The organism is Sinomicrobium oceani (assembly GCF_900119185.1).
GTDB lineage: Bacteria > Bacteroidota > Bacteroidia > Flavobacteriales > Flavobacteriaceae > Sinomicrobium > Sinomicrobium oceani.
This window is the reverse complement of the sequence record NZ_FPJE01000019.1, coordinates 1-92,574: the sequence shown is the minus strand read 5'-3', so window position 1 is coordinate 92,574 and position 92,574 is coordinate 1. Positions and strand designations below refer to the sequence as shown.

The 92,574-nt window shown below is 45.5% G+C and carries 73 protein-coding genes, 2 tRNA genes, 1 pseudogene and 1 riboswitch; of the genes and pseudogenes, 53 read left to right on the top strand and 23 right to left on the bottom strand.

All coding sequences use genetic code 11. The annotated features are described in order from the left end of the window. Nucleotides 1-174, top strand: a pseudogene (locus tag BT112_RS16150) (IS5/IS1182 family transposase); the annotation flags it as partial. A 6-nt stretch (nucleotides 175-180) separates the two neighbouring features. Here the strand turns inward: BT112_RS16150 and BT112_RS16145 are convergent. After that, nucleotides 181-369 (bottom strand): hypothetical protein, encoded by a 189-nt coding sequence (locus tag BT112_RS16145; protein ID WP_072318415.1) that lies wholly within the window; start codon nucleotides 367-369, stop codon nucleotides 181-183. 129 nt (nucleotides 370-498) lie between these two features. On the opposite strand from BT112_RS16145, the gene BT112_RS16140 reads away from it, so the two are divergent. Beyond that, entirely contained in the window at nucleotides 499-885 is a 387-nt protein-coding gene (locus BT112_RS16140) for a pyrophosphohydrolase domain-containing protein (protein ID WP_072318414.1), read from the top strand. 69 nt (nucleotides 886-954) lie between these two features. On the opposite strand, the gene BT112_RS16135 is transcribed toward BT112_RS16140, so the two are convergent. Beyond that, entirely contained in the window at nucleotides 955-2,025 is a 1,071-nt protein-coding gene (locus tag BT112_RS16135; RefSeq protein WP_072318413.1) for a branched-chain amino acid aminotransferase, read from the bottom strand. Nucleotides 2,026-2,152: 127 nt separating this feature from the next. Between BT112_RS16135 and BT112_RS16130 the strand changes: the two genes are divergently transcribed. Both BT112_RS16130 and mnmD read left to right on the top strand, forming a co-directional pair. Continuing rightward, nucleotides 2,153-2,647, top strand: coding sequence for a DUF4920 domain-containing protein (locus BT112_RS16130; RefSeq protein ID WP_072318412.1), 495 nt, complete (start codon nucleotides 2,153-2,155; stop codon nucleotides 2,645-2,647). A 29-nt stretch (nucleotides 2,648-2,676) separates the two neighbouring features. Continuing rightward, on the top strand, nucleotides 2,677-3,339 hold the full coding sequence (gene mnmD, locus BT112_RS16125) for a tRNA (5-methylaminomethyl-2-thiouridine)(34)-methyltransferase MnmC2 (RefSeq protein ID WP_072318411.1): 663 nt from the start codon (nucleotides 2,677-2,679) through the stop codon (nucleotides 3,337-3,339). A gap of 9 nt (nucleotides 3,340-3,348) precedes the next feature. Here the strand turns inward: mnmD and mgtE are convergent, their stop codons facing one another. Next, nucleotides 3,349-4,728, bottom strand: coding sequence for a magnesium transporter (mgtE, locus tag BT112_RS16120; RefSeq protein ID WP_072318410.1), 1,380 nt, complete (start codon nucleotides 4,726-4,728; stop codon nucleotides 3,349-3,351). A gap of 301 nt (nucleotides 4,729-5,029) precedes the next feature. Here mgtE and BT112_RS16115 point away from each other — a divergent pair, with 301 nt between their 5' ends. Next, nucleotides 5,030-6,787, top strand: coding sequence for an aromatic amino acid hydroxylase (locus BT112_RS16115; protein ID WP_072318409.1), 1,758 nt, complete (start codon nucleotides 5,030-5,032; stop codon nucleotides 6,785-6,787). Nucleotides 6,788-6,794: 7 nt separating this feature from the next. On the opposite strand, the gene BT112_RS16110 is transcribed toward BT112_RS16115, so the two are convergent. The 4 genes from BT112_RS16110 to BT112_RS16095 all read right to left on the bottom strand — a co-directional run bounded on the left by BT112_RS16110 (nucleotide 6,795) and on the right by BT112_RS16095 (nucleotide 11,140). Then, nucleotides 6,795-8,336 carry an acyl-CoA carboxylase subunit beta gene (locus BT112_RS16110; RefSeq protein WP_072318425.1) on the bottom strand — a complete coding sequence of 514 codons (1,542 nt, stop codon included), beginning with the start codon at nucleotides 8,334-8,336 and terminating at the stop codon, nucleotides 6,795-6,797. Nucleotides 8,337-8,361: 25 nt separating this feature from the next. Continuing rightward, nucleotides 8,362-9,804 (bottom strand): acetyl-CoA carboxylase biotin carboxylase subunit, encoded by a 1,443-nt coding sequence (gene accC, locus BT112_RS16105; RefSeq protein WP_072318408.1) that lies wholly within the window; start codon nucleotides 9,802-9,804, stop codon nucleotides 8,362-8,364. A 62-nt stretch (nucleotides 9,805-9,866) separates the two neighbouring features. Beyond that, entirely contained in the window at nucleotides 9,867-10,349 is a 483-nt protein-coding gene (locus BT112_RS16100; protein ID WP_072318407.1) for an acyl-CoA carboxylase biotin carboxyl carrier protein subunit, read from the bottom strand. A gap of 113 nt (nucleotides 10,350-10,462) precedes the next feature. Then, a complete protein-coding gene (locus BT112_RS16095) occupies nucleotides 10,463-11,140 on the bottom strand; it encodes a PrsW family intramembrane metalloprotease (RefSeq protein ID WP_072318424.1) in 678 nt (225 codons plus the stop codon). Between the two features lie 205 nt (nucleotides 11,141-11,345). Here BT112_RS16095 and BT112_RS16090 point away from each other — a divergent pair, with 205 nt between their 5' ends. The 9 genes from BT112_RS16090 to BT112_RS16050 all read left to right on the top strand — a co-directional run bounded on the left by BT112_RS16090 (nucleotide 11,346) and on the right by BT112_RS16050 (nucleotide 23,222). After that, nucleotides 11,346-13,463, top strand: coding sequence for a HEPN domain-containing protein (locus BT112_RS16090; RefSeq protein WP_072318406.1), 2,118 nt, complete (start codon nucleotides 11,346-11,348; stop codon nucleotides 13,461-13,463). A 45-nt stretch (nucleotides 13,464-13,508) separates the two neighbouring features. Further along, a complete protein-coding gene (gene cobA / locus BT112_RS16085) occupies nucleotides 13,509-14,309 on the top strand; it encodes a uroporphyrinogen-III C-methyltransferase (protein ID WP_072318405.1) in 801 nt (266 codons plus the stop codon). Between the two features lie 22 nt (nucleotides 14,310-14,331). Continuing rightward, complete coding sequence (locus tag BT112_RS16080; RefSeq protein ID WP_072318423.1) at nucleotides 14,332-14,910, top strand: precorrin-2 dehydrogenase/sirohydrochlorin ferrochelatase family protein; 579 nt, start codon at nucleotides 14,332-14,334, stop codon at nucleotides 14,908-14,910. Nucleotides 14,911-14,973: 63 nt separating this feature from the next. Then, nucleotides 14,974-16,032, top strand: a complete 1,059-nt coding sequence (locus BT112_RS16075) for an NAD(P)/FAD-dependent oxidoreductase (protein ID WP_072318404.1) — start codon at nucleotides 14,974-14,976, stop codon at nucleotides 16,030-16,032. Between the two features lie 156 nt (nucleotides 16,033-16,188). After that, nucleotides 16,189-16,303, top strand: a riboswitch (SAM riboswitch). 104 nt (nucleotides 16,304-16,407) lie between these two features. Then, nucleotides 16,408-17,409 carry a homocysteine S-methyltransferase family protein gene (locus tag BT112_RS16070; RefSeq protein WP_072318403.1) on the top strand — a complete coding sequence of 334 codons (1,002 nt, stop codon included), beginning with the start codon at nucleotides 16,408-16,410 and terminating at the stop codon, nucleotides 17,407-17,409. Between the two features lie 181 nt (nucleotides 17,410-17,590). Next, nucleotides 17,591-20,248 carry a methionine synthase gene (gene metH, locus BT112_RS16065; RefSeq protein ID WP_394333370.1) on the top strand — a complete coding sequence of 886 codons (2,658 nt, stop codon included), beginning with the start codon at nucleotides 17,591-17,593 and terminating at the stop codon, nucleotides 20,246-20,248. 115 nt (nucleotides 20,249-20,363) lie between these two features. Beyond that, nucleotides 20,364-21,317 (top strand): methylenetetrahydrofolate reductase [NAD(P)H], encoded by a 954-nt coding sequence (gene metF, locus BT112_RS16060; protein ID WP_072318401.1) that lies wholly within the window; start codon nucleotides 20,364-20,366, stop codon nucleotides 21,315-21,317. Between the two features lie 34 nt (nucleotides 21,318-21,351). After that, complete coding sequence (locus BT112_RS16055) at nucleotides 21,352-22,455, top strand: acyloxyacyl hydrolase (protein WP_072318400.1); 1,104 nt, start codon at nucleotides 21,352-21,354, stop codon at nucleotides 22,453-22,455. A 23-nt stretch (nucleotides 22,456-22,478) separates the two neighbouring features. Then, on the top strand, nucleotides 22,479-23,222 hold the full coding sequence (locus BT112_RS16050) for a head GIN domain-containing protein (protein WP_072318399.1): 744 nt from the start codon (nucleotides 22,479-22,481) through the stop codon (nucleotides 23,220-23,222). Between the two features lie 20 nt (nucleotides 23,223-23,242). On the opposite strand, the gene gldA is transcribed toward BT112_RS16050, so the two are convergent. Further along, nucleotides 23,243-24,154 carry a gliding motility-associated ABC transporter ATP-binding subunit GldA gene (gene gldA, locus BT112_RS16045; protein WP_072318422.1) on the bottom strand — a complete coding sequence of 304 codons (912 nt, stop codon included), beginning with the start codon at nucleotides 24,152-24,154 and terminating at the stop codon, nucleotides 23,243-23,245. Between the two features lie 441 nt (nucleotides 24,155-24,595). On the opposite strand from gldA, the gene BT112_RS16040 reads away from it, so the two are divergent. The 13 genes from BT112_RS16040 (at nucleotide 24,596) to rlmN (ending at nucleotide 39,281) form a co-directional block, all read left to right on the top strand. Further along, complete coding sequence (locus BT112_RS16040; RefSeq protein WP_072318398.1) at nucleotides 24,596-25,423, top strand: prephenate dehydratase; 828 nt, start codon at nucleotides 24,596-24,598, stop codon at nucleotides 25,421-25,423. Then, the gene (locus BT112_RS16035; RefSeq protein WP_072318397.1) at nucleotides 25,420-26,565 is read left to right on the top strand and encodes a pyridoxal phosphate-dependent aminotransferase; all 1,146 of its coding nucleotides are present in this window, start codon (nucleotides 25,420-25,422) and stop codon (nucleotides 26,563-26,565) included. The genes BT112_RS16040 and BT112_RS16035 overlap by 4 nt, the downstream gene beginning before the upstream one ends. Before the next feature lie 37 nt (nucleotides 26,566-26,602). Beyond that, complete coding sequence (locus tag BT112_RS16030) at nucleotides 26,603-27,466, top strand: prephenate dehydrogenase (protein WP_072318396.1); 864 nt, start codon at nucleotides 26,603-26,605, stop codon at nucleotides 27,464-27,466. 68 nt (nucleotides 27,467-27,534) lie between these two features. After that, on the top strand, nucleotides 27,535-28,617 hold the full coding sequence (locus BT112_RS16025) for a bifunctional 3-deoxy-7-phosphoheptulonate synthase/chorismate mutase type II (RefSeq protein WP_072318395.1): 1,083 nt from the start codon (nucleotides 27,535-27,537) through the stop codon (nucleotides 28,615-28,617). A gap of 128 nt (nucleotides 28,618-28,745) precedes the next feature. Continuing rightward, the gene (gene rsgA / locus BT112_RS16020) at nucleotides 28,746-29,696 is read left to right on the top strand and encodes a ribosome small subunit-dependent GTPase A (protein WP_072318394.1); all 951 of its coding nucleotides are present in this window, start codon (nucleotides 28,746-28,748) and stop codon (nucleotides 29,694-29,696) included. Between the two features lie 36 nt (nucleotides 29,697-29,732). Then, nucleotides 29,733-30,185, top strand: a complete 453-nt coding sequence (gene dtd, locus BT112_RS16015; protein WP_072318393.1) for a D-aminoacyl-tRNA deacylase — start codon at nucleotides 29,733-29,735, stop codon at nucleotides 30,183-30,185. 131 nt (nucleotides 30,186-30,316) lie between these two features. Continuing rightward, on the top strand, nucleotides 30,317-32,230 hold the full coding sequence (locus BT112_RS16010) for a DUF3857 domain-containing protein (RefSeq protein WP_072318392.1): 1,914 nt from the start codon (nucleotides 30,317-30,319) through the stop codon (nucleotides 32,228-32,230). A 26-nt stretch (nucleotides 32,231-32,256) separates the two neighbouring features. Then, nucleotides 32,257-34,272 (top strand): transglutaminase family protein, encoded by a 2,016-nt coding sequence (locus BT112_RS16005; protein WP_072318391.1) that lies wholly within the window; start codon nucleotides 32,257-32,259, stop codon nucleotides 34,270-34,272. A gap of 2 nt (nucleotides 34,273-34,274) precedes the next feature. Beyond that, complete coding sequence (locus BT112_RS16000) at nucleotides 34,275-34,601, top strand: nucleotide pyrophosphohydrolase (RefSeq protein ID WP_072318390.1); 327 nt, start codon at nucleotides 34,275-34,277, stop codon at nucleotides 34,599-34,601. Between the two features lie 144 nt (nucleotides 34,602-34,745). Further along, a complete protein-coding gene (locus BT112_RS15995) occupies nucleotides 34,746-35,972 on the top strand; it encodes a 3-phosphoshikimate 1-carboxyvinyltransferase (protein WP_072318389.1) in 1,227 nt (408 codons plus the stop codon). A 51-nt stretch (nucleotides 35,973-36,023) separates the two neighbouring features. Beyond that, a complete protein-coding gene (locus BT112_RS15990) occupies nucleotides 36,024-36,869 on the top strand; it encodes a fructosamine kinase family protein (protein WP_072318388.1) in 846 nt (281 codons plus the stop codon). A 176-nt stretch (nucleotides 36,870-37,045) separates the two neighbouring features. Next, nucleotides 37,046-38,095 carry a tRNA preQ1(34) S-adenosylmethionine ribosyltransferase-isomerase QueA gene (gene queA / locus BT112_RS15985; protein WP_072318387.1) on the top strand — a complete coding sequence of 350 codons (1,050 nt, stop codon included), beginning with the start codon at nucleotides 37,046-37,048 and terminating at the stop codon, nucleotides 38,093-38,095. 145 nt (nucleotides 38,096-38,240) lie between these two features. After that, on the top strand, nucleotides 38,241-39,281 hold the full coding sequence (rlmN, locus tag BT112_RS15980; RefSeq protein ID WP_072318386.1) for a dual-specificity RNA methyltransferase RlmN: 1,041 nt from the start codon (nucleotides 38,241-38,243) through the stop codon (nucleotides 39,279-39,281). Nucleotides 39,282-39,290: 9 nt separating this feature from the next. Here the strand turns inward: rlmN and BT112_RS15975 are convergent, their stop codons facing one another. Then, nucleotides 39,291-40,208, bottom strand: a complete 918-nt coding sequence (locus BT112_RS15975; RefSeq protein ID WP_072318385.1) for an arginase family protein — start codon at nucleotides 40,206-40,208, stop codon at nucleotides 39,291-39,293. A gap of 217 nt (nucleotides 40,209-40,425) precedes the next feature. Between BT112_RS15975 and BT112_RS15970 the strand changes: the two genes are divergently transcribed. The 6 genes from BT112_RS15970 to aroQ all read left to right on the top strand — a co-directional run bounded on the left by BT112_RS15970 (nucleotide 40,426) and on the right by aroQ (nucleotide 45,956). Next, entirely contained in the window at nucleotides 40,426-40,956 is a 531-nt protein-coding gene (locus BT112_RS15970) for a porin family protein (protein ID WP_072318384.1), read from the top strand. Between the two features lie 561 nt (nucleotides 40,957-41,517). Next, nucleotides 41,518-42,063, top strand: a complete 546-nt coding sequence (locus BT112_RS15965; protein ID WP_072318421.1) for a porin family protein — start codon at nucleotides 41,518-41,520, stop codon at nucleotides 42,061-42,063. Nucleotides 42,064-42,411: 348 nt separating this feature from the next. After that, nucleotides 42,412-43,233: a pyrroline-5-carboxylate reductase gene (gene proC / locus BT112_RS15960; protein ID WP_072318383.1), complete on the top strand. Its 822-nt coding sequence runs from the start codon at nucleotides 42,412-42,414 to the stop codon at nucleotides 43,231-43,233. Then, entirely contained in the window at nucleotides 43,226-43,996 is a 771-nt protein-coding gene (gene proB, locus BT112_RS15955) for a glutamate 5-kinase (protein ID WP_072318382.1), read from the top strand. Before proC ends, proB begins: the two co-directional genes overlap by 8 nt. 122 nt (nucleotides 43,997-44,118) lie before the next feature. Then, nucleotides 44,119-45,321 (top strand): glutamate-5-semialdehyde dehydrogenase, encoded by a 1,203-nt coding sequence (locus tag BT112_RS15950; RefSeq protein ID WP_072318381.1) that lies wholly within the window; start codon nucleotides 44,119-44,121, stop codon nucleotides 45,319-45,321. Between the two features lie 218 nt (nucleotides 45,322-45,539). Continuing rightward, nucleotides 45,540-45,956, top strand: coding sequence for a type II 3-dehydroquinate dehydratase (aroQ, locus tag BT112_RS15945; RefSeq protein WP_072318420.1), 417 nt, complete (start codon nucleotides 45,540-45,542; stop codon nucleotides 45,954-45,956). A 70-nt stretch (nucleotides 45,957-46,026) separates the two neighbouring features. Here aroQ and BT112_RS15940 read toward each other — a convergent pair whose 3' ends face one another. Next, nucleotides 46,027-49,122 (bottom strand): beta-galactosidase, LacZ type, encoded by a 3,096-nt coding sequence (locus BT112_RS15940; RefSeq protein ID WP_072318380.1) that lies wholly within the window; start codon nucleotides 49,120-49,122, stop codon nucleotides 46,027-46,029. A gap of 63 nt (nucleotides 49,123-49,185) precedes the next feature. Between BT112_RS15940 and BT112_RS15935 the strand changes: the two genes are divergently transcribed. Together BT112_RS15935 and BT112_RS15930 are read left to right on the top strand one after the other, a co-directional pair. Beyond that, nucleotides 49,186-49,899, top strand: coding sequence for a Dph6-related ATP pyrophosphatase (locus tag BT112_RS15935; protein WP_072318379.1), 714 nt, complete (start codon nucleotides 49,186-49,188; stop codon nucleotides 49,897-49,899). Nucleotides 49,900-50,027: 128 nt separating this feature from the next. After that, nucleotides 50,028-50,969, top strand: a complete 942-nt coding sequence (locus tag BT112_RS15930) for a TIGR01777 family oxidoreductase (RefSeq protein ID WP_072318378.1) — start codon at nucleotides 50,028-50,030, stop codon at nucleotides 50,967-50,969. A gap of 104 nt (nucleotides 50,970-51,073) precedes the next feature. Here the strand turns inward: BT112_RS15930 and typA are convergent, their stop codons facing one another. After that, nucleotides 51,074-52,873 carry a translational GTPase TypA gene (gene typA / locus BT112_RS15925; protein WP_072318377.1) on the bottom strand — a complete coding sequence of 600 codons (1,800 nt, stop codon included), beginning with the start codon at nucleotides 52,871-52,873 and terminating at the stop codon, nucleotides 51,074-51,076. A gap of 415 nt (nucleotides 52,874-53,288) precedes the next feature. On the opposite strand from typA, the gene BT112_RS15915 reads away from it, so the two are divergent. The 16 genes from BT112_RS15915 (at nucleotide 53,289) to rpsT (ending at nucleotide 69,197) form a co-directional block, all read left to right on the top strand. Continuing rightward, nucleotides 53,289-54,224 carry an ABC transporter ATP-binding protein gene (locus BT112_RS15915; protein ID WP_394333369.1) on the top strand — a complete coding sequence of 312 codons (936 nt, stop codon included), beginning with the start codon at nucleotides 53,289-53,291 and terminating at the stop codon, nucleotides 54,222-54,224. Continuing rightward, nucleotides 54,217-55,557 carry an ABC transporter permease gene (locus BT112_RS15910; RefSeq protein WP_072318375.1) on the top strand — a complete coding sequence of 447 codons (1,341 nt, stop codon included), beginning with the start codon at nucleotides 54,217-54,219 and terminating at the stop codon, nucleotides 55,555-55,557. The genes BT112_RS15915 and BT112_RS15910 overlap by 8 nt, the downstream gene beginning before the upstream one ends. Before the next feature lie 20 nt (nucleotides 55,558-55,577). Next, nucleotides 55,578-56,432, top strand: a complete 855-nt coding sequence (locus BT112_RS15905; RefSeq protein ID WP_072318374.1) for a mechanosensitive ion channel family protein — start codon at nucleotides 55,578-55,580, stop codon at nucleotides 56,430-56,432. Nucleotides 56,433-56,469: 37 nt separating this feature from the next. After that, nucleotides 56,470-57,633: a sigma-54-dependent transcriptional regulator gene (locus BT112_RS15900; protein ID WP_072318373.1), complete on the top strand. Its 1,164-nt coding sequence runs from the start codon at nucleotides 56,470-56,472 to the stop codon at nucleotides 57,631-57,633. Nucleotides 57,634-57,747: 114 nt separating this feature from the next. Continuing rightward, nucleotides 57,748-58,509, top strand: coding sequence for a peroxide stress protein YaaA (yaaA, locus tag BT112_RS15895; RefSeq protein WP_072318372.1), 762 nt, complete (start codon nucleotides 57,748-57,750; stop codon nucleotides 58,507-58,509). A gap of 74 nt (nucleotides 58,510-58,583) precedes the next feature. Then, nucleotides 58,584-59,258, top strand: a complete 675-nt coding sequence (locus BT112_RS15890) for a uracil-DNA glycosylase family protein (RefSeq protein ID WP_072318371.1) — start codon at nucleotides 58,584-58,586, stop codon at nucleotides 59,256-59,258. Nucleotides 59,259-59,288: 30 nt separating this feature from the next. Further along, on the top strand, nucleotides 59,289-59,975 hold the full coding sequence (locus BT112_RS15885) for a response regulator transcription factor (protein WP_072318370.1): 687 nt from the start codon (nucleotides 59,289-59,291) through the stop codon (nucleotides 59,973-59,975). A gap of 23 nt (nucleotides 59,976-59,998) precedes the next feature. Further along, complete coding sequence (locus tag BT112_RS15880) at nucleotides 59,999-61,363, top strand: HAMP domain-containing sensor histidine kinase (RefSeq protein WP_072318369.1); 1,365 nt, start codon at nucleotides 59,999-60,001, stop codon at nucleotides 61,361-61,363. Between the two features lie 69 nt (nucleotides 61,364-61,432). Then, complete coding sequence (locus tag BT112_RS15875) at nucleotides 61,433-62,734, top strand: TolC family protein (RefSeq protein ID WP_072318368.1); 1,302 nt, start codon at nucleotides 61,433-61,435, stop codon at nucleotides 62,732-62,734. Between the two features lie 18 nt (nucleotides 62,735-62,752). After that, nucleotides 62,753-63,889 (top strand): efflux RND transporter periplasmic adaptor subunit, encoded by a 1,137-nt coding sequence (locus tag BT112_RS15870; RefSeq protein WP_083564966.1) that lies wholly within the window; start codon nucleotides 62,753-62,755, stop codon nucleotides 63,887-63,889. Nucleotides 63,890-63,952: 63 nt separating this feature from the next. Continuing rightward, nucleotides 63,953-67,057 (top strand): efflux RND transporter permease subunit, encoded by a 3,105-nt coding sequence (locus tag BT112_RS15865; RefSeq protein ID WP_072318367.1) that lies wholly within the window; start codon nucleotides 63,953-63,955, stop codon nucleotides 67,055-67,057. 160 nt (nucleotides 67,058-67,217) lie between these two features. Continuing rightward, nucleotides 67,218-67,808, top strand: a complete 591-nt coding sequence (locus BT112_RS15860; RefSeq protein ID WP_083564965.1) for a chromate transporter — start codon at nucleotides 67,218-67,220, stop codon at nucleotides 67,806-67,808. Beyond that, entirely contained in the window at nucleotides 67,805-68,350 is a 546-nt protein-coding gene (locus BT112_RS15855) for a chromate transporter (protein WP_083564964.1), read from the top strand. The genes BT112_RS15860 and BT112_RS15855 overlap by 4 nt, the downstream gene beginning before the upstream one ends. Nucleotides 68,351-68,606: 256 nt before the next feature. Beyond that, nucleotides 68,607-68,678, top strand: a tRNA-Glu gene (locus BT112_RS15850). A gap of 90 nt (nucleotides 68,679-68,768) precedes the next feature. Further along, a tRNA-Glu gene (locus tag BT112_RS15845) sits at nucleotides 68,769-68,840 on the top strand. Nucleotides 68,841-68,942: 102 nt separating this feature from the next. Beyond that, nucleotides 68,943-69,197 (top strand): 30S ribosomal protein S20, encoded by a 255-nt coding sequence (gene rpsT / locus BT112_RS15840; RefSeq protein ID WP_072318365.1) that lies wholly within the window; start codon nucleotides 68,943-68,945, stop codon nucleotides 69,195-69,197. A 473-nt stretch (nucleotides 69,198-69,670) separates the two neighbouring features. On the opposite strand, the gene BT112_RS15835 is transcribed toward rpsT, so the two are convergent. The 7 genes from BT112_RS15835 to rho form a co-directional block, all read right to left on the bottom strand. Then, nucleotides 69,671-70,477, bottom strand: a complete 807-nt coding sequence (locus BT112_RS15835) for a YoaK family protein (protein ID WP_072318364.1) — start codon at nucleotides 70,475-70,477, stop codon at nucleotides 69,671-69,673. After that, a complete protein-coding gene (locus BT112_RS15830) occupies nucleotides 70,458-70,964 on the bottom strand; it encodes a hypothetical protein (RefSeq protein ID WP_072318363.1) in 507 nt (168 codons plus the stop codon). The genes BT112_RS15835 and BT112_RS15830 overlap by 20 nt, the downstream gene beginning before the upstream one ends. A 7-nt stretch (nucleotides 70,965-70,971) precedes the next feature. Then, nucleotides 70,972-71,451, bottom strand: coding sequence for a hypothetical protein (locus tag BT112_RS15825; protein ID WP_072318362.1), 480 nt, complete (start codon nucleotides 71,449-71,451; stop codon nucleotides 70,972-70,974). Nucleotides 71,452-71,583: 132 nt separating this feature from the next. After that, the gene (locus BT112_RS15820) at nucleotides 71,584-72,945 is read right to left on the bottom strand and encodes a sensor histidine kinase (protein WP_072318361.1); all 1,362 of its coding nucleotides are present in this window, start codon (nucleotides 72,943-72,945) and stop codon (nucleotides 71,584-71,586) included. Then, nucleotides 72,929-73,648 carry a response regulator transcription factor gene (locus BT112_RS15815; RefSeq protein WP_072318360.1) on the bottom strand — a complete coding sequence of 240 codons (720 nt, stop codon included), beginning with the start codon at nucleotides 73,646-73,648 and terminating at the stop codon, nucleotides 72,929-72,931. The genes BT112_RS15820 and BT112_RS15815 overlap by 17 nt, the downstream gene beginning before the upstream one ends. A 124-nt stretch (nucleotides 73,649-73,772) precedes the next feature. Further along, nucleotides 73,773-74,339: a GNAT family N-acetyltransferase gene (locus BT112_RS15810; protein ID WP_072318359.1), complete on the bottom strand. Its 567-nt coding sequence runs from the start codon at nucleotides 74,337-74,339 to the stop codon at nucleotides 73,773-73,775. A gap of 107 nt (nucleotides 74,340-74,446) precedes the next feature. After that, a complete protein-coding gene (gene rho, locus BT112_RS15805; RefSeq protein WP_072318358.1) occupies nucleotides 74,447-76,120 on the bottom strand; it encodes a transcription termination factor Rho in 1,674 nt (557 codons plus the stop codon). Nucleotides 76,121-76,338: 218 nt separating this feature from the next. Here rho and BT112_RS15800 point away from each other — a divergent pair, with 218 nt between their 5' ends. Continuing rightward, nucleotides 76,339-76,749: a DUF4293 domain-containing protein gene (locus BT112_RS15800; protein ID WP_072318416.1), complete on the top strand. Its 411-nt coding sequence runs from the start codon at nucleotides 76,339-76,341 to the stop codon at nucleotides 76,747-76,749. A gap of 114 nt (nucleotides 76,750-76,863) precedes the next feature. On the opposite strand, the gene BT112_RS15795 is transcribed toward BT112_RS15800, so the two are convergent. The 5 genes from BT112_RS15795 to BT112_RS15775 form a co-directional block, all read right to left on the bottom strand. Continuing rightward, the gene (locus BT112_RS15795; RefSeq protein ID WP_072318357.1) at nucleotides 76,864-77,358 is read right to left on the bottom strand and encodes a metallophosphoesterase family protein; all 495 of its coding nucleotides are present in this window, start codon (nucleotides 77,356-77,358) and stop codon (nucleotides 76,864-76,866) included. A gap of 129 nt (nucleotides 77,359-77,487) precedes the next feature. Beyond that, nucleotides 77,488-79,257, bottom strand: coding sequence for an ABC transporter ATP-binding protein (locus tag BT112_RS15790; RefSeq protein WP_072318356.1), 1,770 nt, complete (start codon nucleotides 79,255-79,257; stop codon nucleotides 77,488-77,490). An 87-nt stretch (nucleotides 79,258-79,344) separates the two neighbouring features. Continuing rightward, a complete protein-coding gene (gene truA / locus BT112_RS15785; protein WP_317039606.1) occupies nucleotides 79,345-80,097 on the bottom strand; it encodes a tRNA pseudouridine(38-40) synthase TruA in 753 nt (250 codons plus the stop codon). An 83-nt stretch (nucleotides 80,098-80,180) separates the two neighbouring features. After that, nucleotides 80,181-80,966, bottom strand: coding sequence for a diadenylate cyclase (locus tag BT112_RS15780; RefSeq protein WP_072318354.1), 786 nt, complete (start codon nucleotides 80,964-80,966; stop codon nucleotides 80,181-80,183). A 492-nt stretch (nucleotides 80,967-81,458) separates the two neighbouring features. After that, complete coding sequence (locus BT112_RS15775) at nucleotides 81,459-82,172, bottom strand: LexA family transcriptional regulator (RefSeq protein WP_072318353.1); 714 nt, start codon at nucleotides 82,170-82,172, stop codon at nucleotides 81,459-81,461. A gap of 887 nt (nucleotides 82,173-83,059) precedes the next feature. Between BT112_RS15775 and BT112_RS15765 the strand changes: the two genes are divergently transcribed. After that, nucleotides 83,060-92,574, top strand: a 9,515-nt coding sequence (locus BT112_RS15765; RefSeq protein ID WP_139276270.1) for an Ig-like domain-containing protein, incomplete at its 3' end; no start/stop codon positions are given.

The following is a 92,574-nucleotide window of genomic DNA, read 5'->3' as shown; positions in this document are numbered from 1 at the left end:
GAAAAATTATATGAAGAACGATATGCCATTGAGAGAACAAACGCATGGATGGATAGCTATCGATCTCTGCTCAACAGGTTCGATACTACCACAACAAGCTGGAAGGGATTTAATTATCTCGCTTTTATGGCTATTGCACTAAAAAAATTCTATAAACCTAAAAAGTTTAGATGACCTCATTTAGGATTTTACCCACGATTTTAAGAGGAGTAGGATGATAAGAAAGAAAATAAAGCCTATTAGTATTTTTATGCTTCCTCCGTATTGCCTGGCATGCAGTCTTTTATCTTTTTTGTAGCTGAAATAGATAATAGTGACAAAGGCAATGATAAAAAAAATGGTAAATACGAGTTGTCCTGTTGTGAACATATATTTATTTTTAGGCAAAAATAACCATTTTTTATAGCCGGGGCACGCTTATTTTCAGAAGATATCATGTATTATCGGGGATAAGATCAAGGCGCGGGCACACAATTATAAAAATTAAACATAAGAATAATGAAAAGAAAACTCGAAGCAGTAGCCGAATTTCACGAAGCGTTCGGGCTGGGGGTAGCCGAAAATCCACGGGCAGACATAGGGAGCCGGAAGATCGACCTGAGATTTAACCTGATGGCCGAAGAAAATGAAGAATATCTGGAAGCTGCTAAAAATAATGATCTTGTAGAAGTTGCTGATGCATTGGGAGATATGCTATACATCCTTTGCGGGACAATACTGGAGCACGGAATGCAGCATAAGATCGAAGAGGTATTCGAAGAGATACAGCGGAGCAATATGAGTAAGCTCGGAACGGATGGCAAACCGATATACCGGGAAGACGGTAAAGTTATGAAAGGTCCGGATTATTTTAAGCCGGACATTGCCAAAATACTGGAGCAATAAAAAAACAGGTTGCGATATCCAAAGATTTTGTCGCAACCTGTATGATATTTTGTGTCGAAAAAGAGGTTCTTATCTAACCTCATAACGCCATCCGAAAGGATCTTCGGCGCGGTTATACTGAATATCAATAATGGCCTTTTTTATCATGGAAGCATAGGAATCGGAAGATTTTGGAAGTTCAAATTTATCTTCTTTATATCCGAATCCTGCTACGGGATTGATAACCGCAGCGGTACCACTACCGAATATTTCTTTTAGTGTTCCCGATTTTGCAGCAGCTACGATCTCTTCTACTTTTACCGGTCTTACTTCTACCGTAATGCCATTGGCTTCTGCCACAGCGATAACACTTTTACGGGTTACACCATCCAGTATCCTGTCGCTGGTAGGGGCAGTTAGCAGTTTGTCGCCGATACGAAAGAAAACATTCATAGTACCTGCCTCTTCCAGGTATTCATGCGTATTGGAGTCTGTCCATATTACTTGCTGATACCCTTCTTTATTGGCCAGGTTCGTAGGATAAAACTGGGCACCGTAGTTGGCAGCAGCTTTTGCGGCTCCTATTCCCCCTGATGCGGACCGGCTGTAATGGTCAGCTATTTTTACGCGTACCTCACCTCCGTAATAGGATTGTGCGGGAGAGCAGATGATAACAAATTTATATTGTCCTGAAGGAGATGCCATAACACTGGGTTCGGTGGCAATGACAAACGGACGGATATAGAGTGAATTTCCTTCTCCTTTTCGAATCCATTTTTCATCGAGCTTCAGGAGTGTTTTTAAACCTTCGAAGAAGTAATCTTCCGGAAATTCGGGCATGGCCATACGTACGGAAGATTTGTTGATCCTGTTGAAATTTTCATCGGGGCGAAAAAGCCAGATGCCGTCCTTGTCATCCCTGTAGGCTTTCATACCTTCAAAAACGGCCTGAGCGTAGTGAAACACACGGGCAGAAGGATCGAGGACAAGAGGCTGGTAGGGAATAATTTCTGGAGTTCCCCAGCTGCCGTTTACATAATCACACACAAACATATGATCGGTGAAAACACTTCCGAAAGTAAGGTGATCAAAATCTACTTTTTCTATTTTCGAACTGTCCGCTTTTTTAATTTTAATAGGAGTAACTTCTTCTGTCTTCATGGTCAAATAAATTTTATAGCTAAAGTAATTAAATAAATACGTATTCGGAATTAAAAAAACACATAAAATTCATTTATTTTGTTAGCGTGAAACCGCATTCGTAATAAAAAAACAAAAAAACAGAAATATGAAATCAACCGTCGTTAATTTTCTGGCTATCCTGTTCCTTTTGGTTACGGGAAGCTGCAAAAAAGAGGTGCGTAGAGAAGCCGCAGAACCGGAGGCATATACTTCTTACGGAGATTCCGTAACTCTTGCCGGGTACTGGAGTACAGAGCAAATGAATCGTAAGTTCACCCGTATGGATAAGACCGATACCATTCCGGTGAAGTTTACGGCTACGATCCTGGAAGTGTGTCCTAAAAAAGGATGCTGGATGAAAGTGAAACTCGATGAAGATCGTCAGGCGATGGTCCGCTTTAAGGATTACGGTTTTTTTGTGCCTAAGGATGCCACCGGAGAAGTTGTGATCGAAGGAAAGGCTTATGTGGAAGAGATGCCGGTAAAAGATGCTCGTCACTATGCGGAAGATGCAGGAAAAACCGAAGAAGAAATAGCGATGATTACCGAGCCGGAGCTTACCTATGCTATAGAAGCTACGGGTGTACTTATCAGGGAATAATTTTCCGGATCTAAACTTATAAAGTCGTTTTGAAAAGAAAGATCGTAAAAACCGCGGACGGTTCTACTACCATACATCTGGAGGAGTGGGACGAGCACTATCATTCGGTACACGGAGCTATTCAGGAAGCCTACCATGTTTTTATAAAAAACGGACTGGACCTGGTCGGTGAAGACCGGGCTTCCGTCCTGGAAATAGGTTTTGGTACGGGACTCAATGCTTTTATAACCTATATCGAAGCTTCCGGCCGGGGGGGGAAACTGGAGTACACTGGTGTAGAAGCCTATCCGGTTTCGGCAGAAGAACTGGAGCAGCTCAATTATGTCCGGGAGCTCGGTGCGGAGACACAGACTGCCGTGTTCGAAAAAATGCATCGGGTACCCTGGGGTGGGTTTCACGAAATAGCTGAGGGGTTCTCACTTCGAAAAAGACAGCAGTCTTTCGCGGAAATAGATGATCAAAATGACTTTGATCTTATTTATTTCGATGCTTTCGGCCCGAGGGTACAACCCGAGCTATGGACCGAGGAGATTTTTGCAAAGATGTACGATGCCTTGAAACAAGGAGGTGTGCTGGTCACGTATTCGGCCAAAGGTAGTGTCCGGAGGGCTATGCAGGCCGTAGGTTTCGAGGTCGAACGTCTGCCCGGTCCTCCGGGAAAAAGAGAAATGTTACGTGCCCGTAAGCTGTAAGCGGAAGCATTACAACGCAAAAAACATAGTGGTTACCCCAAAATAGATCAGCAATCCGGTAATGTCCACAATGGTTGTGATAGCCGGACTTGCGGCAACAGCCGGATCTCCTCCCAGCCTTTTAACGAGTATGGGAAGCCCTGCACCTATAATCGTAGCGGTGATGACCTGGATAGACAAAGCCAGGGCAATGGCAAAAGCAATCCTGCTCAGGCTGTACAGGGCGGGGATAGGAGTTTCCCAGCTCAGAAAGAGCACTTTTGCGAAGGCGAGTACCCCCAGGCAAATGGCCAGTAATAAAGAAATCTTGGCCTCTTTCCACAAGATCTTTAACCAATCTTTTGCCGAGATCTGTCCGAGGGCCATAGCACGTACCACAACAGTGGCTGCCTGGCTTCCGGAGTTTCCCCCGGTATCGGCAACCATGGGCATATACAGGGCGAGAATAATAAAATTCTCGAGGGTGCTTTCGTAACCGTGTATGATAAGTCCTGAAAGGATACCTAATGCAGCGAGGGTAATAATCCACACTGCCCGTTTTTTAAAATGTTTCCAGCTGGATGTAGCCATATAATCGAGTTCATCCTTGTCCGGCATTATCCCCATGAATTTTTCCATATCTTCGGTCTGTTCCGCCCTGATGATTTCAAGGGCTTCATCGTGGGTGACAATTCCGGCCAGTTGGTGGTCTGCATTGAGCACAGGAAGGGCAACCAGGTCATATTTTTCTATTTTCTGAGCAACGCTCTCCCGGTCCTCCTCGGCATACACAAAGATGAATTCGCGGTGTACCACCTCGCTCACTTTAACTGAGGGTTCTGCCATGATCAGGTCTTTAAGTGTAATAAAACCTTGCATGGTCTGATTATCGTTGACAACATAGATGTAATATACTGTTCTTTTGGAAGGTGCATCACTTCTTACTTTTTCCATGGCCTGGGCACAGGTCATATTTTGTTGTACCGTAGCAAAATCCGTACTCATGATGCCGCCGGCGGTTTCCGGCGGATATGCACTTAGTTGTATTACATCTTCCCGTACCGTCTTGGATAAAAAAGGGAGTATTGCGGTTTGTTCCTGCGGTTCGAAATGCGGAAAAAGATCGGCTCGGTTCTCAGAGGGCATATTTTCGAAAATCAGCGCAAATCTTCTTGTTTTTGAAGCGTGGAACAGTGCCATCTGACTCTGGATCGGGAAGTCCGATACAATAGCGCCCTGTTGTTTGGGAGAGAAGCAGGAAAGTATCCGGAGTTGTTGATGTTCATCGATGAGTAAGAGTAGTTCGCTTACTTCAATGACAGGCATTTTTTTCAGTTCAGGAGTTACGGCGATGAGTTGGTCGATGTGTCGGAACTCCCGGAAGAGCTTTGGAAGCTGTGAGGTCATCATACTTTTTCGTATTGTGTACCATATTGCTGCAGCACACGATACCGAAAAAGCAGTACATGGCTAAGGCAGGAAAACGATACGGTTTAAATGTTCGGGACCGGCGTCCATGTTTGCTATTATTTTTAATTCGGTTGCAAAAGTAATTGCTTTTTCCGTATAAAAAGTAAAATAGAACCTTATAAAAAGATTAAATTTCAGGGAGATTTTTCACTCCGCAGATATCGGGGGCAATTCCGGGGTGCCTTTCATTAAGATTGCTTCCCTTTTTCGTACATTTGGGTAAACCGAAAACGATACAGATATGACTCCGGTATATGAAAGCAACCCCGTGCTGGATAAACTTCCCGCACATCTGAAGCAATTTATAAAACCGCAGAATTATGCGGATTATTCTGCCATCAATCAGGCGGTCTGGCGCTATGTGATGCGGAAAAATGTAGATTATCTCAGTAGGGTGGCTCATTCATCTTACCTGGACGGATTGAAACAAACCGGAATATCCATAGAGAGTATCCCTAATATGTACGGGATGAATCGTATTCTGCAGGAAATAGGCTGGGCTGCGGTAGCGGTCGATGGTTTTATTCCTCCAGCTGCTTTTATGGAGTTTCAGGCATACAACGTATTGGTCATCGCATCGGACATCCGCCAGCTCGAGCATATAGAATATACCCCGGCCCCTGATATCATTCACGAAGGAGCCGGCCATGCCCCCATCATCGCCAATCCGGAATATGCCGAATATCTGAGAAGGTTCGGGGAAATAGGATGTAAAGCCATATCGAGCGCGAAAGATTATGAAATGTACGAGGCCATCAGGCACTTATCTATTATAAAGGAAGCTCCGGGGACACCTGCTCAGGAAATCGAGGAGGCCGAGCACCGGGTAGAGGAGTTACAGCAGTCCATGGGAGTGCCCAGCGAAATGGCCCTGATACGAAACCTGCATTGGTGGACGGTCGAATACGGGCTTATCGGTACGGTAGAACACCCGAGGATTTACGGAGCGGGCCTTCTGTCGTCTATAGGAGAAAGTGCCTGGTGTATGACCGATAAAGTAGAAAAGCTTCCCTATACCATAGAAGCCGCCTACCGTGAGTTTGATATTACCAAACCGCAGCCTCAACTGTATGTAACCCCCGATTTTGCCCATCTTAGCCAGGTGCTTGAAGAATTTGCAAATACTATGGGACTCCGTAAAGGCGGGCTCGAAAGTGTGGAAAAACTGATCACTTCCGGGGCATTGGGGACTGTAGAACTGAGTACAGGGATACAGATATCCGGAATCTTTACCGAGGTCAAATCTCATGACGGAAAACCCGTATACCTGAAGACCACAGGACAGACGGCACTGGCATACCGGGAAAAAGAACTGGTGGGGCATGGGGAGCGGTATCATGCCGAAGGTTTCGGAAGCCCGGTGGGGAAATTAAAAGGGATTAACCTGGCTATAGAAGACATGAGTCCTCGTGATCTCAAAGCTTATAACATTTATGAAGACAAAACCGTAACCCTGGAATTCGAGGGCGGGGTCAGGGTAACCGGAGAGATCATTACCGGAACCCGGAACCTGCAGGGGAAAATTATACTGATCAGCTTCAGGAACTGTACGGTAACCTATGAAGGCGAGGTACTCTTTAAACCTGCATGGGGAATTTACGATATGGCCGTTGGGAAGAAGGTTGTTTCGGCTTTTTCCGGTCCGGCAGATGTCAAAAGTTTCGATCTCATTACTCATGTTCCTTCCGAACAGACGATCCGGGTGAAGAAAACAGAAGAAGAACGTGCCCTGGAAGCTTTGTATCAGAAGGTGAGAGATATCCGGAACGGTAAGGAGATCACTACCGTGATCCCCGCTATTTTTGAAAGTCTCAAAAAAAATTACCCCAACGATTGGTTGCTTGCTGTGGAATTATACGAACTTGTCCAGGATACGGGCGATGATACCCTGGCCGCAGAAATTAGGACATACCTTGAGGCCCTGGGATCACATCTGCCCGGGGTGGCACATCTTATCGATGGCGGTATCGGTCTGGTTGATGATAATCTGGTCCGGTAACGCCGCGTTACAACGGAATATTTCCATGTTTTCGTCTGGGTTGTTCCACCAGTTTGTTTTCCAGAATAGCAAAACTTTTCAGGAGTTTTCGCCTGGTTTCCTGAGGAAGGATAACTTCATCGATAAAACCTCGCTGGGCGGCTATATAAGGATTGGCAAATAGCCTGGAATATTCGGTCTCTTTCTCCTTGAGTTTGGCGTCCGGATCTGTAGCGGAAGCGATCTCTTTTTTAAATATGATCTCTGCGGCCCCTTTAGCACCCATAACTGCTATTTCGGCACTGGGCCAGGCAAAATTCATATCCGCACCGATGTGCTTGGAATTCATCACGTCGTATGCTCCTCCGTAAGCCTTCCGGGTAATTACCGTAATCCGTGGAACCGTGGCTTCGCTAAAAGCGTAAAGCAGTTTGGCACCATTAGATATAATCCCGTTCCATTCCTGATCAGTTCCGGGCAGAAAACCGGGAACATCCACGAGAACGAGTAAAGGGATGTTAAAACTGTCGCAGAAACGTACAAAACGAGCGGCTTTTTTAGAGCTGTTCACATCCAGTACTCCCGCCAGTACCATCGGCTGGTTGGCGACAATACCGATACTTCGTCCGCCGAGTCGTGCAAATCCGGTGATGATGTTGTCCGCATAATCTTTATGGATCTCAAAAAAGGAATCCGTGTCTATAATGCCGCTGATAACCCGATGCATGTCGTAGGGTTTATTGGTGTGATCCGGAATAACGGAAAGCAGGCTTTCGCGTATCTCATCGCCGGGTTCAAAAGGTAACGAATGCGGTTTTTCCCGATGATTCTGCGGAAGATAACCCAGGAGTTTTTTCAGATCTTCAAGACATTCCGCATCGTTATGGGAAGTTACATGGGCAACCCCCGATTTGGTAGCGTGGGTGCCTGCTCCGCCGAGTTCTTCGGAAGTTACGTTTTCGTTGGTCACGGTCTTTACGACATTAGGCCCGGTGACAAACATATAACTGGTGTCTTTTACCATAATCGTAAAGTCTGTCATGGCCGGGGAATACACGGCTCCCCCGGCGCAAGGTCCCATGATGGCCGATAGTTGAGGAATTACCCCCGAAGCACGTACATTCCGGTAAAAGATGTCTGCATATCCTCCGAGCGAACGTACCCCCTCCTGTATCCGCGCACCTCCGGAGTCGTTAAGTCCTATGACAGGTATGCCCGAACTGACGGCCAGATCCATGACCTTACATATTTTTTCGGCATGTGTTTCGGAGAGTGCTCCGCCGAATACGGTAAAGTCCTGGGCAAAAATATATACGGGACGCCGGTTTATAGTGCCGTACCCGGTAACCACCCCGTCACCGTAATACTGCTGGTTTTCCATCCCGAAATCTTTGGTGCGATGTAAGACCAGCGCACCTATTTCTTCAAAGGAACCGTTGTCCAGGAGATATGCTATTCGCTCCCTCGCGGTAAGTTTCTTTTTTTTATGTTGCTTTGCTATTCGTTCCCGGCCGCCTCCCTGCAGAGCCTGAGCCAGTTTCTCGTTGAGATCTTTTATTTCCAAATCCATAGTATAAACATAATTTAGCCGGTGATTATACACCGGGGAGACGTAATTTTTTAAGGTCTTCAGCGTATAGCTGTACAGCGACCAGTGCAGCGATCTCCGCAGCATCTTCCTGTTCCGTACGAAGGGTGTCAGGCGTATAGTGTTTCTGAATGAAATGGGTGTCGAAATTTCCGGAGCGGAATGCCGGGTGTCTACAGACAAATTTGCCGAAGGGTAACGTGGTTTCTACACCTTCTACGATATAATGATCGATAGCGGCAATCATGTGCTGGAGAGCTTCTTCCCTTGTTTGACCATGCGTGATCAGCTTGGCAAGCATGGGGTCGTAATAAATAGGCACATCCATTCCGGCTTCGAAGCCATTGTCTACGCGGATATGTATGCCCCGGGGCAGTTCGTACCGTTGCAGGTGTCCTACACTGGGCAGAAAGTTGTTCAGCGGATCTTCGGCATATACCCGAAGTTCGAGTGCATGACCGTTGATGGAGAGTTCTTTTTGCCGGACAGGAAGTTCTTCACCTCTGGCTACGCGGATCTGAAGTTCTACCAGGTCGGTACCGGTGATCCATTCCGTTACCGGATGTTCTACCTGTAAACGGGTATTCATTTCCAGGAAATAGAAGTTGTGATTTTCGTCGAGCAGGAATTCCACCGTTCCTGCTCCATAATAATTACAGGCTTCCGCTACTTTCAGCGCGGCTTCTCCCATTTTGGTGCGAAGAGTTTCGTTCAGTACGGAAGAAGGTGCTTCTTCGATGACTTTCTGATGTCTTCGCTGTATGCTGCATTCCCTTTCGAAGAGGTGGATACGGTTTCCATGTTGGTCTGCCATAATCTGGATCTCGATATGCCTCGGGGATGCGATATATTTTTCGATAAAGACGGCACCGTCACCAAAAGCGGAACTGGCCTCACTGATGGCACGTTTGATCTGAGGTTCGAGTTCTTTTTCCGTTTTGACCACCCGCATGCCTTTGCCACCTCCGCCTGCCGAAGCCTTAATGAGTATCGGATAGCCGATACCGGCCGCAACTTTTGCCGCTTCTTTCGGGTCTTTCAGTGCGTGATCCGTACCGGGGACCATAGGGATGCCGTAAGCTTTTACAGCTTCCTTGGCGGCCAGTTTGCTTCCCATCATACGTATGGCTGCCGGTGAAGGGCCTATAAAAATAATTCCTGCAGCTTCCGTTTTTTCGGCAAAAGCGGCATTTTCACTTAAAAATCCATATCCCGGATGTATGGCATCCGCCTTGGTTTGTCTTGCCGCATCGAGGATCCGGTCTATGGAAAGGTAAGATTTTTCGGGAGGCGCTTCCCCGATATATACGGCTTCGTCTGCATATTTCACATGTGGTGCATTACGGTCTGCGTCCGAATAGACGGCAACAGTAGAAAGTCCCATGTTTTTTACCGTACGCATGACGCGAAGTGCAATTTCTCCACGGTTGGCGATCAATATTTTCTTCACTTCCTGATTTTTTTTGATTGTACTTGATATGAACGAGATTTCCGGGTATTCCCTGGCGGAGATTATTCGTATTCGAGTAGCAATTGTCCTTTATCTACCGGGCTTCCCTGCTGCACGGCTACGGATTTTATAATCCCGTCGCGAGGGGAGAGGATTACATTTTCCATTTTCATCGCTTCCAGGACGATCAAGGTGTCGTTCTCTTTGACGGGATCTCCTGCTTTGACCTGGATATCGAGTACCAACCCGGGCATCGGTGCGTTGATCTCTGAAATATGATCGCCTTCACTGCCCGAAAAGCCCATCTCTTCGATAAGACGGTCGATAGCGTCCGATATCTTTACGATATGAATGATGCCATTTACCTGGATCGTGTAGGTTTTTTGTAAAAAATCGCGATGCAGAACTTTTATCTGTGCCGGCTTGTGATCTTTGAGAAAGTGAAAGGTGTCCGGTCCGGTAACCGCCAGATCGGGGAATGTTGCAGTCAGGTCAACGTCAAAGGAGAAGGTGTTATTGACCTTTGCATGATACGTTTTGTTCATAGGCTTTATGATGTTTGTACGGTACCTGTTCCCGATGAAAAAATCGTATTTTTTTATTGCTCTTCGGGAAAAATCCTGAATTTATAAGCTATAAAGATAATAATTCTTTGTGTTTATAACCGGAATTGTGAATTGTCCTGATGCTTTTTTATCACCTTTCGCGATAAAAAAATGCCGATTGCCAGCGATACGAACGCTCCGACCCACGTACCTGGAATGAAGTTTATAAAAAGGAAGAAGTCATAAGCGCCGTGAAACAATACAGCCAGAAAAAGCCCGCAGAAGTTCAGGAGTTTTCGGTTTGGCGAAAATTTGGCCCTGCCCATGAAATATCCCATGAGCACACCAAAAGTGGCGTGTGCCGGCACGGCTGTAAAAGCACGGACCAGAGCTACCTGGTATCCCCCGCCGAGCACATAGATTATATTTTCCGTTGCGGCAAAACCCATAGAAACCATAACCGCATAAACGATACCGTCAAACGGCTCGTTAAAATCCTTTTTGGGCTGGGCAAAATAGCGAACGATGACGTATTTGCTGAATTCCTCGGTCAGGGCAACCACCAGAAATGCCCGGACAAATTCCTGAATAATATTATCGCTGTAGTAGAGCGGGAGTGCCTGCTCGTATAAAGCGGATATGATCATGGTAATGATAACGCTGACAACAGCCCCGAAAACAAAACACAGAAGCAGTAACCACAGTGGCTCCTTTTCGTACTTGTCTTTGACATAGATGTAAAGAATTACCGCTACGACCGGTGCAAGAGCAAAAACTATAAGATTATTCATAGGTGAAAAATACATAAAATATCTGTTATTTCCGTAGGTTGTCAACGGGTATAGTTTTTGTATTAACCTTCTTTTTATTAGGATTTTCCATGTGTTTTGTGATGTGCGATATAAAAAAATCCGGTAATTCTATAGTTTATACGGAATTATCCTTTACATTTGCATTATAAACCTATAAATCTATCGATTAAATAGACTAATAGAAATGCAGAGCTTTAGAACAGAAATAGAGAATCCCGTAGTCGAAAAAGACATTATAGAACTGGAACGAAAGATCCGTTTGTTCCGGGAAGGCAAAGTAGATGAGGAACGTTTCCGCAGCTTGCGTCTGGCACGCGGAGTGTACGGACAGCGACAGCCCGGTGTGCAGATGGTGCGTATTAAGTTGCCTTACGGAAAAGTTACCGGAGAGCAGTTGCATCGTATTGCAGATGTTTCGGATGAGTATTCGACGGGTCGTCTTCATATTACCACCCGTCAGGATATCCAGATCCATTATGTGAGTTTGGAACGTACCCCCGAGTTGTGGGCGCAACTGGAAAAAGACGATGTGACCATCAGGGAGGCCTGTGGGAATACGGTACGTAATATCACGGCAAGCGAAACTGCCGGGGTCGATGTAAATGAACCTTTTGATGTGACCCCCCATGCGCATGCCGCTTTTGCCTATATGCTCAGAAATCCGGTAGGCCAGGAAATGGGACGTAAGTTCAAGATTTCCTTTTCGTCTTCCGATGAGGATACGGCTTTGAGCTATATGCATGATCTCGGTTTTGTTCCGAAGATAAAAGACGGAAAGAAAGGTTTTAAAGTACTCCTCGGAGGAGGACTGGGATCACAGCCCAGACATGCCGATGTGATATATGATTTTCTCGAAGAAGACAGGATTATACCGCTTATCGAAGGTGTGGTACGTGTTTTCGACCGCTATGGAGAACGGGCAAAAAGAATGAAAGCCAGGATGAAGTTTCTGCTGAAAGAGATGGGGGCAGAAGAATTTATCCGTTTGGTCAAAGAAGAGCAAAAAGCGCTTCCGTACCAGAGCTATCCTATAGATATCGAAGGTTTCGACGCCCATGCCATAGCGCTGAAAAACCTGAAAGATAAGCAGGTGCCTCAGGTAGACATAGAAGATAAGGAAGCTTATGAGCAGTGGAAAAGAACCAATGTAATACCGCAGAAGCAGGAGGGTTTTGTGTCGATCGGGATCAAGGTGTTACTTGGAGATTTTTATACGGATAAGGCCCGGCCGCTCGCAGACCTGGTCAGAGCGTATGCCGGTAATGAGTTGAGGTTCTCCCTGAGACAGAATATTCTGCTCCGGCATGTCCGCGAAGACCTGTTGCCATTCTTTTATACCGAATTGAGTAAACTCGGGTTTACCCAGACCGGCTATAACAGTACGGCGGATATCACGGCCTGTCCGGGTACGGATACCTGCAACCTCGGTATCGCAAACAGTACCGGAATTGCCGAAGTGCTCGAAGGTGTGTTGCGTGAAGAATACCCGGAGTACCTTCATAATACCAATGTAGCCATCAAGATCAGTGGGTGTATGAATGCCTGCGGACAACACATGATGGCCCATATCGGGTTCCAGGGAATGTCCATTCGTTCCGGTAAACTTGTAGCTCCGGCTTTGCAGGTATTACTTGGTGGAGGAGTTCTCGGAGATGGTAACGGAAGGTTTTCCGATAAAGTAGTAAAGATACCGAGTAAGCGAGGGCCTCAGGCTTTAAGAACAATTCTCGATGATTATAAGGCGAATGGTGCGGAAGGAGAGAATTTTCTGGATTATTACGACAGACAGGGGAAAACCTATTTCTATGATATTCTTAAGGCCTTGTCTGATACTGAGAACCTCACCGAAGATGATTTTAAAGACTGGGGACATGCGGATACTTACAAACAGGAAGTAGGAGTCGGGGAATGTGCAGGAGTGGTTATCGACCTGGTGGCTACCTTGCTGTTCGAAAGCGAAGAGAAAATAGACAGTGCCAGAACGGCGCTGGAAGAAGGGAAATGGGCGGACAGTATTTACTATTCCTACGCAGCATTGGTTAATACTGCAAAAGCATTGCTGTTGTCCGAGAATAAAAAGACCAATACCCATGCAGGGATTATTGCCCAGTTCCAGGAAGTCTTTGTAGATGAAGGAAAGATCAGTATCGATACCGATGCCGGAAATACTTTTGCTGCACTGACCTATCAGATCAATAAAAACGAACCGTCCGAAGCGTTTGCCGGAAAATATCTGAAAGATTCCCGGGTATTTCTGGAGCAGATCCGTATATACAGGGATCAGGAGCTGGTGACGGGTTAAGAACATAAATTTCCGGTAGCATCCGGTATGCAATAGAGACGTTACGTGAAGAAACCAAAATTAATAGTAGTAGGAGCAGGTCCCGGAGATGCCGACCTTATTACCCTGAAGGGGGTAAAAGCATTGCAGGCTGCAGATGTGGTATTGTACGATGCCCTTATCAATAGGGATATCCTGGTGCACGCCCCTGATGCCAAAAAAATCTTCGTCGGAAAGCGCAAGGGATTTCATGCGCATTCCCAGGATGAGATCAATGCGCTTATCGTGGAACATGCTTTTGCGTCCGGTACGGTAGTACGGCTGAAAGGAGGGGACCCTTTTATTTTCGGAAGAGGAACGGAAGAGATCGACTATGCGGATAGTTTTGGAGTGGAGACCGAGGTTGTGCCCGGAATCACATCATCCGTAGCCGTTCCTGCCTATCAGGGGATCTCGCTGACCAAGCGCCATGTGGCCGAAAGCTTTTGGGTCGTTACCGGGACGACATCCGCAGGAAAACTGTCCGAAGATATCGGACTGGCTGCACGGTCATCCGCAACAGTAGTGATCCTGATGGGAATGAGTAAGATCGATGCTGTTATGGAGTTGTTCCGAGATGCCGGTAAAGGCGAAGTTCCCGTGGCTGTTATCCAGAATGGTACCACGGTCAACGAACGTCTCGGATGTGGTACGGTGAATACCATTGAGGACATCGTAAAAGATAAAAAACTCAGTTCTCCCGCTATTATCGTAGTGGGGGAAGTGGTCCGGGAAAGTGTAAAACTCAAAGGGCTTTACGAAGAAGTAAATGCGTTGCCCCCAGCCGAATACCGCAAACTGCAAAAAATACAATTGTTTAAACGATAAAGTGCCCTTGTGGTATATGATTATGGAAAAGAACGAACTCTATCCCGTATTTCTCAAAGTGCATGAACTCAATGTACTGTTGGTTGGCGCCGGGCAGGTCGGACATGAAAAACTGTCTTTTCTGCTCAAATCGAGTCCCAATGCCAAAGTCATTGTCGTAGCACCGGATTTTAGTGATGAAGTCCGTACCCTGGCAGAGAAACATCATATTCCTATGTTGTACCGCCCGTATTCTACCAATGTACTTCACAAAAAGCATCTGGTAATAGCGGCCACCAACGACCCAGAGGTTAACCGGCAGATCTGTGAAGATGCCCGGGCCCGGAATATACTGGTCAACGTAGCCGATACTCCGGATTTATGTGATTTTTACCTGGGTGGGATCGTCACCAAGGGAAATGTAAAGATCGCGATTTCTACCAATGGAAAATCCCCGACGATGGCCAAAAGGCTTCGCCAGCTTTTCGAAGAAATCATACCCGATGACATCAATGAGCTTGTGGAGAACCTTAACCGTTACAGGAGTACGCTCAGAGAGAGCTTCGAAGAGAAGGTGGAAAAGCTGAATCATGTGACCCGTTCCTTTATTCAAAAGAGTTAAAGAAATCCCGGGACAGAAAAAGAAAAAAATTAACACTACATATATAATTAGAAACTGAAGAAGATGATCAAGACGGATATTTTAATAATCGGTGCAGGCCCTACAGGGCTGTTCACGGTATTTGAGGCCGGGTTGTTAAAGTTAAAAACGCATTTGATAGACGCTTTGCCACAGCCCGGAGGGCAGTGTTCCGAGCTTTATCCGAAGAAACCTATATATGATATTCCCGGTTTTCCCGAGGTTAAAGCCGGTGATCTCGTGGATAACCTTATGGAACAGATAAAACCGTTCAGTCCCGGATTTACACTGGGAGAAAGAGCGGAAACCATAGAAAAACTCGAAGACGGTACGTTTATCGTAACTACTAATAAAGGTACGAAGCACCACGCCCCGATTATAGCTATTGCCGGAGGACTGGGATCTTTTGAGCCCAAAAAACCGCTTATAGATAATATTGCGGATTACGAAGATCATGGAGTAGCCTATATGATCAAGGACCCGGAAGTCTATCGCAACAAAAATGTGGTTATTGCGGGGGGAGGAGACTCAGCCCTGGATTGGTCTATTTTCCTGGCTGATGTAGCATCAGAAGTGACCCTGGTGCACCGTCGAAATGAATTTCGGGGAGCCCTGGATTCCGTGGAAAAGGTAGGGGAACTTGCCAAACTCGGTAAGATCAATCTCGTTACCCGTGCCGAAGTCACAGGCTTGCTCGGAGAAGGTCATCTGAATGGCGTAGTGATCAATCATGCCGATGAAGGAGAGTTTGTCAAAGAAACCGACTATTTTATCCCGTTGTTCGGTTTGTCACCCAAATTAGGTCCTATAGCCGATTGGGGACTCGAGATCGAGAAGAATGCTATAAAAGTGGATAACTCCTATGATTATGCCACGAATATTCCGGGGATATATGCCATCGGAGATGTGAATACCTATAAGGGTAAACTAAAGCTTATTCTTTCCGGGTTTCACGAAGCAGCTATCATGTGTCAGAGCGCTTATCAGCGGATCTTCCCCGATAAACGATACGTAATGAAGTACACGACCGTAGGTGGAATACAAGGTTTTGACGGTACCAAAAAAGAAGCCAAGAAAGAAGTGATCAAAGCGATAGAAGTATAATCGTTCGGTTACGGTTAGGGTGTCTTTGAAGGATGCCGCGATACAACATACACAGCCCTGAAGGTTTAGGCCTTTCAGGGCTGTGTATCAATAAAAATCAACAATTCATTTGCAAAAGAAAAAGGTATTACATTTCTTTGCATTCTGAATTTATTGAAGTTATCAAGAAAGGCAGAGGGAATAGACCCGGTGAAGCCTTAGCAACCCTCCGTGCCTGAAGCGGAGAAGGTGCTAAATTCTACCCCTGTGGCGACATGGGGACAGATGACGCAAATACTTCCCGTATTTCTCCCTGTTTTCTGATAACGCATACAGTATAAAAGTTTTCTGTTTCGGGTTCGGTAATCCGTTACAAGAGACAAAACAACAGATCTTATGAGTGCTATACAAACAGAGCTTCAGAAAAGAATATTGGTACTGGACGGGGCCATGGGGACCATGTTACAGCAATACGATTTTACGGAAGAAGATTTCCGGGGAGAGCGTTTTAAGGATTATGCCCATCCGTTGAAAGGCAATAATGACCTGCTCTCTATCACACAACCCGAAGCCATAGCCGAAATACACGTCAAGTATTTTGAAGCCGGTGCCGATATTGTCGAAACCAATACATTTTCGGGCACCACGATAGCTATGGCCGATTATCACATGGAAGATCTGGTCTATGAACTCAATTACGAGTCTGCACGTATAGCCAGGGAAGTCGCTGACAGGTTCACTGCTGAGCATCCGCAAAAACCGAGATTCGTCGCCGGAGCAATCGGTCCGACCAACAGAACGGCGAGTATGTCGCCCGATGTCAACGATCCCGGGTACAGGGCTATTACATTCGATCAATTACGTATAGCCTACAAACTGCAGGTAGAAGCGCTTATAGACGGAGGAGTGGATATACTGCTGGTCGAAACCATTTTCGATACCCTGAATGCCAAGGCTGCACTGTTTGCCATAGAAGAGGTGAAAGAAGAGCGGGGGCTGGATACCCCGGTCATGGTCAGTGGAACCATCACCGATGCTTCGGGAAGGACATTGTCCGGACAGACCGTAGAAGCTTTTCTTATCTCCATATCGCATATTTCCCTGCTTAGTGTAGGCTTCAATTGTGCACTTGGCGCAGACCAGTTAAAACCCTATCTCAAAAGACTCGGACAAAATACCGATCTGAATATATCGGCGCATCCCAATGCGGGGTTACCCAATGCGTTCGGCGAATACGACGAAACGCCGGAAGAGATGCAGGCCCAGATCAGGGAATATCTCGAGGATAACCTGGTGAATATTATAGGGGGATGCTGCGGGACTACCCCGGCCCATATCCGGCTCGTAGCAGAAGTAGCAGCTCTTTACAAACCCAGGAAACTGGGAATGTCCGCATAGGCCGAAATCCAAGCGACAGCATGCGTACACAAAACAGTATTTGGCCGTACAGACGGCAAAACCAAGGTCGGAGGCGACCCATTTAATACCGAGATCCGTGGGAAAAGGAAATACAGAAGAACAACGATATAACGATCCGTTACCGGAAGACAGACCTCCCCGTCCGTTAAAACTTTCCGGACTGGAGCCTTTGATTATTACGCCCGAGAGTAATTTTATCAATATCGGGGAGCGGACCAATGTCACCGGTTCCCGAAGATTTCTTCGTCTGGTCAAAGAAGAAAAATATCAGGAAGCCCTCGATGTGGCCAGAGCTCAGGTGGAGGGAGGAGCACAGATCATCGATATAAACATGGATGAAGGGATGATCGATGGTGTGCAGGCGATGACCACCTTTCTGAACCTCATTGCTTCTGAACCCGATATAGCCCGGGTCCCCGTGGTGATCGACAGTTCCAAATGGGAAATTATCGAAGCCGGGCTCAAAGTCGTGCAGGGAAAGTGTATCGTAAACTCCATCAGTTTAAAGGAAGGCGAAGCACTCTTTATAAAACATGCCAGGACCATAAGACGCTACGGTGCGGCAGTTATCGTGATGGCTTTTGACGAAGTGGGACAGGCTGATACATACGAACGCCGGATAGCGATCTGTAAACGATCGTATGACATTCTTGTCAATAAAGTAAGTTTTGCTCCCGAAGATATTATTTTCGATCCCAATATTTTCCCGGTAGGGACCGGGATGGACGAACACCGCAAGAACGCTATAGACTTTTTCCGGGCGACAAAATGGATCAGGGAGAACCTGCCCTATGCCAATGTCAGTGGAGGGGTCAGCAACGTATCGTTCTCGTTCCGTGGGAATAATGTGGTCCGTGAAGCGATGAACGCTGCTTTCCTGTATCATGCCGTACAGCACGGTATGAACATGGGTATTGTAAACCCCGAAATGCTGGAGGTGTACGATGAGATATCCAAAGAGTTACTGGTACACATAGAAGACGTACTGCTCGATCGCAGGGATGACGCTACCGAACGTCTGCTCGATTACGCCGAACAGGTAAAGGACAGTGGAAAGACTTCCGAGAAAAAACTACAGGAATGGCGTAACGAAGGGTTGCAGGAGCGGATAACCCATGCCCTGGTAAAGGGTGTGGACGAATTTATAGAAACCGATGTGGAAGAGGCCCGTACACAGGTAGACCGTCCTATAGAAGTGATAGAGACTTACCTGATGAACGGGATGAATGTAGTGGGAGACCTTTTCGGAAGCGGTAAGATGTTTTTGCCTCAGGTGGTAAAGTCGGCGCGGGTGATGAAGCGTGCCGTAGCCTACCTGTTGCCTTTTATAGAAGAGGAAAAGAAAAACCTTCCGGCAGGTGAAGGCGGATCGAGAGCCGTAGGTAAAATATTAATGGCAACCGTTAAGGGGGATGTTCACGATATCGGAAAAAATATCGTGAGCGTGGTACTGGGTTGTAACAATTATGAAGTTGTAGACCTCGGGGTGATGGTTCCGCCCGAAAAGATCATTCAGACAGCCATCGATGAAAATGTAGATATTATAGGGTTAAGTGGACTCATAACGCCTTCGCTGGACGAGATGGTGTACCTGGCTAAAGAACTGGATAAACTCAGTATACGCATTCCGGTACTTATCGGTGGGGCAACGACCTCCCGTGCGCATACGGCTGTAAAGATCGCCCCTGCATACCGGGAGACCGTGGTGCATGTTAACGATGCGTCCAGAGCCGTAACTGTGGCCAGTAACCTGCTCAATGAGAAAACAAAGGTTGCATACTGCCGCTCCATCAGGGAAGAATACGACAAACTCAGGGAAGGATTCCTCAATCGCTCCAAAGTAAAAGAGTATCTGGATATCGAAGAGGCAAGGAAAAACAAGCTCCTGCTCGATTGGGATAATTACCGTCCCGTGGTGCCTCGAAAGACCGGGGTATATAAGATAGAAGCCTCGCTCGAAGAGCTGCTGGATTACATAGACTGGACCCCGTTTTTCAGGACCTGGGATCTGCATGGTAAATACCCCGAAATACTCACCGATCCGGTAGTTGGGGAGCAGGCGAGATCGCTTTATGACGATGCGAAAAAAATGCTGGAGGTCCTGGTGCGTGAACGATGGTTGCAAACCAAAGGAGTTTACGGATTGTTCCCGGCCAACCAGGTAAACGATGACGATATCGCTATATATGACGAAAACGGTAAGCACACCGAAACCCTGCTGACATTGCGGCAGCAGTCGAAAAAGAATAAAAGGGCAGCCAATATAGCATTGGCAGATTTTGTGGCTCCCGAAACTTCAGGTGTACGCGACTATGTAGGTGCGTTTTGTGTAACCACAGGTTTCGGAGTGGAAGAAAAAGCTGCAGCCTTTGAAAAGGAATACGATGATTATAATTCCATTATGGTAAAAGCCCTGGCCGACCGGTTTGCCGAAGCTTTTGCGGAGTACCTGCACAAAAAAGTAAGGACCGAATTCTGGGGATACGATTCCGGTGAAGATCTTACCAATGAAGAACTGATCAGAGAATCCTATAAAGGTATCCGTCCGGCTCCCGGTTATCCGGCCTGCCCGGATCACCTGGAGAAAAATACGCTCTGGCGTTTGCTTCATGCCGAAGAAAACACAGGAGTCCGGCTAACCGAAAGCCTGGCCATGTGGCCGGCATCTTCGGTCTCCGGATACTATTTCGGCCATCCGGAAAGTAAGTATTTTGGCCTCGGGAAGATCAAAGACGACCAGGTTGCCGATTATGCGGTAAGACGGGGTATCTCTGTTGATGAGGCCAGGAAATGGCTCAACCCGAATATTGCAGATTAATACAGCGGTGCCGTTGACAACCATAACGGATACCCGACATGCCGTTGGGACCTAAACGGCCAAAAGCATATAAAAAAGTTAAACCCAAATTCCGGTGACAGCCGGAAAATAAAACATGAAAGTAACAGAACACATAGAACAGGCCAAGGGAAACACCCTGTTTTCGTTTGAAGTGGTGCCACCGCCCAAAGGAGGGAATATACAGGAATTATACAATAATATCGATCCCCTGATGGAGTTTAAGCCACCGTTTATAGACGTGACGACTTCCAGAGAGGAATATATCTATATAGAACGGGAAGGACTGCTCGACCGTAAGATCGTGCGGATGCGACCCGGAACCGTGGGGATATGCGCGTCTATTAAACACAAGTACCAGGTAGATACCGTGCCCCATGTACTCTGTGGTGGATTTACATGTGAAGAGACAGAGTATATGCTGGTAGATTGCCATTATCTGGGGATAGACAATGTGATGGCGCTCCGCGGCGATGCGATGAAGCATCAACGTTATTTCGAACCGACAAGAGGGGGACATACCTACGCCAACGAACTCGTAAGCCAGATCAAGAATATCACCCGGGGGAAATATCTGCACGATGTGGTAGAATCCAATAACATGCCCGATTTTTGTATCGGTGTGGCCGGATACCCGGAAAAACACCTGGAAGCTCCTTCGCTGGACTATGACCTGAAAAAATTGCAGGAGAAGATCGATGCCGGAGCAGATTATATCGTAACCCAGATGTTTTTTGACAACAGTAAGTTCTTTGAGTTTGTCGAAAAAGCGAAAAGTATGGGAATTACAGTTCCGATTATTCCCGGGATCAAACCCATTGCAGTGAAACGCCATCTGCAACTGTTACCGCAGGTATTCAAAATAGACCTTCCGGAAGAGCTTATCCGTGCCATAGAGCAATGTAAGGATAATAAAGAAGTCCGACAGGTAGGGATAGAATGGTGTATTCAGCAGTCTAAAGAACTGAAAGCAGCCGGGGTGCCGGTTTTACATTACTATTCTATGGGAAAATCTGACAATATCAAGGCAGTGGCTTCATCGGTTTTTTAAAAATAAAACATACTTTTGTGCCTAATCGGGCAGCATGAGAAAATTATTTTTTGCCTTCGTGGTATTTTGGGGAGTGTTTGTTTCCGGCCAGGAAAAAAAGGACGGAAGCAAACACTCTTCCTATATAGATATCAATTATTTCTACGGTAATATCGTTCAGCATAATACCGATATTCAGCATCTCATTTCCGGCCATCCCACCGGCCTTATACTAAGCTGGAACCACAAGACTCATGGGAAGGAAGACTGGGAACAGCTTTATAATTATCCCGATTACGGCATCTCTTTTGGTTATCAGGATTTCAGGAACAGAACCCTCGGTGAAAATTACGGGTTTTATGCGCATTACAATTTTTATTTCCTGAAACGAAACCTCGTGCTTCGTATCGGGCAGGGCCTGGCCTACACGACTAACCCTTACGACAAAGAAAATAATTTCCGCAATGTTGCTTTCGGTTCACATATCCTGAGCAGTACCTATCTCATGCTGAATTACAAAAAAGAACGGATTTTCGATCGCTGGGGGATTCAGGCCGGTTTTTCTTTTATTCATTATTCCAATGCCAATGTCCGTGCTCCTAATACAAGTGTAAACAGCCTGGCATTTAACATCGGGGTGAATTACCAACTGGAACCCGGGGAACCGGAATATCACCGTAATATGTTTATTGATAAGTTTACAGAGCCCGTCCGGTATAATATGGTATTCCGCAGCGGGATAAATGAGAGTGATGTTATAGGAAGCGGGCAATATCCGTTCTATATATTCTCCTTTTATGCAGACAAAAGGATCAGTAGAAAAAGCGCTATTCAGTTGGGCAGTGATGTCTTCTATTCCAATTTTCTGAAAGAATATATACGCTACAGGGGGATAGCCTATCCCGAAGATGATATATCCGGTGATGAGGATTATAAGAGGGCCGGAGTTTTTATAGGACATGAACTGTTTATAAACCGATTGTCTTTTATCGCCCAGTTGGGATATTACGTCTATTATCCTGTAGAATTCGAAGGGCGTTTTTATCAGCGGCTCGGTATCAAAAGGTATTTCGGTGAGAAGATCTTTGCGGCGCTTACACTCAAAACACATGCAGCCAAAGCAGAGGCGGTCGAAGCCGGTATCGGGATCAGGCTTTAACGGATTTTTAAAAACCTTAGGCAATGAAGAAATTAGTGGTCGTGGCAGTATTACTCCTGTTTTCCTGTAACAGTGAAGATGCCGGGGATTGTTTCCGGACTGCAGGGGAGAAGATCCGCAGAGAGGTTGAGGTCGGGGAGTTTTCAAGAATTCTTGTCAATGAGAATATCCGGTTGGTCATCAGGGAAGGTACGGAATATCATGTAACCGTGGAAACTGGTAAAAACCTCGTCAATGATATCCGGGTAAGAGTGCAGGAAAGGCAGTTGGTACTTTCCGGCGACATCAGCTGTAATCTTTTCAGGGATTATGATGAGACCACGGTCTATGTGACGGCACCGGACATTTCGGAGATACGTAATTCCTCCCAGTGGGATGTACGTTCAGACGGGGTACTGACCTATCCGGAATTGCGTATAGTCTCTGAAGATTATCAGAACGATTACCAGAATACGGGCGATTTTTACCTCGAACTGGATACTAACAGCTTCAGTATGGTGTTCAATAACCTGTCGAACTGTTTTGTAAAAGGAAAAACGCAAACCCTGAGTATCTACCTGGCAGCGGGAAATTCAAGAGTGGACGCCTCCGGTCTCGAAGCCGGGGACGTCAGTATTTATCACCGGAGCTCCAATGACATCATCGTAAACCCGATACAGCGTCTCTCGGGAGATATCTACAGCACAGGGGATCTTATTTCCGTAAACCGCCCGCCGGAAACAACGGTGACCCGACACTATAAGGGAGCCTTGATTTTCAGGTATTAAGACGGTATTTGATTCGGAAATCACGCCCGGGTAAGTTCGTGAAAAAGACTTTCCAGGTTGCGGTTTTTTCGATGCAGTTGCAAGGTTTTCAATCCGTTGTCGTGTGCGAAATCGAAAACGGAAGGTCGCATATCCTGTGAAGTGTTAAAGTGAAGTTCGTAGACAAAGTCATAAATGTTATTGACCGTTTTTATATGCGGGAGATTTTCCAGTAATACGGGTTCTACCCGGTAATCAAATTCTACTTCGATAATCTGTTCGGTCATTGCCTGCAAACTCTCCAGTGTTTTATCGGCTACGATATTGCCTTGGTTAATGATAATAACCCGGTCACAGATGGCCTCTACCTCCTGCATGATATGGGTAGAGAGCAGTATGGTTTTTTCCTTTCCCACATCCCGGATCAGTTGCCTGATCTCCACGAGCTGGTTAGGGTCGAGTCCTGTGGTGGGTTCGTCCAGGATAAGTACTTCCGGATCGTGGAGCATGGCAGCGGCAAGACCCGTACGCTGGCGGTATCCTTTGGAGAGTCCCCCGATTTTCTTATGCGCTTCCGGGGTAAGCCCGGTGAGGGAAATCATGTTGTCTATGTGATGCCGATCTATCTTTTTTCCGGCAGCGCGGTATATCGAGGCACTGAATTCGAGATATTCCCTGACATACATTTCCAGGTACAGCGGGTTGTGTTCCGGGAGATAACCGATACTTCTGGCCGCTTCCTTTCTTTGGGAATTCACGTGAAATCCGTTTACTTTCGCCCTTCCCGAATCTGCAGAAATATACCCGGTAAGTATTTTCATCATGGTGGATTTTCCGGCACCGTTAGGCCCCAGGAACCCTACGACCTCTCCTTTGTTCAGCGAAAAAGAAACGGAACGAAGTGCCTGCTGCTCCCCGTAGTTTTTGGATATATCGATAACTTCTATAGACATAAATGCATATTGACGGATTATAACCGGTCTCAAAAATACATAAACGTTCGGGAAGGATAAGTGTTTTGCTATACTTCTTTACCTCCCGGATACTTTTTGTAAACGGCCATAAAAGCCGGGTACTTATGATAATAAACAGCGAGTCATATTTCGGAATTGTTATTTTTTGTGTGTTTTTTCAGAAAAAATGAGAAAAATATATTCTCGCTCTTGTATGTTTCAAATTTATAATTACTTTAGCAGCGTCAAATAGAATAAACAAATGACTCAGACTGCTTATAACTGGAACTTTTATTTTTTCTTCTTTTATTTCTTTAGAGGGAGATCGGGACGGTTATAGCGTGTTTTGAGTGAAAAAATATATGACTGGTCCCGGATTTTCCGGGACTTTTTTTTGGTCTTAAAAATCGTAATAACAAAAAATATGCAGGTAATTGCAGCATGAACAAGATAGTAGCCATACAGGGAATCAAAGGGTCTTTTCACCACCAGGTGGCCAGGGAATATTTCAGTAACGATACCGATATCCTGGAATGCCTTTCGTTTGACATTTTAGTAGACAGCCTTCTGGACAAGACCGCTAATACTGCGGTGATGGCCATAGAAAATTCGATAGCGGGCTCTATCATTCCCAATTATGCCCTGATAGACAATAATCAATTGCATATTATCGGGGAACATTATGTGAATATACATCACAACCTTATGGCTTTGCCGGGACAGGGACTGGACAATATCCGGGAAGTGTATTCTCATCCGATGGCCTTGTTACAGTGCAAGAAGTTTTTCAAACAGTATCCGCATATCAAGCTTGTCGAAGATGCCGATACGGCGGAGACAGCAAGACGTATTCGCCAGCAGGAATTGCAAGGTATAGGAGCTATTGCCAGCCGGACAGCTGCCGAACTCTTCGATATGCAGATCCTGGCCGATAACATACAGACTATCGAGGATAATTCTACCCGGTTTGTCATCGTACAGACCGAAAATTCGGTATTGCCCGAAGAAGAGATCAACAAGGCATCCATAAAATTCAAAGCAGATCACAAGAGAGGTAGCCTCGCTACCGTACTCAATGTAATGAGTGACTGCAGGTTGAACCTCACCAAGATCCAATCGCTCCCGGTAATCGAAACTCCGTGGAAATATTCATTTTTCGTCGATGTGACATTCGAAAAGTACGAAGACTTTAAGAAGGCTAAATCCCTTCTGGAGATCATGACGGAAGACTTTAAAATACTTGGCGAATATAAAAATGCAAAATTATGATTGAAGTAGCCAAAAGGTTAAGCACCGTAGAAGAATACTACTTCTCAAGAAAACTTCGTGAAGTAAGGCAACTGATGGCCGAAGGAAAACCCGTCATCAATATGGGGATAGGGAGTCCCGACCTGCACCCGGCTCCGGAGGTGATCAAAGCACTTCGGGATGCCGTTGAAGATACAATGGCACATCAGTACCAGAGTTACCAGGGATTGCCCGAATTGCGGGAAGGAGTCCGGGATTTTTACCGGGACAAATTCGGAGTAGCCCTCGACAGGGATACCGAAATCCTTCCGCTTATGGGGTCTAAAGAAGGGATCATGCATATTTCTATGGCCTTTCTCAATGAAGGTGATGAGGTATTGATCCCCGATCCGGGATACCCAACCTATACTTCCGTAACGCGGTTGCTCGGTGCCGTACCCAGGTATTACGACCTTACCGGAGATAATGGCTGGCTGCCCGATCTGGAAGCCCTCGAAAAACAGGATCTTTCCGCAGTGAAGCTGATGTGGCTGAACTATCCGCACATGCCCACCGGAACAAACGGAACTACTGCTTTGTACGAAGCACTGGTAGCTTTTGCCCGGCGTAATAATATTCTCCTGATCAATGACAATCCGTATAGCTTTGTTCTCAACGATAGCCCGGCGAGTATTTTGCGGGTAGAAGGGGCCAAAGAAGTAGCATTGGAACTCAATTCACTGAGTAAAACCTTTAACATGGCCGGGTGGCGCGTAGGAATGGTCATGGGAGATGCCCGGAATATCAATGCCGTACTCAAAGTAAAAAGCAACATGGATAGCGGTATGTTCTACGGAATACAGAAGGGAGCCGTCGCGGCACTCCGTTGCTCGGATGACTGGTATAAAGACGTAAACAGCGTATACAGGGAGCGGAGAGTGTTGATGTACCGGCTTATCGAAGAACTCGGGTGTACATACGACCCGGATAGCGTAGGCATGTTTGTCTGGGCTAAACTTCCGGAAGAAGTTACATCTGCCGAGGGTTTTATCGATGATATTCTCTATAGCAAAAGCATATTTATAACTCCCGGCACCATTTTCGGGAAAAACGGTGAAGGTTATATACGCTTTTCACTGTGTACACCTAAAGAAAAAATACAGGAGGCTATAGATCGTCTCTGAACAAGAAGGAAACAGTCTTCCGTAAAAAAAACATAATATGACAAACGTATTCGTAATAGGACTCGGACTGATAGGGGGATCTTTTGCACTCGATATCAAATCGGTTTACGGGGAAGCAAAGATCTACGGGATAGATACCAATGAAGATCACCTTAACCAGGCCGTAAAGCTCGGTCTTATCGACAGCAAGGCCGCTATGGAAGATCTGTCGGATGCCGAAGTAGTTATTGTAGCCGTTCCGGTAAATACAAGCCTGAAACTGCTTCCCGAAGTACTGGACCTGGTTGGGGACGATGCTGTGGTTTTCGATGCGGGCTCTACCAAATCCCTTATTTGCGAAGCTGTAGCCACACATCCCAAACGGCGTAATTTCCTGGCTGCACATCCTATAGCCGGTACGGAATTTTCCGGTCCGTCGGCAGCCCTCGAAGGATTATACCGGAATAAGGTGAATATTATTTGTGAAGTGGAGAAAACAGCTTTCAAACTTCAGGAAAAAGTCCTGAAACTGTTTACCGATATCGGGATGCGTATCCGGTACATGGACCCCGGAGCACACGACAGACATATAGCCTATGTGTCTCATTTGTCACACATCAGTTCTTTTATGTTGGGAAAGACAGTTATTGAAAAAGAAAAGAACGAACGCGATATTTTTGACATGGCGGGAAGCGGATTTGAGAGTACCGTGCGCCTGGCCAAGAGTTCGCCGGCCATGTGGGCTCCCATTTTCGAGCAGAACAGGGCGAATGTCACGGAGACACTCGAAGAGTACATCGCCAATTTACAGCAGTTCCTCGATCTGATGAAGAAAGGAGAGTTTGATGCCATTTATCACGAAATGGAAAATACAAACAGGATCAGGGAAATATTAAAAGGGATCAATGTCCCCGCATCATAAGTTTTTCAGCATACGATATAAAACGAAAATAAAGAACCAAAACTGGAATTTACAAATTAAAAAAGATCATGGAAAATTCGAAAGAGATGAGAGGATGGTTGGACAACCTGGGACTGGATCACCCTCTGGTAATTGCCGGCCCCTGTAGTGCCGAAACCGAAGAGCAGGTGCTTAAAATTGCACACGACCTCAAAGATACTGATGTTACGTATCTGCGTGCCGGAATATGGAAGCCGCGGACGCGTCCCGGTAACTTTGAAGGAGTAGGGGCACTCGGTCTCAAATGGTTACAGAAAGCCAAGGAAGAAACCGGAATGCTTACCGCTACGGAAGTAGCTAATGCCGCCCACGTAAAACTGGCTCTGGAACACGATATCGACTTGTTGTGGATAGGGGCAAGGTCTACCGTAAGCCCTTTTATCGTTCAGGAGATTGCCGATGCCCTTAAAGGTACCGACAAAGTGGTCCTGGTGAAAAACCCGGTCAACCCCGACCTTTCCTTGTGGCTCGGAGGTATAGAGCGTCTGTATTCGTCCGATATTAAAAAACTCGGAGTTATTCACAGAGGATTCTCTACTTACGAAAAAACCAAGTACAGAAACATCCCCGAATGGCAGCTCGCTATCGAATTGCAAAACAAATTCCCTGATCTGCCCCTGATCTGCGATCCTTCGCATATCACCGGGAAAAGAGATATGATCTTTGATGTAGCCCAGACTGCCCTCGACCTGAATTTTGACGGATTGATGATCGAAACACACAACGATCCCGATAATGCCTGGAGTGATGCTGCTCAGCAGGTTACCCCCGATACGCTTGTGCAGATTATGAAAGATCTGAAAATACGTAAAGAAAGCGATGCCGAAGCCGAATACAACAATAAACTCGGAATGCTTCGTGCTCAGATCGACATTATAGATAACGGTCTGATCGATACCCTCGGGAAGCGGATGAAAATCTCCGATGAGATAGGAACGTTGAAAAAACAGAAAAACGTTGCCGTATTACAGAGTAAACGCTGGAATGAGATCCTCGGAAGAATGATCCTCGAAGGCCAGGAAAAAGGACTGAGCGAAGAGTTTATCCTGAAAATGTTCAAGGCTATTCACCAGGAGTCTATAAATCACCAGGAAAAGATATTAAAAGCGTAAATTTGTAGACCGTACAAATTTTCGTAATTAATAGTACAGCGATGTCCGGAAATTCGAATGGGTATTTTTTATGGTCTACGGACAATGAAAAATGTAATAAGATTTTCGGACATCGCTTTTTATAGCCTATGACAGGAACAGTCTACAAATCTACCGGAAGCTGGTACACCGTAAAAACGGAAGAAGGGCAGTTGTTTGATTGCCGTATCAAGGGAAAATTCCGTATCAAGGGAATTAAAAGCACCAATCCTGTTGCGGTGGGGGATATCGTGGATTTCGAGCCCGAGCCGGACGGAGCTGCCGCAACCGGTGTAATTACCCATATACACGACCGCAGGAATTATATTGTCAGGAAATCGGTAAATCTTTCCAAGCAGAAACATATTATTGCGGCCAATATAGATACCGCTTATTTATTGGTTACTCTGAAAAATCCGCTGACACTCACCACTTTTATCGATCGTTTTCTGGTAACGGCTGAGGCGTATGACATCGAAGCCGTCTTACTTTTCAACAAGTCCGACCAGTATGACGAAGAAGAGCTGCTGGAAGTAAAATATCTTGCCGCCATGTACAGGCATGTAGGTTATGAGTGTATTGGAGTATCGGCTGTAACCGGAAAAAATATAGACAAGGTCAAAGCGCAGATGCAGGGCAAGGTGAGTATGTTCTCCGGCCATTCCGGTGTAGGCAAATCGACATTGGTCAATGCCATAGCTCCGGGGCTTAGTCTCCGTACTGCCGAGATCTCCGGGCAGCACAAACAAGGACAGCACACCACGACATTTGCCGAAATGTTCGATCTGGATTTCGATGCCAGGATTATCGATACTCCGGGGATCAAAGGATTTGGTATCGTGGATATGGAAAAGGAGGAAATCGGCGATTACTTTCCTGAGTTTTTTGCGAGAAAAGGAGAGTGCCGGTTTAACAATTGTCTGCACGTAGACGAACCGCATTGTGCTATTAAACAAGCCCTCGAAGACGGAGAAATTCCGTGGAGCAGGTACAAAAGTTACCTCCAGATTCTCGAAGGTGAAGATGAAAATTACCGTACGGATATTTACAGCGAAGAATAAGTAGGAATTTTAATACATAACAGTAAAACAACCGATATGCGTGTAGTTATACAGCGGGTCCGGGAAGCAAGCGTTGCTATAGACGGAGTGGTAAAATCGTCCGCAAAGAAGGGGTTGCTTATCCTGGTCGGTATGGAAGATGCGGATACGGAAGAAGATATCGTATGGCTATCGCGCAAAGTAGCCAACCTTCGTATTTTTAATGATGAAGAAGGTGTCATGAACAAATCTGTCCTTGATATCGATGGCGATATTATTGTAGTGAGTCAGTTTACCCTGCATGCTTCTACCAAAAAGGGTAATCGCCCTTCTTATATCAAAGCGGCACGACCCGAAGTAGCTATTCCGCTTTATGAGGCTTTCGTGAGTCAACTTCAAAAAGATACCGGAAAGAACGTAGGAACCGGGGAATTCGGTGCCGACATGCAGGTTGCCCTGCTCAACGACGGACCGGTGACGATTACGATCGATACCAGAAATAAGGAGTAAAAGAAGCGTATCGGAAGCTTTGGCCTGGTCATTTGTCGGAAGGAATGGATTTTTACGGAAAAACGTAGTGATTACGTGGCTGATTTTCCTACTTTTAGCAAAAATTTAATGCCAACCGGATTCTAATCAAAATGTATTTCAAAAAAATTACGCTTCTCTGTCTTCTGTTGTATTGTCTTACCGTAAATGCCCAGGAAGCCGGGTATCAGTCTTTAAGCCTCGATAAAGAGCTTGTTAAAAATGCAAATGCCGTAGTCCGCCTGGAAGAATGCCGGGTAGAGGTCAAATCACCCAAAGATATGCGTATCAGGCGTAAACGGGTAGTGACCGTACTCAATAAAAAAGGAGGGCAGTATGTGCATGCGATGGAAGGGTATGACAACAGCCGTAAAATAAAAAGTATAGAAGCCCGTGTCTTTGATGTTTTCGGAAAAGAGATCGGGAAGTTCCGTAAAAAGGACTTTAAAGATGTCAGTGCCGTGCCACAGGGAACTCTCTACACGGATAACCGGGTGTTATATCTCGAATACATCCCTACAACATACCCCTACACCGTAGAGTTTATCAGTGAAGTACAGACACCGAATACGGGAGGGATACCGTCCTGCTACTTCTTGGACGGATACAATGTCAGCACCGAAGAGAGTCGTTATATACTGGAGTACGACAAGGATCTTTTTCATCCCCGCTTCAAAGAGAAACACCTGGAAGAATACGGTATTCAAAGAAAGGAAACGCTGACGGGTGTCGAATTCTACGGGAAATCCATAAAAGCACTAAAAGCAGAAAGCCTGAGTCCGGCATTTAAAGAGTTTGCTCCGAAATTGCTGGTAGCCATAGACAGGTTCCATCTCGATGGCCATGACGGTAAAGCCGAAAACTGGGAAGAACTGGGCCTGTGGATGTATAATGATCTGCTCGACGGACGGGCTAAGATTCCGGAAGGGACAGCTTTGAAAATAAAAAACCTGGTTCATGGAATAGAGGACCCTATGGAAAAGGCGCGGAAAGTGTATGAATTTGTTCAGCAAAATACCCGCTACATCAGTGTCCAGGTGGGGATCGGAGGTTTACAGCCTATTACTGCGGCAGAAGTCGATAAGGTGAAATACGGAGATTGTAAGGGGCTGTCCAATTATATGATGGGGCTGTTGGATATCGCAGGTGTTCCATCGTATTACACGCATGTCCAGTCCGGAAATGATAAGATAGACTTCGAACCCGATTTTGCTTCCCTGGCGCAGGGAGACCACGTCATTCTCGCCATTCCGGATGGGGATCATTATGTATGGGTAGATTGTACAAGCCAGGTAAATCCTTTCGGATTTATCGGGGATTTTACCGATGACAGAAGTGTACTCATTATGAAACCCGGGGGAGGAGAACTGGCAAAGACCACTTCGTATCTCAACGAACAGAATTACCAGCATACCACCGCAACCTGTGAAATTGATCCCGAAGGGGCGTTAAACGGATCGGTGCGTATCGTCACCGGAGGAATACAATACGATCAGAGAACATATCTCGAGAGGCGAACAGATGAGGATATCGTCAAGCGGTACAAAAATTACTGGAATACCATAAACAATCTCCGTATCGATAACTATGCATTTATCAATGATAAAGACAGTATCAGGTTTACCGAAACGGTGAAGGTGAAGGCACCGGGGTATGCATCGAGGAGCGGAGACAGGTTGCTTTTTGTAGTCAATGCCTTTAATGGCAATGATTTTGTCCCTGATCGTTACCGGGACAGGCAACTGCCTTTTGAGATCAGCCGTGGTTTTGCCGATAGCGACGAATTTACAATTAACCTCCCCGAAGGGTATATCGTAGAAGCCCTTCCCGAAAAATTTTCCTTGTCCAACGCATTCGGAGAATACCATACGGAGGTGGAACAAACCGATGACAGGATGCTTACTTACCGCAGAACACTAAAAATCCGCAGCGGATACTATCCCAGAGAAGACTATGATGATTACCGGAACTTCAGGAGAGAAGTCTCCAGGCACGACCGGTCGAAAGTCGTACTGCTCAAGAAATAACCTTCAAATCAATTAAGTATACAGATATGAAAAGAACTTTACTTTGTTTTATCCTGATCGGATTTTTTCAGATAGATCAGGGGCTTGCCCAAAACTATAAATTCGGAAAAGTTTCCGAAGAAGAACTGGAAGAAACCGTAAACCCACAGGATTCTTCGGCCCATGCCTCCATACTGTACAAGAAGGTGAGAGTGCATTACCGTTATAATCCCAATGATGGTTTCGAGTTGATCACGGATGTACAGGAACGGGTAAAAATCTATACCCGGGAAGGGTTTGATTATGCGACCAGGCAAATATCATATTACAGCCCGGGGTCGGGAGGAGAAGAAAAAGTAACAGGACTGAAAGCCTATACCTACAACCTGAAAAACGGGAAGATCGAAGAAGAGAAACTGAGTAAAAGCGAAATTTTCGACGAGGAAAAATCAAAATACTGGGGAGTAGTGAAGTTCACGATGCCCGATATCCGTCCGGGGTCTGTTATAGAGTACAGCTACAGCATCAACTCTCCTTTTCTCGGAAATATAGAAGAGATCGACCTGCAGTACGATATTCCTGTAAAGAAAATAGAAGTACAGGTGGAAAGCCCGGAGTATTTTGTGTTTAAGCCGTTGATGAAAGGATATTATCCTTTTCAGATCATCTCTGACTCCAAGCGGGAGTCTATTAACTTTACCAATAAAAGCAGGACGTCGGGAATCAGTGGAAAAACCAGCTATAGCAGTAGCCGTGTCGATTATACAACCAATATCTCCAAAATAGATCTCGAAAATGTCCCGGCCTTAAAGGAAGAGCCTTATGTGAATAATATCAACAACTACAGGTCTGCCATAAGATATGAATTGCAGTACGTACAATTTCCGCAGACACCCATAAAATATTATTCCTCGAGCTGGACCGATGTGGCCAAAACCATTTATGACAATTCCTCCTTTGGTAATGAGCTCAAGAAGACCGGCTATTTTGAAGATGAGATTAACGGGCTTTTACAGGGGGTCAACAGTCCGTCCGAGAAGATCGCGGTAATATTTCAGTATGTGAAAAACCGGATGAACTGGAACGGTTATTTCGGGTATTACTGTGACGAAGGGGTGCGCAGGGCATACAAGGATAAAGTAGGTAACGTCGCGGAGATCAACCTGATGCTTACGGCGATGCTGCGTTATGCAGGCCTGGATGCCAATCCTGTACTGGTTAGTACGAGATCTCACGGTATCCCGTTGTTTCCCACCCGCGAAGGGTTCAATTATGTTATCAGTGCCGTATCTATGGACGAAGGCTATGTCCTGCTGGATGGTACGGCCAAATTCAGCGTTCCGGGAATGCTGCCGCCGAGAGCACATAACTGGAACGGCAGGTTGATCAAAAAAGAGGGAGCTTCCGAGGAGATCAGTCTTACACCCAGGGCTATGTCCAAAGAGATGATCTCCGTTACATACAAGTTAACGGAAGACGGTGCGGCCGAAGGAAAGATCCGCAAACAATTTACCGATCATCATGCATTGTCTTTCCGACAGAAATATTTTACGGTCGATGAGGAACAGTATATCCAGGATCTCGAAAACAAATACAGCGGCATGGAGATTTCCGAATATACCCTCCAGAACAAGGAGGATATTTCCCAGCCCGTTATAGAAACGTTTAGTTTTTTCAAGGAAAATGCTTGCGATCTTATAGCCGATAAAGTGTATCTTTCGCCTATGTTGTTTTTTGCCATGGAGGAGAATCCTTTTAAACTGGAGAAAAGGGAGTATCCCATAGATTTCTCCTATCCCTGGGCAGACAAATACATTATTAATATCGGTATCCCCGAAGGGTATAAAGCCGAAATCCTTCCGGAACCCTCCAGGGTAACACTTCCGGAAGATCTGGGCTCCTTCCTGTTTAATATCAATGAGTCCGGGGCGATGATACAGGTTATGGTACAGACCGAGATGACCTCGGCCATATTGCCTGCGGTATATTATGATACGGTACGGGAATTTTTTAAACAACTCGTGGCAAAAGAAACTGAAAAAATCGTTTTAACTAAAATTTAGACATGGACATTAAAAATGCTCAGCAAGACGTCGACACCTGGATCAGGGAACACGGAGTACGTTATTTTAACGAACTGACCAATATGGCACAACTCACCGAGGAAGTAGGTGAAGTGGCCCGTATTATTGCCAGGAGATACGGGGAGCAGAGTGAGAAAGAAAGCGATAAGGACAAGGACCTGGGGGAAGAGCTTGCCGATGTCGTCTTTGTGGTTTTGTGCCTGGCCAATCAGACCGGTATAGACCTTCAGGCGGCTTTCGATAAAAAAATGGAGAAGAAAACCCGGAGAGACCACGATCGCCATCACAATAATGAAAAATTAAAATAAGCAGGGAGAACCGAGGAAAAGTGCCCGGGAATACTTAATTTTCGGGCATAAAACAAAAACTGCAGACGGGACTGTTTTTACGTTGTGAAAAACAGGGACTATGATGCGGACGTATGGTAATAAATACGACCAGAACAATACCTCATGAATATAAAAATTTCCAATTCAGAAAAAAAGATCAAAGGAAATATCAGGATCACCGGGTCAAAAAGCGAATCCAACCGTTTATTACTGTTACAGGCCCTGTATCCGCAGATCACTATCGCTAACCTTTCCAATTCCGACGATTCGGATGTCATGCAGAAGGCGCTCAGCTCAAAGGAAGCGGTGGCAGACATTCACCATGCAGGTACGGCTATGCGTTTTCTTACTGCGTTTTTTGCGACCCGTGAAGGGCGCGATGTCGTACTTACCGGATCGAAGAGAATGACCGAAAGGCCTATAAAAATACTCGTAGACGCGCTCAGACAACTTGGCGCCGGGATCACCTATACCGCTGCCGAAGGGTATCCGCCTTTACATATCAAAGGAAAGAAACTGGAAAAAAACAAGGTGTCCATGCAGGCCAATGTGAGCAGTCAGTATATTTCGGCACTGTTGCTTATAGCGCCTAAACTGGAAAACGGACTGGAGCTGACCCTCGAAGGAAAGATCACCTCCGTTCCCTATATAAAAATGACGTTGGCCTTGCTGGGTGAGATCGGGGTAGTATCTTCGTTCGAAGGAAATGTCATTCGGGTATCACCCAAACCGGAGATCGATCCTGTGACCCTGACCGTAGAGTCCGACTGGAGTTCGGCTTCCTATTTTTACAGTATAGCAGCACTTTGTGATGAAGGTACCGAAATAAAGCTTAGTGCCTATAAAGCATCGAGTTTGCAGGGCGATAGTGTTTTGGCGGAGTTATACCGGGCCTTCGGTGTACATACAGGTTTTGAGGATAATACGATTACCCTGACCAAAACTCATGCTGCTCCGGAGCGCACCATCAGTTTCGACCTGTCTAATGCTCCCGATATAGCTCAGACCATAGCTGTAACCTGCTTCGGCATGGGTGTAGGATGTCATTTAACAGGCCTGCATACCCTGAAAATAAAAGAGACCGACAGACTGGAAGCACTCTATACCGAGTTGCATAAACTCGGTGCTGACATTCGCGTGACGGATGCCGAATTGTTTTTGGAGCCTTCCGAAACCATACATGAGAATGTTGCCATACCCACCTATAACGATCACCGCATGGCCATGGCTTTCGCTCCTCTGGGACTGAAAGTACCGCTAATCATAGAAGAAGCGGAGGTGGTCAGCAAATCGTACCCGGACTTCTGGAAAGATATGGAGAAGCTGCATTTTCAGGTAACGCCGGTGTAATCCGGCTATCATACACAGGCTGTATCGATCTGCCTTAAAGAACGACGGATAATGGATGAGAACCTGGTACATACACTACAACACGTTCTTCGGACGGTTATAAAAAATACCATACCGCTTTCCGGCGGAGATATCAACGAGGTGTATCTTCTGGAAACCGGTGCGGGAAAGTTTGTCCTTAAAAAAAACAGCAGTTCGCGTTATCCCGGAATGTTTTCCGCCGAAGCCGAAGGCCTCAACCTTCTCGCCGCATCCGGAGCCATACATATTCCTTCGGTTATAACCCGGGGAGAGGTGGGGGACGATGCCTACCTCGTACTGGAATATATAGAAAGCGGATCACCTGCTTCCGATTTCTGGCAGGTTTTCGGAAGACAACTGGCTACCTTGCACGGTAATACCGCAGTTGCTTTTGGTCTCGAAGAGGCCAATTATATCGGGAGTCTTCCGCAGTATAACGAACGTCGTATGCAAGCGGTAGAATTTTATGTAACACAGCGGCTGCAACCCCAGTTCCGTATGGCGTATAACCAGGGATACCGGTTTGCCTGCGACAAATTGTATAAAAATCTGGACAATATAATTCCATCCGAAGCACCTGCCCTGGTGCACGGTGACCTGTGGAACGGAAATTATCTCGTAGGCGCCGACGGACACCCCTGTCTTATAGATCCTGCCGTTGCCTACAATCACAGGGAAACCGATATGGCTATGATGGCTCTTTTCGGAGGGTTTCCCGGGGAAGTGACCGATGCCTATAACGAAGTATTTCCCCTTTATGAGGGGTGGAAAGATCGTATGGATGTCTGGCAGTTGTACTATTTGCTGGTTCATCTCAATCTTTTCGGTTCCGGATATCACCTTGGCGTAAAACGGATCGTAGAAAAATATTCCTGATCTCCCCTGTCCGTTTGCGGAAGGGAAGTGCCTGTCATCCAAATAAATTTGATGATTTCCTTGACAACCCCTGTTCGGGGATTGTATATTTGCAGCTTCGTAAAAAAGAACAAACGAATCCCGGGCAAGGCGGGAGGAGAGCGTATCGGTAATACCGGTACAAAAAAATCAAGCACATGAAATTATCTCATTTTAATTTTGATCTTCCGAAAGAATTACTGGCAGAATACCCTTCGGAAAACAGGGATGAAGCCAGACTGATGGTCGTTCACCGTAAAGACGGTACCATAGAACACAAAATGTTTAAGGACCTTATCGACTATTTCGAAGAAGGAGACGTCATGGTACTGAACAACACCAAAGTATTTCCTGCCCGTTTGTATGGCAATAAGGAAAAGACCGGTGCCAGGATCGAGGTATTCCTGCTTCGCGAACTCAACGAAGAACAACGTTTGTGGGATGTTCTGGTAGACCCTGCGAGAAAGATCCGGATCGGGAACAAGCTCTACTTCGGAGATGACGAAAGCCTGGTGGCAGAAGTTATAGACAATACGACTTCCAGAGGGCGTACACTACGTTTTCTCTACGACGGGTCTTACGAAGATTTCAGAAGAAAACTCAAAGAACTCGGAGAAACCCCGCTTCCGAAATATATCAAAAGAGAAGTAGAACCGGAAGACGAAGAGCGTTACCAGACTATTTATGCCAAGTACGAAGGAGCCGTAGCGGCCCCGACAGCCGGTCTCCACTTTTCCAAGCACCTTCTGAAGCGCCTGGAGATCAAAGGAACCAAGTTTGCCGAAGTAACCCTGCACGTAGGTCTGGGAACCTTTAACCCGGTAGAGGTAGAAGACCTCTCCAAACATAAAATGGACAGTGAAGAATTGCTGATACCGGAGTCAGCTACCCGGGTGGTCAACGAAGCCAAGCGCAACAAGAAAAAGGTTTGTGCTATCGGGACTACCGTAATGCGTGCACTGGAGAGTTCGGTGTCTTCAGAAAGACTCCTGAACTCTTACGAAGGATGGACCAATAAGTTTATTTTCCCTCCTTATGATTTTAGTATTGCAGACAGTATGGTTACGAACTTCCATACACCGAAATCAACACTGCTGATGATGGTTTCCGCTTTTGCCGGTCATGATCTGATCAAGAAAGCTTATGAAGAAGCCGTGAAGGAGAAATACAAATTTTACTCTTACGGAGACGCGATGCTTATCCTGTAAGCATTTCCGATAATAATACATAGAATCCCGGAACCCGGAACACGTATGATGTCCGGGACCGGGATTTGTAATTTGGAGGCGGTACGGCACGAAAGTACGGCTGCCTTATTTATACTTGATATAGTTCATTACCTTTGTAAGTGATATGCAGGCAGCAAAAAGAGATATTAGGACCCTGAGTAAGGAAGAGTTGCGAGACTTCTTTGTAGAGCGTGGCGATAAGGCTTTTCGTGGCAACCAGGTTTACGAATGGCTATGGGGAAAAGGCGTACACTCCTTCGGGGGGATGACCAACTTGTCTATAGATACGAGAAAAACACTTGAGGAGCACTTCGTTATCAACCATATCGAAGTAGATAAAATGCAGCGCAGCAATGACGGTACCATTAAAAATGCCGTACGCCTGCATGACGGACTTATCGTAGAGTCCGTGCTCATACCTACTGATACCCGTACGACAGCATGCGTATCGAGCCAGGTAGGGTGTAGCCTGGATTGTAAATTCTGTGCAACCGCCCGCCTGAAGCGGATGCGCAATCTCAACCCGGACGAAATTTATGACCAGGTCGTGGCTATCGATAACGAGAGCCGCCTGTACTTCGGACGTCCGCTGAGTAATATCGTGTTTATGGGGATGGGAGAACCCCTGATGAACTATAACAATGTGATCAAGGCTATTGAGAAGATCACCTCTCCCGAAGGGCTGGGAATGTCTCCGAGGCGTATTACCGTATCCACTTCGGGGGTGCCCAAAATGATCAGGAAACTGGCCGATGATGAGGTGAAATTCAAACTCGCCGTATCCCTGCATTCGGCGATCGATGATGTACGGACATCGATCATGCCTTTTAACGAGCATTTCCCGCTGCATGAACTCCGGGAAGCACTCGAATACTGGTACCAGAAAACGAAAAGTAGGATCACCTACGAATACGTGGTCTGGAAGGGCATAAACGATCAGCGGAAAGATGCCGAAGCACTCGCGCGTTTTTGTCGTTTTGCCCCGTCCAAAGTAAATATTATAGAGTATAACCCCATCGGCGATGAACATTTTGCCCAGGCCAATCCCCATGCGCTCGAATTGTACCGTCAGGTGCTCGAAGACAAGGATATTACCGTTACTATCCGGCGTTCACGGGGTAAAGATATCGATGCCGCCTGCGGACAGTTGGCGAATAAGTCCTGATGGAGTTTATCAGATGTTGTCCGGATATTTCCGGGCATCCAGGATGCACTTGCCGAGATTGGCGATGAATTCCCTGGTGTATTCTGCCGATGGATCCAGGTCCGGATCGAGGATGGTAATTTCTAAACCGACAGCTTTTTCGTTGACCAATAGTTTTTCCAGGATGTGATTGAGTTCTGCATAGGTCAGTCCGTCATTGGCACGGCTGTCTACTGCTGGCATTATAATATCGTCCAGGACATCCGCATCGACATGTATAAAGAAACCGTCCAGTTCTTTTTCGTGGACCATACTCAGAAACTCATTGGTACATTGTTCCGTTCCTTTGTCCTGAAGATCGTCCAGATCGTAATAATGAATGTTCGATTCCAGTATGGGAGCCACATAATCTACCGAGTACTCCCGGTTTCCCACAGACCATACGTTCTCCTCTTTAAAGTAAGGTTTCAGCCTGTTGATGTTGGTGAGTTTGTCGTGTCCGTGTCCCGTAACCACGGCAAGGTCCATTCCGGCAAGTCCTCCGGTGCGCGACAGTTCGGGGAGCATAAAATCCGTATGGCCGTCCAGGTAAAACAGGGCGTAATTCCCCTTTTTCTTCAGGGCCATGGCACTACCCATGATAATACTGCAATCTCCGCCTATAATAACCGGAAAAGGAGATTCCTCAAACACTTTCCCGAGCAACTTTGCCTGCTCTTTGGCATATCCGATAATAGCTTCACTGTTCCTTACCCCGGTGTCTTCGTCCATTTTCATGGTGTATGAAGGGGGGGTAAGTGTATACACCTGTTGAGGATTAAGCAAATCGTAAAAACCGTTTTCCCTGAGCCAGTCCGGAAGGTTCCGGACCCCGGGTTCGACACCGGGTTCGGCTTCTTTCAGTCCGAGGTTCGAAGGAAATTCCACTATGTTAATATTGTTATTCATGGTGAGAAAATATATGTTGAATATCGATAAATATACAGAATATATAGGGAACATCCATAAGATTCGGGGACTTATCCGAGACAGTTCATTGTATGCCGATGTAAGTCAGTTTTTTATATTTTTTCGCAGGAGCGGGCACTAAAAGTAATAGACTTCCCGTTAATGTAGTGTGAATTATGAGTATATTTACGTTGTTTAACACAAAAAACCATTAGTAATGAAAAAGATCATTTTAGTAATTATGGCCGTTGTAGGTGTTTCTGTTTATAGTAACGCTCAATCTCTTCACTTCGGAGCCAAAGGTGGTGTCAACTTTGCCAGCCTCAGTGGAGATGATGCAGACGGAGCAGACGGACGTACAGGGTTCCATATTGGTTTGTTAGCAGAATTAGGACTGACAGATAAGTTTTCGATACAGCCCGAGGTGCTCTATTCCGCACAGGGGGCAAAAATATCGGATGCCGACCTGAACCTGGATTATGTAAATATTCCGGTATTGGCAAAGTATTATCTGACAGACGGGCTGAGCATACAGGCCGGTCCCCAGTTTGGCCTTAATGTGAAGGATGACTGGGAAGGTTTCGACACCAACGCCAAAAGTTTTGAAATGAGTGGTGCGGTAGGCCTGGAATACAAAATAGGAAGCTTTTTCGCCCAGGGACGATACAACTTCGGACTTAGCGATGTAACTGATCAAAATGTGAAAAACTCGGTATTTCAGTTGTCCGTAGGGTTCCTTTTCTTTTAAAAATAAAGACATAAAAAACATTTGCGGAAGCCATTTTTGGCTTCCGTTTTTTTTGTGCTTTACTCAAAAAAGTCCTGTTCTCCGATTAGCTTTTAGTCTGCCTCCAGATAAGTCAGGTACAGGCTTATTTATAATCTTCTTTTTCCTAAAACGGGCTTACCGGGTTTATCCGCTTGGTACTTTATTGTGGTTCTCTCTTCTGCCAATAGGTTTGCGCTTTGCATGGCAGAGGATAATAATCTGGATAGGGAATGGAGTAGTGCTATAAAATTTTTAAAAGATTTGTTTTCTTTTATCGCAGGGTAGTATGTCTTGCTGTAGTTTTTTAGTTAGTATATGTAAGAAATTACGATTGTTGTAATGTCGTCTTATACGGGAGTTCTGATTTTGAGATATTGCAGTGCAGTCGTTTATGCTTTATGAGTTGTTAGTACTTTATTTTTTGAACTATGAATGAATCGCGGATAGAGAGATAAAATGATATGAAGAAGTTGATAATTTTACCTTACGATGATTGAAAATATCCCTTATATTCGCCGGATAAATCATAAATCTATTAAGATGAAAAAATTAGTACTTCTTGCCGTAATGGCTTTTGGTTTTGTATGCAGTTCCTCTGCCCAGGATGTAACTTTCGGGATTAAAGGTGGTCTGAATTTTTCCACGGTTAAATTTGATAGTGATATGGGAGGGGCTTCTCCCGATGGTAAAACCGGTTTTTATATCGGAGGATTGGCAGACTTCGGTATTTCCGAAAAATTCCATATTCAGCCGGAAGCTATATTTTCTTTTGAAGGGGCTGATGATTATGATATGACTTATTTGAATATTCCCGTATTGGCCAAGTTTTACGTGGTAGAAGGATTTAATATCCAGGCAGGGCCACAGTTCGGATTTTTGCTGGACTCCGATGAGGATAGCGAATTTCTGAAGACGATGAACTTCGGTCTTAGTTTCGGTGCAGGATATGAATTGCCTGCCGGAGTATTTTTCGATGCCAGGTATAATCTCGGTCTGTCTGACGTTCTTGACGTAGACGTAGCAGATGCTGTCGGAGCCGAATTGAAGACCCGTGGTTTTATGGTAGGTCTCGGATACAGGTTCTAAAAAAAAATTAAAAGACCTAAAACGGGGAGCCCATCGCTCCCCGTTTTTTTTTAATGAACGAGACAAAATATTTGTTTACAATCTGTATGTTAATGATATGTTAATATGACAGGTAGTATTCTGCCGTTTTTACAGGTTTATGCAGATATGGCGGGGTTCGAAGAAACCCTATAAATTCTCCCGTATTTGTTAAAAAAACGATTCAGGCACAAATAATACATTGTTTTTTAGTTGTTTATGTGTTTTTGTTTTTAGTGTTTTTAGTGTTTTTCGGTCTTTCTGCCAAAATTCAGCACGTTACTTGCATTACTACAATCAAATTTTAATAGTAACTATAAAACATTAAACATGAAAGTTCTAGTAATTGGCGCCGGGAACATGGGGCTAACGTATGCTCAGGGAATGGCCCAATCAGACTTATTAAAGAAAAAAGATCTCATGATTCTGGACAGTGTGCGGGAGAAGACCGATGCACTGCGCAAAAACGACGAATTTGACGTTTACGAAAAGATAGAAGATTGTCTTCCGTATGCGGATATCGTGTTCATTGCCGTAAAGCCTTATAACAGTGATGCACTATTCGAAGCGATCCGTGCGCATAAAAAGCCGGGACAAATCTTTATCTCTATAATGGCAGGTGTAACCATCAAGACCATGCAGGAAGCTATGGATATTAAAAAGGTGGTCAGAGCGATGCCTAATCTTGCGGCAAAGGTAGGACACGGATTTACATCCTTTACCGCATCCAAGCAGGTTTCCAGGCTGGAATTGCTCACCGTAGAAAGCCTTATCGACACTACGGGAAGATCCATACTCCTGGCTACCGAAATGGAAATAGACAAATCTACCGGGATATCCGGATCGGGTCCCGCGTACATATTTTATTTCATGCAGTCCATGATGGAAGCTGCGATGAAAATGGGATTTTCCCAGAAAGATGCCCGCCTTATGGTGGCCCAGACCTTCCAGGGAGCCGTGGAATTGTTTAACAGTTCCGATCTCGATCCTACTGCGTGGATGGACAGGGTGGCTTCTAAAGGAGGAACTACCCGTGCAGCCCTGGATTCTATGGAAGAAAACAATGTAAAGGAGCTTATCAAGGATGCAGCCCATGCCGCCTTTGAGAGAGCAGTGCAGCTGGGTAAAGAAAATAATAAGGAATATGTATAAGAAGAGAATAGTAGTAAAGGTCGGTACCAATGTTATGATTAATAAAGATAATCGCATTGTACAGCCTATTCTGAAAAAACTGGTAGACCAGATCGCCGAATTGTACGAACAGGATATTATGACCGTATTGGTGAGTTCCGGTTCAGCAAATGCAGGTCGGGAGATACTGGGAGATAGTGAAATCAAGAACAAATCTATTCGACGACAGGTGTATTCCGCTATCGGACAGCCGAGGATGATGCGCTATTATTACAGCCTTTTCCACGACTACGGTATGCGATGTGCCCAGGTGCTGGCCACAAAACGGGACTTCAATCCCGGGGAGCACCGTAAGAATATGATCAACTGTTACGAAGGCCTGATGTCCGAAGGGGTTATACCCATAGCCAATGAGGATGACGCCGTTTCCGTAACACACTCCATGTTCTCCGATAACGATGAACTGGCGAGTCTTATCGCAGAGCTTATCCATGCGGATATGCTGATCATCCTTACCGATATCGACGGTTTTTATACCGGACATCCCGATAAGGACGATTCCGAACTGATCCCGGAGGTCAGGGTAGATCAAAAGGTAGAGCAGTTTATCGAAGAGAAAGACAAGGGAGAAACTTCCGGTCGCGGAGGAATGGGATCAAAACTGAAGATCGCCAAACATACCGCGTCCAAAAGTATCCCCACCTATATTGCCAACGGTAAGAAAGACCGTATCATTCTCGATATTGTAGAAGGTAAGGATGTTGGTACCCGTATCGTGGAATAGCACCCGTAACGGGTCGTTTATAATGAAGAAGAATAATGAGGAAATAAGGTAAAACCGTCGTTCCGGGAACTCCCGGAGTAACCGGGGCAACAGTTTTACTTTATGGATAAAAAAACATAACAATGAAACTATTAGCAAAAGATATAAAAAACAACGTGCTGAAGTCCATGGAGAGTATCCTGGATGAGGAACGGGAAGCTCTTATAGCGGCAAATAAAAAAGACCTGGATGCTTTCGATAGCTCAGACCGCGCCATGTATGACAGGCTGGTGGTCAACCAGGCTAAAGTAGACGGTATGATCCAGGCCGTTAAGGAAGTCCGAGAGCAGGATGATCCGGTGGGTAAACTGAAATCGTCCAGGGAGCTCGACAATGGGTTGAAGATACTCAACCGTACGGCACCCTTCGGAACCATAATGATTATTTATGAGTCCCGTCCGGATGTTACCATCGAAGCTGCCGTGCTGGCCTTCAAAGCCAATAATAAAATACTGCTGAAGGGAGGTAAAGAAGCCTGGAACAGTAATAAAAAACTGGAAGAATTCTGGCATAAGGCCCTTAAAGAAAACGGACTGGAGCCGGAAGCGTGGATTCAATTGTTACAGATGAACCGCCAGGAAACCCGGGAATTTCTTAAAAACCCCCCGGAAAAACTCGATCTTATCGTGCCCAGGGGAGGCGAACGTCTTATCCAGTTTGTGAAGGATTACGCCAAATGTGCAGTCCTCGTCAGCGGGCGTGGAAATAATTTTCTTTACGTGCACAAAAATGCCGACTGGGATAAGGCCATGCAAGTCATTATCAATGCCAAAACCCATAAGATTTCCGCGTGTAATGCACTCGACAAGGTGTTGTTCGACAGAAATATCCCCGGATATGAAGCCAAGGTAAAAGAACTTGCTGCGGAGCTGAAGAAAAATTCCGTCGAACTCCTTGCCGACGAAGAGATAAGGAACATACTTCCGGATGCCGCTCCTATAGAAGCAGAATCCGTCTGGCATGAAGAGTTTCTTGCACTTAAAGCACTGATCGGTGCCGTAGATAACGTGGAAGAAGCTATTTCTCGTATCAACACCTATTCCGGCGGGCATTCCGCCTGTATCATTACGGAAGATAACGATACGGCCCGCGCCTTTATGGAGCAGGTGGACAGTGCTGCTGTTTACCAGAATGCGTCCACCCGTTTTACCGATGGCGGGCAAATGGGTGTCGGCGCCGAACTGGCCATTAGTACAGATAAGCTGCACCACAGGGGCCCCCTGGGGTTGGAACAGTTAGTTACCAATAAATACTACGTGTTTGGCGATGGCCAGGTGCGTGTATAGGTAATGTTTTATAGTGAAGTCAACCCCGAAAGGTATGTCGCCTTTCGGGGTTGTTTTTTTGACAGGTATTCGTTTTTTTATCCCCCGAAAATAAATACTTTTACCTTCTTCCGGTCCAAAAGCGTAAATCATCGCTTATTGGTAAATGATAAAATATGAAGAAGCCGGAAATCGGGATGACTATTAAACCTAAAACTAACAAATTTATAAACCAGACCATGAAGCTTATTATTATCAACGGACCCAATCTCAATCTTCTCGGTAAAAGAGAGCCCGAAATCTATGGTTCCGAAACGTTTACGGACTACCTGGAGCAATTAAAGGAAAAATTCCCGGATATTATCCTGGAATATTATCAGTCGAATATAGAAGGGGAGTTGATTGATAAACTTCATGAAACAGGTTTTGATTATGACGGGATCGTTCTTAATGCCGGGGCTTATACCCATACTTCCATAGGGATCGGCGATGCGATAAAGGGAATCACCACCCCGGTGGTCGAAGTGCATATATCCAATACGTTCGGGCGGGAGTCGTTCCGGCATCAATCGTATATCTCAGCCCATGCCAAAGGTGTTATCCTCGGTTTCGGACTGCAAAGTTATGTACTGGCTATCCGGAGTTTTATGGAATAGTCGGATAAAGCATATAAAAAAGGCCCCTATTTCATCCGGAAAAGGGGCCTTTTTGTTTGGTTGCCGGGGTTTACCGGGTCTCCGGCGAAACCGGGGTTATCCAGTAACTATAGATGTACGAAGCATAAGGCAGGCGGTATTCCGCTAAGGGAAGACTATACCAGCTGTCTATCCCTGCCACACCCGATTGCATTCCGTCTATATTGACAAATGTTTTCTTTTGGGGTACCAGTTCACCCGAATGCATTTGTGCCTTTTCGGAGCCACCGTCCAGGTCTTCCATGCGGTAATGCAACGCGGAAAAATGTATGGGCTTGTCTCCGGTAATACGCAGGGAAAAATCATCGTTATTGCGCAATACGGCATAGCGGACATCCGTTTTGTTTCCGCTGTCCTGTGGCCGGACATAAGGGTGGTATTGTGCTGATACGGTGCCGGAATACAATCCTATTTCGGTTGCGGTTTTTCTGTCGCTGTACGATTCGAAAGGCCCGCGTCCGTACCAGGACAGGTTTTCAAAACCCTCCGGAAGTACCATGATATTCCCGAATTTGAACAGGTCGGTATGTTCTCCTTTTTCCGCAACGAACGTATTGGATATATGTATTTTCCCATCGGGATATACCGTGTAGGTTTGTTTAAATTTTGCATCCCCTTCGAGTACGGATCTCTCAAACGTAATCGCTACCGCATTTTCCTTTTTTAGACGGGTGACCGTATGTGTCACCTTCCCGGATTTTCCGGCATCTTTCCACGCGATATATTTTTTCTGGGTCCCGGCGCCATAGTCGTTGTCTACGGGAGCCCTCCAGAAATTTACCTGTCCGGCTTCTTCGATCAGTGTATGGCCATCCAGGTTGTATCCCGATATGACCCCGCGTTCCGCATCAAAATCTATGGAAAACGAAGTGCCTGTAACCTGCAATACTCCTTTTTTATCCACCGTACGAACAACTCCCGTGGCACTTTTATCCACGGAGAAATCGCCGGTTTGTAATATAAACTGGTCATGGGCAATTTCATAACCTGCAGGTATAAAAGGTTCTTCCTCCCGGAGTGTAACAGAAAAATTGAGCAGGTATTCTTTTCCGGAGGTAAAAGTGTGTTTTGGTGCTATGCGGATTTCTTTTTCTTCCTGTGCAGCCAGATTGAAATTATCGAGGGTGCCGTTTTCTACCGGATTTCCGTTTTCCAGGAGTTCCCAGGCTATCCGGTAATTGGAAATGTCTCTGAAGAAATACCAGTTTTTTATGGCAAAGCTTCGGTTTAGCGTATCTTTCAGTGAAAATTTTACATTCTGATGTACCCGTTTCACTTCATACAGGTGCGGATTGGGAGTACGGTCGGGCATCACCAGTCCGTTGATCAGGAAATTACCGTCGCTGGGTGTGCCTTCCGGACCAAAATCGCCCCCGTAGGCATAGATTTTCCTGCCGTTTTTTTCGGTAAGAATCCCCTGATCTATAAAATCCCAGATAAAACCTCCCTGTAAAATATCGTATTTTTCGATCACTTCCCAGTACTCTTTGAAATTTCCCATACTGTTCCCCATGGCATGAGCGTATTCGCTCATGATCATCGGGCGATCGAATCCTTTTTTTGCAAAATTTTCCATGGATGCCGGCGAAGGATACTGCGGAACAATAATATCCGTATTCCATTCGTGCTGGGCACGCTCATACTGTACGGGGCGGGTAGTATCCCGTTCTTTGATCCAGTTGTAGGCGTTGTAAAAATTCCATCCGTTTCCGGCTTCGTTCCCCAAAGACCAGGTGATGATGGAGGGATGATTCTTGTCGCGTTCCACCATACGGCGTATACGTTCGAGATGTGCCTTGAGCCATTTGGGGTTGTTTCCCAGCGTGTGGTCCAGGTCATAATACATCCCGTGCGATTCTATATTGGCCTCGTCCACGACGTAAATACCGTACCGATCGCAGAGGTCGTAGAAGTAAGGATCGTTGGGATAGTGAGCCATCCGGACGGCATTGATATTGTATTGTTTGAGGATTTCAATATCCTTCTCCATGGTCGCTCTGGAGATCACATGGCCGGTTACCGGGTCGTGCTCATGGCGATTGACCCCTTTGATAAAGATCGGTTTGCCGTTGAGGAAATACTGGTTGCCCTTAACTTCTGTAGTGCGAAACCCTATATGGCAAGATACGACTTCCTGTTCCTGTCCTTTTTCCGACAGAACGACTTCGAGACGATAGCGGTTAGGAAATTCGGCAGACCACGATTTTACATCCGGAAAGGTTTCGGAAAAAACGGTGATGCTGTCCCCGGCTTTCCGGGTAGCTTCATAAACGGTCTGATTTCCATCGGTAAGACGTACGGAAAGATCGAACCTGTTTTTTTTCTCCGGCAGGTTGGCCACTTTGATCCCGAGGTTAAAGATGCCGTCCCGGTAATTATTTTGGAGTGAAGCGGTGATATCAATATCGGCAATATGTGTTATGGGTGTACTGTAGAGATAGACATCCCGTTCGATACCCGAAATTCTCCAGAAATCCTGACATTCCAGAAAACTCCCGTCGCTCCACCGGTACACTTCGAGAGCTACCTGGTTTGTTCCGGATTTTACGTAAGGTGTAATGTCAAATTCCGCAGGGAGTTTCGATCCCTGGCTGTAACCCACTTTCTGTCCGTTGACCCAGATATAGAAGGCCGATTTTACAGCGCCGAAGTGAATATATACTTTTTGCCCTTTCCAGATTTCCGGAAGTGTAAAACTTCGTTTGTACGACCCTACCGGATTATAACCGTCCGGGATATCGGGTGGCTCAGGATTTTTGGTTTTGAATTCGTACGGGTGGTTCACATAAATAGGAATACCGTATCCCTGCAATTCCCAGTTGCCCGGCACCGCGATATCATCCCAGCCCGAAGTGTCAAAATCTTCTTTGAAAAAACCGGTCGGCCGATCTGCTACATCACGTACCCAGTTGAATTTCCAGGTCCCGTTGAGCGACAGAAATCTTTCGGAATTTTCTTCTTTGCCATCTGCGGCAAGCGCCGTATTTTCGTAAGCAAAGAAAGAAGCCCGTGGAGGGAGCTTGTCGATCTCCGTAATATCCGGGTTTTCCCAAACGGAGTCTAAAGTTTGTGATATGGCGGTGACTGAAATAAAAAGAGAAACAAAGGTAATGATGAATCTTTTCATGGAGGTTAGAATTGTGTTCGAACACAAATATATGAAAACTACCGGATTATAAATACTTTTTTGATGCCAAATCCTTCCCGGAAAACATATTTCAACTGGAGTAGCGGTAAAGATTCTGCGCTTGCGCTTTACCGGCTGCGACAGGAGGGGATATATGATATCCGTACCCTTGTCACTACAGTAAATAAAAGTCTCGAAAGGGTGTCTATGCATGGGCTTCGGGAGGCACTGCTCGACCTTCAGGCCAGGAGTCTGGGATTTCCCCTGTATAAAATATATCTTCCGGATACTGCAACGATGTCGGTATATGACGAGGTCATGGATAAGGCGGTACGTGAGCTTAAAGCAGAGGGCCATGACTATGCGGCCTTTGGCGACATTTTCCTGGAAGATCTTCGGCAATACCGTGAAGAAAAGCTCTCCGGAATAGGGGTGCAGGCCGTTTTCCCGTTATGGAAAAACAATAGCAGGGAATTGATGGAAGAATTTATCAGCTCAGGATTTAAGGCGATTACGGTGTGTGTAAATGCCCGCATACTGGGGGAGGGATTTTGCGGACGCGAAGTGGACCGTGATTTTCTCGATGCATTGCCTGCACATGTAGATCCCTGTGGCGAAAACGGAGAATTTCACACCTTCGTGTACGACGGCCCGTTATTCCGTACTCCTGTACGTTTCGACATCGGTGAAAATGTACGAAGAACATACGGAGATGCACAGGACGGATCATCGGCCTGGGACAATGCTTTCTGGTACTGCGATCTGAAACCCCTTTGAGAACTTTTCTTTTTTTGGTGTACCACACCCATACCTTAATTTACTACAACATTACGTTAAACCTTTTGTAAATAGTTATGTCGCTTCTGGAATATGCCGTATCTTTAAAAAGACCAAGAACTAAAAAAATGCGAATTTTAATTACCGGGGCAACGGGCCTGATAGGCAGCGAGATCATGCGTTTGTGTGAAGAGAAGGGCGTTGAGGTGCATTATCTTACGACGAACCGTTCCAAGATCAGGCAAACGGGAACACAAAAAGGATTTTACTGGAATCCTAAAGAAGGCGAAATAGACCGGAAGTGCCTGGAGGGAGTAGATGCCATCATCAATCTCGCAGGGGAGAGCATTGCACAGCGCTGGACTGCTGCGAGCAAAAAACGTATTCTGGACAGCCGAATGTCTACCTTACATTTGTTGCATCGTACATTGGCCTGTGAGGAAAAACACCGGGTAAAAATGCTGTTGTCAGCATCTGCTATCGGGTATTATCCCGATTCTGAGGTCCACTATTACGAGGAAGACGAACCCGAAGCGGACGATTCCTTTCCGGGGAGAGTGATCAGGGAATGGGAGACGGCTGCCGATTCTGTAGAGCGCCTTGGTATCCAAGTGGCCAAGATACGTATTGGACTGGTTCTTTCCGATAAAGGAGGAGCTTTGCCACGTATGGCCAAACCCGTAAAGTTTTTTGTCGGCGCACCGCTCGGCGACGGAAAACAATGGCAATCCTGGATACACATCGAAGACCTGGCAGCGATATTTATGTTTGTAGTGGAAAAAAAGATTCCGGGAGTATTTAACGGTGTGGCCCCGAACCCTGTGACCAATGAAAAACTGACCAGGGAAATGGCTCACGTTCTCCATAAACCGCTTTTTATGCCCAATGTTCCGCGTTTTGTGATGAAGTTATTGTTCGGCGAAATGGCTTACATCCTGTGCAGTAGTCAGCGGGTGAGTTCGAGGAAAATAACCGATATGGGGTTTATGTTTAAATATTCGAGTATAAAACCGGCTCTGGAAGACCTGCTTAGCCCGGGAAAGAAGAATAGCGAAACAGACGAAGCATAAGCTAAGGTACCACAGGTAAAGAAGGGCCAAAAAGTATCGTGTATAAAAAAATAAACGGGAAGCGATCATAATTGCTTCCCGTTTTAGGTGGTACAGAAATCGTGTTAAGCGATCTTATAACGCTTACGGTCGTTTTCTGTCAGGTATATTTTGCGCAGACGCAGACTCTTCGGAGTTACCTCTACGTACTCATCTTTCTGAATGTATTCCAGCGCTTCTTCCAGGGAGAATTTGATAGCAGGAACAATTCTTGCTTTTTCATCAGCTCCCGAAGAACGAACGTTGGAAAGTTTCTTGGTCTTGGTGACATTGACGGTCATATCATCACTTCTGGAATTTTCACCGATAACCTGTCCCTCGTAAATATCCTCGTTCGGATCAACGAAAAACTTCCCTCTGTCCTGAAGTTTGTCTATGGAGTAAGGAATGGCTTTTCCGTTTTCCATGGAAATCAGTGAACCGTTATTTCGTCCTGGAATTTCTCCTTTATAGGGTTGATACGCTATAAAGCGGTGAGACATAATAGCTTCTCCGGCAGTAGCGGTGAGCAGCTGGTTACGCAGCCCTATAATTCCCCTTGAAGGGATCTGGAATACGCAGATCATACGTTCACCTCTCGGTTCCATACTCAGCATTTCTCCTTTGCGAAGACTGACAAATTCAACGGCTTTTCCGGAAAGGTTCTCCGGAAGGTCGATGGTCAGTTCTTCTACGGGTTCGCATTTTACCCCGTCAATTTCCTTAATGATAACCTGAGGCTGCCCGATCTGAAGTTCATATCCTTCACGTCTCATAGTCTCTATAAGTACCGAAAGGTGCAGTACCCCACGGCCGAACACCATAAATTTATCCGCACTGTCCGTTTCATGTACACGAAGCGCGAGGTTCTTTTCCAGTTCTTTGTTCAGCCTGTCTTTGATGTGACGGGAAGTTACGTATTTACCTTCTTTACCGAAAAACGGAGAGTCGTTGATGGTAAAGAGCATGCTCATGGTAGGTTCGTCGATAGCGATGGATTTTAGAGCTTCCGGGTTTTCCGCATCAGCTACCGTATCACCGATCTCAAAACCTTCCAGTCCTACGATGGCACAAATATCACCGGCATGTACTTCCGAAACTTTCTTACGGCCCAGCCCTTCGAAAGTATGCAGTTCTTTTATACGTGCTTTCAGCGTCTTTCCGTCCCTTTTTACCAGGGCTATCGGCATGTTTTCGGTAAGGGTACCCCTTTGAAGCCTTCCGATGGCTATACGTCCGGTAAAGCTGGAGAAGTCCAGGGAAGTAATAAGCATTTGTGGTGTACCTTCAGAAACTTTCGGCTCCGGAATATGCTCGAGGACCATATCGAGAAGAGGTTCGATATTCTCGGTAACATTTTTCCAGTCGTCGGACATCCAGTTGTTTTTGGCAGATCCGTAAACCGTCGGGAAGTCAAGCTGCCATTCTTCGGCACCGAGTTCGAACATCAGGTCAAAGACTTTTTCGTGTACTTCTTCCGGTGTACAGTTTTCTTTATCCACCTTATTGATCACCACGCACGGTTTCAGTTTCAGGTCGATAGCTTTTTGCAGTACAAAACGGGTCTGGGGCATAGGCCCTTCAAAAGCATCAACGAGCAGTAATACTCCGTCTGCCATGTTCAGTACACGCTCTACTTCACCACCGAAATCGGCGTGACCGGGAGTGTCGATAATGTTGATCTTCGTGTTTTTGTAGGTCACCGAAACGTTTTTGGACGTAATGGTAATACCTCTTTCCCGTTCCAGGTCATTATTGTCAAGGATCAGGTCGCCCGTATTTTCATTCTCACGGAATAATTGACAATGGTACATAATTTTGTCTACCAACGTGGTTTTACCGTGGTCTACGTGCGCAATGATCGCAATATTTCTGATGTCCGCCATAAATTTTGACTTGTTTTTTAACAGTATGTGGTTATTCTGCTGCCGGGTGTTTAAACACGGCCCCGAAAATAAGGGCGCAAATATAAATCATATTCCTGGGATATGAGTATTAAATTATTGTTTTTTAAGGAGTACGGTATTTGTTACAGACTTTTTACAAAGCTGAGGAAAGGGTTTGAAGCGGTATTTTATCCGGAAAAAAATGTATCGTATATAATTTACATGTGCTCCGGAGTTCCCGATATAAGCAACTTTTCCCGAAAACCGGGATACGGCATAGTATTCCGGTAGGCAAATACATGGAGCACTACCTCCGGTTTTAGCCTCCGGAACAAATAAATTTTCTGATTTTTCCCTCTTTAGAGGTGATTTCAATATCTTTGGAATCTACTACGAGTAAACTAACATACCAAATATGAGTAATTTGCTGGAGGTAAGCAATGTCTCCAAGAAATACGGACAGTACACAGCGTTGGACGACGTATCGCTGCACGTGCCCAAAGGGAGTATTTTTGGCCTGCTGGGGCCTAACGGGGCGGGGAAGACGACCCTGATACGTATCGTCAACCAGATCACCTATCCGGATAAAGGTACCGTAATGTTCAACGGAAAACCTTTGCAACCCGAACATATCGCGAAAATCGGATATCTTCCGGAAGAACGCGGACTGTATAAAAGTATGAAGGTGGGAGAACAGGCCCTCTACCTCGCACAACTTAAAGGGTTATCTAAAAAGGAAGCCAAAGAACGACTACAGTACTGGTTCGACCGTCTCGGGATCGGAGACTGGTGGAATAAAAAAATCCAGGAGCTATCCAAGGGGATGGCCCAGAAAATACAGTTTGTCGTTACCGTGCTGCACAAACCGGATCTGCTTATTTTTGATGAGCCTTTCAGTGGTTTCGACCCCATCAATGCCAATATCATAAAAGACGAAATACTGCACCTGAGAGACCAGGGAGCAACCGTTATTTTTTCTACACACCGTATGGAATCGGTAGAAGAACTTTGCGATGATATTGCACTCATTCATAAATCGAGAAAGATGCTCGACGGAAAACTGGTGGATATCAAAAGACAGCACAGGAGCAATACTTTTGAGGTAGGGCTCGATACGACGAACCACCAGGCTTTGAGAACTGCACTGGAAGAACGGTATGCCGTGTCCGATGCCGGGTTCAAATCACTTTCGGACGAACTCAAGTTGCGCATACGATTACAGCCCGGACATTCGCCGAATGATCTGTTGCACGACCTGATGTCGCAGGCGACCGTAACGCATTTCGTAGAGCTGATCCCGAGTGTAAATGATATATTTATTCAAACCGTAAAAGACAGTGATCATGAGTAAACTGCCTTTAATCATAAAAAGAGAGTATCTGGCCAAGGTCCGGAACAAGTCTTTTATAGTGATGACCATTCTGAGTCCGTTACTGGTCGTAGGAATGGCAGCCCTGGTATTTTATCTGACCAAGGCTAATAACGAAGAGAAAAAAGTAATAGGAATTCTCAATGAAGGAAACTTTTTCAGAGCGCAGTTCAAAGATGATGCTTCCCTGTCTTTTATACCGTTCCGGGATATATCCCTGGAAAAAGCCAAAGATTCGGCCCAGCACCAGGCGTATTACGGATTGCTTTACATACCGCAGGGAGATCACATAGAGGATGTGGCAGAACATATTGCGTTTTTCTCTAAGGAATCGCCCGGTCTCAGCACATTATCTTCCCTCGAGAGTGTCGTCCGTAACCAGGTCCGGGAAGTGAAACTCAGGAATTTCGGGGTCCCTGATGAGGTACTCCGCGATATGGGTAAGAATTATGAGATTAACGTATCCAATTTTACCGGTGAAAAAAAACTCCGGGGGATCAACGAGATCAAAGCTATCATCGGCGGTGCTTTCGGTTATCTGATCATGATGTTTATCATTATATACGGAGCATTTGTCATGCGGAGTGTTATCGAAGAGAAAACCAGTCGTATCATCGAAGTGATTATTTCTTCGGTAAAACCGTTTCAGCTTATGCTCGGTAAGATTATAGGTACTTCGCTTGCGGGGATTACCCAGTTTCTTATCTGGATCGTTTCCGCAGGTTTTCTGCTGTTCCTTCTGGCTACTTTTCTCGGGGTGAGTATGGGGGAACTCGGAGGATCACAGATCCCACCCGATGCCTTAGACACCGTTAACAACATGTCCGGAGGGGCCCAGGAAAAAGTACAGTTGTACCTTATGGAACTGTTGAATATTTCCTGGGGGATACTATTGTTGTCTTTTGTGATCTATTTTATACTGGGATATCTTATTTACAGCTCTATCTATGCCGCTATCGGAGCGGCCGTAGACAACGAAACCGATACGCAACAGTTTATGTTCCCGGTAATCATGCCGCTTATGCTTGCGATCTATGTCGGGTTCTTTTCCGTGTTTAATAACCCGCACGGACCTATTGCCGTGGCTTTTTCGTTATTTCCGCTGACGTCACCGATCGTTATGCTGATGCGTTTACCCGGGGGAATAGGGGCCGGGGGGGTCCCCGTATGGCAGTTTGCGGCCTCCATAGCTTTGCTTGTTGTTACATTCCTGGGCATCGTTTGGGTGGCGGCCAAGATATACCGGGTGGGGATATTGATGTATGGCAAGAAACCCACCTATAAGGAGATGTACAGATGGTTGAAATACAGTTGATATTGTAAAGATCAAAAACGATGAACGAAATTGTAAATACGATAAATGATATTCTGGCCGTCAAGATCTATTCGCCCAAGGACAGCCCGGTAGATATTACCATCGGTGTCCTTGTAGCGGTCATCATAGCTTTGCTGGTCACCAATCTTGTACTCAAACTCATCCGTAAATTAATAACGAGAAAGTACACCACTGCAGATAAGAACAAGTTTTTCAGTATATTCCAGTTTGTCAAATATATTGTCTACGTCCTGGTCATCATCTTTACGCTGGATACCTCGGGGGTAAACATTACGGTACTGTTAACACCACTTGCCGCACTGGCCGTAGGTTTGGGGTTTGCCCTGCAGCAATTGTTTCAGGATATCATGTCCGGTATCCTTATTATTACCGACAAGTCTCTTCATGTCGGCGATATTATCGAAGTAGATGACAAGATCGGAAGGGTCGTAAGTATTAATCTCCGTACGACACGGGTAGAGACCCGGGGCGGGCGAATGCTTATCGTCCCCAATCACAAATTTATGTCCGATCCGCTGTTCAACTGGACCCAGAACGGTAATACCATACGGGATGATGTGAAGGTAGGAGTAGCTTACGGCTCTGATGTGAAACTGGTGGAAAAGCTGCTTTTGCAATGTGCATACGAGCATTCTAATATCCTGGAATTTCCCGAGCCTTTTGTACTTTTTGAGAATTTCGGGGATTCCTCCCTTGATTTCGGAGTGTATTTTTATATACCCGACGGATTCCCCGCACCGAGAGTGAGAAGCGAGGTGCGTTTTGAGATTGATAAAAAATTCCGTCAGAACAATATTTCCATACCGTTCCCGCAGCGGGATTTACATATTATTCCCGGGGAAAAACAGGAATAATCTGTTATTGATTGTGTAGAACCGAAAAAAAAGAGTCATGCCCAGAATTTTAGTCATAGAAGATGAAGTAGCCATACGGCGGGTATTAGTAAAAATACTTACGGAAGAGAACAAAGAATATGAAGTAGATGAGGCGGAAGACGGTCTTGCAGGGATTGACAAGATCAAGAAAGAAGAGTACGACCTTGTACTTTGCGATATCAAAATGCCGAAAATGGACGGAGTAGAGGTGCTGGAAGCTGCCGCTGCTATAAAACCGGACATTCCGTTTGTGATGATTTCCGGCCACGGAGATCTCGATACTGCTGTACAGACTATGAGACTCGGTGCTTACGATTATATTTCCAAACCGCCGGACCTGAACCGGCTCCTGAATACGGTACGTAATGCACTCGATAAAAAAGAACTCGTAAAAGAGAACAAACGACTGAAGAAAAAGGTCGGTAAGCACTATGAAATGATCGGGGAGAGCGATGGTATTTCCCGGATCAAGGAAATGATCGAAAAAGTGGCACCTACCGATGCAAGGGTACTGGTAACAGGCGCTAACGGAACGGGAAAAGAACTGGTGGCACACTGGCTGCACGAAAAGAGCGAACGCTCCAAAGAACCGATGATAGAAGTGAATTGCGCCGCCATTCCGGGAGAACTCATAGAAAGTGAGCTCTTCGGGCATGTTAAAGGGGCTTTTACCTCAGCGGTAAAGGACCGCGCAGGAAAATTCGAAGCAGCGAACAAAGGCACGATTTTTCTCGATGAGATCGGAGATATGAGCCTGTCCGCACAAGCCAAGGTGTTACGTGCTTTACAGGAAAACAAGATCTCACGTGTGGGTAGCGATAAGGACATAAAAGTGGATGTACGTGTTATAGCGGCAACCAATAAAGACCTGAAGCAGGAAATCGAAAAAGGTAAATTCAGGGAGGACCTGTATCACAGGCTGGCCGTTATCATTATTCACGTTCCGTCACTGAACGACAGGAGGGGAGACATTCCGGAACTGATATCTTATTTTTCGGCTAAGGTAGCTGCGGAACAGGGTATGCAGCCCAAAGCTTTTTCCGAAAAAGCTGTGAAACTGCTGCAGGAATACGACTGGACCGGCAATATCCGGGAGCTTCGCAATGTCGTGGAACGGCTTATTATTCTCGGAGGTGATGAGGTGAGTGAAAGCGATGTCGAACTCTTTGCCAGTAAGTAAGACAAATATCCGGGCAGGATATAGATAATGTCAATACCACGATCGGAAAGAACGTGGAGACAGGCTGTACTTTAACCTGTTTTTCCCGTAAATTTGAAGTAAACAAGAGAATTTATGAAAATCGTCATATCACCGGCAAAGTCACTCGATTACGAATCGGACCTGCCTACCAAAAAATATTCCGAACCTTCATTTTCAAAAGAAGCGGAACGCCTGCATAAAATACTGAAAAAGAAATCTCCGAAACAATTGTCGGAACTTATGAGTATATCGGATAAACTTGCCGAACTCAACTGGAAAAGAAACCAGAAATGGTCCCTGCCCTTTACCCCGGATAACGCAAGACCCGCTGTCTTTGCTTTTAACGGAGATGTGTATGAAGGACTGGATGCATATACCATTCCGGAAGACAAACTGGATGGATTACAGGATAAACTCCGGATTCTCTCCGGGTTGTACGGTTTACTGAAGCCCCTGGACCTCATACAGCCTTACCGGCTGGAAATGGGAACCTCGCTTAAGGTAGGTACCAAAGAAAATCTCTATGCGTATTGGAGAAGTACGATTACCCGGACGTTGAATAAGGAGCTTGAAAAAGATGAACTTTTTATCAACCTGGCCAGTAATGAGTATTTCAAGGCTGTAGATACCAAGGCCCTTAAAGTTCCTGTGGTGACTCCGCAGTTTAAAGACTGGAAAAATGATCAGTTGAAAATTATAAGTTTCTATGCCAAAAAAGCAAGAGGACTTATGGTGCGTTATATCATCGATACCGGAGCAAAAACCATGGAAGATCTCAAAGGGTTCGACTATGAAGGATATTCTTATAGCGAAGAGCACTCTGCAAAGAAAAACGAACTGGTTTTTATACGGTAGCTTTAAATTAAGGTCCGCCCTGTTTGTCGTTGTACACCACATAACACGGTGGTATTTTCGTAAAATAAAAAACGTTGTTCATACATCAGCATCCATATCCGCCTTTTATTCCCGAAGGAGCGACAAAGCTCATCGTAGGGACATTACCCCCTCCACGTTTCTCTACGGGAGACCTGAGGGAAGGCGATGTAGATTTCTGTTATGGCAGTATCGACGGACAGTTGTGGGTTATTCTGGACAGGTTGTTTGATCTGAATCTGAAATTCGAAACCACGTCCGAAGCTATTGCACAACGCAAGGCATTTTTGAAAGCGCAGAAAATAGGGATCTGCGATATCGTGGAAAATTGCAAACGTGAAAAAATAGATGCTTCCGACCTGGGCATGCAACAGGTAGCGTACAGGGATGTGCTCGGATATCTCAGAAAGTTTCCTACCGTACGCACATTGTTATTCACCGGAGGGAACAGTAAGAACGGGCCGGAGTATTTCTTCCGGAGGCATTTACGGGAGCACGGGATGAAACTTGAGGTATTGTCCGGTGAAGTCCCCCGGATACATCGTTTTTCCCTCACCGGTGCGGATGGGAACAAACGGGAAATCCGGACCGTTTCGCTGACTGCACCTTCGGGTTCGGCCAATCGTGCCGTAGGAGGAATACCTTTGTATAAGGAACTTAAAAAGGAAGACCCCGGTTTTACGACTATTGATTTTCGTATAAGACAGTACCGGGACTTTTTTCTCGAGTAATACGCTTTTAAACCATTTAAAAAAAATGTATTGAAAAAAATCCTGCTCATAGAAGATGATCCCGCTCTTAATGCCAATATAAAAGAAGCCCTCTCGGCAGAAAACCTGGAGGTAGATACGGTATTCGACGGGGAACTGGCCGGGCGGATTTTACGCAAAACCGCTTTTGACTGTGTTATTCTCGATATTAACCTCCCGGGCAAGAACGGTTACGAAGTGTGCAGGAGTTTCCGGGAATACGATACCTCGACCCCGGTGTTGATGCTCACGGCTTTCGGAGAACTCGAAGATAAAGTACAGGGGTACGATTGCGGAGCTGATGACTACCTGACCAAGCCTTTTTATATGCGGGAGTTATTGCTACGTGTGAATTCCCTGATCAAAAGGAGTGAGAATACCCGGGCAGACAGGCAGGGCAAAGAAGTGCTTACGGTAGATGATCTCGTTATTTACCAGGCACAGAGAAGGGTGACCAGGCAAGGGAAAGAGGTGCTGTTAACACCGAGAGAATATCAGATACTGGTAAAGCTCATTGCCGGACGCGGAGAAGTATTATCCAAAAAAGAGCTGGTACGGGAGATATGGGGCAATGCCTTTGACGGAAACACCAATACCATTGAGGTGTACATCAACTTTCTTCGCAATAAAATAGATAAACCCTTTGGAAAGGAATCCATCAGGACCCGGGTCGGATATGGATATTATTTCGAGGATTAGGCCTTAAAAATACAGGGATAGCAGTGACAATTCGAAAAAAAATACTGGTGTATTTTACGGCGGCGGTCATACCGCTCCTGGGCTTGTCGCTATTCCTGATCTATACGTTGTTTTACGAGTACAGGGAAGAAGAGTTCCAGCAGAGCCAGAAGCAGAAAATAACCGCAACGCTACAATATCTTGCCGAGGTACAGAAGGTGGACAATGAGATCCTGTTATCGTACGACCGAAAGACCATAGACTCTATGTACGATGAAAAACTGCTCATCTACAACAGCAATAAAAAACGGATATACGCGAGCCTTGACGATACGATGATTCCTTATGCCGAAACCATCCTTAACGATCTTTCGCCCAACACACAATGGATAGAGACCAAGGACGGAACTTATGATGTGGTGGGGATTTATTTCGAATCCGGAAGGAAGTCCTACTACGGGATCAGTAAGGCATACGATGCGCTCGGCTATTCCAAGCTCGGCTTTCTGCGGAATACACTTATTCTTATTTTTGTGATCATTGCCCTGGTGCTGATATTGATATCCTATTATCTTTCCCGTAAGATCTCTGGTCCTATCATGGAAATTACCCGTAAGATCACCCGTTACGATCTGGAGAGCGAAGACAAGCCCATTACGGTTCAGGGCGGGGAGAAAGAGATCGTATTGCTGACCAACAGGTTTAACCAGCTGATACATCGTATCCGTGAAGCCTTTGCGTTTCAGAAGTATGCCATTCATCATATTTCGCATGAACTGAAGACCCCGATAGCCGTGCTGGTTTCCAATTTTGAAAAACTGGAAAGAGAAACAGATCCGCAAGTGATACAAAAACAGATCCGCAGGCAAAAGGAAGATACCAAGAACCTCGGAGAGATTATAAACGTATTGCTGGAGATCGCAAAGGCAGAATCTGCCGATGGGGTTATTGTGACCAAAATGCGTGTAGACGAACTTATATTTGATCTTGTGGAAGAGTTGAACCTCCTGTTTCCGGATCATGGGTTTCATGTCACCTATGCTGCGATACCCGAAGATGATAGTGTATTGACGGTAAGTGCCAACGAGAGACTCCTTCGTGCCGCTTTTTCCAATCTAATGCTCAACAGTATTCACTATGGGAGCAATCACCGTACGCAGATACGTATCACGACATTCCGGGGAACGGTAAAAGTTGACATCATCAATACGGGTAAAGTTATTGCGGAAACCGAAAAGCAATACCTGTTCCGGCATTTCTTCCGGGGCGATAACAGCAGGGGAAAACCCGGTTTCGGACTGGGGCTGGTGTTTATTCACAAAATCATGCAGCTTCACCGCGGAAGCATCGCCTATAATTCCGAGAACGGGGATACCAATATCTTCACTGTTATTCTTCCTTTAAGTTAAATTTTATCCGTTTTAAGCTTTTTTTAAGCTCCTTATAAAGTCCTTTGCATCGCTAAAAACAGGGATGTAATGAGATCTTTCATACAATGTATAGTTATATGTTTAATGGGGTGTATTCAGACCGTGGCACAGGATACGCTGGTCCTTAACAGAAAGCAGTGCGAAGCGATCTTCCTGAAAAATAACCTGGAGCTTCTTGCCGGACGATTAAAGATCGATGAGGCCGAAGCCCGTCTTCTTCAGGCGAAATTATGGCCGAACCCCACACTTTCGGTAGATGAAGTAAACCTGTGGACTACGGGTAAAGGAACCAATAATCTCAATTATTTCGGTGACGGATTGCCCCCGCTTTCCGGAAATGACTGGAAAAATCAGCAGATCAGCGTAGAACTGGAACAATTGGTCCGAACTGCGGGCAAACGGAAAAAAATGATGGCGATGGAAGAGGTCTCCGTAGCTATGGCAGCAGAATACCTCGAAGACTTATTGAGAAACCTGAAAAGGGAGTTTCGTAATAATCTTACCGAATTGCAATATCTGCAGATGTACAGGGAAGTCTATGAAAAGGAAGCTTCCTCGGTAGCCAAACTGGTAATGGCTTATGGCCGGCAGGTTGAGCAGGGAAATATAGGTAAGGGAGAGTATATAAGACTCAAGGCACTCGGACTGGAGATAGCAGGAGAGATCAACCGGCTGGAGCGCGAATCCAACAAAGTTCAAAAGGAGCTGAAAGTACTGATGAGATTACCCGTACAGATTTCCCTTGTATTGGATGACGATGACTTCGTTCCCGAAATAAAAAAATTGAAGGAGATACATCCGGAGTACGTTCTCGACATGGCTTCGGGGCACCAGCCCGAACTCAAACTGGCTAAACTGGATAAGACGTATTCTGATAGAAACTATGCCTATGAGCATGCGATGCGGGTTCCGGACATCACATTCAAGGCCGGGTATGACCGTGGAGGGAACTTTATGCTCGATTTTGTAGGCTTCGGCTTTTCCATGGACCTGCCCGTATTTGACCGTAACCAGGGTAATATCAAAGCTGCACGGGTAGGACAGGAACAAGCCGGCTTACTGTTGCAGCAGAAAGAACTCGAAGTAAGATCGGGTGTCATGCTGGCTTATAACGATCTGGTGTCCGCAGTATCTTTTCTCGAAGATATAGACCCGGCTTACGGGGATGAACTGGAAGCTTTGCTGGAGAGTTATACCCGTAATTTCAGGGAACGGAACATCAGCATGCTGGAGTACCTGGATTTCCTGGAAACCTATCTTCAGAACCGGAATATTATCCTGGAATCCATAAAGACCACCAATGAAAAACTGGAAGACCTTCAGTTTGAAATAGGTAAAGACATAGACTAAAATAAAGCGGAGAATACGATGAAACTATTACACGATTATTATTATCTAAGGTATACTATCAGGCGATCCGGTATAGGGGTGATCGCATTACTTACCGTTTTTTCCCTTTTTATATCCTGTAAGGAACCCGTGGAAGAAGCGACAAAGACAGAGCGGTATTGTCTTGACGACTCGTTCCGGAAAAAAGTGACACTCGAACCGGCCCGTTTGCAGCCGGTACGCGAGAATATCACCCTGACAGGGATCGTACAGAGCAATCCGGATAAGGTCGTCCCGTTTACCAGCCTGGTAGGAGGAGTCGTTTCCAGGACCTGGTTTTCGCTTGGGGATGTAGTGACCAAGGGCGAGGTGCTGGCCGAGATACAGAGTTCGGAACTAAACAACCTGCAATCCGAACGGAAAAGCCTGGAAGGAGAGATCGCTGTTGCGGAACGGGAGCTGAGTGCTGTAAAATCGATGTATGAGGACGGGATCGCCTCGCAGAAAAATTATCTCACGGCACAAAGCGAACTGAAAACAAAACAGGCTGCCCTGGAAAATGTTACCGCTACCCTGGGATTGTACGGCAGCAGTAAGGGGACGGCCGGGTTCCAGGTCAAAGCACCGATGTCCGGGGTTATTACAGAAAAAAATATAACGGCCGGAATGCAGATATCGGCAGAAGGTAATACGCTGTTTACCGTAGCCGATCTGAGTGAAGTATGGGTGATACTCAATATCTATGCCGGAAATGTCACCAAGCTCCATGCCGGACAGTATGTTGAGATTCGTACCCTGTCTTACCCGGACAAAGTATTCGAAGGGAAAATAACCTCGATCTCCCAGGTGTTCGACAACGAAGAAAGAGTACTGAAAGCCTGGGTCGTAATCCCTAATGAAGATCAGGAACTGAAACCCGGGATGTCTGCGGATATTACGGCAAAAAGAGAACAGGGGGAAGAAGCGGTGAGTATCCCTACGGGAGCACTGATTTTCAATAACGATCAGAATTTTGTCGTGGTGTACAAAGACGATTGTACGATGGAAGTGCGGCATGTACGACTGCTCGGAAAAAACAGCGGAACGGCCTATGTTGCAGAAGGCCTTGAGGCAGGTGAACAGGTGGTGTCGACCAATCAGTTGCTTATTTACGAAAGAATAAAAGATAATAATTAGGCGCTTTTCAGCCCGCTTCGGGAAGCGGCTCTGATGCTTCCCGGCTTATAATATACAGGCGAGATGACTAAATTTGTTCAAAATATCGTTGCTTTTTCCCTGAAGAATCCGGTGATCGTATTTTTCTTTACGATCCTTTTACTGGTGGCCGGGGTCGTGAGTTATATACATACCCCGATCGAGGCGTTTCCGGATGTGACCAATACCCGGGCGCGTATTATTACTCAATGGCCCGGAAGGAGTGCGGAAGAAGTGGAGAAGTTTGTCACGCTTCCGGTCATGAAAGAGATGAATACCATCCCGGGAAAGACCGAAGTACGTTCCATATCGCTTTTCGGATTGTCTGTCGTAACGGTTTTGTTCAATGACAAGGCCGATGACTTTTTTGCGCAGCAATATGCATCAAACCGTTTGCAGAGTGTAGACCTCCCGACCGGAGCGGAAGCTGAGATAGAACCGCCTTCCGGAGCGACCGGGGAGATCTTTCGTTACGTCGTAAAAAGTGACAGGCCGATAAAAGAAATTACTGCTATCCACGACTGGGTGATCGAGCGGGAGCTGGTGGCAGTACCCGGCGTTGCGGATATTGTGAGCTTTGGCGGGGAGGAAAAGATATATGAAATACAGATACACCCCACAGAACTTATCAACTACGGGCTCTCGCCCCTGGATGTTTTCGAAGCGGTCTCCAAAAGTAATATCAATGTGGGCGGAGATATTATTGAGCAGGGAAGCCAGGCTTACGTGGTCCGTGGGGTAGGGCTGCTGGAAAGCGTAGAGGATATCGAAAATATACTTATCGAGGTCAAAGGGTCTACTCCTGTTACCGTAAAGCATGTGGCCGAAGTAAAGATCGCGGCCAAGCCCCGTCTGGGACAGGTCGGACTCCAGGATGAAGATGACCTGGTGGAAGGTATTGTTATCATGCTTCGCGGAGAAAATCCCGGAGAGGTCATTACCAGTCTGAAAGACAAGATCCGGGACCTGAACGAGCGCATACTCCCCAAAGATGTGAGGATCGAGCCATTTATAGACCGGACCGAACTGGTGGATGTCACGGTAAATACCGTCACCAAAAACCTTATTGAAGGTATTATTTTGGTGTCTCTTATTGTGTTTATATTTCTTTACAACTGGCGGATGACCCTTATCGTGGCCTCCGTGATCCCGCTCGCCTTTCTTTTTGCCATAACCATGCTGCGGATCATGGGTATGCCGGCCAACCTGATCTCTATGGGAGCCCTCGACTTCGGGTTGTTACTGGAAGGAGCCCTCGTTATTGCCGAACGGGTTTTTGTGGGACTGGAGCACAAGGCTAAGGAACTGGGCATGGAGCGTTTTAACAGGATGTCCAAAGCCGGGATCATTAAAAAGAGTGCCAAAGAAGTGGCCTCCTATATATTCTTTGCCCTGTTTATCCTCATCGTAGCCTTGCTGCCGATCTTTTCTTTTCAGAAAGTCGAAGGAAAAATGTTCTCCCCGTTGGCTTATACGCTTGGTTTTGCCCTGCTGGGATCGCTGATCCTGAGCCTTACCTACGTGCCGGCGATGTGCAAACTGCTCCTTACCAAAAATATCGTTGAAAAAGATAATATGATAACCCGATTTTTCCGTGACGGCCTGTACAAGTGGTTCCTGTGGACTACACGACACAAAAAGGCGACAATAGGTGTATTTTGCGGATTGCTTGCCGTAACGGTTTTCGGGTTCCTCAGCCACGGTTCGGAATTTTTGCCGAAGCTCAATGAAGGAGCGGTATATGTGCGGGCAACCCTGCCTAATAGTGTCAACCTGGAAGAGGCGGTGAAGCTTACGAAGGAAATGAAGAACAAGCTTCGCGAATACGAAGAAGTAAAGTTTATTCTTACCCAGACCGGAAGACCTAATGACGGTACGGACCCCACAGGCTTTTTTAACATAGAGTTTCACATACAGCTCTTCCCGGAAAACGAGTGGAAGCGTTCCCTGAATAAGACAGAACTGGTGGAGGAGATGCGGGCAACCCTGCAGACCTATCCGGGTGTTGTTTTCGGGTTCAGTCAGCCCATACAGGATAATGTAGAGGAATATGTGGCCGGGGTGAAGAGCTCACTCGTGGTTAAGATATTCGGGGATGACCTTTTTGAACTTGAGGATTACGCCGATCAGGTGGCCGGAGCGCTCCGGGATGTAAGAGGGATAGAAGACCTCAATGTGTACCGGAATATCGGGCTGCCGGAATTGCGTATACAATTGCACGACCACAAGATGGCCCGATATGCCGTGGATATGTCGGACGCACAGGCCGTGGTGGAAATGGCTATCGGCGGACAGGCGGCTACCACGTTCTATGAAAATGAAAGAATGTTCGATGTACGTCTCCGGTTTGCCAAAGGATACAGAGATACGGATGAAAAGATCGGAGAAATACTGATCCCGACCAAAGACGGAAAACGCGTGCCGCTCAAAGAGATCGCCACCATCGATTTTCATACCGGTCCGGCATTTATCTATCGCGAAGGGAGCAGTCGTTATATAGGAGTAGGCTTTAGTATAGAGAACCGCGACCTCGGGAGCACCATAGAAGAGGCCAGGGAAGTGGTAGGAGCACAGGTGGAATTTCCGGAGCATATCAAAACCGAATGGGCCGGAGAATTCGAATCAAAAGAACGGGCCACCAAACGGCTATACACCATAGTCCCCGTTTGTCTGATACTCATTATCTTCCTGTTGTGGATGAACTTCGAGGGTAACCTTAAAGATACGCTCATCTCGTGTATTGTGATTCCTTTTGCCTTTATCGGGGGATATTTGTCGCTCTGGATTACAGGAACTACCTTTGGTATTTCGGCAGGTATAGGTTTTATTATCCTGTTCGGGGTAGCCACTATAGACGGTATTGTGCTTATCGGGAATATCCGGCAGCAATTGAAAAAACACAAGCCTCTGAAAGAGGCAATATCCGATGCGGTATATGGCCGTATCCGGCCCGTATTAATGATCGCTATGATGGGGTCCATGGGACTCCTGCCGGCTGCACTTTCCACCGGCATGGGATCGGAAATACAAAAACCACTTGCCATAATGATTGTCGGAGGACTCATCGTTTGTATGATTCTCTCCATTACGGTCCTGCCACAGGTGTTTTATTTTGCCTATAAAGGAAAGAAGGAAGATGAAGGAGTATAAAATAAGGTTTTGGTTAGCTGCTTTTTAAAATGGTGTTATGCAAAGTAGTTGCCGTGGTGTGGATCTTTTAGATATTAAAAAAACGGTTTTTATGGTTGAGCTGGCGGTACGGATACGGCTTTTTTATGACATGACCTGGCTGCCTGTTTAAAATGTGTTGATGATGGAATCAAAGTTGGTTTTCGGAAGGATATCGGAGCATATTCATGTTCAGTTATTCCTTTCTTTTCTGAAAGTGGGTTTTTTTATGTTCGGTGGGGGGTATGCTATGATACCACTCCTGGAGCGGGAGTTGATCGAGAAGAAAAAATGGATAGACAAGGGAGAATTGTTGGAGATCATTTCTTTTTCGCAAATGACCCCGGGAACCATAGCAATCAATGCGGCTACGCATATTGGTAACACCAAAGGAAAGGCGCTCGGAGGTGTGGTAGCTTCACTGGGCATTATTGTGCCGTCCCTTCTTATTATTACGATACTGTATTATGTGGCCGGAAACCATTTTGAAAGCGATATCGTACAAAAAGCTTTTACAGGTATCAGAGCGTGTCTGGTAGTTATGATTTGTAGATCGGTATATACGCTTTTCAGGTCGGGGATGAGAGGCAGCATTTCTTATGTATTTTTTTTACTGGCCCTGCTTGCCCTGTTTTGTGGAGCCCACCCGATACTTGTTATTGTGACGGGTGGAATTTCGGGCTTTGTCATCTGGAAATGGTTTGGTCACCGCACTAAAAAGGCATCGATATGATCATGGATTTATTGACACTTATCTGGGTGTTCTTTAAGATAGGGCTGTTCAGTTTCGGAGGAGGGTTAACCATGGTTCCCCTGTTTATCATAGAATTCGAGAAGCACGGCTGGATGACCAGCGACCGGTTTATGGATGTATTGTCCCTGGCCCAGATGACTCCCGGCGCCATAGCCATGAATTCGGCTACCTATGTCGGGAACAGCGTGGCAGGGGTAACCGGGGGTGTCGTAGCCACCGGAGCCCTTGCGGCACCATCGGTCATTATCATGCTCCTGATGTCCCGTTTCCTTATGAAGGTTAAAGAACACCCGATAAAAGAAGCGGTTTTCGGAAGCCTGAAGCCGGTGACCATTGCCCTTATTATGTTTGCCGGGTTGCAAATCGGTGAAAATACCTTTTTCGGCGACACTTTTACCAATATCCGATGGAAGGTGATTGGGATAGCGCTTTTTATAGCGGTCTGCCAGTACGGATTAAAAAAGATCAATCCGATCTTTCTGATCGTATTATCGGCCATAGCGGGTGTCCTGGTGTTGTAGCACAGAACCTCACGGTTAGAAGTTAAAGACACCAGGAAAACTAAAACAGGCCGGTGTGGGTAAGTTGATAGCGTTCGGGGAATTTTTGTATGGTAATTTGAGATTTTATGCTACCTTTGTAGCCCGTAAAACCTGTTGGGGATGCGTAAAAACGAAGTTTGAATTTTTTTTTGAAAAAATAAGAAAAAATTTGCCTTAGGTATTGCTTCGTATAAAAATAGTTGTATTTTTGCATCCGCAATTTGAAATAAAAAACGGTCCGTTCGTCTAGGGGTTAGGACGCCAGGTTTTCATCCTGGTAACAGGGGTTCGATTCCCCTACGGACTACAAGTTCTTTGGAGCGTGAATATGTACTGAGAAATAAAGGTGGCACAGTGAGGTCCTCTTTGTTGGAATGGTAATATTCATTTTAAAAATGGTCCGTTCGTCTAGGGGTTAGGACGCCAGGTTTTCATCCTGGTAACAGGGGTTCGATTCCCCTACGGACTACAAAATTTGAGGAGGTGTGATTTTATCCACAACCGTTTAACGGGAATAAACAACCCGTACGAAGATTTTAATTATTTAGATTAACAGCTAAGGAAAGACAACATGGCAAATCATAAGTCGGCATTAAAGAGAATAAGAAGGAATGAAGCGGTTCGCCTGAGAAACAGGTACCAGCATAAGACTACCCGTAATGCTATCAAAAAATTACGTGGTACTGAGGATAAGAAAGAAGCTGAGACTTTATTTCCGTCTGTAGTATCTATGATCGACAAATTGGCTAAGAAAAACGTTATTCACGCAAACAAAGCAGCTAATTTGAAATCAAGCCTTGCTAAGCATATAGCTACATTGGCATAAGCCTCGTAGATGATATAAAATTAAAAAGGCTGTCCGGGAACGGACAGCCTTTTTGTTTGTAGATAGATTAGCGAAATCTACAAGTGGATCAAACAACCAATCCGGGGTATATGATGACCCGGATTTTTTTTTGGAGGCTTATTACGCAATGTCTAAGTACAACTGTTTTCGGGCGTTTTTATACCCTGTAAAGTAGCCTCGTGCTTAATGTCATCGGAAAGAAGAATAAGATCGTGTGGTGGTGACATGGAACACCCCCGCCCTGACAGCGGGAGTGATCTCTGTCGGAAATAATCCAAGAACCAACCAAGTAACTGACTTCTGATTTAACAATAGAGAACAAAACTATAATTCATATTCAGTCGTCAGTAATTTTTAGATCCGGGCAGGTCCCGGGATTTGAATATTCAGGCTTATTGTAAAGCCGGATATTTTTTCTGGTCTCCACCTGCAAAATTTTGTTTTGAGGCGGTTTAACGTCCGCTATGAACGTTTTCCGGCATAGGCCGGATATGCTGTTCGGGAATAACCGGAGTTTTACACCGGGAGCTTCGCTTTCTCCTGTTCCAGACCATTTTTCTTATTTTTATCTTGTAATATTCGTAGCAGATGATGACGCCTATCACCAAAGAAGCGATATAGAAAACCATAAAGCCTATCTGCTGGTACACAACACCTGCAAAGATCCCCCCGGTAACATAAGAAGTTGCGATAGCAAAAAGGACCCGTGCTCTCGCACGCAGACTTTTATCTTCCCTGTATTCTCTTTTAGTGAACATGGAGGTAAGCAGGCCGACGTCTGTAGTAAGCCCGGTTAAGTGTGTGGTCTTTACAGAGAAATTGGATATGCTTGCGGTGAGCCCGTTTTGTATCCCCATGGCGAAGAGCATAAGCGCAACCATAATTTCTGTTTCGTTAAGTGTTTCGCGGTAAAAAAACTGACCGTACGTGCCCACTGCAAGCAGACAGGCTATCTCGATCATCAGGGGGGCGGAATGCGCGGCATAGGTGTTCTTCTGATTAAAATTGATAACGATAAGGTTGGAACAGAAGTTGCCGGCGAAAAACATAAAAATCCATGCAAAGACAACTGCCGCCTGGTACCAGTTGCCTTTGGATATTTCTTCAGCCAGTATGGCGTAATGTCCGGTTACATTAGATGTAAAGGCGAAGAAGATAATAACCGATGTTACGTTAACCATACCAGCTGAAAAGGCAGTCAATGAGCCTAACTGAATGTTGTCTCGTATTGTTCTGCTATTATTGAATTTTCTGAGCATAATCTTTCTGGTGAATTTTTTTGAACTTCATCTTGGCAATCCCTTTGGCCTGTAAATCCGTATTGAAATACAGGACCATTTCATTTTCATTTAATGCCTGAAGATTATAGTGTTCCGGGGACGTTTCCCAGTGGTCGAGTTTCAGGATGTTTCCGCGGGATTTTAATGTCCATTGCAAGGGGACAGACTTCGCGTCGGTATGTAGCAATAGTTTGCCGTCCGGAAGAAATTCCCAGGTTTCGGCCTGGTGAATAACCAGTTCACGTGTAATCTCGTTTCTGAGTGTGTTGTTTATATGTTTACCCAGGGCAGCCGTATGAGCGTCCGGAAGTTTTTCGTATTCCCATGAAACTTCCTGCCATTTCCCGAGAATCGTGGTGTTCGGGGACGGAGAAGATACCGACATAATAATGAATAGCGCGAGACATGTTCCGAATGCCAGGGCATATATCAGTTTTATTTTGAGGTGATGTGTTTTCTTTTTCATAGCAATTCTAAGGTATAAGTAGCTTCGCCAGCGTTTCTTCGACAGTAACCGGTGTTTGGTTGCTGTATGCCACTTCGTGGAGGTCGAGAGCAGATCTTTTCAGATAAGGCATCAGGTCAAATCCTTTTTTGAGTGCAGGATGCAGGGATTTGGAATCTTCCGGTATATATGCGCTGTCTATGGAACTCCCCTGTATGAAATTATTGAAAGCACCCTGGCTTCCCCCGTAAAAGATATCCGTGCGTAGGGTGTTGATCCTGGAGAAATAGCGGTTTTTCAGTATCCCTTTAGCTTCTATAAAGCTTTTGCTTTCCAGAGCGGTTATAAGCCTGCCTTTTGAAAAAAATACCAGTTCGGATATCGATCCGGGTAGCGATTTTCCATATACCAGGATAAAATTTGCCTTTTCTTCCTCCCGCTCTATGGCCTTTTTGAGGAGAATAAGGGAATCCACGGTGAAATCGGTGGGAACAAGGATATTTTTCATAGCTATAACTTTTATACCTTACTAAGCAAAGCTATGTTTACCGTTTTAGAACGGCCTTAGAACCAAATTAAAATCCGATTAGAATCTATCGGTGAAAGTGATAGGAAGAAAGCGCATTCTAAGGAAGACGGTTTACTGATTTACGGGAAGTTTTATTTCTACCGTAGTTCCTTCGTTTTCCTTGGAAAACACAGAAAGCACTCCTTTGTGCATCTGTATCACATTCCGGGTCAGCGGTAACCCGATGCCGTAACCATGATAATTTCCGGTGTTTGAAGCCCGGAAAAACGGATCGTAAATATAGGGCATTTCCTGTTCGGGAATTCCGATACCCTGATCTTTGATGATGATAACAACGTGATCGTTGGAAACGCCCAGAGCTACTTTTACCTCTTGGTTGTCAGAATATTTACAGGCATTCAGCAATATATTGGATACCGCGAGAAGGAGAAGTTCTTTATTCCCGCTAACGTTAAGTTTATCCGATGTTTCGGGAAGCAGTTCAAAATCGATATGTATCTGGCAATTGGGATAGATTTTCTGTACGGTTTGTTCTGCGTCCATGATAAGCTGATCTATACGGACGAGTTCGAATTTCTGGACCTTACCGTTAAAACCGGTATGAGCGAGTAATAACAAGGCTTCGGTTTTTTTGCTGAGTCTTTCTGCATCTTCGAGAATGTTACCAAGGGCATTTTTATATTCCTCTGTATTGCGTTCCTTGGCCAGGGTTACATCGGCTTCTCCGATAATAGAGGTAAGCGGGGTGTTGAGTTCGTGCGAAGCATTGCTGATAAAATTCTTTTGGGTTTCAAACGAAGTCTCGAGACGGTTGAGCATGTCATTAAAAGTCAACGTCAGGCTACGCAGTTCTTCGTTGTTTTTAGGGACTTCCAGTCGTAAATGCATATTTTCGGTGCTGATCTCCCTCATTTTTTCGATAATATTTTGCACGGGGCGAAAGATGAGTTTGGAAAACAGGTAGGCAAAAGAGGCGATAATAAGGATAGAGATGAGCAGGGCAATGATGAGCAGGTTTTTGAGGTATGCATTATGGTGTGTACTGTAATAGTTCTGTGCCGATACGGTAACGAGATAATCTTTTCCATGGGTTTGATAGCGTATGCCGGAAAAGTAAGTATTTTGCTTGTTATAAAAGCCTTTACCGTTGCGGAGCACTTCTTCTATAAAATAGACCGGAACCCCGAGTTTTTTGGCTTTAGCTTGCGTGTTAACTCCCGAGATATCCGCAATATTTATTTTTTCATTGGGTAATTTTTCAAGGAATTCCTGGCGTATTTCCCTAAGGACATCACTGTCCTGCTGATGCTCAAGCTCTATTTTGGCAGCGGTAATGGCACGGATCTCCAGTCTCTTGTAGAAATCGATATAGGAGTAGTTCTCTATGGAGAAATAGATGAACCCACTGAATATCAGGATGTATCCCAGCGTTAAGGCAGTGAGTGAAAGTATGATCTTATTTCGTGTGTTCATCGCTTTCCTTTAGTACATAACCCATGCCTATAACGGTGTGTATGACACGGGGATTTTGGTTTCTTTCGAGTTTCTTTCGGAGGTAATTGACGTAAACATCAACCACATTGGTGCCTATATCAAAGTTGACACCCCACACATGTTCCAGGATGTCTGTTCTGGAGAGCACGCGGTAAGGGTTTTTCAGGAACATCAATAGCAGCCTGTATTCGGTTGAGGTCAGGCTGATCTCTTCGTTGTTCCTGCTTACGGTCTTGGTCGTATCGTTGACCTGCAGATCGGAAAAACGATATATGGCTTCTTCCTTTACAAACCTGTTCTCGAAGTTTTCGGAACGCCGGAGAAGGCTTTTAATACGGGCTACGAGCTCTATGAATTTAAATGGCTTTACCAGGTAGTCATCAGCCCCGCTGTCCAGTCCGAGGGCAATGTTTTCCGCGCTGCCCAATGCAGTGAGGAAAAGTATAGGAATATGCTGGTTGTTCTGTCTTACGGCCTTACAGATATCCAGCCCGTTGATATCGGGAAGCATGATATCCAGAATCAGCAGATCGAAGATCGTGGATGAAGCCCATTCCATACCTTGTTTCCCGGTCATGGCAACCGTCATTTCGAAGCCTTCTTCGGTAAGGCCGCGGTTGATAAAAGAACAGACTTTACTGTCGTCTTCTACCAGCAGTATTTTCTTGGAAAGCGACTTCATGTTTTTGGTGTGTTACAGCTACAATATACGCAAAATATTGCGCGATATTTTTGAGGTGTCGGATAGCAGGGACTCTCCGGCATAAAAATAAAGTATTCCGGCCAAAATAAAAACAGGATATCCGTTAGGGAGCCGGGGTATTCCAGTCCCAGAGTACGATGTCCCACTGTCTGTCATCAGGGTCTGAATAGCGGTGCAGTATGCCGAATCCTACACGTTGATGGGCGCTTATCGATCTCCGGTTGGCGGACAGTATTTCGGTAATAATGCAGGGGTGCGAGTCTTTGTAGTATTCGCGGTACTGATGATAGAGACCGTCAAAAATACCTTGTCCGCGATAAGCCTTATCTACACATACCTGTCCGGAAACAATATAGTCGATATCCCTCAGGGGCTCATCGTTGAAAGACAGGTCGTCGATAATATCGAACATAGGGACGAGTACGGGGATGTCATTTTTAAAACTCTTGGGCATAGCCAGGCAGTATCCTGCTATGTGGTCTTTGTCCTTTGCTATGATAGCCGGTGCTTCGGAGTGCATACGCTGCAAAAGGCTCAGTTCGTGACGAACTGTTACATAGCCCTGACTGACTGCTTCTTCCGGAGAGACTGTGTCTGCAAAATTTTTCTGTTGGAGCTCGAGAATTCCCCGAAGATCCGCTTCGGACCGGGTGATGTCGTACTGTATCATCGGTATGGTTTTTTAACGGCCGCTAAGATATCTTAAAAATAAAATCCCAAAGATCAATATCGGATATTTAACCTTTGGGATTTTCGGTATGGATGAAGTAACTCCTGTTATTGATTCATGGTTAACAGGAACTCTTCGTTATTTGTAGTTCGCTTAATACGGCTATCCATAAATTCCATGGCTTCTACCGGGTTCATATCTGCAAGATATTTTCGCATGATCCACATACGTTGTATGGTATTTTCATCCAGAAGAAGGTCATCCCTTCTGGTACTGGAGGAGATAAGATCGATAGCAGGGAATATTCTCCTGTTGGCTATACGTCTGTCCAGTTGAAGTTCCATATTACCCGTACCTTTAAATTCTTCAAAGATCACTTCGTCCATTTTAGAGCCTGTTTCGGTCAGCGCCGTTGCAATAATGGAAAGGGAACCACCACCTTCGATATTCCTTGCAGCTCCGAAGAACCTTTTGGGTTTGTGTAACGCATTGGCATCTACACCTCCGCTGAGTACCTTACCGCTGGCAGGTTGTACGGTGTTGTATGCTCTTGCAAGACGTGTAATGGAGTCGAGAAGGATAACAACATCATGTCCGCATTCCACAAGCCTTTTGGCTTTTTCGAGAACGATGTTGGCAACTTTTACGTGACGGTCGGCCGGTTCATCAAATGTAGAAGCGACGACTTCGCCGTGTACACTACGCTGCATATCGGTAACTTCTTCCGGACGCTCATCGATGAGCAGTACCAGGAGATATACTTCGGGGTGATTGGCGGCGATAGCGTTTGCGATATCTTTTAAGAGCATGGTTTTACCGGTTTTCGGCTGGGAAACGATCATTCCCCTTTGTCCTTTCCCGATAGGGGAGAAAAGGTCGACGATCCGTGTGGATACCGTGCTTTGTTTTTCGGCAAGTTTGAATTTTTCGTTCGGGAATAACGGAGTGAGATGCTCAAAAGATACCCGATCCCTTACCACCTGTGGTGCGAGTCCGTTTATCTTTGTGACCCGTATAAGCGGAAAGTATTTCTCTCCTTCCTTCGGAGGGCGTATAGTTCCCAATACGGTATCTCCGGTTTTCAGTCCGAACAGTCGTATCTGGGATTGGGAAACGTAAATATCATCGGGAGATGACAGGTAATTGTAGTCCGAAGAACGTAAAAAGCCATAACCATCCTGCATGATGTCGAGAACACCTTCGCTTTCTACGATGCCGTCAAATTCGAAATCAGGATCTTTATACCTGTTCTTTTTCTCCTTGTCGAAATTTTCCTTGTTATACGAGGAGTGGTTATTGTTGTTACCGTTGTTCCCTTTTTTCTGGTGCTGTTGACCTTTGGGAGTGTTATATTCTTTTTTCTTGTCCTTGGCCTGGTGCTGTGGAGTAGTGTTTTCGGGCTCTTCCTGTTTCTCTTCGCGTTGTTTTTTTGCGGCAGGGGGTGGGGTGCTTGCCTTTTGGGGAGCGGGTTCGGCGGTTGTTTTTTCTTTAACGTCGCTCTTTTCCTGGTTTACTTTGGCCTTGGGCGGTTGTTCTGCAGGAGTTTTTTTTATTCGTGCTCTACGTGTTTTTCTTTCTTTTGGGGCTGGAGTTTCTCCGGTATTGGAAGAAGGGGAGGTTTTTTGCTCTGTAACAGTCTTGGGATTTGCAGCCTGTACATCCAAAATCTGATAGATCAGGTCCATCTTCTTGAGTGTCCTGAACTTAGGAATGCTCAAACCCTTGGCAATTTCCTGTAATTCAGTTAATTTCTTTTCTTTTAAATCTGAAATGTCAAACATTGAAGTGTTAAATAAGTTAATTAATTCTTTTGAAGTGCTCTTGTTAAGTCCGAATTTGAATATCTTGGGATGAGCATCAAAGTGAAAAAAATCGAAGTCAAACGAACCTTGTTTTGAGTCGGTTACGAATGGATACCGCAATATTACAAATTTATTTTTATAAACCGAATGTATTTTTTAAAAAGAACTCTTATTTTTGCCCATATTTCAAACAGCAGATGTTACAGAGAGTTCAGAGTATATATTTATTAATTGTGTTTTTGGTGAATGCAGCTCTGCCTTTTGTCGTATCTTTGTGGAAAGATGAAACAGGTAGCCCTTTGTATGCGACAGGAGAATTGTGGATACAGGGCGCTTTCATCATCATAGCATTACTGGCATTTGTGTCGGTGCTGACGTTCAGAAACAGGCAAAATCAATTTGTGATCAACAGATTGAACATGATATTAAACTTAATTTTACTAGGAGTATTTGCCTATCGGTCGCTAAACTTATCCGGAGAAAGTAACATTTCAGAGAAGGGTATTGGGATGTTTATTCCTGTGGTTTCTATCGTTTTTTTAGTGTTGGCCAATAAGGCTATTAAAAAGGATGAAGATCTCGTAAAATCGGTAGATCGGTTGCGATAAACCTGAAATCTTAGTAGTATTAGTGCGTTAAAAACCCGCCGGTATATGCCAGGCGGGTTTTTTTGTGGACCGGATTCATTTGAGGGAATCCCGGAATTCCAAAGTTTTTTTTGCTTATTTTTTGCCCAGTTCTATGATTTCCAGTTCCTTGATCTGGTCTTTTTCGATCTGGAAACGGAGCATGGTCCTCACCTGGTGAAACCCGTATTTTCCTGCAGCTCCCGGATTCATGTGCAGGAGTTGTAATTTTTTATCATACATAACTTTGAGAATGTGTGAGTGTCCGCAAATAAAGAGCCTGGGCGGGTTTTTCTGTATGATCTCCCGTATATTACGGTCATATCTGCCTGGGTAACCGCCAATATGGGTTATCCATACTTCGACATCTTCGCAGTAAAAACGGTTGTTTTCCAGAAACTCTTTTCGGGCTTCGGCATCATCTATATTTCCGTAAACCGCACGCAGCGGGGCAATCTCTTTTAAAGTATCAGTCACTTTCAGATTGCCTATATCTCCCGCATGCCAGATCTCATCGGCCTGGCGGGCATACTTTATGATGGTGTTGTCTATATGGCTGTGCGTGTCGGACAGCAGGAGTATTCTGGTCATATTTCCGTTATTGTCAATGGCCCGGAGGCGTTTTTATAAAGGGATATGATTTTAATTACCCCGAAGGCCTGTGTAAAAATTTTATGGTAATATTTTAAATCGCGATACCTGTATAGGTGCCTGGTGCTTTTACAAGGTTTCTTCTTCCGCCATGAATTGTACTTCATAAAGGTTTTTGTAATATCCCCCGTCTTTTTTGAGGAGTTCCCGGTGTGTCCCGGATTCTACCACTTCACCCGAATCCATAACCAGTATTTTGTCTGCTTTCTTGATCGTAGCCAGGCGGTGTGCTATCACTATAGAGGTGCGTCCTTCGGTTATTTTTTCCGTAGCGTTCTGGATAAGTTTTTCCGAATGGGAATCTACGGAAGAAGTTGCTTCGTCGAGAACAAGAATGTCCGGGTTACTTACATACGCACGCAGAAAAGCAATGAGTTGTCTTTGTCCGCTGGAAAGCATGGTTCCCCTTTCCTTAACATTGTATTGATATCCACCCGGAAGACTCATGATAAAGTCGTGTATCCCGATAGCTTTAGCTGCTTCATGGACCTGTGCTTCCGTAATCTCCGGATTTTTCAGGGTGATGTTGTGATAGATGGTGTCGGCAAAGAGAAATACGTCCTGGAGAACAACGGCTATACGACTGCGAAGAGAGCTCAGTGTGTACTCTTTTATACTGGTACCGTCGATAAGGATATCTCCCGAATTGATTTCGTAAAACCGGTTCAAAAGGTTGACAATTGTCGATTTGCCTGCTCCTGTAGCTCCTACGATGGCTATGGTCTGACCGGATTTTACGTCAAACGATATGTCGTGAAGTACTTCTTCGCCGGCGAGATAACCGAAGCTTACGTCGCGGAAGCTGATATTTCCCTGCAGGTCTTCGGCAGCAACAGTGCCTTTGTCTTCTATGGAACTCTCGGTATCGAGTATGCCGTACACCCGATGTGCGGCGACCATTCCCATTTGCAGCGTATTGAATTTATCTGCGATCTGGCGTAGCGGGCGAAAGAGCATTTGTGACATTTCTATAAACATAAAGATGCTCCCGAGTTCGATTTCGTCTCCTGCAATGGTTCTCAATCCTCCGTACCAGACCACAAGACCTATGGTTACGGATGATGCCAGTTCTGCTATGGGGAAAAATATGGAGTTGTACCAAACCGTCTTCAGCCAGGCTTTTTTGTGTTTTTGATTGATTTCGGTGAATTTCTCATACTCTGTTTCTTCACGGGTGTAAAGCTGTACGATTTTCATTCCGGATATACGTTCCTGTACAAAGGAGTTCAGGTTGGCTACCTGTGCCCGTACATCGGTAAAGGCAATTTTCATGGCTTTCTGGAAAAGCCGGGTGGCATAAAGAATAACCGGAAGTACGGAAAATACAATCAGAGAAAGTTTCCAGCTTGTTATAAGCATAACAGTCGCCACGACAACCATTTGAAGCAGATCGCTGACAATCATAAAAAGCCCCTGACTGAAAATTTCTCCGATACGCTGCATATCGCTTACGGCTCGGGTAACCAGTATTCCGATCGACGAATTGTCGTAATACTTCATTTTGAACTGAAGCATGTGCCGGAATAGTTGTATCCTGATATCTTTTATGATAGACTGCCCGAGCCAGTTGGCGTAATAGATAAAGGCCAGCTGACTGATAACCCCACAGATAAGAACCACCAGCATGAGTACGACAAAAAAGAGCAGGCCGTTATAATCCTTATGAGTGATATAGTCGTCTACCGTGATTTTGAGCATATAGGGCCTGGCCACTGCAAACAGGGATACCAGAATGGCAGCGAGTGCGACACCATAGAAAGTGGTCTTGTACCGATGGGCGTGTTTCATGAGTCGTTTAAAAAGACTCAGGTCGAAAGCGGATCCTTTAGTGTTGCTCATAGTTTTTTGCCTGTTGTTTCTACTTCCGGGGTTCCGGGGTTGTTCGGCACCGTAACCGGGAAGAAAGACGTAAGAATTACGTCCGGATTATTCTTCCTTTATATAAGGATATTCAATCCGGGTTAAATATAATCCATGTGCGGGGACTGACACCCCGGCTTTGCTTCTATTTTTACTTTTCAGGATATTTTTAACGTTTTCTTCAGAGCTTTTTTCCTGTCCTGCGTCCAGTAGTGTGCCTACAATGGCACGTACCATATTTCTCAGAAAACGATCTGCCGTAATGGTAAAGACAAGTTTGTCCCCGCAGCGCTCCCAAACCGCATTTTTGATGTCACAAAAATAAGTTTTGACATCGGTTTTGGATTTGGAAAAGCATTGAAAGTCCTGATAGCCAAGTAATAATTGCGCCACTTCATTCATTTTTTCTACATTCAGAGGATTCCTGTTATAATAGGACAATCCTTCGAGAAACGGATTCTTTACCGGGTTTATCCAGTACTCATAGGTTCTGGATGTTGCATCGAAACGGGCGTGGGCATCTTCGGCAACAGGAATAATCCTGTACACAGCGATATCTTCCGGTAAGAAGGCATTAAGCCTGTAGATCAGGTTCTCGCGGTCTATGGTACTGTCGCTGTCGAAATGGGCATACATCTGTTTTGCATGCACCCCCGTATCTGTTCTTCCTGCACCTGTAATATGTATCGGAGTGCGTAATACCATGGAGAATGCTCTCTCCAGACTTTCCTGAACTGTGATTGCATTGGGTTGTCGTTGCCAGCCGTGATAACGCTTTCCGTGGTATGATAACTCTATAAAATATCGCAAGGGGAGCATTTTTATGAAGTTACAAAGATAAGAACTTATTTCTTTAGAATTTCACGAATAGCTATATACAAGGGAAGGTGCGTAGCCCGGCCTTAGCTAAGGTCTTCTTTGATAAGGCTGATGAGTTCTTCGTTGTTGTTATACAGGGTAAACTGCCCGTCTTTAATATAGGATATCTGTCCGGTTTCTTCACTGACTACCAGAACGATAGCGTCAGTTTTGTCTGTGATACCTATAGCTGCACGGTGCCGGAGTCCGAAACGAAGCGGAATACTTCTTTCATTAGAGACAGGGAGCACGACGCGGGTGGCCACGATATAGTTACCCTCTATGATCACTGCGCCGTCGTGTAAGGGGCTGTTTTTGTAGAAAATACTCTCTATAATGGGAATGGTTATTTTGATATACATACTGTCGCCGGTGTTTTTGACAAAATCAAGCGGGGTGTTACGTTGAATAACCAGTAATCCTCCGGTACGGGTACTCCCCAGTTTTTCGCATGCTGCGACAAGTGCTTCTACATTGGTTTTTACGTCAAAAGTGTCGTCACGGAAAAATTTGAAATATTTCTTCAGGTTTTTCCGGTTTGCAAGGTTTGTAGAGCCAATGGTAAGCAGAAATTTACGTATTTCCTGTTGAAACAGGACAATGAGCGCAAAGAAACCGACACTCATAAAGCTGCCGAAAATACTGCTCATCATGTGCATTTGCAGTTCCTTGGTAATTCTCCATATCAGGTATATAATCCCGAAACCTATAAATATATTGACGGCAACCGTACCTTTAACTAATTTGTATATATAGTATAAGAGAAAGGCGACCAGGACAATGTCTATGACGTCTATGATTTTAAAGTCGAGAAAATCGAATATTTTCAAAGTATCGCTTTTAGTGTAAATTTAGCAAAAAAATATACGAGGGGAAAAGAGAAAACCGAAAAGTAGTCAGCTCCTCTATGATTATACCCCCGTAGGAAGAAGAGCGATAAGAATCATATATTGCGAATATGAGGGCGAGGACGCGTGTTATTTATTTTTCGGAAAGAGAATATTTTAATATGAATGATTTTTCAAAAAAAACGCAATAGTTCCGTTTTAAGAAAGTTTTAGGGCAGGAGTTAAGTGTAGGGGTCGCTGTTGTAAAAAATAGCTTTAAAGGTCATTTGTGAGGCTCGTTTTTTTAATCATAATAGTTTATTTTGATACATAATCCAGTGACTATTGTTGAAATCTATTTTGGTGATAATGGTGAGAATGACTGTGGTGAGGAGTGAGCCTTAACAAGTCGCAATATGCCCTTTCTTAAAAAAGACCTGTAAGGCTTGTCGATTATACGACTGCTTACAGGTCTTTCTTTATTCTTGTATGGGGTTAAATAACAGGTTCCTCGATAAAGGAATAACTCAGTTTAGCTTTTACCTCCCAGGTTTCTGCGATTTCATTGACGTGGATCTTGATTTCCTGAGGTATCATTTTGTTATCGTTAATAAGTAATAGTTCGTCGGGAGAATCGAACAGCGTTTGAACCCTGTTGATGAATATTCCCCGGATTTTACTTACGATGACGTAATTTTTATTGTCCGAAATACTCTTGTATTCGTCTAATTTTCTGGCTATTACTATAGAATTGTCTTCCAGTGTGGGGTGCATCATATTTCCGGTGACCTGAAAGGCTCTCATGTTTTCTCCGCTGATAAACGGAAAATTATATTTGGGGATCTGGCTCATAAAAGTGTCTTCCCCAAGATGGTTAACATACTGGTACTGAAACTCTCTTGTGACGACACTGATATTCTGATTGTAATTGTTCTTCTCCACTTCTACCACCGTACTGTCGTCATAAAACACCTCGTTGAGATCGATACCGTGTTTTTCGCAAACAGACACGATGAGTTCGTAATCCATGCTGTTCCGCTTTTTCCATGTGGATATAGTATTGGGTTTTACATTCAGGATATTCGCAAGATCGATATTTGTCCTGATTTGTAAGTGTTTTTTTAACCTTTCCAGTACTAAAATCGCATTAGGAGATTTTTTTTCTTGTGTATTCGCGTAATGATAGCTATATTTGGAAGTGTTTAACATTTGTTTATGATTTTTTGTGCTCATTCTGAGAATACATTCTTATGTGGTTCTCAATGAGAGGGTTCGACAAAAAATAAAATAGAGGTTGGTTGGTTGTTGATCGTAGGGTTTTAAGTTGTTTAAGATTGAATAAGGCGTTTGTGATGTTTAAAATTCTCTATTTGTGATATTAATAACTGCATTTTTTGAAAAAAATTGTGCAGAATGACCACAAATAACCGATTAATATTAAAGCAGGAGAAAAAAAATCGTTGAAAATATTTAAATAGTCGTTTTTCTGCTTATAAGTGTTTAATAAAAAGAATGCTAAATGTAAATATTACCGGGGTTTCAGAATGATTGGAGTTATAGGAGGAACTTCTGGCCTGGGATAAAATAAATTAAGATCTATGGGGGAAAATTACATCTTCAATAATTATCGGTTGATGACAAGAAAGGGAATAAGTTCATTATTTGTAGGCCCGGTATCCTTTTCTGTTTTCCTTCTTGCGTACTCTGTAAAAGAAATCTACCCGATTTTTCATATTATAAATGTAGGGAATATTGTTTTTGGTGAAGCACCCCAGCAGTAATTATCTGTTTACAACAGCATGATAATCAAAATTAAACATCAAAGCGTATTCATTTTTTTAACATTGTTTCATTTGTGTCCAAAACAACTTAGTGATTACCAGATTTTTATTTCGACTTATTAATGTAAATAATAATGTGATATAATTACTTAAGATTATGAAAATTAATGGTTTGATGAGAATGTGCGGAAAAACTTTATCCGGGGCATTCTCAGCTTCATTTTTGTTTATTGGACAAGAAAAATCGGTAACGGCATCTCCGTACTGTTTTTTTGTGATGATGTATGTTTTTCTTCTAAATATAACTTTTCTTTTATGAAATCACTTTACTACGTTGTGCAAAAAATAAAGCTTAGACTCGTGCCGATACTGGTGTTGTGGAGCCTAAGTGTCCTTTCTTTTGATTCGGCCTACGGGCAGGATATGGTCAGGAATTACGCTTCCGCTCAACAGTCGGGTTCTGGCGGATTAGGTGTGGCTTCCGTGTCTAACCCCTCCAATGCGGTGGACGGAGACCCTTTTACCTATTCGGTATTAAATCCGGTTTTGTTGAGTTCGGCCTGGCAACAACTTTCTTATGGAACTACAAAGGTTGCGGGGACTAATTCTTATATAAAAATAGGTTTTGGAGATGATCTTTTGAGTTTGTTGGGCGATATAAATATACAGGCCTACAACAATGGATCTCCGGTCGGAACATCAGTAACGCTGGGAAGTTTATTAACCTTGGTGAGTGGTAGTGGTTCCGAAGAGATTGTTTTTCAGCCTGTTAATTCTGGTGGCACTCCGGTGGCTTATGACGCGGTAAGGATTACGTCTTCAGCTGTTTTGAGTGCAGATACCGGGTTGCGTGTTTATCATACCTATGTGATGGAAGATGCGGGCGTTTCGTTGGCTTGTGAAGAAAAGAATTCGGCTGTTGACGTTCTGTCAGGGGTAACCGGAGCGGTCCTCTCGGGATTGGTTACGGTGACAAACCCTTCAAATGCAATAGGAGATCCCGATGTATACAGTACGATGTCTGTAGCAGTAGGTGCTCTGAACACTGCTTACCTTACAACAATTTTCCAATCTCCCTCCGAAGCTAACCAGGTGGTGAGAATTGTACTGGAACAACCTGGATCGTTATTGGAACTCGGACTTTTGTCCGGTTTTACAATTCAGCCCTATCTGGGTAGTACGGCAGTGGGAAGCCCGATCGTCGGAGACTCCAATCTTATTACGGCAAGATTACTCGGCGGGAGTGATAAATATGAATTAGTATTGCCTGTAACAGGTTCGTTTGACCGTGTTCAAATAGAGTTAAGTAATACGGTGACTGCCTTAACAGATATAAGAATATACGAAGTAAGCCGGCTCCCCAGAGTGGATTTGCTGGATGAACCCGAGCTTTCGGATGTTCTGGAAGCCTGTGGGCAGGTAGCGCTTTCTTCGGCTGTAGGAAACTATGAACCCGATTATTACGATTATTTTTACTACACTTCGTCAACCGGAGGTACTGCTTTGGCTACTTCGTCAGTGACGACTTCCGGGACTTATTATATAGAGGCGGTAGATAAAGTTACAGGATGTATTTCGGATCGTGTTGCTGTGAATGCAGTGGTGAATCCTTTTCCTGAAATCAGTTTTAACGGCGATATATCCTTTAGTATCACCCCCGGTGAAAGTGTTACATTTCCTACGGCTTCAGCGCCGGGAGCCAATATACAATGGTATGATTACAACGGGAATGCGATGGCTGCGGCCCCCACTACCGTCACCTTTGAAAATGAAGGTATTTATACCTATAGGGTAGAGGCTGTGACTCCGGCCGGGTGTACAACAAGTACACAGGTAAGTGTTATTGTATCGGCAGACTGTTCTCCTGTTTATGCCAGAGCATACAATACGGCTCAGGATTTTGAATTATCCCAGATCCCGATACTGGGAGGCAATCTGGGACAGATCAGTAATCCCGGAAATGCTTCGGACGGTGATATTTCTACGTATAGTGAGTTGACCGAACCTATCAATTTACTGGGGCTTCTCGGAGAAACTTCTCAGACCCTCAGTTGGGGATCGACAATAAATGCCGGAAGAAGGATCACGGTAAAACTGGGTCGTTCTTATGGTCTTGCTTCTGTAGCAGGAGGTGTTTATGTCGTACCTGTTGACAGCGGAGGAAATGAATTGGGGCCACGACGTCTTGCAGACCCCAATCTTGCAGCCCTGGCTAACGGGTTGAATGTTTATGAATATTCTTTCATACCTACGGATAACAGTGGAGTGGCTATCCCCTTTGACGGTATCAAGATTGTCGTGGATGCTGTAGCCAATGTTATCCAGACTGCCCGGATTTATGGGGCATATTATCATAATGCAGAACAGAGTTTTACGTGCTCGGGAGAGGATAGTATAGATGTTTACGGAGGATATGAGACCCTGTTGCTGAATGCAAATCTCGCTACGGCTCTTGTGACCGTTTCCAATGAGGAAAATGCCATTGATGGTGATCTGTCTACGTTTGCAAGTTTGAATAATACAGCAGCATTAAATGCTTACAACAAGCTCGTTGTTGCTTTCGAAACTCCCTCTGTTCCCGGAGATACTCTTGATATAGTATTCGGTCATTCGGGCTCCCTGCTCGATTTGAACCTTCTCAGTGCACTGAGAATTCAGAGGTACTTAGGCGGTATTCCCGTGGAAGAGCCTCTCACTGTAAATAGTGCACTTATCGGCCTTCGTTTACTTTCCGGCGGAAATGTAGCGGTGGCTTCTGTCCCTGCTGATGTGGCTTATGACGGGGTAAAAATAACTTACGGCGGAGTCGCAAGTGCTCTGGAGCAATTCAATATCTATGAAGTGAGACGTCGTGCTGCGACACAATTTGCTGATGGAGAAGGCGCTTTGAATGAGGTAGCACTATGCAGTGGAGAAGCTATAACATTTGACGACCTTCCTACCGATTGTGGTACTTCATATGTGCTGTATGATGCGGAAAACGGGGGGAGTCAGGTTCCGCTCAGTGATATTCCCAATCTTGGAGCCGGGCAATATTCTTATTGGATACAGCCGGTTCGCTACGGATGCGAATCTTTGGCGCGTGGAATATTAACGCTTAATATCAATGATGTACCCGAAGCACCTTCGGTGACACCGGAGAATGCCTGGGCTGCTCCCGGAGGTGCTGTCACTCTTGAAGTGCAGGACCCGGATGAAAATATAACATACAATTGGTATGATGCTGCGACGGATGGTACATTGGTTTTTACCGGCGATACTTTTGAAGTAACCGGTGTTACTACAGATATATCTTACTATGTAGAAGCTGTGGCTGGAGAAAGCTGTATCAGTGCCGCCCGTACCGAAGTAACCATAACCGTATTAATGCCTCCGACCATCGATCCTGTCGGGGCGACAATTACACAGGGAGAAACCGTTCCCTTCGAAGGTCTTTCTCCTGACGGTACCGAAGTAGTCTGGTATGATCCTGACGGAAACGAAGTAGCGACGGGACCTGAGTATACCATCCCGGATAATTTACTGCCCGGAGATTATGTGTACACGGCAACTACAAGAGACCCGGTATCAGGCGCGGAGTCTGAACCGGTAGAAATTCCTGTAACCGTACAGCCCCTGGTGTTAAATGCGCCGACGGTGACACCACCTTCCGCTGTGATAGACGAAGGAGATTCACAAACGTTTACAGCTACCCATGATATGGCGGGTGTAACCTTCACCTGGTACGATCCGGATGGAAACATAGTGGCAACAACACCCGAATATACAACCCCGGCAAATCTTCCGGTAGGCGACTATACCTATACGGTGACGGCTACTGATCCTTCTACAGGCGTAGTTTCACCTCCTGCTGAAGTGCCCGTAAGCGTTCAGGCTATGGGCGGAGGATTGGTACCTCCTACGGTAACCCCGCCTACTGCTGTTATCGGTGAAGGAGATACCCAGCTCTTTACGGCAAGTCATGATACGCCGGGTGTAACCTATATCTGGTATGACCCCGATGGCAACCAGGTGGCTACAACACCGGAATTCACAACTCCGGCCAACCTTGCAGTAGGAGATTATACCTATACGGTAACAGCAACCGATCCGGATAGCGGAGAAGTTTCCGATCCGGCCCAGGTACAGCTTACCGTAGAGCCGGCCGGAACCTTACTGCCCCCGGCAGTGGATCCTGCCTCGGCTACAATCGAGGAAGGAGAAACCGCAAGCTTTACAGCCAGTCACGACAATCCGGATGTGACCTTTACCTGGTACGATCCGGATGGAAATGTCGTAGCGACAACACCCGAATATACAACCCCGGCAAATCTTCCGGTAGGAGACCATATCTATACGGTAACCGTAACCGATCCGGACAGCGGGGAAGAATCGGAACCCACCGAAGTGGTGGTCACCGTAGAGCCGGCTTCCGGAGGTACATTACTTCCGCCGACGGTAACGCCACCTTCCGCAACTGTAATGGTCGGGGATACCGAAACGTTTACGGCCAGTCATGACAATCCGGATGTAACCTTTACATGGTATGATAATGATGATAATGTCGTAGCAACTACCCCGGAATACACCATACCGGATGATCTTGCGATAGGAGACTATACCTATAAAGTAACCGTAACTGATCCGGATAGCGGTGAAGAATCGGCACCTACCGAAGTTCCGGTAAGCGTGGTACCTGTAGACAGTTTGTTACCTCCTACGGTAACTCCGGCTTCTGCTACTATAGAGGAAGGAGAAACCGAGACCTTTACAGCCAGTCATGACAATCCGGATGTGACCTTTACCTGGTACGATCCGGATGGAAATGTCGTAGCGACAACACCCGAATATACAACCCCGGATAATCTTCCGGTAGGCGACCATATCTATACGGTAACCGTAACCGATCCGGACAGCGGGGAAGAATCGGAACCCACTGAAGTGGTGGTGACCGTAACCCCGGCGGCGGCCGAATTGCTGCCTCCTTCCGTAGACCCTTTACAGGCAACCATTGATGAGGGGGAAACCGCAATGTTTACGGCTTCTACCGACTATCCGAACGGTGTTATCGTCTGGTATGATGCCGATGGAAATGAAGTAAATATAGGTGAAGAATTTATCGCCGGAGTAGGTCTGCCTGCAGGAACATATACCTATAATGTTGTAGTCAGAGATCCGGATACGAATGAAGAATCAACACCGGTACAGGTTACGTTGAATATCCTTAGCGTAACACCTCCTTTAGAGTGTTTACCGGCTTATGAGAGAGTTTATGCAGGCAGTCAGTCAGCTTCTGCTGCAGGTGTACAAAATAATGCCAATGCCATAGACGGCAATCTGGATACACATAGTACGATCATTGCACCTTCCTTAGGAATGACGTATTATCAGCAGATGAATTTCGGGCAATCGTTCAGTACGGGGGCCGGAGATGAACTTCATGTACGTATAGGTACTCAGGTAGGACTTTCCGTAGGTAGTGTTACGGTAACCGTAAGAGCCTATAACGGAACGACAGCGGTAGGAACACCTGTTCAGCTTTCGTCAGGAGTATTGCTCAACCTGCTGTCCGGAGAGAACGAGGCAGATGTAGTGATCCCCGATCCGGGAACATCGTTTAATGCTGTTCGTGTAAGTGTGACAGGCGGACTTATTTCCGCGGGAGATATCGATATCTATGCCGCCTATGTAAACAGGGCAGTAGAAACCCTTGCCGAATGTGTACCCGTAGAAGATATACTGGTGGGAAGTACTTCCGGAGTATTGGGAGACTTAAATAAAGTAACCAATGAAGGTAATGTTGCGGACGGAGATCTGAATACGGCTGCAAATCTGCGTCAGAATGTCGGAGTTGCAGGTTATGTACACCTTACTACACTGTATAGTGCTCCTTCGGTAGCCGGAGACTCCATCAGGATAGTTCTTGCTGATCAGAATGCAGGGTTACTGGACCTGGGACTGTTAAGTGCTATTAAAGTTATAGCTTATAAAGGAAATACGCCTGTACACGAAGCTACGGTAGATGACGGGTTATTAAGCCTTAAATTACTGGGAGGAGCCAATCAGTATGAAGTGGCTACCCAGGTAGATCAGCCTTTTGACAGGATATCGATACAGTTCGATGCGCTCGTGTCCGCGCTGACCGGTGTAGATATATTTGAGATCGAAAGGGTACCTGTTATTCAGGTGGATGGCAATGATCCCGGAGATCGTGCCGTAGAAGCCTGTCAGGGCGGAACAGTAAGCTTAGCTGCTCCGACCGATGATTGTACCACGTATGTGTGGTATGATGAAAGAAACGGGGGAAATCTCATAGGTGAAGGAAACCTGGAATTTGAGATTCCGGCGGACTGGACTCCGGGAGAGCATATTGTGTATGTACAGCCTGTGCGTTACGGTTGCGAAGAGTCCGGCCGTACGGCAGTAACCATAGAAGTAAAAGAAGCTCCCGGAGCAGATGATATCGTTGTAGAAACAGATCAGCCCGATTATTGTGAAAATGAAGAGGTTGTTATTACAGCAACGGCAGATGCGCTTACCACTCCGGTATTCGCATGGTATACCGATGCCGATAAAGAAAACCCGGTAGCCGATGCCAATGGGGTAACGTATACCATAGTTAACGGAGAATTGTCTGTAACCGGATTGGAAGCAGGTACATATACCTATTATGTAAGTGTAAAAGATGGTGAAGACGGTTGTGAGAGCCTGGCCGGTGATCTTGCGGAAGTATCCGTAGTGATCAAGCCCGGCGCAACTGCCGCAGACATTCAGACAACCGATCAGGTCATTTGTATGGGAGAAACTGCGGTATTGGAGGCTTCCAGTACTACAATTTCCGATCCTGTATTTAACTGGTATGACAATGAAGACCTTACGGGTGATGCGGTCTTTACCGGTCCTGTTTTTGAACAGAACGGACTGGCAGCCGGATTGTACACGTATTATATTACGGTTCAGAATGATGATACTTGCGAAAGTACGGCGGAGGAAGCTGTTGCCGTTACCATAGCAGTACAACATCAGATCACTTCCGATGATATTGTTCTTCCGGGCGATCTCAGTCAGTGTCTCGGTTCGCCTGTAGCACTGTCTGCTGGAATCAACACGGCTATTACCGTGGAAAACCCGGTATTTGCCTGGTATTTCGATGCTGCGGGAACCCAACAGATCACCGATGGTATTGTCATGGATGGTGCAACGTATACCGTTAACGGCGCTGACCTGACCGTAGAAGGACTGGCAGAAGGAACGGTAATTAATTATTATGTAAGTCTGGAAGGGGATAACGTATGCGGAAGCCTTGATGGCGATCTTGCGACGGTTCAGGTGACTATAGGCAATGAACTTGAGGCACCGGAAGTATCCGAAACAGATGTGAGCGTTTGTGAGGGGGATGATGCCGTGCTGTCTGTTCTGAATCCGCAGAGTAACCTTCAATATAACTGGTACGAAACAGAAACCGGCGGAACTGCGGTGTTTACAGGAATAGAGTTTACGCTTACTGCAGTAACACAGGATGCTGTTTATTATGTGGAAGCACAGGGAGACGGAGATTGTGCAAGCCTTACGAGAACTGAAGTAACAGTGACTGTAAAAGATTACGCCACCGCTGCTGATATTACTATTGACGGAGTTACCGAAATATGTGAATACGATGATCTCGTGCTGACCCCTTCTACGGGAATAGCTGCCCCGGTATTCCGCTGGTATGCCAATGCGGATAAGACCGGTGAGATCACTGATGGTGTTTCTGCAGACGGAGTACTTACGCTTTCGGGACTTACCGAAGGTACGTATACCTACTACGTCAGTGTGGCATCCGATGAACTTTGCGAGAACCAGGCAGGAGATCTGGCCGAGGTGGAAGTATCCGTGGGATCACCCCAGGCAGCGCCTGTAGTCTCACCACCGGAACAATTTGTAGTAGTCGGAGAAACTGCTGCAGCATTTGAGGTGTCCGGAGTTACATCGGGAGAAGTTGTTTGGTATAACGACGAACAACTCCAGACCGAAGTATTCAGGGGAACGTCGTACGTACCTTCCGCAGGAGTAGTAGGTAACTACACTTATTATGTTGTCATTGAAGAAGGAGCATGTGTGTCTGAGGTTACGCAGGTTATACTTCATGTCACGGATCTGCCGACACCTCCTGAAGAATGTTATATAGCCGATGCACAGGAAAACGGTACTACGTTCGGATGTGTATTGTGCTCTGTTCAGAATCCGACAAATGCTATCGATGACGATACAGATAATTTTACAAGGCTGAGTATCCCGGCCGGACTTGGTTCCGGGTCGGTTTATCAGACACTTATATTCTCCCATACCGGAAAAGCCGGAGATAGCGTATTGGTAGATATTGCGACTCCTGTAGGACTTGGAGATATCAATATCCTTGGCGGAATAACGGTAACGCTGTTTAACGGAACAACACAGGTAGATCAGTATAGCCTGGAGAACCCGTTGCTGGAGATCCGTTTACTCACCGGCGGACAGCGAGGACAGGTACTGATACCTGCAAGCGGAGCTTACGACAGGGTAGAGATCCGGAATACTGCCGGAGTAGCAACACTGCTCCAAAGTGTTGATATTTACGGAGCACAGATCATACAGGCTGCTCCTGAGCTCGATATCCCTGATCCTGTAGAACTTTGTGAAGGAGAAGAATATATAGTTAGTGCAACTCCGGCAGCAGGTACGGTGCTGAGATGGTATAACAGTGATGACGAACTGTTGTTTACCGGAAGTAACTTTGAAATACCTTCGGATGTTGCAGGATCATTCACATATTTTATAGAAGTAGTAGACCAGGCGTCCGGATGTCCGAGCCCGGACAGGATCGCCTTTGATGTCATTGTCAATGACAGTCCCGGTGCAGATGATATTGCAGTAACCGGTAATGAAGATCCGGTTTGTGCCGATGATGATGTTGTGCTCACACCTTCGAGTGCATCAGGTACCGTATTCCGTTGGTATATGGATGCCGATAAGATGGAGCCGATAGCCGACGGTGACAGTGACGGGGATGTTTCTTATGCCATTGCTGCCAACGGAGTACTTACTATAAGCGGGCTGGACAGTAATCAGAGTCCGTATACCTATTATGTAAGTGTAGAAGGGACCAATGGTTGTGAAAACCCGGCCGGTGATCTGGCTGTGGTTAATGTTGAAATCACACCTACGGTGCCCGAAGACAATATTGCCGGAATTGAAATAGAAACTACAAACGGGGATGGGGAAGTATGCCTCAATGTAACCCCTGATGTAGTGATCATAGCGACCCTGACTCCCGGAAGTACAGTGACCAATCCTGTTTTCTACTGGTATGATGAAACGGGAAATATGGTAGCCGGAGGAGAAAACGGAACGTTGACACTTACCGGTCTTACCCCCGGAACATACACATATAGTGTAGGCGTTAGTGGAGACGGTTTCTGTGAAACCGCAGAGGGTGACCGTAAGAATATAACTTTTGTAGCACGAGACGATTGCCAGTTGATCAATGCAGTCGATGATATCGCAAGCACACCTGTAGACATTCCGGTAACTATCGATGTCCTGGCTAACGATGTTGCGGGTGAGTCTCCGATCGATCCTGCTACGGTAATGATAATAACAGCACCAGGAAATGGTATGGTAGCGGTAGATCCGGTTACCGGGATGGTCACTTATGCCCCCGCATCCGGTTATGAAGGTAACGACATATTTACCTATACTGTTAAAGACGAAGATGGTTTCGAATCAAATGAAGCTACGGTTACCGTAACAGTCGGTGGCGACAACGGCGGCCTGCTCGCCGTAGATGACAGTGCTGCCACACCTGAGGATATTGCTGTGGATATCGATGT

What these genes read in the sequence shown, in the direction of transcription:
- BT112_RS16145 (WP_072318415.1), bottom strand. Translation starts at nt 369, where the DNA reads ATGTTCACAACAGGACAACTCGTATTTACCATTTTTTTTATCATTGCC.
- BT112_RS16140 (WP_072318414.1), top strand. Translation starts at nt 499, where the DNA reads ATGAAAAGAAAACTCGAAGCAGTAGCCGAATTTCACGAAGCGTTCGGG.
- BT112_RS16135 (WP_072318413.1), bottom strand. Translation starts at nt 2,025, where the DNA reads ATGAAGACAGAAGAAGTTACTCCTATTAAAATTAAAAAAGCGGACAGT.
- BT112_RS16130 (WP_072318412.1), top strand. Translation starts at nt 2,153, where the DNA reads ATGAAATCAACCGTCGTTAATTTTCTGGCTATCCTGTTCCTTTTGGTT.
- mgtE (WP_072318410.1), bottom strand. Translation starts at nt 4,728, where the DNA reads ATGATGACCTCACAGCTTCCAAAGCTCTTCCGGGAGTTCCGACACATC.
- BT112_RS16115 (WP_072318409.1), top strand. Translation starts at nt 5,030, where the DNA reads ATGACTCCGGTATATGAAAGCAACCCCGTGCTGGATAAACTTCCCGCA.
- BT112_RS16110 (WP_072318425.1), bottom strand. Translation starts at nt 8,336, where the DNA reads ATGGATTTGGAAATAAAAGATCTCAACGAGAAACTGGCTCAGGCTCTG.
- BT112_RS16100 (WP_072318407.1), bottom strand. Translation starts at nt 10,349, where the DNA reads ATGAACAAAACGTATCATGCAAAGGTCAATAACACCTTCTCCTTTGAC.
- BT112_RS16095 (WP_072318424.1), bottom strand. Translation starts at nt 11,140, where the DNA reads ATGAATAATCTTATAGTTTTTGCTCTTGCACCGGTCGTAGCGGTAATT.
- BT112_RS16090 (WP_072318406.1), top strand. Translation starts at nt 11,346, where the DNA reads ATGCAGAGCTTTAGAACAGAAATAGAGAATCCCGTAGTCGAAAAAGAC.
- BT112_RS16080 (WP_072318423.1), top strand. Translation starts at nt 14,332, where the DNA reads ATGGAAAAGAACGAACTCTATCCCGTATTTCTCAAAGTGCATGAACTC.
- BT112_RS16075 (WP_072318404.1), top strand. Translation starts at nt 14,974, where the DNA reads ATGATCAAGACGGATATTTTAATAATCGGTGCAGGCCCTACAGGGCTG.
- BT112_RS16070 (WP_072318403.1), top strand. Translation starts at nt 16,408, where the DNA reads ATGAGTGCTATACAAACAGAGCTTCAGAAAAGAATATTGGTACTGGAC.
- metF (WP_072318401.1), top strand. Translation starts at nt 20,364, where the DNA reads ATGAAAGTAACAGAACACATAGAACAGGCCAAGGGAAACACCCTGTTT.
- BT112_RS16055 (WP_072318400.1), top strand. Translation starts at nt 21,352, where the DNA reads ATGAGAAAATTATTTTTTGCCTTCGTGGTATTTTGGGGAGTGTTTGTT.
- BT112_RS16050 (WP_072318399.1), top strand. Translation starts at nt 22,479, where the DNA reads ATGAAGAAATTAGTGGTCGTGGCAGTATTACTCCTGTTTTCCTGTAAC.
- gldA (WP_072318422.1), bottom strand. Translation starts at nt 24,154, where the DNA reads ATGTCTATAGAAGTTATCGATATATCCAAAAACTACGGGGAGCAGCAG.
- BT112_RS16040 (WP_072318398.1), top strand. Translation starts at nt 24,596, where the DNA reads ATGAACAAGATAGTAGCCATACAGGGAATCAAAGGGTCTTTTCACCAC.
- BT112_RS16035 (WP_072318397.1), top strand. Translation starts at nt 25,420, where the DNA reads ATGATTGAAGTAGCCAAAAGGTTAAGCACCGTAGAAGAATACTACTTC.
- BT112_RS16030 (WP_072318396.1), top strand. Translation starts at nt 26,603, where the DNA reads ATGACAAACGTATTCGTAATAGGACTCGGACTGATAGGGGGATCTTTT.
- BT112_RS16025 (WP_072318395.1), top strand. Translation starts at nt 27,535, where the DNA reads ATGGAAAATTCGAAAGAGATGAGAGGATGGTTGGACAACCTGGGACTG.
- rsgA (WP_072318394.1), top strand. Translation starts at nt 28,746, where the DNA reads ATGACAGGAACAGTCTACAAATCTACCGGAAGCTGGTACACCGTAAAA.
- dtd (WP_072318393.1), top strand. Translation starts at nt 29,733, where the DNA reads ATGCGTGTAGTTATACAGCGGGTCCGGGAAGCAAGCGTTGCTATAGAC.
- BT112_RS16010 (WP_072318392.1), top strand. Translation starts at nt 30,317, where the DNA reads ATGTATTTCAAAAAAATTACGCTTCTCTGTCTTCTGTTGTATTGTCTT.
- BT112_RS16005 (WP_072318391.1), top strand. Translation starts at nt 32,257, where the DNA reads ATGAAAAGAACTTTACTTTGTTTTATCCTGATCGGATTTTTTCAGATA.
- BT112_RS16000 (WP_072318390.1), top strand. Translation starts at nt 34,275, where the DNA reads ATGGACATTAAAAATGCTCAGCAAGACGTCGACACCTGGATCAGGGAA.
- BT112_RS15995 (WP_072318389.1), top strand. Translation starts at nt 34,746, where the DNA reads ATGAATATAAAAATTTCCAATTCAGAAAAAAAGATCAAAGGAAATATC.
- BT112_RS15990 (WP_072318388.1), top strand. Translation starts at nt 36,024, where the DNA reads ATGGATGAGAACCTGGTACATACACTACAACACGTTCTTCGGACGGTT.
- queA (WP_072318387.1), top strand. Translation starts at nt 37,046, where the DNA reads ATGAAATTATCTCATTTTAATTTTGATCTTCCGAAAGAATTACTGGCA.
- rlmN (WP_072318386.1), top strand. Translation starts at nt 38,241, where the DNA reads ATGCAGGCAGCAAAAAGAGATATTAGGACCCTGAGTAAGGAAGAGTTG.
- BT112_RS15975 (WP_072318385.1), bottom strand. Translation starts at nt 40,208, where the DNA reads ATGAATAACAATATTAACATAGTGGAATTTCCTTCGAACCTCGGACTG.
- BT112_RS15970 (WP_072318384.1), top strand. Translation starts at nt 40,426, where the DNA reads ATGAAAAAGATCATTTTAGTAATTATGGCCGTTGTAGGTGTTTCTGTT.
- BT112_RS15965 (WP_072318421.1), top strand. Translation starts at nt 41,518, where the DNA reads ATGAAAAAATTAGTACTTCTTGCCGTAATGGCTTTTGGTTTTGTATGC.
- proC (WP_072318383.1), top strand. Translation starts at nt 42,412, where the DNA reads ATGAAAGTTCTAGTAATTGGCGCCGGGAACATGGGGCTAACGTATGCT.
- proB (WP_072318382.1), top strand. Translation starts at nt 43,226, where the DNA reads ATGTATAAGAAGAGAATAGTAGTAAAGGTCGGTACCAATGTTATGATT.
- BT112_RS15950 (WP_072318381.1), top strand. Translation starts at nt 44,119, where the DNA reads ATGAAACTATTAGCAAAAGATATAAAAAACAACGTGCTGAAGTCCATG.
- aroQ (WP_072318420.1), top strand. Translation starts at nt 45,540, where the DNA reads ATGAAGCTTATTATTATCAACGGACCCAATCTCAATCTTCTCGGTAAA.
- BT112_RS15940 (WP_072318380.1), bottom strand. Translation starts at nt 49,122, where the DNA reads ATGAAAAGATTCATCATTACCTTTGTTTCTCTTTTTATTTCAGTCACC.
- BT112_RS15935 (WP_072318379.1), top strand. Translation starts at nt 49,186, where the DNA reads ATGCCAAATCCTTCCCGGAAAACATATTTCAACTGGAGTAGCGGTAAA.
- BT112_RS15930 (WP_072318378.1), top strand. Translation starts at nt 50,028, where the DNA reads ATGCGAATTTTAATTACCGGGGCAACGGGCCTGATAGGCAGCGAGATC.
- typA (WP_072318377.1), bottom strand. Translation starts at nt 52,873, where the DNA reads ATGGCGGACATCAGAAATATTGCGATCATTGCGCACGTAGACCACGGT.
- BT112_RS15915 (WP_394333369.1), top strand. Translation starts at nt 53,289, where the DNA reads ATGAGTAATTTGCTGGAGGTAAGCAATGTCTCCAAGAAATACGGACAG.
- BT112_RS15910 (WP_072318375.1), top strand. Translation starts at nt 54,217, where the DNA reads ATGAGTAAACTGCCTTTAATCATAAAAAGAGAGTATCTGGCCAAGGTC.
- BT112_RS15905 (WP_072318374.1), top strand. Translation starts at nt 55,578, where the DNA reads ATGAACGAAATTGTAAATACGATAAATGATATTCTGGCCGTCAAGATC.
- BT112_RS15900 (WP_072318373.1), top strand. Translation starts at nt 56,470, where the DNA reads ATGCCCAGAATTTTAGTCATAGAAGATGAAGTAGCCATACGGCGGGTA.
- yaaA (WP_072318372.1), top strand. Translation starts at nt 57,748, where the DNA reads ATGAAAATCGTCATATCACCGGCAAAGTCACTCGATTACGAATCGGAC.
- BT112_RS15875 (WP_072318368.1), top strand. Translation starts at nt 61,433, where the DNA reads ATGAGATCTTTCATACAATGTATAGTTATATGTTTAATGGGGTGTATT.
- BT112_RS15870 (WP_083564966.1), top strand. Translation starts at nt 62,753, where the DNA reads ATGAAACTATTACACGATTATTATTATCTAAGGTATACTATCAGGCGA.
- BT112_RS15865 (WP_072318367.1), top strand. Translation starts at nt 63,953, where the DNA reads ATGACTAAATTTGTTCAAAATATCGTTGCTTTTTCCCTGAAGAATCCG.
- BT112_RS15860 (WP_083564965.1), top strand. Translation starts at nt 67,218, where the DNA reads ATGATGGAATCAAAGTTGGTTTTCGGAAGGATATCGGAGCATATTCAT.
- BT112_RS15855 (WP_083564964.1), top strand. Translation starts at nt 67,805, where the DNA reads ATGATCATGGATTTATTGACACTTATCTGGGTGTTCTTTAAGATAGGG.
- rpsT (WP_072318365.1), top strand. Translation starts at nt 68,943, where the DNA reads ATGGCAAATCATAAGTCGGCATTAAAGAGAATAAGAAGGAATGAAGCG.
- BT112_RS15835 (WP_072318364.1), bottom strand. Translation starts at nt 70,477, where the DNA reads ATGCTCAGAAAATTCAATAATAGCAGAACAATACGAGACAACATTCAG.
- BT112_RS15830 (WP_072318363.1), bottom strand. Translation starts at nt 70,964, where the DNA reads ATGAAAAAGAAAACACATCACCTCAAAATAAAACTGATATATGCCCTG.
- BT112_RS15825 (WP_072318362.1), bottom strand. Translation starts at nt 71,451, where the DNA reads ATGAAAAATATCCTTGTTCCCACCGATTTCACCGTGGATTCCCTTATT.
- BT112_RS15820 (WP_072318361.1), bottom strand. Translation starts at nt 72,945, where the DNA reads ATGAACACACGAAATAAGATCATACTTTCACTCACTGCCTTAACGCTG.
- BT112_RS15815 (WP_072318360.1), bottom strand. Translation starts at nt 73,648, where the DNA reads ATGAAGTCGCTTTCCAAGAAAATACTGCTGGTAGAAGACGACAGTAAA.
- BT112_RS15810 (WP_072318359.1), bottom strand. Translation starts at nt 74,339, where the DNA reads ATGATACAGTACGACATCACCCGGTCCGAAGCGGATCTTCGGGGAATT.
- rho (WP_072318358.1), bottom strand. Translation starts at nt 76,120, where the DNA reads ATGTTTGACATTTCAGATTTAAAAGAAAAGAAATTAACTGAATTACAG.
- BT112_RS15800 (WP_072318416.1), top strand. Translation starts at nt 76,339, where the DNA reads ATGTTACAGAGAGTTCAGAGTATATATTTATTAATTGTGTTTTTGGTG.
- BT112_RS15795 (WP_072318357.1), bottom strand. Translation starts at nt 77,358, where the DNA reads ATGACCAGAATACTCCTGCTGTCCGACACGCACAGCCATATAGACAAC.
- BT112_RS15790 (WP_072318356.1), bottom strand. Translation starts at nt 79,257, where the DNA reads ATGAGCAACACTAAAGGATCCGCTTTCGACCTGAGTCTTTTTAAACGA.
- truA (WP_317039606.1), bottom strand. Translation starts at nt 80,097, where the DNA reads ATGCTCCCCTTGCGATATTTTATAGAGTTATCATACCACGGAAAGCGT.
- BT112_RS15775 (WP_072318353.1), bottom strand. Translation starts at nt 82,172, where the DNA reads ATGTTAAACACTTCCAAATATAGCTATCATTACGCGAATACACAAGAA.